The following is a 115,343-nucleotide window of genomic DNA, read 5'->3' as shown; positions in this document are numbered from 1 at the left end:
AATCAGCAGAGATTTCTGCCTGCGCGTGGCGGTTGCCGTCATCATCAATACAGCGACGACAGGCCATGCGAACACTGTCCACACTGCCAGCGTGCGAAAGGGTTTGAATTCGAGTTCATTGAGCCAGAACATGAGCGCAGTGGCGATGGTGGCATGGGCCACACCGGCCAGGATATAGGCCACGCTCAAACGTCGCATGGCCAGAATGGTTGCGCCCAAGCGCGTCGGTTCAGCCGTGCTCGATGCTGCCTGCGAAACGACAACGATCTCCAGCCGCCGGCCGGGCAGAGAGGAGGGGGGCAGCTCGGGAACCGGCGCTGCCTCCCGGGCTGCGGTGCGCATGGCTCGCCCGATGGCCCAGCGGTAGAGAAAAAGCGTTGCGACGGTGAGCGCAATGGCAAGCGGTATCGCGCCCAGAAAAATCGCCAGTGCGGCCCCATCCCATTTGATCGAACATTCCGGAGCAAGTGTCACGATTCTCCTCCGAAATTAATTTTGGATTGGCAGATTAAGCCTAGCGCATGACACTGAACCACACAAATATTTGTCGTCTGCGGATCTGGATAGTGGTCCGGCCAGTGTCGGTAGAGCAGGGGCTGGGCGCGGTTGCTGGGATAGGGGTTGAGCAGTTTGAGGGCATTGTAGGCTTAGATGGGATCGCTGCTCGGCTTGCGTAGGTTTTCGACGGCGACAGGCAGCAGGCCGTCATATCCTGCCGCCGCTACGAGACTTTCAGCATAGCCAATTAAGAAAAGTGTTGACACCGTATAAAAATGGGAATAAATTCCCAAATAAGAGGCAGGGGTTAAGCAGCAATAATCACGGCGTCAGTTTCCCCTCCTTTTGTAATGGGGTAGTCACAAAACATAACTATCGTTGGGTGGCGGCTTCTGGATTGAAGTTGTAGAAAAACATGGAAATTATTTTCCGTACCATAAATGATCGTTTACAAGGAGCTTACTATGAACATGTTACCTATCTGCCACGAGCGTATTCTTCGCGCCAAAGTTTCCTACACCCCGCGCCATGTCAATCTTGAGGCGGCGGCAACGCTGCTGGCGGGGGAGGATGTCGTGCCCAATGTCGGTGATCTGGTGTTGGCGCGGGTGGATAAGATCGGCCAGCATGGGGCTCTGGAGTTGACCAACGGCCGCCGTGCGATTCTGTTCACCGGGGATGAGATTGTGGTGTGTTATGGCAACCGCTATGCCCCCGATCAGTTCGAGGCGGAGGTGCCGCACGATCTGGCGGCTTGCCATCTGGTGGCGGCAGGCGGTATCGCTGCGCGGGCGTTGTCCTGGCATGCCAATATGAAGTCGCCTACTGTTATTGCCCCCGTTGGTTTGCTGGCCGATGTCAACGGTCAACGCATCAATCTGTCTTGCGCCGCAGTGGCAAAGCTTGGTCACCCGCGTCCCTTGCCTTATACGGTGGCCGTGGTCGGCACCGCGATGAATGCCGGCAAGACCACCACGGCGGCCAATCTGATCCATGGACTGACGAATGCCGGCCTCAAGGTGGGCGCGGCCAAGGTGACAGGCACGGGGTCGGGCAAGGACATCTGGTTCATGGGCGATGCGGGGGCGAGGCTCGCGCTCGATTTCACCGATGCCGGGTTTCCTTCCACGTTCCGTACCACAGCCGCAGAGGTGGAAGGCATTCTTGCCACGCTGACCGGCCATCTGGCAAAGGCGGGGATGGATGTGATCGTGCTGGAGGTGGCGGACGGTCTGTACCAGGCCGAGACGGCGGCACTGCTGGATTCGCCGGTGTTTGCCAAAACGGTGAATGACGTGATTTTCGCTGCGGGTGATGCGATGGGCGCAGCGGCCGGGGTGGAGTGGCTGCGCCGCAAGGGCCTGCCTGTGCTTGCCGTGAGCGGCCTGTTGACGGCGTCGCCGCTGGCGATTGTCGAGGCTGCCAACGCGACAGGTCTGCCAGTCTTTGATAAAAAGATGCTGCGCGATGCCGCTATCGCGAGCGAACTTGGGATGTGCTCCAAAATCGCGCTGTCCGCCTGATGAACATTCCGCGCGTACTTCAAGGGCGGCGCCGTACGCTGCTCTCTCGTCTGGTCGCCAATGGTCTGGCTCAGGCGGGGGCGGCAGTGGGTACCGCCTGGCTGGTGAAGCTGGTGTTCGATCACATGCTGGCGCCGCAGAGTTCTGTAATCGACCCTGGGCTGATATGGGCGGGGTTGGGGCTGGCGGCAGCGGCGGGCGTTATCGCCTGGTTGCGCATGATGGAGCGGGTTGATGCCGAACGCATGGGGCAGGGCTATGCCTCGGATGTGCGCATGGTGCTGTACGACCGCCTCAACTCGCTGGCGCCCCGTGCGCTGCAAAAGCGTAGCCAGGGTGGTGTGGCGTTGCGCTTCGTGGGGGACATGACGGCGTTGCGCCGCTGGGTCAGTCTGGGGTTGGCGCGCCTGACGGTAGCCGTTGTGATGACGGTGGCGGCCTTGTCGGCCCTTGCAGTGATCAACTGGCCGCTGGCATTGATAGTCACTGTCGTGCTATGCACCGGTGCCGCAGTTGCCTTCAGTCTGGGCGAGCGGTTGCGCACGGCGGCCCGCGAATCGCGGCGGCGCCTTTCCCATCTTGCCGCGAACGTCAATGAGAAGGTGGCGACCATCGCCGTGGTGCAGATGTTCGGTCAATCCGAACGCGAGCGCGAGCGCATTTCGCGTCAGGGGCAGCGGCTGCATGATGCGATGATCGAGCGGGCGCGGGTGGCGGGCCAAATTCTGGGCGTGACTGAAGCTACGGCAGCGCTCGCCTCGGCGGCGGCGTTGTTGATGGGCGTGTTCGAGGTGGCCGCCGGGCAGGTCAGCGTGGGGACGGTGGTGGCGGCCATGACTATCGTTGGCATACTGATGCCGCCGTTGCGCGATCTGGGCCGTGTCCAGGAATATTGGCACGGCGCCTGCGTCTCTCGGGAAAAGTTGCAGGAATTTCTCGACGCTCCGTCGTTGGTAACGGATGCCCCGGATGCGCCGGATATTGGTCTGGGCGCGGGCCGTCTGGAGTTTAATGGCGTGAGCGTGGTGGGCGGAGTGGATCAGGTCATGGCGATTGTGGAGCCGGGCACGGTGGTGGCGCTGGTTGGCCCCAATGGCGCAGGCAAGTCAACACTGCTGTCCCTTGCGGCGCGCCTGATCGACCCCGACCAAGGCGTGGTGCGCCTGGATGGCCAGGATCTGGCGAAGCACAGCTTAGCTTCAGTGCGCCGTGCGATAGGCATGGCGGGTCCCGATCTGCCGCTGCTGCGCGGCACGGTGGAGAAGAATCTGCGTTACCGCTGGCCGGATGCCCCGGCGCAGGAAATCGCCCGGGTGCGGGCGTTATGTGGCGTCGATGAAGTGCTGGCTGAATTGCCGGATGGCGAGAAAACCCGTGTGGCGGAAGGTGGCGTGGGCCTGTCGGCGGGGCAGCGTCAACGCATTGCCCTGGCCCGCGCGCTGCTTGGCAATCCTCCACTGCTGTTGCTCGATGAAATTGACGCCAACCTCGATCCCAAGGCGAGTGCGGTGGTGGATCGCGTGCTGGCCGGGTATCGAGGCACCATCCTTCTGGTCACCCATCGCCTGGATCATCTATCGAGCGCGGACGTCATCTGGTACATGGAGGCCGGGCGAGTGGTGGAGGCGGGTCCACCGGCAAAGCTATTGTCTGGAAATGGCCCGACGGCGCGCATGTTTCGCACGGGCATGGAAGCGGCAAGTTGATACGGATTTTTTTGGGGGTAGTGTTAATGTTTGCGTATGCTGCATCGGTCATGGCCGTGGAAACAGAGAATGGCAGGGACGGTTTCTCCACCGTGGGTATGGTATCGAAACGGACTCTTGGCGATGCCACCCGCCAGCCATATTTTCTCTATGTGCCGCAGCGCGGCGGCGCCAATGCGCCGGTCTTCGTTACAGTACATGGCATCTCGCGCAATGCGCGCGAGCATGCCGAGCGTTTCGCGTCCTTCGCCGAACGCTACGGCGCGGTCTTGATCGCTCCTTATTTTTCGAAGGGGCGTTTCCCTGATTATCAGCGCCTGGGGCGAAAGGGGAAAGGCGAGCGCGCGGATTTGGCGTTGGACAGGATCGTCGATGAAGTTGGCCGTTTGACGGGCGCCCAGACCGGCAAATTATTCTTGTTTGGCTACTCCGGCGGGGCGCAATTTGTGCACCGTTATACGTTGGCGCACCCGGAGCGGGTTGCGAAGGTCGTGCTGGGCGCACCCGGCTGGTATACCTTCCCTGACCCCACCGTAAAATATCCCAAGGGCATAGCACAGGCGAAGAGTCTGCCGGGCGTCACCTTTGACCCGTCCGGTTTCCTGGCTATCCCCACCTGCGTGCTCGTCGGCGAGCGTGACGTGCGGCAGGATGTGGCGTTGAATAAATCCCCAAAGATTGCGCAGCAGCAGGGACCCACCCGCCTTGAGCGCGGCGAGCACTGGATTGCCGCCATGACGCGCGCCGCCGAGGCGCAAGGCCTCAAGACGTCCTACACCTTCCACACGTTGCCGCGTTCCCGCCACTCTTTCACCCAGAGCATGAGGCGTGGAAAGATGGGCGAAATGGTTTTTGATTGTCTGTTCGGGGGTGGAAAATGAAATGTTTCCCCGCTGTTCTGTCTGCTGCTCTGATGCTGACTGCCAGCCCGATTTTTGCCGAATCGGCCAATAAAGTCCAAAAAGCCCCGCCATTCACTTTCAAGTTCGGCGGATTGCTTATGTACGACGCCGCCTGGTATCAGGGCCATGACGCGTTACAGGGAAAGACAGCAGGCTATACCGATGAGACCGGATTCCGCCGCGCGCGCCTTTCCGCGCAAGGGCGCGTATATGGGGATTGGGATTACAATGTGACCCTGGATGTCACCAATGCCCTTAATAATGTCAGCAATGCTGATCCTGTCGAGATTTGGCAGGCACTCGTTTCTTATTCGGGCTTTAAGACGGCGAAGATCAAAGCAGGGCAGTTCTATGAACCCTTCAGTCTGGAAGCCGCCACCAGCTCCAGAGCGACCACCTTCATGGAACGCGGCTTGCCATACACATTTTCCCCTGTCAGAAGCGTAGGTGTTGGTTTTTCCGCCGCTCCCGCAAAAGGACTATACCTGGAAGCGGGGGGGTTCACGGAAGATCTGAACTCCGCCGGCAACCTCAAAAGGGCATTCACCGGACGCGTTGCCTATGCTCCTATCGACACAAAAGGCAGGCTTCTGCATTTTGGTGCGGGAGCCAGCTATCGCGTGCCGGGAGATAACACGCTACGCTACCGCGCCCGCCCCGAGTCCGATCTGGCGCCCGCCTGGTTTAGCACGGCGACGATAAGAAATGTCGACAATATCGTGCTAACCGGTCTGGAAGCCGCTGCCGTCAGAGGGGCCGTTTCATTGCAGGCGGAATACGTGCGCTCTGATGTCAGTCGTAGTGATGGCAGGCGGGGGCGGAATATCGACGGTTATTATGTCTATGCCAGCTGGTTCCTGACAGGGGAATCGCGTCCTTACCGGGATGGCAGATTCGGCGCGATCAAACCTGAAAACCCTTTGGGCGCCTGGGAAGTGGCGGTGCGCAACAGCGCCATCAGTGATGATAGCGGCGAAAAGCTGAGCGATATCACCCTGGGGCTTAACTGGTACATAAACCGCCATGCCCGGCTGATGGCGAATTATGTCTATGCCGACTACGAAAAAAATATCGCGCAAGGCAATGCCGATATCTTCCAGGTGCGTGGCCAAGTGGATTTTTAACGCCTCGAACGCTCGCTCCGTCAGATGCGCGCGTGCCTCCCCATCTTTTTTCTTGAAGTGCTGGCCGCACGTGCCGCGCATCGTTATTATTATTCAGCGCAACCTGGAGTAATCGCCCCCGTATTGCAGCTCTTTCGAAGGGGGGGCACTTTTTTCTGCCTTCTGGTAAACTGACTGGCAACCACGTGTGTAAGAATTACAGTACGGCGCTAATGCACTGATATGGAAATCAAGTACGACCTCATTAACTCTTCCTGTTTCACCCCGTGGTGTCTTATCCAAAATTTTTGTATCGGCGCTTATAGCCGCAGCTTCCTGTTGTTTCAACCGGCAACTGTATCCGTGCATTGCTATCCTCGATGCTGTCTGTGATGTTGAAGAGAACGAACAACCTTTCGATTTATTAAATAAACCATTTAAAAATCATGTCGTTAGTCAGGAATCCCGGGGCTTTTTGAACTTCGAAACTTTAGTAAATAAAACGCGAAACCGATGACGTTACACATTCATAATAGCCTGACCGGCAAAAAAGAACTTTTTATCCCCATCGAGCCCGGCAAAATCCGTATGTATGTGTGCGGCATGACAGTCTACGACTATTGCCACCTTGGTCATGCGCGGGTGATGGTGGTGTTTGATGCGGTAGTGCGTTATCTGCGCGCGCTGGGCTATCAGGTCACCTATGTTCGCAATATTACAGATATCGACGACAAGATCATCAAACGCGCCGCCGAGAATCACGAAGGCATCGACGCGCTCACTGCGCGCTTTATTGACGCGATGCACGAGGATGAGCGGGCGCTGGGTGCCTTGCCGCCGGATATCGAGCCGCGTGCGACTGATTCTATCCCTGAGATCATCAGTCTGACCCAGACACTGATTAACAAGAGCTACGCCTATGTTGCCGCAAATGGTGATGTCTATTATGACGTGAGCCGCTTTGAACATTATGGCGAACTTTCCGGCAAGCGTTTAGAAGACTTGCGCGCCGGAAGCCGAGTTGAAGTGGACGAGGCCAAAGATGATCCGCTCGACTTCGTGCTGTGGAAGGCCGCCAAGCCCGGCGAACCGAGCTGGAATTCTCCGTGGGGGCCGGGCCGTCCCGGTTGGCACATCGAATGTTCGGCGATGTCCGGTCACTGCCTGGGGGATCATTTCGATATCCATGGTGGCGGCATGGATCTGAAATTTCCGCACCATGAAAACGAAATCGCCCAGTCCGAGGGTGCTACCGGCCACAAGTTCGTCAATGTGTGGATGCACAACGGTTTCGTGCAGGTGAACGAGGAGAAAATGTCCAAATCGCTGGGCAATTTTTTCACCGTGCGCGAGGTGTTGAAGCACTACACGCCGGAAATCGTGCGCTATTTCATAATCGGTAGCCACTACCGTGGCCCGCTCACTTACTCCACGGAAAATCTGGACAATGCCAAGGCCGCGCTGGAACGCTTTTACATGGCGCTACGCAGCTTGCCGAGTGAGCAGGAGGCCGGTATCAAGGGGCAAGAGACAGAATACGAGCAGCGCTTCAGCGCCGCGATGGATGATGACTTCAATACGCCGGGAGCCCTTGCGGTGATGTTCGATCTGGTGCGCGATATCAATCGTGTGCGTAGCGAAGATATGCAGGGGGCTGCGCGCCTGGGAAGCATATTGCGGCGGCTGGGTGGCGTGCTGGGATTGCTGCAGGCCGACCCGGAGGGATTTTTGAAAGATACCAAAACCGTGAGTGGGTTGGCGCCCGAAGATGTTGAACATCTCATCACGCAGCGCGATGTCGCGAGAACAAGCAAAAACTGGGGCGAGTCGGACCGCATCCGTGACTGGCTCAAGGCCCAGGGTGTTATTCTGGAAGACAACGCCGGTAAAACCACGTGGCGCAGAGAATAAGTCGCCCCGACCTATTCAGGTTTTGACATTTCCTGTAAGTACCGGCGACGTGCGGCTTCGGCTTCGCGTGCTGCGTCTATTTCGCTCATGACACTGCCCACGTCAGCCTCTATTTCGCTGTGCTCGAAGTGGCCAGTCAATTCGATCTCGGGGTGGAGGGTGCTGCTCTCGTAGAGCGCCCAAATTTCCTTGCCGTAGTCGGTGGACAGCAGTTCGGGGGCGAAACGGCCGAAGTAGGCGGTGATGTTGTCAACATCGCGCTCAAGCATCCTGCTGGCATTGTTGTTGCTTGCGGCATCGACGGCTTGAGGAAGGTCAATGATGACAGGACCGTCGTTGCTGACCAGTACGTTAAACTCGGACAGGTCGCCGTGGACAATACCGGCGCAGAGCATCCGGACGATCTGCCTGATCAGTATGCCGTGGTACTCCCTGGCCTGCGAGGCGGTGAACTCCAGATCGTTGAGCCTCGGTGCGGCGTTGCCGTTATCGTCTGTCACCAGCTCCATCAACAGTACCCCATCGAAGAAGCCATAGGGTTGCGGGACACGCACACCCGCCGCCGCGAGGCGGTACAGCGCGTCTACCTCGGCGTTCTGCCATGCGCTCTCCTGTTCTTTCCGCCCATACTGGGTGTTTTTCTCCATCGCGCGCGCCCGACGGCTGTTCCGAACCTTGCGACCTTCCTGATACTGGGCTTGTGTGTGGAAGCCGCGTTTATTGACCTCTTTGTACACCTTGGCGCAGCGGACCTCCCCCCCCGCCAGGACGACATAGACTGCGGCTTCCTTGCCGCTCTTGAGGGGACGGATGACCTCGTCAACGAGGCCGTCTTGTACCAGCGGTTCGATGCTTTTTGGGATTTTCATTAGGTTAGGTTGTAAGTATTTTAGTGTTTTCTATATGCGTGAGTGGGCATGAGCCGGTGAGCAAGACTCCAACACCAGGCCACCTTCGTGCACCATGATGGTACGCTCACCCTTCAGTACTGCCAGTAAGTCCTCACCTACCATGGGGCGACGCCAGCCATCCAGCACTGGTATATCACGTTCCCCCAAGATTAATTTTTCCAAATCCTTGCGGGCCGCGAGGCTGGCTGGGCTGACCTCGTTCTGCGCGGCGCGCAATCGCACGATAGCCATGAGCAGGTCCACCATCGCCTCCTGACCTTCATTGAGACGCGCTGGACGCTCCTCCGGGGCAGGCGCAGTTTCCGGCACACTTTTGGCTGCGCGTATCATCACGAGCAAATCTTGGCCGTGCCGCCGTAAAAAGCCTGGCTCTATCCCGCGCACTTGCTCCAAGCCTTCGACGTCGTCAGGCATTTGCCGGGAAAGTTGCAGCAACACGTCATCATGCAGGATCCAGTTCCGGGGACGATTTGACGTGATCGCATATTCTTCACGCCAGGCAGCCAAGGCTTTCAACACATTAAGTTGTGCCGCAGATTTAAGGTGGCGCGAGCCGCGAATGCGCCGCCACGCATCTTGTGGTGATGGTACATAGTTGTTGATGTCAGTTAATTTTTTGAATTCGTCCTCGACCCATTGCAGTCGGCCATCGCGCGCCAACGCATCGCGCTGCGTCAGGTAGATCTCACCCAGATAGCGCACATCATCGGCGGCATAATGTAGTTGGTCTTCAGACAAGGGACGGCGCGCCCAATCGGTACGCGTATGGGCCTTTTCGAGGCGAACACCCAGCATGTTTTCCAGCAGATTGCCATAACCCACATGCTCGCCTTGTCCCATAAGTCGAGCAGCGATTTGGGTGTCGAACAAAGGATGCGGCAGCTCCTTGCGAAGATCGTACAGCAATTCCAGATCCTGTCGGCCGGAATGCATGACCTTAACGATTGCTGGATCGTAGATAAGATCCAAGAATGGACCAAGATCGGATAGGCGTAGAGGGTCGATGCAGGCTGCAAATTGACCGTTAGCGACCTGGATAAGACACAGTTGCGCGTAATAGGTCTTCTCCCGCATGAATTCGGTATCCAAGGCCAACCAAGGGCTACCCCTCAGCCGCTCGCAAAGATCCAGCAGTTGCTCGGGCGTTTCGATGTAAAGGTAGGCGGTCATTAAAGGATTCTGTGTGCTTGAGGAAAGTTGCGGCGATTATCAGGAATTGTAGGCGTGATTTTGCGGCTATTACTCAAAGGGTGCAAGAGCCTCTCATGCATCTGGGACTCTTTGGTTGATCATGTGATTGGGCAAGTTATTTGATTTTTAATTATACCATCATAAACAGGTCGATTGCGTTGCCGTAACGTTTGCAGCTATAAAGTTCTTGAGCATCGTATTTTCGCAGTGATTCACGGCTTGCACCCTTGTCCATTGGCATCCACTTCATCCGCGATCTTTCTTACACAGTTCGCGCAGGCTGTCATGATCAAGAATTTCCAGATTGCCCCGGTGCAGTCTCACCCAGCCGTGATGCTCAAAATCCTTGAGCAGGCGGCTTACAACCTCTCTTGCCGTGCCTAATTCGACGGCAAGATCATAATGAGTGCCTTGTATGATTTTTTGTGAGCCGGCCAGGTCCAGTAGATGTTTGGCAAGACGGCTATCCATATGCCCAAAGGCCACTTCTTCGATCAACTGAACCAGTTCGTGCACGCCATGGTCAAGGGATGAAAAAACAAACTTGCGGAATCCCGGTGAGCCGGACATAGCCTCGTAAAAATGAGTTTTTTGGATCAGTAGGGCATGCACTTTCGTTTCGGCAATCGCTTCCGCAGGGTAATCGGCATCGGCCAGAAGACATGAAGTGGTGAGTTCGCATACTTGCCCGGCCTGAATCCGGTGCAGGATGATTTCATGCCCGCTCTCCGAGACCTTTTGTACCTTCACCACCCCGTCTAATACGAGCAGATAATTTTCACAGGCTTCACCACCTCGAAATAATACGGTGCCAGCAGATACGCTGATCGGCTGTGCCGACCGTATTACTCTGTGCCATACAGGATCGCCAATGTCACGCAATGCCGGAAAAGCATCCAACCGTTGTGAATCATCAACTTCGCCCATCATGTCTCACCCAACAAAAAAATTAGCATCCCTAGCGGGACGATGGAAAAGTCACTCCTTGGACTTTTTTGGCCCGAAAAACAATAACTCTGATTTTTATCTTTCTGTATTTTTAAAACACTTGGCATATTTCAAGCTTGGCGGAACGAACCCCCTACCGTACCCGGGCTGCTGGGGAGCGATGCGTTTAGATGGGTACGCCATAGCTGGGTCGCTGTCACAGATCACAACTCAAATCTAGGTGAGTTCCTTAATCTTTGGACAATAATCAAAGCTACTTGTTGCAGCCTGATCTGGTGAATCTCAAAGATGAGGGTTTTCGCTTGTCTCATAAAGTATTCAGTCATTTTGATCAGTGGGATGTCGAGGAGGAAGCAGGTGGAGCAACCGTAAACAGATAATCATCAAGACTAACGAAGTAAGGGGGGCGGTGTCAGAGGAAGCGTAAATAATGCCACCACCCGGTGACGGGGAGTCCCAAGCTACGGCGCGACGCCCACTAGCCTGTAATTATTTGGATGTTGTAAAACTTTATCCTACAACCCCGTCACCCTTGTTTCATCATGCTCTCACATGACCTTCACTATTCCATTTCTTGCGGGCTATATTCCAACATCTTAAGCCGCTTTCTTTAATTTTCCTTCCATAGCAGCATGTTCTATGGTTTCCTCATAAAGCTTTAGCGGCTGGCACTTCTCGGGGTACGAAAACTCCTCATCATACATTGCATTAATTGGATCCAGCTTCAGGGTATGCTTCGACGGCGGAGCGCATACCGGCTCTTCAGAAGCCAGATACAAATGACGCACGTTGGATTTGGATTTGACATGAACCCCATTCTCTATCGCTGAGCGCTGGTCCCACTGCGCCAGCAGACCACAAATAACAGCGGTACCTACCAATACTGCAAGGTATGATAGCGCTATTGTCACTTCAGTTGCTCCATGGGTGAAGCCCATGATATCTAATATGTTCATGACACATCTCCTGATCTATATCCATACTGGTTTAACTCCTTTCCTCAGTGATATCGGGTATCCTTTCCACGGTTATAGTTGACCATATATGTAAGGGATTATCTGTGACAAAGTCACACTCGTGCCCTTCAGGGTACTTGCTCCCGGAAGGGTAAGTTCGACAAGCCGCTAAAGTAGCGCCAAACCCACCTCATCGATAACCCGCTGCCACGGAAAGCCGGGATGGATATCGGATTTATCCGGGCGCAGGTGGTGATGCCCGAGGATGCCGGCAAATTGCCGGTATCCATCATCGGCATCAAAGTGGTTGGCCGGTGTCGATTTGGGGATTTTGAATTGTTTGCAAAGCAGGTTTATCAGTTCGATGGTGGCGGTAATCTGCGCTTCCGAATAGGCATCAAAGAAACGATATCCCCGCCATGGCATGCCATGATCATAATATTCCTGCTTGAAGAGCGTCCTGTCAGAAACCTTATCAAAGCAATATAGCTTCCCATTTCGTTGAATCAGCCCACCTTCGGAGGCGATTTCTATGCCGATGGAACGTTTGTCCACCGCGCCGCCTGTCCCCTTCAATCCCAAGTGAAATGCCCAGTATTTCGGATCAAACACTTCGTAAATCTCGCCATCTCTTTCAATCACAAATGCCGTTGCGATACGTTGTGGGTCGGATTTCCAGTAGTCGATGGTACTCTTGGCTGTCGCTCCCACTGTATGATGAAGAACGATCAGGTCTTTCGGTGTTTGCGCCCCGATATAGTCTTTTGCTTCAAGGCGAATGGTGCGGTTTATGTTTGGCGTGCCGATCGCCGAAGCCAGTTTGGGCGCGGATGCATTTTTTACGGATTTTACTTTAGCCATTTTTCATAACTCCTTATGCCGTTTAATTTCCCGTGTGCGCCACATAAACCAATGCAAAATCCTGCGGCCCATTGGGGATGTTGGAGCCGATAATCTCGATTTTCCATTTGCCTGCCCCCGGCTTTTCAATGCGAACGACTTCAACGTTGTTCTTCGTGTCCATAGCCAGGACTGCTCCTGCTGCCTGGTTGCCTACATAGCGCTTGCCATCCGGCGCGGTGACGATCAGGTTGAGGTTGTTGACGAGCGTAGGCCCGGGGTAGTCGGTGTAAGCTAGCGTTACGTGCAGGGGAACCTTCTCTGATTTCACTGCGATCTCGATGGCGTGAACGTTGCCCGTCTTGAGGCCAGGTTTGATGTCCAGGAACACGGCGGATGCAGGTGCGGGTGGCGACAAGATAGCGTCGAGATTCACGCGGCCATAACCTTGATGATAATCCAGCATTGTCCCCGCGGGCGCATACCCCGGCAGCCTGGCGGCACCGGCGATGAGGGTCGCCTTGAGCAAGGCCGCACTCGGGCTGCGCATTTTTTTCTGCTTCCGCAGGTATTCACGTACCAGGGCGACCGCCCCCGCGGTGAGTGGGGTCGCCATGCTCGTCCCGCCCATGTGGAAATATAGTTTGCTCTGCGGAAAGGCTGCCCACGCGCGGTTGTTGGGCGCAATTTGTGTGGAGCGCGTGGAGAGGATAAACGTGCCAGGGGAAACAATATCAGGTTTCATGCGGCCATCCTTGGTCGGGCCACGGCTGCTGAACGCCGCCATTTGATCAGGATTGTCCGCCATGGGATCGTTACGTAACGGTGCAACCGGGTAGTCCTGCGGCCACCATTTACCATAGGTTTCAGTGTTAAATGCGGGGCGTCGGTTCTCACATGCGCCCACGGTAATGCAGTTCTTCGCCGTGCCCGGAGACGTGACGCTCATGGGATTGATCTTGCCGTTGCCATCACTGTCCGAGCCGTCATTTCCGGCAGCGAAAAGGATGCAAAAATTCTTGTGTCCCCAGACAAAACGGTCTAGCTGCTCGCAGGAGCTGTCATAAACACCCGGCTCGCCGCCACCCCACGAGTTCGAGTGTATCCGCGCACCTTTTTTGTAAGCGTCGGTAAACAGAGTGGTAAGATCGAGTGGTAGACCAGAAAGCAGGTAGCGGTCATAGCGTCCTTGATACGGCGGTTTCCATTTCATTTCCTGCTCGACAGCCTGAAACACCAAGTGGGCCTTATGGGCAAGACCACGGATCGGGGCTGTCACGCCTGGTAGGCCGATGCTTGCCGCGCCACTTCCCAGCACGGAACCTGCCACATGGGTGCCATGGCCGCTGTCAACATCCGCGGGACCATCGTTGCCGCCGGGATTGGTGATGTAGGGAGCAAAATCCGGTGTGATGGGGTAGCTCTTGACCCATGCAATGCGGGCCGTGAAGTCGGGGTGGATGGTTTGAGGGTTGCCGGTGTCCAGGCCGGTGTCGCATACTCCCACGCACTCACCTTGCCCGCTCAAACCCAAACCGGAGCTCGCCATTGTTGTTGCTGCACCCATGACCCCGGCGGCTACATCGTTGCTAGTGCGTTTGAGGCTGCGCTCACGGATCGAGCGCACGCCATGAACGGCAGCAAGCGCGGTGATCTTTTTACCCAGTGCCGCACCGCGAGATTCCGCTTCCACAATAAGCAGTTTTCCCTTGGCATCCTTTCCGGATATTTTGAATCCCAGCTTCTTGATCTCGGGAATGCCTGCGGTGAGGTCCGCCGAACCGAAGAACTCGATGGCGTAGGCACCGGGCATGACGCGCGTGCGCGGCAGTGTGGCGGAGGTGTCGTCGGCTTTACGCCCTATGTTTGTTAATACGGATGGCGCCACGCGATCCTTGGTGGGCAGATGCCCCGTCCATCGGACAAACGGCAGTGCCGCGATCTGTGCCAGCGTCTCGTCATCCGCCCGCACGATGTAAGTGAAATCACCATAAGGTGCCCGTGGTTCCCCGCCCGCTTTTTTAACGGCGCGCAACCATGTTTCTTTTATCGGGCCGATAAACTGCACAAGATTATGATGGCGGCCTGGAGGCGGTGCTTTTATGCCTTTGTAGGCAGGATGGGCGCGTATTTTTCCTTGTGCATCGAGGCGCGGCCTTGAGGTGTCGATGGTGCGTTCGCCCACCTGGATCGTGTAAAGCTCAGTGATGTCCTCAACAGGATAGGTGCGGGAAAGACGGGTAACTTCTTTTTTCGGAATCTCGGTGATCACGAAGCCGTCATAGCGTTCGATTACAGGGTGCTTTTCCGCAATCTTGTCCTGCTCTGCGCCTGTGCAAAATATCTTTACTGTCTGATCCATGGCTGTGCTCCTTTTAGCAGTCGGAATTACTGTTTTGGCTGTCTAACCTGGGGTATTTCTCCTGTAAACTTGCTTTCTTTTAAAGATGATATGCCGCTTAAGCTGTTTGTCAATCCTTATCGCAAGGCAAATTGATGTATATCAATTTTGATGGATAGTTATTTTCTATCTTACATTGGGCCGGGACATTTATTTACGATAGACTTAGCTAAAAATAAAGATCCATTTTTAATTAATTCAATCAGCCGCAACGCTTGAAAAATTGACCACACTTTATACTGGCGATGATAAACACTTTCCCTGTCTGGCTTAGCCTTCGCGGCCACGTATTACCTCTGTCATTCGCCCTGATGGCGCTCATAGCCGCTGCTGGCGGGGCACATGCCGACGAGTGGTTGCGCTATGAACGCAGCTATATTTTGAACGGTGAAATATGGCGTCTGTTCACCGCCCATTTCGTGCATCTGGGTTGGAGTCATTTGTTGATGAATCTTGCTGCGCTGGCGCTGATCTGGATGTTGTTCGGGCGCATGTTGAGACTGTCCGCATGGATGGCGGTTAGTTTGGCCAGCATGCTGGGTGTCAGCCTGGGGCTGTTGTTTTTCAGTCCATCAATTGGCTGGTATGTGGGTTTGTCCGGGATGTTGCATGGCCTGTTCGCCGCAGGCGTGATGGCCAGCCTGCGTGCGGGCAATCGCCTTGAGATAATATTACTGTTATTGTTGCTGGGTAAGCTGGTGTGGGAGCAGATATACGGTCCACTTCCTGGTACGGCGGAATTTGCGGGCGGCGCGGTGGTGACCGACGCCCATCTCTATGGCGCGGTCAGCGGTTTTATGGTGGTATTGGTGTATATGTTTGCAAAGGGAGGAGGGTGGCGATCAAGAGGGTGATTTGCTATTTCACACGTTCGATTGATTTCACGGACAGGGTCTGTCCCTGCATGCAAAACGAGGCCTCCACCACCTCTCCGGTAAGCCTGACACGATCACCGCTTTTGAGTCCTTTCAGGTTGCCCAGCAGGGTGTAGCGCTTTCCATCGTCCGCCTGAAAAAGCGGGCATTCAACACCGCCCTCAATCAACGCACCAGTCAGTTCCTGACGGCCGTCTTTGCCGGTCACGCTGCCGGCACAGGCGGTGCAGGCGCATACCGCCAAGGCAAATGCAGAAAAGCGGCGCAGTGATCTCATTATGTTAGCTCCTCATTAAAAAGCAGTCGCAGGCACGGTAAACCGCAATGCCCCGTCCCACCACATGCCACTTTGCCCGGCAATGACGTCTATACCATCAAATGCGGCGCTCCCCGCGCCACGGTCATAAGTTACCCCTGCTCCAATGGGCAGAAGTGTTGTGGTATTTACCCTCAGGGATTGAACAATGAGGTTCCGGTCTTCGGGCGGGAGATAGGCGTCATTGGTAAACACTACGTCGATGTTATGAGGAATGCCTGGCGTAGCATTCACTGCCACGGCATACTCCGTAGATGTGGCATTTACATTGAATGTGCCGACGATCTGTCCATCAACGCGTATCACCATGGTGGGATAAACACCGTTGACCGGCGTGCCCATTGCCGTGACGGTGACGGTCTTTGCGGCAACGGCATCGGCAAGAGCCTTGCTGATATTGAGCCTGCCGCCGGTAACCACTTTTCCACTCAGCGCTGCTATGGGGTCTGTAGATTGCATCAGAAGATTTTTAACGGCGACGGGTGTAAGGTTGGGAAACTGGGCGCGTACCAGGGCGGCGGCGCCCGACACATGAGGCGTTGCCATGGATGTGCCGTTCAAATAGCGGTAGCCGGAAGAATTACACAAGCGGCATGTCCCCGTAGGCACGGTGGATAAAATCGACACGCCGGGCGCGCCAAGATCAACATTCACCGCTCCGTAATTGGAAAAGGATGTTTTCTGGTCGTTATGATCCGTGGCAGCGACACACAGCACATTTGATAACGTCGAGTTGCACGGATAGCTTACTGTTGTGTCATTGTTCGCATTGGCATTGCCGGCGGCCACTACAAACAGCATGCCGCGCTGATTGGCGGTAGTGATGGCATTCTCGATAGTCCGCGAAAAACCGCCACCGCCCCAGCTATTGTTGGAAATCTTGGCCCCCATGTTGGCCGCATAAAGAATGGCCTGCGCCGCACCCAGGGAGGTTCCACTGCCACTGGCGGTGAGGAACTTGAGCGGCATGATTTTGGCCCGCCATGCTACGCCGGTAACGCCGGTGGCATTGTTGCCCATGGCGGCAATGGTGCCCGCCGTGTGTGTGCCATGGCCCTGATCGTCCATGGGGTCATTGTCGTTATTGGCAAAATCCCAGCCACGCACGTCATCAACGTATCCATTGCCGTCGTCGTCAATGCCGTTGCCGGGGATCTCGCCGGGGTTCGTCCAGATGTTGCCCGCCAGATCGGGATGGTTATAATCCACGCCGGTATCGATGCTCGCCACAATCACGTTTGCACTGCCCGTTTGCCTGTCCCATGCCTCCGGTCCATCGATATCCGCATCCGGCGTGCCACCCGTTTGACCAACGTTATTCATGCCCCACAATTCGGAAAAGCGTGGATCATTCGGCGTAACCTGGGTATGAAAAATGATATTCGGTTCGACGTATTCCACATCGGCCCGGCTGGCATAGGCCTGCATCAGCGCCTCGGTGGATTGTCCGCGCAGGCCGCGCACACGTTGGATGTGGACAAACGGCAGTGTCGTAACCGCCTGTGCGCCAAGGGCGGCGTGGATGGCTGCCGTTTCATTGGCAATGTTGGCCAAAGGCTTATTGCGGAACTTGACCAAAACTTCGCCATGCACATGGTCAACCTGGATTTTGAAAGGGGCGCTTCCCGGAGGAGATGGAGGCGGTGCGGCGACAGCGGAGGAGGGTGCGAAAACTATCCCAAGTGCGCCTAAAGCGCAGATATAAACAGCCGCTATTCGAAACTTCAAGCGCAGACTTGTTGACGTAATCATCTTCCTACCTTTGTGTGCCGTTGATATTGCATGATGCCGGAACTGTACTACTTTTGATGCGTAATCCGCAATCGCGTTTACTTCCCGTCGCGCGAGGTAAGCCATGCCGCCAGCACAATAAGCGTGCCGCCTACCCATTCTCGGGGCAGCACTACCTCGTCAGTCAGTAGTTGCGCGGAAATGGCGCCGACCACGACTTCAAACAGCAGAATTACTGACGAGCGATGCACGGGCATATGGGTAACACCATATTGCACCGCCAACGACATCAGCACGACGCCCAATACGCCTATGGCAAAAGCTGCGGCAAGCACATTCAGCTCAACATCCGGGACAGGTGCACTCGCCATGGATATCCACAGGCCAGACAGAAACACTACGCCGACCCAGGACATTACGGTTTTAATGGCTACCGGCACCGCCTGTACCTTGCGTATCAGTACGTTGGAGAGTGCAAACGCAAATCCCGAGGAGATGGCCAGCCAATCCGCATGACCTTGTGGCCAGGGAATGCCCAGAGCCGGCTCCCAGATAGTGATAAACGCGCCGATCATGGCGATCGCCAGTGCAGCCGTCGCGAGCCGGGAGGGCCGCTCTCCCAGGATGAACCTGCCCAACACCACCGTCCACAGCGGTGACAAATAGAATAGCAGCAGTACCCGCACCACTGCGCCGTCCAGTACGGCGAGAATAAATGCCGTATTACACCAGCCATTGGCAATGGCTATCACCAGTAGCAGCCAGGGATGGCGGGCGAGTTCGGCGCGCTGTTTCCATAATGCCGGCAAACCCACCAGCAACGCGGATGAAAAAATCAGCAGTGTCGCCCACAAGCCTTGCAAGCCCTGCTGTTCCAGCAGACGTAGCGGATACCAGAAGATACCCCATAGCGTCGCCGCCAGCAGCAGCCCCAATACGGGCAGGTTGGTGGAAATTGCAGATTTGAGTTTGGAAGGCATGGCAGGATGTCCTATACTACGCATTCTCAAACAGCAGAAAAAAACACATTTCCCCATTCGCGGGGACATTTTCTTTCATAAATATCGGCATTGTTGGCTATCCGTATAATCCCATGAATCCAGATCTTTCCCGGCTTCAGCCTTACCCCTTCGAGAAGCTGGCACACCTCAAGGCCGGTGCCACACCGCCAGCAGAGCTGCTCCACATCGGGCTGTCCATCGGCGAACCGAAACATGCCACGCCTGGGTTTATCGCCGAGGAGATCATTACCCATCTGCATGGACTGTCCGGCTATCCGGTCACGCGCGGTAGCGCCGCACTGCGTGAGAGCATCGCCGCCTGGCTGACGCGGCGTTTTGCGCTGACGCCCGGCAGCATCGACCCTGCACGCCATGTGCTGCCGGTGAATGGCACGCGCGAGGCGCTGTTCGCCTTTGCGCAGTGTGTTATCAATCGCAGCACGAACCCTTTGGTGCTGATGCCCAATCCGTTTTATCAGATCTACGAGGGCGCCGCGCTGCTCGCCGGGGCCGAGCCGTGGTTCATCAACGCTACGGTGGAAACCGGCTTTGCCCCTGATTTCGACGCTGTGCCGCCCGAGGTCTGGGCGCGCTGTCAGTTACTCTATCTCTGTTCGCCGGGCAACCCCACCGGCGCGGTGTTGGATAGTGCCACATTACAGAAACTTATCCAACTCGCGGATGAGCACGACTTCATTATCGCCTCCGACGAGTGCTATTCGGAAATCTATCTCGACGAAGACGCGCCACCTCTGGGGCTGCTGGAAGTCGCCGCACGATTGGGGCGCAACGATTATCGGCGCTGCATTGTGTTCCATAGTTTGTCAAAACGCTCGAACGTACCGGGGATGCGTTCCGGTTTCGTTGCCGGTGACGCGCATATCATCGAACGGTTTCACCTGTATCGCACCTACCACGGCTGCGCCATGCCGCTGCCCACCCAGGCCGCGTCAAAAGTAGCCTGGGGCGATGAGCGGCACGTTGCGCACAACCGCGCGCTGTACCGTGAGAAATTCGACGCAGTGCTGGATATTCTGCACCCCGTCATGGACGTGCAGCGTCCCGCTGCGAGCTTCTACCTGTGGCCGCGCACACCTGTTGACGACGCTGAATTCGCGCGCGAATTGTATGCCCGGTACAACGTCACCGTACTGCCCGGCAGCTACCTGTCGCGTGAGGCGCATGGCATCAATCCGGGACAGAATCGCATCCGCATCGCGTTGGTCGAGCCTCTGGAGGAATGCGTGGAGGCGGCGCATCGCATCAAAGATCTTTTGAAAATACTCTAGCCACTAACTATGGAAACCCACATGAACGACATCAAGCAAATCATCGAAGAAGCCTTTGAACGCCGCGCCGATATTACGCCGCGCAATGTGGACACCCTCGTCCATGAGGCCGTGGTCGAGGCCATCCACTTACTCGACAGTGGCGCGGCGCGCGTGGCAGAAAAGAAAGACGGCCAGTGGGTCGTCAACCAGTGGCTGAAAAAGGCCGTGTTGCTGTCTTTCCGCATCGAGGACAACAGCTTCATGAAGGGCGGTTTCACCAACTATTACGACAAGGTGCAACCCAAGTTCGCCGACTATAGCCCACGTGATTTCCGCGCCAGCGGCGTGCGTGTGGTGCCTCCTGCCTCGGCACGCAAGGGCGCCTACATCGCGCCCGGCGTGGTGCTGATGCCCTCCTATGTAAACATTGGTGCCTATGTGGACAGCGGTACTATGGTTGATACCTGGGCCACGGTCGGTTCCTGTGCGCAGATCGGCAAAAACGTGCATCTCTCTGGCGGTGTCGGCATCGGTGGCGTTCTGGAGCCGGTCCAGGCCGGCCCCACCATCATCGAAGACAACTGCTTCATCGGCGCGCGCTCCGAGGTTGTGGAAGGCGTCATCGTTGAAGAAGGCGCGGTGATTTCCATGGGCGTATACATTGGCGCCAGCACCCGTATCTATAACCGCATGACTGGAGAAATCCTCTATGGCCGTGTCCCCGCAGGCTCAGTGGTCGTCTCCGGCAACCTGCCTTCCGCCGATGGCAAGTATAGCCTGTACTGCGCCGTGATCGTTAAGCAGGTGGATGAAAAGACACGCGGCAAGGTGGGCATCAACGAATTACTGCGGGATATTTGATATCCAATAATCGCCACACGCCGTGAACCTCTATCTCCAGGTCTTCAGCAACCGCCGCGTGGCGGTGCTGTTGTTGCTCGGCTTTTCCTCCGGCTTGCCGCTGGCGCTCACCTTCGGCACCTTGCAGGCCTGGATGAAGGACGCGGGCGTGGATCTGGCCACCATTGGCGCGATTACCCTGGTCGGGCTACCGTACACGGTGAAATACCTGTGGGCGCCGCTCATGGATCGCTACACGCCACCCTTTTTGGGGCGACGGCGCGGCTGGCTGGTGTTGACGCAATTGAGCCTGATGGCGGCCATCGCTTTCATGGGTGGCCTGGATCCGGTGAGCCAACCCTGGCTGCTGGCTATCGCAGCGGTGCTGGTCTCGTTTCTCTCCGCCAGTCAGGATATCGTGGTGGATGCCTACCGGGCGGATATCCTTAAACAGGAAGAGCTGGGCGCGGGCGCGGCGGTGTCGGTGCTGGGCTACCGCCTGGGGATGCTGGTATCCGGGGCGATGGCGCTGATTCTTGCCGACCACCTGCCGTGGGCGGTGGTTTATCAGATCATGGCGGGATTGATGGTGATCGGGCTGGCCGCTGCCTTGTGGGGTACGGAGCCCGAGAGCAGCGGTAGCCCCCGCACCCTGGCAGAGGCGGTGGTGCATCCCTTCAAAGCCTTTTTCAGCCGCGAAGCTGCCTTTTTCCTGTTGGCCTTCATCATCCTCTACAAGCTGCCGGATGCCATTGCCGGGGCCATGACCACCCCGTTCCTGCTTGACGTTGGTTTTTCCAAAACCGAAATCGGCACGGTGAACAAGGGCTTTGGCCTCATCGCCACCATCTTCGGCGCCATCGCCGGAGGCGCGCTCATAGCACGCCTGGGTATCTATCGCGCATTGTGGGCCTTTGGCATCCTTCAGGCCGTCACCAACCTGAGTTACATGGGTGTCGCCCTGGCTGGCCAGAATCAGATAGCCCTGATTCTGGCAGTGGGCATCGACAATCTATCGGGCGGTATGGGCTCGGCGGCTTTCGTCGCCTTCCTGATGAGTCTCACCGAAAAGCGCTATAGCGCCACCCAGTACGCCTTGCTCTCCAGCCTTATGGCTATCACACCGAAAATTGCCGGCGCACCCACCGGCATAATGGCCGCTAGCCTGGGTTGGCCGTTGTTCTTCGCCGCAAGCGTGCTGGGTGCAATCCCCGGTCTTGCGCTGTTGTGGTGGCTGAGACGCCGTGGCGCCATAGGCCAGAAGACCGCGACGGCACCGATGGAAACTGAATAACTGAAGTTGCGCACCCAAAACGGGTCGGGCCAAGACATGGGTGCTTCAGGACCGGAACAATCGGGGGCGGTATGGTGAGGTGGGGTTTCCACGCCTAACCATAGCCGCCGCTCGCTTACGCTTCCCTTCCCTGGCTGGCGCCATAGTTTGACTACACCCGTCCTCTTGCTCTATTGCCGTATCAATAAACAGCAACCATCAGGGACAGCCAGTACCCGTTCCTGCCCTCAAGGTAAAATCCACACCACCTGGCCCACAGAAACTATAGCTGCCGCCGCCGTTATCCCACACCTCATAAGAAGATGTGCTACCACCAGTATATCTATAGGTGACATTGGTGTTCGAACCATCCCCCGAAACCGCCCACGTCCCAACCTGTTTTGTAGGATCAATCTTGTCGGTGGGACCCTTCTTATAATCCTTGAGCACACCACCCGCATGATGCTCTTCCTGCCAGCGATCCCCGCCCCGCACTGCACATACTGTGTTGCCGCTCAGAATAGTGGTGAGATCGCTGCTTTTATTAACTTGCTTAGCGGGATTAGAGCAGGCCGCCATCGCCCCCTCGGCGGAAAATGCAAATACGATCACACCGGCAATCATTGGTAGTTTCATAATAACCCCCTCATTCATTAGTAAACCAAAACGTATAATCCTATAAACGGCGGTTGACCGCTTCTTTGGGCAATTAGCAATATGTTTTAAATAGCCGACGGAGTCAAGAACCAACCTCAACAGTTAATGTTGATGTTTAGTAGTGGTTTTAGCGAACTCCAGATTGAGCAGGAGCATTGGTCAATTACTCCATCATGGGTGAAGGGAGGCAAAAGGTGCTTGTAAAGGTGGGCGCCCCCTTCTTTACTCCCTTCGCCAGGTTTTCGCCATCACTCTTCTCACCCCATTATTTCATAAGCCAAATTGGATCGCTCTTCAATGCAGTCGCTTTCACCTACCTGATATTGCCGGCATATCATCGGTCTGCGTTCGTAGATGTTGCACAACATGGTGTTTCTATCCAGGGCTGCGCACCAACCGTCATCAAGACGCGCCATTGTCCAGCTGCCCCATTGATTCGATTCCGTCATTTCGAGCGGAACGTCATCGCCGTCCATGAGTAACACCTCTAGCCTGCAACAGCACGCTTCACACGAGGCGCATGATATGGCCGGGCGTTTGTCCAGTTTGGCGTTTTTTGTATTAATATTTAGCTCTCTTATTTGCCTTTTTCGTCCAACGCTTCCCAGCGCGCATAAGCCGCTTCAAGCTCTCTAGCAATGTCCGCAGTCTCGCGTTGCAAGGCCTGTACGCCTGCTGGATTATCACGGTAAATGGCAGGGTCGGCGAGGAGGGCGGTGATTTCCGTTTGGCGGGTTTCCAGTGTTTCGATGCGGCCTGGCAGTTCCGCTAATTCGCGGGTTTCCTTGAATGACAGGCGTGTGCGCTTGGCGGGTTCGGGGCTAGGCAGTGAGGCTGGTGCATTTTTTGGCGCAGTTGCGGCGGGCGTGGCGGCTTTGGGTTGTGGGCGGGCGCGCAGCCAGTCTTCGTAGCCCCCGGCGTATTCGCGCAGGTTGCCATCACCTTCGAAGGCGATGACCTGGGTGACCACGTTGTCGAGGAATTCGCGGTCGTGACTGACCAGTAACAGCGTGCCGGGGTAGTCGGTCAGCAAGCCTTCGAGCATCTCGAGGGTTTCCAGGTCGAGGTCGTTGGTTGGCTCGTCCATCACCAGGACGTTGGCGGGGCGGGTGAAGAGGTGGGCCAGCAGCAGGCGGTTGCGTTCGCCACCGGAGAGGGTTCTTACCTTTGCCAGGGTGAGTTCGGGCGGAAACAGGAAATCACCGAGGTAGCCGATCACATGTTTTTTCTTGCCGCCGATCTCGATAAAATCCGCGCCGGGGCTGACGACGTCGCGCAGGGTGGCTTCGGGGTCGAGCTGTTCGCGGAGCTGATCGAAGTAGGCGACCTGTAGCTTGCTGCCGAGCTGCACGCTGCCGCTGTCCGGGGCGAGTTCGCCGAGGATCAGCTTGAGCAGGGTGGTCTTGCCCGCGCCGTTGGGGCCGAGTAGGCCTACGCGGTCACCGCTCATGATGCGGGTGGAGAAGTCGCGGATGATAACCTTGTCGCCGAAGGATTTGCTGACATTCTCAAGCTCTGCAACGAGTTTGCCGGAGCGCTCGCCGGTGTCGACTTGGAGTGTCACATTGCCGATGCGGTCACGGCGCGCGGCGCGGTCCCGCCGCAATTGTTCCAGGCGTCGTACGCGGCCTTCGTTGCGGGTGCGGCGCGCCTGGACGCCTTGGCGTATCCATGCCTCTTCCTGGGCGAGAAACTTGTCGAATTCTGCACTCTGCGTTGCTTCCGCTGCCAGCAGTTCCGCCTTGCGGCGCTGATAATCGGCAAAATTGCCGGGGAAGCTGGTCAGTATGCCGCGGTCCAGCTCTATAATCCGTGTCGCTACACGGTCCAGAAAGCGGCGGTCGTGGCTGATCACAATCAGGCTGCCTTGATACGTCCGCAGAAAATCTTCCAGCCACTCGATAGCGGTGAGGTCGAGGTGGTTGGTCGGCTCGTCCAGCAGCAGGATCTCCGGCTGCATCACCAGGGCCTGGGCCAGTGCGACGCGCTTGCGCCAGCCGCCGGAGAGGGTGGCGATCTTCACGTCGGCAGGTAATTCCAGCCGCGTCAGCACCTGTTCCACACGGTTCTGCGCTGACCATCCGTCCTGGGCTTCGAGCGCGGTCTGGATTTTCTGCAGGCGTGTCAGCAGCGCATCGGTATCGGTGCCCTCCTGGGCCAGGTCATGGCTTACCGCATGGTAGTCGAGCAGGATCTGGCTCAGCCCGCCCAATCCCGCCGCGACGGCTTCAAACACGGTATGCTCCGGGTCGAGCGGTGGCTCTTGCGGTACATAGGCAAGACGCGCCGCGTCATCGCGCCACAGCACGCCTTTGTCGAGGGCGCATGTTCCGGCCAGGACTTGCAGCAGGGTGGATTTGCCCACGCCGTTGCGGCCAATGAGCGCGACTTTTTCGCCCGCTTCCAGGGTGAAGTTGGCCCCGTCGAGCAGTAACCAGCGGGAGAATGAAAGGTGGGCATTGTCTAGTGTGATAAGGGGCATGGAGTAGTGATTCGGTGTTGATCGAAATTAACAGGAAGCGGTAGCGTGCGCTGTGCACACGATCAGGCGGCGACGGTTCGGCGAGTATAGGTTGGGGTTGCCATCGGGCATTATAGCGTTATTCGTGAGCATGGCGCACCTGTCTCTCATCGTAAATATATCTTGACAATATATATCAGTTAGATATGATATATATCGGTTAGATATATCTTCGTAAGAGAGGTGTGTGATGGATGTAAAAACGCTATGCCTGGGAGCATTGAGCCTGGGCGACGCTACGGGATATGACATCAAAAAGCTTTTTGATGAGGCATTTAGCCATTTTTTTGCAGCGGGGTACGGCTCTATCTATCCGGCTCTGGAAAAATTGACCGCAGAAGGCAAGGTGTCCTATGACCGCCAACAGCAGGAAAAGCGCCCTGATAAAAAGGTGTTTAGCCTCACACCAGCCGGTCGTGAAGAGCTTATCCACGCGTTGGAAACTACACCTCCGAGGGAAAAAGTCCGCTCGGAATTTCTGGTGCTGATGTTTTTCGCGCATCTCTTGCCGCCGCAGCGTCTGGCCGAGATTCTGCAAGAATTTATTGATGAAAATAATAAAAATCTCAAGGTGCTGGAAGATCTTGAAAAGGGCGATTGTCCACCGGGAATTAAATTTACGATCCACTATGGTTTGGCGACGACGCGGGCAGCGATTGAGTGCATCGAGCAAAGCCGCGATGCACTGATGCGTGAGGTGTATTCAACCCAGGATGCCCAGTAGCCAATTTTTATGCCATCACTCTGGTCAGTTCCATTTAAAACGTGGCTGCTTCTTTTAGCGGGTCCGGTTCTGTTTCTTGTTGCTATTGCGGGCATGTCTGTCTTCCTGAGTCTCCGAGGCATGGACGCAGCTTTAGTTGCCCAGCGGGTCCCGCTTTTTATGCCGCAGATTCTTCTAGGGGTGCTTCTCGGTCTCGGGGTTCTCGTCTTTTTTGTGGTTCAGTTCGATCTTATTTGGGTTACACCCAACACAGCGAAAACATTCAGCGATCTAGCCATCGGAATGTTGGTGGGAGCGCTCCTTGCTTTTGCTTATTTCAATTGGATGGCCCCGGCAGTTGAGATATTTCAACGCAGCGTTGGCGACTACGTTCCCTCTGTCTCCGTGCTGCCAACCATTTCCGGCAGTATAGGCGTATTTTTTGTTTCCAACGTGTTGTTGGCTCCGCTGGTCGAGGAGACACTTTACCGTGGCTATGCCATCCCGCTCCTTACAACGCATCTTGGTACTGCTTGGGCGGTAGTGCTTACCTGTCTATTTTTTGGGTTGTTACATTGGCCCGGAGGTGTTTGGTATATGTTGCTGACCGGCATAGTCGCAGGGGGTACGTTTTCCGGTCTCTTCTTGTGGCGCGATGGGATATTGGCCCCTTTTGCGGCACATTTAACGTTGAATGTGATTGAGTTTATTTATGCGTGGCGTAGCCATGGCATTTCTGCGTAGGAGGCGTTCATGAAAATTGTCATATTCGGAAGTACGGGTGGCACAGAACTGGAGTTGATTAAGCAGGCCATCAAACGTGACCATGAAGTTATAGCGAATGAGAGCAACCCAGCACTTGCGTGCCAACCTGCAGTACCTGAGGAGAAATAAATAATGTCGAAAATTAATACCCACAGAATGGCCGCCCAAATCGAAGGCGATTTCGTGGTTTTCCTCATCGGGATGCGTGTCAATAAATTCTGGAAGATCCATAAATGGCTGCCAGTAGCCATGGCGATGACTCCAATGCTTAAGGAATTGCTGAGCAATCCGGAGAGTGGGTTGCTGGGCATGCAGTATCATTTCGGTTTCCGCAATAGCATGTTCGTGCAGTACTGGCGCAGCTTCGAGCACCTTGAGGCTTATGCCCGAGCGAAGGACAAATCGCATTTTCCGGCATGGGTGGCATTCAACAGGAAGATCGGCAGCAATGGCGATGTAGGGATCTGGCACGAGACCTATAAGGTCAGTGCAGGACAGTATGAAACGGTATACAACAACATGCCTGCCTATGGCCTTGGCGTGGTAGGAAGTCTCGCCCCCGCCACAGGCAAGCGCGAAACGGCCAAAGGTCGCATGGGGAGGCCGGCATGAACCAGGATCGTTGCCTAATGGAAATCCGGATTGATTTTTACGAGACCTATAGGATACGGATACAGAACATCCAGTGGCACGCTATGCCCGGCACTCTGCACGATACGTGCGTGTTCGCGGCGGAATTCGCGGGCGTTGGACAGGCCGCAGGCGTGGGCCAGTTTGTCCACCTCCACACCCATCCAGCGTGCGTAATTCGCCACGCGTGTGGCTTTATCCTCAACGACTAAACCTCGTTGCAATTTTTTGTTGTGCGTGGTGATGCCGGTAGGGCAGGTGTTTTGATGGCATTGCAGGGATTGTATGCAACCCAGGGCGAACATGAAGCCGCGTGCCGTTACCGTGAAATCCGCGCCCATACACAGCGCCCAGGCGACTTTGGCGGAGGTGACAAGTTTGCCGGAGGCTATCACGCGGACGCGTTCGCGCAGGCCGCTTTCGATCAGCGTATCCACCAACATCGGCAGCGCTTCATTGAGCGGCAGGCCGACATGATCCGCCAGTACCTGCGGTGCCGCTCCGGAGCCGCCGTCGCCACCATCAAGCGTAATAAAGTCCGGCGCGCTATCCATGCCTCTGCGCAGGATGGCCTCGCATAAGCTGCGAATCGCCGCGTCTGAGCCAAGTACCGTCTTGATGCCTACCGGTAGGCCGGTTACCGCGCGGATGCGCGCGATCATGTCCAGCAGGTCGTCGTCATTCTTGATGTCGGGATGGCGGTTGGGGCTGTCTGAAGGTTGGCCCATGGGGATGCCGCGGATGTGGGCTATTTCTTCGGTTACCTTGATGGCGGGCAGCACGCCGCCGCGTCCCGGTTTGGCACCCTGGGCCAGTTTGATTTCAAAAGCCCTGACGTGTTGCGCCACTTCGCGCAGGTGCGTGTCACTCAGGCGTCCTTCCGAGCCGCGCACGCCGTACTTTGCTGTGCCGATCTGAAAGATTAGATCACCGCCACCCTCAAGGTGATATGGGGAAAGCCCGCCTTCTCCGGTATTCATCCAGATGCCAGCTTCCGCCGCGCCATGCGACAGCGCGCGCACCGCCGGAGCGGAAACGGCGCCGTAGCTCATGCCGGAGATGTTGACGATCTTGGTTGCAACAAAGGGCCGTTCACAGTGTGGGCCGATCACCAGTGGCGGCGCGGCTTTGCGTTCATCTTCCAGTACTGCATAGGGGGCGTTGACGAAGATTAGCGAGCCGGGTTCGCGCAGGTCGTTGGTGGAGCCGAAGCCGATGATGCCGCCGAGATTTTTCGAGGTGCGATAGACCCAGCTGCGTGCGGCGCGGTTGAAGGGCATTTCCTGCCGGTCATTGGCAAAGAAATACTGGCGGAAATAGTCGCCCTGCCGTTCCAGGAAATAGCGCAGCCGCCCGACCACAGGGAAGTTGCGTCGCACGGCATGTTCTTTCTGGAAAATATCCTGGATGAACATCACGAGCAGGGTAAGCATCGCGATGCCGGCTATCCAGCCCACGATGACCACGCCCCAGTTCACCACCCCAGTGACGCTCATAAAAAGCGCAACCTCCGTTATGTTCTACTCTTTAGTAGTAGCGGCATGATCCTGGGTTTTTTGATGCTAGGGTGTCACTCCCACATCGCGCACATCCCGCGCAGCACCATGTCTGTGAGGCTGATGATGCCAATCACCTTGCCATGCTCCACCACCGGCCCACGTGAGATGTGAAAGCGTTCGAAAAGCCGGGCGCAGTAGCGGATGTCCATGTCGGGGGAAACGGTGACCACGGGCTTGGACATCACCTCGTAAATGTTGATGCGCTCCGGCGCGCGGTCCCTGGCGAGAACGTGGCGTGAAATATCGGACAGCAGCACCATGCCGTATTCGTCATCCGCGTTACGTTTGTCGACGATCAGCGCTTTGGTCTCTACATACTTCATCTTGAGCAGCGCCTCTTTGACTGTGGTCATGCCGTCCACCAGATCAAATTCGTGCTTCATGACATCCCTCACCCGGACCAGCTTGCGTTCGCTCATATCTCTTCCTCCACTACTCCGCTAAGTTTGCGTACCTGATGTGTTACGCCCACGGCATCCTCCACGTCAATCTGAAAGGCGATGCCCGCGCCCGGTTTGCTGTCGAACTCGCCCACATGCGCAATTTTATCAAGAATCTTGCGGCTCAAATGCTCCTCTACCAGAAACAGCAGCATATCGCGCTGGGTTTCCAGCGTCAGCCCGAGAAAGGTCTTGGTCTTTTGCAGTCCTTCGCCGCGGGCGTGACTGATCACCGTCGCGCCGGTCGCCCCCGTCTGGCGCGCGGCGTCCATGACCTTCTCGGTCTTATCGTCTTCCACAAAAGCAATCAGCAACTTGAAGTGCATATATTTTCTCCTATTTCTCACCCTGTGTTTTTCGCCGCCTGGTCAGCCATTCGCTCAACTGGGCATAACCCATCACCGTAATCAGTGGGCACAATACGGTCAGCGCGATCAGTCCGAAACCGTCCAGTAACGGGCTGCGTCCCGGCACGGCGCTCGCCAGTCCCAGCCCCAGGGCTGTCACCAGCGGCACCGTTACCGTGGAGGTGGTTACGCCCCCGGAATCGTAGGCCAGAGGGATGATCGTGCGTGGTGCAAATGCGGTTTGTATCATCACGATCACATAGCCGACGATGATGTAATAGTGCAGCGGTGTGCCGGTGACGATGCGGAACACGCCCAGCGTAATCCCGATTGACGCGCCTACCGCCACCGCTACACGCAAGCCCCACACACCCACTGCGCCGCCCGACACCTCATGCGCCTTCATCGCCACCGCGATCAGCGCCGGTTCAGCCAGTGAGCAGGAAAAGCCGATGGCGGCGGCGAACAGGTAGACCCAGCGGTAGTCCCACCAATTCACGCCTTGCGCCGCTTGCTCCGTTGCATGGATAAAGGCCGGGTCGGTCAATTGCTGGGCCATTAGCCTGCCCAGGGGGAACAGCGCCTGATCCAGTCCTTCCAGAAACAATGCCAGGCCCACCAGCACGTAGACAAACCCGATCAACACCTTTTTCAGGTTGGGGATGGATCGGCGTATTACCAGCCACTGAAAACCGAACAGAATCGCGGCAATTGGCAGCACATCCCGCACGGTATAGACGATTGCGGACAGCAGGTGCGACACGGATTCCATTTTAGATCATCATCCCGTAGATCATCACAAAAATCATCGGTGTGAGCGAGGCGAACGCAATCAGGCCAAAGCCGTCCACCATGGGGTTGCGCCCCTTGATGGAGGACGCCAGCCCCACCCCCAGCGCGGTAACCAGCGGCACAGTAATGGTGGAGGTGGTCACCCCGCCTGAATCATAGGCGATGCCGATGATCTGCGGCGGGGCGAACATCGTCATCACCATCACCCCCAGATAGCCGCCGATGATCAGATACTGCACCGGCCAGCCTTTGATAATGCGGAACACGCCGAGCACCAATGCCACGCCCACTGCCAGCGCCACCGTCAGGCGCAGTCCCAGCGCGTAGGAGTTGCGCGCCGCGTCATTTACCGCAATTATTTTGCCTTCCGCTGCCACGCGTGCCGCCTCGTTTGCCACTGCGATCAGCGCGGGTTCAGCCACGGTTGTTCCGAAACCCAGCGCAAAGGCGAACACCAGCAGCCACATCAGGCTGCCCTTGCGCGCGAAGGCATAGGCCATCGCCTCGCCGAGGGGAAACAGCCCCATCTCCAGCCCGCGCACGAACAGCGTCAGCCCCAGCGCCACCAGCACAGCACCCTCCAGCAGGCCGCCCAGGTTGGGGATGGGCTGCTGGACCACCGCCAGTTGAAAAAAGGCGATCACCACCACAATCGGCGCCAGGTCGCGGACGCTGTTCAGCAGCGAGTGCAGAAAGATAGTTAATTGATTTTTCAAAATAAGCGGTTCCAGTTGGGTGCGTTGCGTCGGGCGACCTAGCATAGCGCAACGCGCTAAAGGCGCTAAAGTGTGAGTATGTATCATCCGATATATTGCTTGGAGGTCTCGAGAAATGTACCTTTAATCTAAAAACGTAACACACGGTGTTGTATGGCTTGCAAATATCCGCGATTATAGGGATGATAAATATTTTTAGGTGGGAAAATATCACTCAGCAGGACGACAGGGAGAGCTTGGCTCTGTCCGGTCGTATGCGTGTGAGAGAAAAACTATGCCAAAATACATAGAATCAACAGGCGCCACGCCGCCCTGCATACAGCGGGACAACCCCCGTTCCTTCTGGTGGCGTATCGGGTTTGCCGCCCCGCTATTCTTTTTGGGGCTGCTGCTGGCAGGGCAGGTGCAGGCCGCTACGTTTACTGTAAATGGATCAGATGACGTGGGTGATTCGAGTCCGGGCGATGGTTTTTGTAAGGCACTCACCGGGAATTTCTGTACCCTGCGCGCGGCAATCCAGGAGGCCAATGCCCTGATTACCAGCGCTGCCGATACAGACATCACCATTGCTATCAATTCTGGCACTTACATTCTTACTGGAGCTAACGGCGAGGACAACGCTGCAACCGGCGATCTCGACATCAGAGGCACCTGCGGCACCGACATCAGCCACCCTTGCCTGAAAATCGTCGGAGCTGGCAAGGGGCAAACCATCATAGACGGCGGTAGTATTGACCGGGTATTTAACTTTGTCGGTAAAAATGTCGTCAAAATCACCGGCGTGACAATCCAAAACGGCAGTGTGACAAATGACAGCGGCGGCGGCATCAAGAATTCCAACGGCTGGGTGACGCTGGAAAACTGCGAAGTCATCAGCAATACGGTGAACACGACGGGCGTCAGATCCAGCGGCGGCGGCATCTTCAGCGGTGCCGGCACCCAAATGGTAATTAATAACTGCACCATCAAGGACAACCGGGTCAACAACACGCAGGGCACCTTCGCAAGTGATTTCGTCATCGGTTCCGGCGGTGGCGGCGGTGGTATCCGCAATAGCGGTAATATGACACTAAGTAACTCCACGGTGATGGGCAACTATGGCAGGCCGTTTGGCGCCGGTATCATGAACACCAGCGGCTTCGGTGGGGACGACGGCAAGCTGACGATTATCAGTAGTACGCTGCAAGGCAATCAAAATATCAAAGACGATGCCAGCCCTAACGGGGTTGGCGGCGCCCTCAGCAATCAGGGTGGGCTGGTAAAGATTACACAGTCCATCATTAGTGGCAATGTCGCCCGCGAGGGAGGGGGTGTTTTCAATACCAATCTGGCTGTTGCCAACATCCCCGGTATCAATAGTCAGCCTCCGGGTAACGGCACTACCACCAGCAGCAATACCGGCAACAGCATTCAAGGCAGCGTGCTGATCGCTGCGAGCGTCATCGACAGCAATACCGGCAACGGCCTATCCAACAAAAGCGCTATGGATGTCCGTTATAGCACCATCAGCAACAACACGGCCCAGCCTTTTGAGGCTTGCGCGGACGGTTCTTTTGGCTGTACAAACGGCGCGGACGGTGGCGGTATCAACAACTATGGTCCTGGTGAACTCACGGTTGCTAACAGTACCATTACTGGCAATACCGCTAGAAATGGCGGCGGCATCAATAACGGCCGTTCAATGACGCTTGATAGCGTCACCATTAGCGCCAATAATGCCAATATCAATAACGGTGGAAAAGAGATTTTTATCAATACCCTGGACCCAACCGGATATAAGACCATTCTCCAAAATACTATTATTGGTGACAATACCTCCAGCCCCAACAACTGCATGAAAGGAAATGACCCAGAAAGTCCCGCGAGCATCGTCACCCCTTCCAGTTTGGTGACTTCCAAGGGCCATAACCTGGAAAATGGCAATAGTTGCGTCCTCAATGGGGCCAGTGATCTTATCAACGTCAATCCGAATCTTGGCGCGCTTGCCGATAATGGTGGCAGTGCGCAGACGATTCTGCCGGATGGGGCTCGCCCCAAAAATTTTATGCCTGGCGGCTCGGCTATAGCTAACGGCGTCTGCCCTAGCCCACTATTTGACCAGCGTCAGTACGGGCGGCCGGGGGCAGATGGTTTGTGCGATATCGGTGCTGTGGAGCATGATGGTGACCCAGCGGCCAAGAAGGTCGATCTTGAGGTGCAGAAGACCCGGAATCCGCCGACAGATATTACGCCGGCTACGTTGAATGGTGAATTGAAATATATCCTCACTGTCATCAACCATGGCCCCGACGTGGCGCAAGGTATTAAGCTGTCGGACAGGCTGCCCGCCGGAGTGGCCTATATTGGATGGGCTGAGCCTGTTCCTACTAGTACTAACCCTGTTCCTAGTGCTAACCCCCCGGGTGTTGGGTGTACGGCACCTGCGCCTGATTTTACCTGCACACTTGCCAGCCTGGCTCCAAATCAGAGCTTTACGGTGTACCTCACCGTCAAGGTTACCGATCCTGCTCTTGTGCCCACTAATCCTAACCAAATTGTAACCATTGAAAACAGGGCGGCGGTGACAGTCGCATCACCGGCCGAATACCTTCCCGGCAACAACGGTAATCTCGATGCGTGTGTGCGTGGCGCCTGCGTGGTTACCAGGGTAGTGGCGGGCGAAGGAGTTACCAACTTTACCCCTGGCGGCGGCGGTGGGGCCTTCAGTCCGTGGGCGTTGCTGTTGCTGGGAGTGCCGGGGCTATTCCTGCTGCGCCGCCGAGCGTAGGGTGCGCCGCGCGCACCTTCTTTATCTTTACCCGTGAACGGTGCGTGCATTGTCCCCATGAAGGGGGCAATTTGCCCTTCATGGGGATGGCGCATCCTACGTCGCCAATCTTGCAGCCGTCTCCGCCAGCCGTTTGCCCAACGCACGGCACAGGCGTTTTTCCTCCTCACTGATCGGTAGCTTGCTGTCCAGGCCCGCCACATGGCTGGCGCCGTAGGGCGTGCCGCCGCTGGTGGTGCTCAACAGGTCGGTTTCGCTGTAGGGCAGCCCCATCACGATCATGCCGTGGTGCAGGAGTGGCAGCATCATCGATAGTAAAGTGCTTTCCTGCCCGCCGTGCAGGCTGGATGTGGAGGTGAATGCCGCCGCTGGTTTGCCTATCAGCGCGCCCGACAGCCACAACGAACTGGTGCCGTCGAGAAAATACTTGAGCGCGGCGGCCATGTTACCGAAGCGGGTTGGGCTGCCCAACGCCAGCCCCGTGCACTCGCGCAGGTCGTCCAGTGTCACATAGGGTGGTCCTTCACCGGGGATGGTGTCTTCCACCGCTTCGCACACCGTCGATACCACGGGCACCGTGCGCAGCCGCGCCTGCATGCCAGGCACTTCTTCTACACCGCGCGCGATGAATTGCGCCATCTGGGCTACCGCACCGTAACGGCTGTAATAAAGAACCAGTATATCAGCCATGAAATAATCCTTTGCTTGTGGGATGTAATAGGGCTCATTCTAACCATAACTGCCCCTTCCTTGACACCCTAGGGGGCGGGTGATAGTTTCTTCAAATGATTGAAGGGCCTGTATATCGATGATTCAAAGTTTTAAAAAGCCTCATGGTACGGGTGCGTGGCGCGGACGACCCTCGGCGATGTCCCCCGCGTGCGCGCTCAAACGGCTGGCATGGGTGTTTCTGGCAGGCGGCGTGGTCATCAGCAGTGGTTGCGCCACCGCGCCGCCGACCCAGGAGATGAGTGATGCCCGTCAGGCGCTCGATGCGGCGCGCCGGGCCGAGGCCACTCGGCATGCGCCGGATGCTCTGGAAGGAGCGGAAAATCTGCTCTCCCAGGCAGAGGAGAAGCTGGGCGCCGGTGCGTTCACTCAGGCGCAGAGAGCCGCCTTGGCCGCCAAGGAAGAAGCGACCAAGGCGCGCGCCATGGCCTCGGCTATTAGTGCTGCCAAGGCAGTGCTAAGCGATGCGGCAGCGATTGACGCGCTGTCCCCCGAGGCTCAAGGGTTGCTATTGCGGGCAGAGATCGCGGCCAAGGTGGATGATGACCAGAATGCCGTCAGGCTTGCTGGTGAGGCTGCGCAGCGGGCGAAGCAGGACATCAATAACGCCTATCTGGCCAAGGCCAAATCTATACTTGATGACGCAAAGACGGTTCAGAATATTGCAGCAGGACAGCGTGCTGTTCTGGGGTCCGCAGAGGCGGCATACCGTAACAGAGAGGGCAAAAAATCTTACGAATTGAGCAGGAACCTTCTGGAAGAGTTGCGTGCTGCCCAGCCCATGCCGCCGAAATCCGTCCCACAGCAGATACACCCTCTGACATCATCACCGCCAAAACGCCCTGTTTTAACCAGTTACATAGTAAAGGAGGGTGACAGCTTGTGGAAAATTTCGGGCCGCGCGGAAGTGTATGGCAATCCCCATCAATGGCCGTTGATTTATCATGCCAACAGGAAGAAGATCAAAAATACCAATGTGATCCGTCCTGGTCAGGTATTTGCCGTTATTCGGAAGTAGCAGCGGCCAACCGCCATAATGAAAAAGAAACTGGAAACTGTTTTTGAAGGGCTGCTGTGGGACAGCCGCCTGATCGTGCTGTCGGCAGTGGTCACGAGCCTGGTGGCAAGTTTGGCGATGTTTTATATCGCCACAGTCGATGCCTATTTCATGATCATCCACCTTGGCGAATATCTCTCCCCCGATCTGGCGGGAGAGGCGCGCAGCGCCCTGCGCAGCAGCACTATTGCCCATGTCGTGGAGATTGTTGATGGCTATCTGTTGGCCACCGTGTTGCTCATCTTCTCTCTGGGGCTGTATGAATTGTTTATCAGCACCATCGACAAGGCGGAAAGTGCGGAGACGAAATCGAATGTGCTGTTGATCCGCAATCTTGATGACTTGAAATCGCGGCTTGCCAAGGTGATTTTGATGATCCTGATCGTAAAATACTTTGAGCACGCGATCCGCATGAAGTTTGAAACCCCGATGGACTTGCTCTATCTGGCGGCGGGTATTGCTCTGCTCGGGGTGGCGCTTTATCTGTCCCATGCGGGGGAGCATCCGCCGACCCATGACAAGGCTGAATCTCACTGAGATTCAGCCTTGCTGCGGTACTTACGTTCTTACTGGCGTTACTTGGGAAGACACACTTCCCCGCTGGGGCATTTAAAGAACCACATCTGGTAGAACGACACAACCCACTGAACCGTGAATGAAAACGCCATTAGCGCGCCGCTGGCGATAACGACATATCCGAAGGGTTCAGACACCTTGGTCAGCCACCAGGACGTAATATCCATCAGTATCGCCAGGAAAGGCAATACGATAATCACTGACTTCATATGGGGCCGACGCATGTAGCTGTGGCTGAAAACCAGGCCGAGAAAACCAAAGATGAAGGTTAATCCAAAGAGATGAATATGGGATACCCGCACTAATGTGCCAATACTCACCCCTGTGTCGACCTGCGCCACGGTCTTCACGTCATCGTAGCTCATCAGTGTGGGGATGTGGGGGTTGGAGCCACTGTGACACGCTTGGCAGCGCGCCTTTAAAATGGGTTCAATCCTCTCATTGAACACGTCCGCCTTCTCGCCATCATGGACCCAAGCGATGATGGTCGCCTTTTCTTCTGCGGGCAGCATGCCTGACATTGGGCCATTGAGCGCCCCCTCAATACGGCTGGCTGACTTGTCGCCTCTATAGGCGATTACGATATCCCTGACCGAAATGCCGGGCTTGCCGTCTCGTCCGGCATGAACCTCGTAGATTTGGATCATCGCAAATATATAGCCGATGCCGAGAATAATCAGTATGCAGGTATACAACACTTTTAAGCTTGAGGGTAACTCCCCGAATTGAGGGTAACTAAATTTGGTGTAACTGTTCATGGCGATTAACCTTCATAAATCGTATGAATTATACACCAGACCGCCGAAAAGGCTGTAACCATCGGTCATAGAGCGTGTCTGCAACCTCGTTTAGGTCGCTGACGCGGGCCTCTAGGTTCTTCGTCATCTGCGCTGCGCTTTGCACGCTCTCGGAAGGGGCGGCAAGTTCACCCGGGGAGCAACGCGCCCACTCACGAACCATGTCCGGCGTCATTTCTACGTGGCATTGCAGGCCGAGGATGTTGCCGATGACGAACGCCTGGTTAGTGCAATATCGGCTTTGCAGGATGCGCGTTGCTCCATCAGGGATGGTGAAGGTTTCGCCGTGCCAGTGGAACATTTCCATCTCTTGGGGCAAATCACCCAGCCAATCGTGCGCCACGGCGTTATCTACTCTCTGCGCAGCGTGCCAGCCGATCTCTTTCACGGGATTCGTCGTTACCTTGCCGCCCAGCGCCTTGCTGATGAGCTGGCCGCCCAGGCAGTGGCCTAGCATCGGCATGTCTGCCTCGGCGGCGAGGCGGATCAAGGCAATCTCTTCATCGATCCATGGCAGCGGATCATTGATGCTCATATTGCCGCCCATGAATACCAGACCGCTGGTGTTGTCCAGACTGTTGGGGATGGCATCGCCCTGGTCGATGCGTATGAGCTGGTAAGGGATATTGTGCTTGTCCAATACCTCGGTGAGATAGCCGGGGCCTTCGTGCTCAAGGTGGCGGAAGATGTAGAGTGGTTTCATGTTGGCGCCCTTGGTTCGTGTGTTTGGATGTTTTGGCAATATTTGAAGTTTCGCATGGGTGTATTATCACCTAAAGTGAGGTGAGATTGGGTCAACGGCCAGCATATTGCTGTCATAAACGTAAAATATCAGCTCGCCAAATACACCTGGGTTACGTTTATCCCAGATGGTCCATTAGTCCCAAAACCGTTCGCCCTGAGCCTGTCGAAGGGCCGTTCATGGTTCGATAAGCTCACCACGAACGGCGTTGTGCGCTCTATTTCGCCTAATGGACAATCTGGGTTTATTGCAGGGCGCCGATTATCTGGACACATTGATGGCTGAGATGGCTGAAGTGTAGGCCGCCAACCGGCGCCTCGCCGCGCAGCATGGCCGTCAGCCCTGCCCCTGCCTGCTCAAAATCGCCCCAGATCTCGCCCAGGAAGATCTCGAAGCCATTGTTACGCCGGCCTGGGACCCAGCCTATACATTGAGCCTGTCGAAGGGCTGTTCATGGTTCGATAATTTCACCACGAACAGCAGTGTGAGCCCTATTTCGCGTAATCAACAATTTAGGATAAATTCGATCAAGCTGATGATGGTAATGCAATACCGTGGGTCCTTGGATCACGGGCGCACTTATGGGAAGATAGCCCGCAGTTCCGGGCTATTCAGTCCGGCGACCATATTATGACGATTACCCAGAGGAATATTTATGAAGATCAGATTTGTGCTCGGCGCTTTTGCGGCGGTTGTTTGTGCCAATAGCTATGCCGTGGATGCTACAGCACTGAGTACCGACGAGCAGAAGTTCAGCTACGTTATCGGCTATCAGTTCGGTATGACCCTCAAACAGGATGGTTTGAAGGTGGATACCAAGGCCATGAATCAAGCCATTCAGGACGCTATGAGTGCCACGCCTCCCAGATTGACGCAGGAACAGATGCAGGCTGTCATGGAGACTTATAGCAAGAGGCGCGAACAGGAACAGCTCGCCATTGCGGGTAAGAATCAGAAGGCCGGGCAGGCCTATCTGGCCAGCAACAAAAAACAAGCAGGCGTAACGGAGCTCGCTAGTGGCATACAGTACAAAGTGCTCAAAGCTGGCACAGGCAAGAAACCCAAGGCTTCGGACTCGGTAATGGTCAACTACCGTGGCACTCTTATCAATGGTGAGGAGTTTGACAGTTCCTACAAGCGCGGGCAGCCCGTCAAGTTCCGCGTCGACCAGGTCATCAAGGGCTGGCAGGAAGTGCTGCAACTCATGCCCACTGGTTCTAAATGGCAGGCGGTCATTCCCTCCCAGCTGGCCTACGGCCCTAAAGGTGCTGGCGGCCCGATAGGCCCCAACGAGACGCTGGTGTTTGAAATCGAATTATTGGAAATCAAATAACAGACTGGAGGATGACCCGTGACTGACAAAATTCCTGACTCAAATGAGCCTATCCCCAAGTGGGACGTGGCCTTGGAAGCCCTGGCCCGCGACGAGTATCAGAAAAAAGGCGTAGCGCTGCGCATCGACGATTTCGCGCGTCTGGCCAAGGACCACGCTATCCGTTTCGACGACATCATGGTAACGCTATTCGAATTGGTGCTGCAGGGAGAATGGCGCTACGAGGACGACGAGCGCACGATCAAAGTCTTTACCCGCAGCGAGGTCAACCAGTTGTACGTCAACGGCCGCCTCAGCGACCGGGACGTGCGCCACTATACGGGGTATTGGAGTCCGATCCGTCGCTAGCAAAGAACTTGAGGTAACCTGAAAAAAACGGTAAGCGTCCAGCCGCTCCACCTGTACAGTTCAGCCTGATGCCTGTACAGACCGCAACGGCAACAACTCATCAATGCGGCTGTTAGGCCAGGTCGGCAGTTTCTCCAGCGTATCCTTCAGCCAGGCAGCCGGCTCGATGCCGTTGAGTTTCGCCGTTGCGAACAGGCTCTGGATGGCGGCGGCGCGGCGGCCCGCGCGTTCACTGCCGGTGAACAGCCAATTCTTTTTACCAAGCGCAATAGGACGGATAGCATTTTCCACCGGGTTGTTATCGATGGGGTAACGGCCATCCCCGAGGTAGCGCTTGATTGCATCCCAGCGTTTGAGGCTGTAATCGATGGCCTTGGCGGTGCCGCTACCCGTGGCGGTGGTGAGCCGTGTGCGCTGGAGCCAGGCATGGAATTCGTCCAGCTTCGGCTTGGCGTGTTGCTGGCGTAATGCCTGGCGATCCTCGATGCCCAGGGTCCTGCCCTGATCTTCGATGGCATAGAGCCCGGCAATGCGCTTCAATGCCTCGGCCGCGATCGGACTCTGATGGGCGGCATGCAGATCGTAGAATTTCCGCCGCGCATGGGCCAGGCACGCCAGTTCCACCACGGCGTGGGCGAACAGGCCTTTGTAGCCGGCATAATCATCGACCATAAGGGCACCCTTCCAGCCTTGCAGGAAGTTCCTGGCATGTTTGCCGCGCCGGTCGGTCTGGTAGTCGAAGAGGACGAGGGGGTCTCCCTGTTCGAGATCGCAACTTCGGTAGGCCCAGAGGAAGGCGCGTAGCGTTTTTCCCCGTCCGGGGTCGAGTTGCTGCACTGGGGTCTCGTCGGCGTGCAAGACGGTGCGCTGGCGGAGTCTCTCGGCCAGCCGGTCGGCCAGCGGCTGGAGTGCCACGCCAATGCGACCTACCCATTCGGCCAAGGTGGAGCGTGACAGGGTAACCCCACTGCGGGCCGCGATCTGCTCCAGCCGGTAGAGAGGCAGGTGATCCATGAATTTGCTGACCATCACCCAGGTGAGCAGGCCCGGCGCCGCCATGCCGCCGTCGATGACCGCCGGCGGAATCGGCGCCGCACTGACGGTCTCACAAGCACGGCAAGCATACTGCGGACGAATGTGGCGATGCACGAAGAAGCGGGCGGGCTCGACATCCAGTTGCTCGCTGATGTCTTCGCCGATCTTGACCAGATCCTTGCCGCACTGGCCGCAGGTGCACGATTCCGGCTCATGCCGGTGCTCGATGCGCGGGAGATGATCCGGCAACGGCTGGCGACCGGCGCGTTCGCGCTTGGGTTGCCGGGTAGATGCCAGCTGTTCCACTTCGGCTTCCAGCGCGCTGGTGTCGGTATTCCAGCTTTCCTCGAACAGCTCGCGCTGCTCCAAGGAGAACTGTTCACTCTTGTTGGCAAAGCGAATGCGCTTGTAGTAGGCGAGCTCGAAGGTCAGGGCTTGGATTTTGAGCGCATCTTTTTGGGTTCTTTCGAGCAGCTTGCCTATCCATTCCGCCAAGGCGGGATCGGGCTTGAATTGGGCGAGTTCGGCGGCTAAATCCATGCCTGTATTTTACCACTGGCATGCTCCGCAAGCCAGTAACGGCAAGGGTTTTAGGCTGTTTATTCACTAAAATAACGCGCTCACACTTGCCACTGTGACGGCGGTGGCGCCGAGAGTCTTTGCCAGTCGACACCGGCGGTCAGCCAGTCCCATTGTGCTGGCGTGAGGGCGAAGGTGGTGGCGTCCGATGTCGGCCAGATAAAGTGACCACGATGCAGGCGACGCTGGCAGAGCCAGACGCCGGTGCCATCCCAGATCAGGAGCTTGAGGCGGTTCTGGCGTCGGTTGCGGAAGGCGTAGGCCGTGCCGTCGCAAGGGGACCGGCCGAGCGTGTTTTGTACCCGCTGGGAGAGGCCATCGATGCCGGCACGCATGTCGATCGGTTCGACCACCAGCCAGACTTGGGTCGGTGCCGGGATCATGGCAGTTGCCGCAACAGGTCGGCCAGCCATGGAGCCCCGTCCGCCGGCAACTCGATTCTCCAGCCGCCCGGACTGTGGAGCCGTACGACGTTCCCCGTTACCGGTGCACCCACGCTGACCGGCACCAAGGTGAGGGATGACTTTGCCGATGCAACGGCTTCCCTCTCCTTGCGCCGCCAGCGATAAAACGCCTTCTCACCCAACCCTTGGTTCGCACAGTATTCACTCTGCGTCAGATCACTTCGACGCCAGGCTTCAAGATGCTCTCGCCAGAATTCCTGCCCATGCCTCTTCGCCATCTGGAGTCCCTCCGAAAAAGCAGCAAGAGTGCACGGGCTTCGCGGAAAACTACAGGTGGGACGGCTAGCCGCTTACAGTGGGTCATCATGCAAGCATGTCGTCAGCACCTCGCTTGGTGCGCCGCCGGCCTGCCGCCGCTGCGTATAGCCGTGAACGTGGCTGGCCGTCAGTTCCAATCCGGTACCTTGCTGCGCGCCATAGAAAGCGCCTTGCGCGAGACAGAGGTGCCGGCGGAATATCTCGAGCTGGAGCTGACTGAAGGTATCCTGGCACGCGACGCCGCCGCCGCGAGCCTCATCCTGGACGATATCAATGCCATGGGCGTGCAGTTATCCATCGACGACTTCGGTACTGGCTACTCTTCAGTGGGCTACCTGAAGAGATTTCCCTTGCATACGCTCAAGGTAGACCGCACCTTCGTGCGCGACGTCATCAGCGACCAGGACGACGCCGCTATCTGCACAGCGATCATTGCCTTGGCCCATAGCCTGGAATTGCGTGTCGTCGCCGAGGGCGCGGAAAACAGCGAGCAAGTCGAGTTCCTGCAAAAGAACGGCTGCGATTTCGTCCAGGGCTATTACTACAGCCCGCCAGTGCCGACAGATCAATTCGCCGCCCTGCTCGCCAAAAACGTGCTCACGTCCAAATTGGCGGCACAGAGGCGTTAAACCTAAAAGCGCCAATTGGAACCTACTGCAGGGACTCGCCTTGCGGGCTTGTCAACAAATGCGCGGTAGCTGTTCGCCGCTGAGTCTGTCGACGATACGCTGTACGCCGATGCGGGTTTGTAATGTTACTCGTCCGGCGGTGCCGTGTTGCGCATGGCCGATCAGACAGGCCTCTTGGCCCAACGGGTGGCGGCGGAGAATGTCGAGGGTCTGGTTGACTTGTCCTGCGGGAATAAAGGCGACGAAACGCCCTTCATTGGCAACGTGGAGCGGATCGAGGCCGAGCAGTTCGCAGGCGCCTTGTACCTCTTGCACCACCGGGATGAGGCTTTCTTCGATGTCGATCTGTAGGCATGCGGCTTCGGCGATTTCGATGAGCGCGGCGGCCAGACCACCGCGTGTGAGGTCGCGCAGGCAATGGATGTCGATCCCGGCTTGAATGAGTTCCAGCACGGGCGCGGCAAGCGCGGCACAGTCACTTTCGATGGTGCTCTCAAAGTTCAACCCTTCGCGCATGGCCATGATGGCGATACCGTGGCGTCCGATGTCTCCACTCAACAGAATGGCGTCACCGGACTGCACAGTGCCCGGTGCGATGCGCAGGGTGTGTTCAATGATGCCGATTCCGGCCGTGTTGATAAACAGGCCGTCGCCTTTGCCTTTGTCCACCACTTTCGTGTCGCCCGTGACGATGGTGACGCCAGCGGCGTGGGCGGCGTGGCGCATCGACGTTACCACCCGTTGCAGGGTTTCCATGGGCAGGCCTTCTTCGATGATGAATCCCGCGCTCAAGAACAATGGCCGCGCGCCGCACATGGCGAGGTCATTGATGGTGCCGTTAACCGCCAGGCTGCCGATATCGCCGCCGGGGAAGAACAGCGGTTGTACCACGTAAGAGTCGGTCGTGAAGGCTAGCCGCGTTGTGCCGAACTCGATCACCGCGCTGTCATGACGCGCGTTGAGTAAGGGATTGGCGAACGCGGGCAGGAACACGGTATCGAGGAGCTGTTGCATCAGCCTGCCGCCGCCACCGTGGGCCAGCAGGATTTGTGAATGCTGGTTGATGGGGGCGGGGCAAACGAGCGCCGGTTCGATTACAGGGCGAACGAGTCCTGGTTCGATTACAGTGTTGATGTCGTCTGTCATGGATTCGTTTCTTGCAAAGTGGGGCGTGAATGCGGCGGCTGGCGCCGGTAACGATAATAGGCCGCGCAGGCGCCTTCTGACGAAACCATTGGTGCGCCCAATGGTTGTTCGGGTGTGCAGCGTTTGCCGAAGGCGGGGCACTCTTGGGGTTTCTTGATCCCTTGTAACACCAGTCCGCTGATGCATTCAGTGGGTGTCGTTGCGCCAGAGGCGGCTGCGCCAAAACGCCGTAGCGCGTCGAATCCCGCATAGCGCTCGCGTAATCCCAGACCGCTGTCTGCAATTGCACCCAGTCCGCGCCATTGGCGGGGCGTCACTTCAAACACCTCGGTGATGAGTTGTTGTGCCTCGCCGCTTCCTTCTCTGCGCACGGCACGGGCGTATTGGTTTTCCACGCTGGCGCGGCCTTCTTCGAGTTGTTTCACGCACAGGTATATCCCATGCAGAATATCAAGCGGCTCGAAGCCGGTGACGATGATGGGTGTGCGATAACGCTGCGCCAGTGGTTCATACTCCGTGTAGCCCATGACGGTGCATACATGCCCGGCGGCGAGGAAACCCTGTACTTGATTGTGCTGTGCGGACAGTATCGTTACGATCGCTGGCGGCACGCACACATGCGCAACCAGCATGGAAAAATTGGTGATGTTCAGCCGGCTTGCCTGAAGCACTGCCAGCGCCGTGGCGGGTGCGGTGGTCTCGAAACCGACTGCGAAAAATACTACCTGTTTCTCGGGATGACGTTGTGCAAGTTTGACGGCGTCCAGGGGGGCATAGACGATGCGTACATCCCCGCCATTGGCCTTGACGGTGAGCAGGTCGCGATGTGAGCCGGGCACGCGCAGCATGTCACCGAACGAACAGAAAATTACTTCGGGCAGAGCGGCAATTTCAAGGGCTTTGTCAATCAGTTCCACGGGCGTCACACACACCGGGCAGCCTGGGCCGTGTACCAGGGTAATCGCGTCGGGCAACAGTTGATCCACGCCGTATTTGACGATGGCATGAGTCTGTCCGCCACATATCTCCATGATCGTCCAGGGCCGTGTTGTCACCTGCGCGATGACGGCCGCCATGCGCGCGGCGGCATCCTTGTCACGGTATTCGTCAACGAATTTCATCGGGACTGCTCTTCCATTTTCCGCAGCATGGAGAACACCTACTGCTCCATTTGCCGTAACGTGGTGAACACCTGCTGCGCCTCTTGCTCATCGAGCTGAGCCAGGGCGAAACCGGCATGTACGATGACATAGTCACCGAGTTTCGCCTCGGGCACGCCTGCGAGGCTAATCTCTTTAACAATGCCCCCGAAACTTACCCGCGCAGTGCGCAGCAGATCATCGTCTTCATCGGTTATGCTGAGAATCTTGCCGGGGATAGCCAGGCACATGGTTCACTCCTTTAGCACACGCGCTGCAGCGATGATCTGCCCCAGCGCCAGCCCGCCGTCATTAGGCGGAACATGTGTGTGCCAGTAGGGTGTGCAGCCGACGTCGCGCAACCGCTCTACCGTGCGGCACGTTAAATAGCTATTTTGAAAGCAGCCCCCGGTTAATACCACGCGTGTCTCTCCGAGGGTTGTGGCAACCGTGGCGATGATGTCGGCCAGGGTGTTGTGAAATTTCGCGGCGATTCGTCCTGTTGACAGGCCATTTTTCAGGTCATCAAGGATGCCATGAATCATTGGCCCCCAATCCACGACGACCGGGGATCTCTGCTGTTCGAGTCGGAAGGGATACGCCTCGTCTGCCGCGCCATGCGCCTCTGCCGCGAACTCCAACGCCATGGCCGCCTGCCCTTCAAAGTCGTTGATCTGACATAGCCCAAGCATGGTGCTTACCGCGTCGAACAGGCGCCCGGCGCTGGAGGTCCGCGGAGTGTTGATGCCCCGTTCCATCATGCGCCGTAGAACCCCCAGTTCCGCTGGTGCAAAGGTGTCCATCGGTGCGAGCCCTTTCCTCGTAAACAGATCGTCGCTGAAGAGTTCATAAAGTAGACCCAGGGCGGCCCGGCGCGGCTGCCTGATAGCCTGCTCCGCGCCGGGCAGCATAAATGTGCGCAGATGAGCCGCCCGCTCAAAACCTGCTTCTGTGATCCGCAAAAACTCCCCGCCCCACAGTGTGCCGTCTGCTCCCAGGCCCGCGCCGTCCCACGTCACCCCCAGCACCGGCGCCTCCAGTCCGTTATCTGCCATGCAGGATAGCACATGGGCGTAATGGTGTTGGACGGCGATTAGCGGCAGTCCCAGCCGGTTTGCAAGCTGTGAAGAATAATAATCGGGATGGGTATCGCAGGCGACAGCGCAAGGTGTTGCGGCATAAAGCCCGTTGAGATCGGCCACGGTGTGTTCCAGCGCCTGCGCAGCCCGTGTCGTTTCCAAGTCGCCGACCGGCTGGCTGAGTACGATGCTATTGCCTAAGGAGAGCGCCACCGTGTTCTTCAAATGGCCGCCCACGGCGAGCACCGCAGGCAAATGCGTGTTTACTTCAATAGGCAGTGGTGCATAACCACGTGCGCGGCGCAATACCAGCTCTCGTCCCATCATCACGCGTACTACGGAATCGTCTACAGGCCGGGCGATAGGGCGATCATGCACTAGAAAAAAGTCGGCGATGTCGCGCAGTCGATCAAGTGCGTCGAATTCATCGGTGCAGATCGGTTCGCCGGAAAGGTTGCCGCTGGTCGCCACCACGGGAAAGCCAAGCGCCCTAAGCAGCAGATGGTGTAATGGTGTATAAGGAAACATGACACCAAGATAAGGATTCCCTGGAGAAACGGAAGACGCAATGTCCCCGCCGTGCTGACGCTTCAACAGCACAATAGGGCTTGCAGCCGATAGCAGCAGATGTTCTTCAATGTCCGACACCTCGCAGTGAGTCTTGATCCCGTCCAACGTAGAGAACATCACGGCAAACGGTTTACTCCTGCGCCGCTTGCAATCACGCAGGCGGCGTACAGCCGGCTCGTTGCGCGCATCGACCATGAGGTGAAAGCCACCCAAACCCTTCACCGCAATGGTTGCTCCCCCGCGAATCGCTTCGGCGGCATTGAGTAAGGCTTTTTTGTTTGATGCCAGAGGTGCTCCTGCGATATCCCACAATGCAAGCTGGGGGCCGCAGTCTGGGCATGCGATGGGCTGGGCATGAAAGCGCCGGTCATGCGGGTCGTTGTATTCCGCCGCGCAGGCCGGACACAGAGCGAAATGCCGCAGGGTGGTATGGGCGCGATCATAAGGCAACGCATTGATGATACTGTAGCGCGGGCCACATTGGGTACAATTGGTGAAAGGATAACGGTAACGGCGGTTGTCAGCATCAAAAATTTCCTCGATGCAATCCGGGCAGGTCGCCAGATCCGGCAAGATCAACGCGTGATGATCCACACTCCATTCGGCAAGGCTCTCACGCAGCGTAAAGCCCGTGTCACCGGCAGGTTCGATGAACATTGTTTCCTGTCGTTGAATAATCGCGTGCGGCGGTTTTTCCCGCGCCAGTCGTTCGATAAAGCGGTCAATCGCGCTCGCAGAGCCTTCCACCTCGACAGTCAAACCCCGCGCAGTGTTGGCAGCCCAGCCGGCAAGCCCCAATGCCACCGCCAGACGATAGACAAACGGTCGAAACCCCACGCCCTGCACCACGCCGTACAGCTGTATGCGCAGGCGTTGTATCTCTATTGTCACACTGTGATACCTACCAATATGAATTCGTCACCAGAGAGTAGTGTTGTTTGGTGGTTACCGCAGTGAGCGCAGTTTAGGTTGTCCAGAGTCACTTCGCTTTCCGCATCGCATTGGCGGCATTTTACGCGGATGGGGGCATGTTCGATGATGAGTTCGGCGTGTTCTGCTGCGGTGCCCGGACGTGTATGGTTATAGGCTCCTTCGAGTTGCCAGGGTGTGATGCCGGATAGTGGCCCGAGTCTGACGGTGATGCGCTTGATGGATGCTGCATTTTGTTCATGCGCCAGGGTTTCGACGTGTTGTAGCAGACTGCGACAAATGGAAGATTCGTGCATGGGCGGACTCCTTGGTGGTGTCAAGATGATTGTATGATAGCCTATGTAAATGCAGGGCGATTGAGGAGGTGTGACGATGCTGGAGGGCGCGCCGGATGTAAGCCGGGTATTTCTACCGCGTGATGCGCTGCAGCGTGTGCTTGATGCGTTGACCGGCAGTGGTTTCCGCTGTGTCGGCCCACGGCTCAAGGAAGGCGCGATCATCTACGAAACCTTGACTGAGACGGCTGCGTTACCGCAGGGGGTGCATGACCGACAGGCGCCGGGTGAATATCATATTGAGCAGGTATCTAGCCCGCGTCAGTTCGCCTGGGCCAACGGGCCGCAGGCGCTCAAGCCCTTTCTGTTTGCGCCGCGCGAGGTGTTATGGCGTGTGGTGCGTGATACCGAAGGTCGCCTCGCTTTTCGTGAAGTGCAGCTGGATGTCAAACCGATTGCAGTGATCGGCGTGCGTGCCTGCGATTTGGCTGCGCTTGCCTTGCAGGATAAACATTTTCTGGGTGGTGCTTATCCCGATCCTGCTTATGCCAAACGGCGGGAAAATATTTTTATCGTTGCAGTTCATTGTAGCCATCCGGCGGCGACGTGCTTTTGCGTTTCGACAGGCGACGGGCCACGCGCCACGCACGGTTTTGATATTGCACTCTCTGAGCTGGATAGCGGTTTTGTTGCGGAGGCAGGGAGTGTGCGCGGTAAGGCGTTGCTCGATGCGCTTGGGTGTTCGGCGGCGGCAGCGGAACAGATTGCGCAGGCGGAGGATGAGATTGCCCATGCTGCCCGTTCGCAGTCCCGCCGCTTGCCGGGGCGCAATTTACGCGATGCCCTGTTTGCAAATCTTGAGCACCCGCGCTGGGAAGAAGTGGCGGAGCGCTGCCTGTCATGCGGAAATTGCACATCGGTGTGCCCCACCTGTTTTTGTTCCAGTGAATCTGAGCAACCCAGTCTTGATGGCAACAATGCAGAACATTCGCGCGAGTGGGATTCCTGTTTTACCCGTGGGCACAGTTATATTCATGGTGTCGTGGTGCGCAGCGATACCCGAACGCGCTATCGCCAGTGGCTGACCCACAAACTCGGCAGTTGGCATGAACAATACGGACGCAGCGGCTGTGTGGGGTGTGGGCGTTGCGTTACCTGGTGTCCGACGGGCATCGACATTACTGAAGAAGCGACGGCCATTTGCGGAGAGCCGCCACTATGAACCTAAAAAATTCAGTTATCCACGAAAGTTACGAAAAAACACGAAAATATTCAAATACATATCGTTATTTTTCCGGTGTATTTCTGAAGAAATCCATATTTTTTTATTTCGTGAATTTCGTGGACAAAAAGAGGTTTTAAGATGAATCCTCATGTGCCCTGGGAGGCGGAGGTCGTCGAACGTATCCAGGAGTCGCCCACGATTTTTACTTTGCGCCTGCGTGTTGTTGACGCAGAGGCACGCCAGGCGTATCGCTTTGCGCCGGGCCAATTCAATATGGTCTATCTGTATGGGGTAGGCGAAGTGCCGATTTCTATTGCGTCCGATCCGCAGGATACAAGCCTGCTCGGGCATACCATCCGCGCTGTGGGGCGGGTGACGGAGGGGCTTTCCCGTCTCGGCGTGGGTGAGCGGCTGGGTCTGCGCGGGCCGTATGGGCGCGGTTGGCCGTTGGCGGAGGCGGAGGGTAAGGACATTGTGGTCGTCACGGGTGGTTTGGGCTGTGCGCCGGTGGTGGGTGTGATCAATTACATCATCATGCGCCGTGAGCGGTTTGGCAGCCTCACTGTGATTCAAGGAGTGAAGCATGCCGAGGAGCTTATCTGGCGTGAACGTTACGCCTATTGGAATACACTGCCCGATACTCAAGTACTGCTCGCCGCCGATCATGGCGGTCCACTTTGGCCGTGGCATGTCGGTTTGGTGACGGAAGTATTCGATCAAGTGGAGATTACGCCGGAACGCACCGTGGCGATGATGTGCGGGCCGGAAGGCATGATGCGCGCGGCGGTGCGTAACCTGACGGAGCGCGGCCTTGCTGAGGACAGCATCTATCTGAGCATGGAGCGCAACATGCAATGCGCCATCGGTCAATGCGGGCATTGCCAGTTTGGTGCGAGCTTTATCTGTCGGCAGGGGCCGGTGTTTTCCTATTCCCAGATTAAAGAACTGCTGGGTGTAAGAGGCTTTTGATATGAGCGGGAAACCCAAGGTTGCGGTTCATAAATTCAGCTCCTGCGATGGCTGCCAGCTCGCGTTTTTGAATCTTGGCGAGGATCTGCTGCGTGCGGCGGAGCTGGTCGATTTCGTGCATTTTGCCGAAGCAGGGCCGGTGGATGCGCAGGCCAAAGTGGATATTGCCTTCGTGGAAGGCAGTATCTCCACGCCTGACGAGGTAGAGCGTATCCAACAGGTGCGTGCGAATAGCCGGTTTCTGGTGACCATGGGGGCCTGCGCCACCGCTGGCGGCGTGCAGGCCTTACGTAATCTGGCAGACGGTGGAAAATGGATTGCAGCGGTATACGCCCAGCCTGAATACATCCACAGCCTGGCCACGGTGACGCCCATCGCCAGCCACGTCAAGGTCGATCTGGAACTGTGGGGCTGTCCAGTCAGCAGCCGACAGGTGCTGGGCGCGTTGCGGGCATTGCTCTTGGGTGTGGTGCCGGCAGAGGAGCAGGACAAGGTGTGCATGGAATGCAAACGCAATCAAACAGTGTGCGTGATGGTCGCCAAGGGCATACCCTGCATGGGGCCGGTGACGCGTACCGGTTGCGGCGCGCTGTGTCCGGCCTTTGGGCGGGATTGCTATGCCTGCTACGGCCCTGCCGAGAACCCCAACACGGCGGGCCTTGCGCGGCGTCTGGAGGGGCTGGGATTGGCGCCGGACGATATCGCCAGGCGCTTCCTGTTTATCAATAATGCCGCACCCGCCTTCAATGAAGCAGGGTTGCGCGCCAAGGGAGAGGCGCATGGCGGAAAACCGTGAAATCAACATCCATGTGCCGGTGCTGGCGCGTGTAGAAGGGGAGGGTGCGCTCGACATCGCCATCCGCGACGGTCACATCGCCGACCTGAAGCTGCGCATCTACGAGCCGCCGCGCCTGTTCGAGAAGTTTCTGGAAGGGCGCGATTACAATGAGGTGCCGGACATGGTGGCGCGCATTTGCGGCATCTGCCCGGTGGCCTACCAGATGAGCGCGGTGCATGCCCTGGAGAGCATTTTCGGTGCGCAGCCCAGTCCTTGGGTACGCGCCATGCGCCGGGTGTTGTATTGCGGCGAGTGGATGGAAAGCCACAGCCTGCATATTCACCTGTTGGCTGCACCGGATTTTCTGGGCTATGACAACGCCATCGCCATGGCGCGCGATTATCCTGATGAGGTGCGCCGCGGCCTGCGCCTGCAAGGGTTGGGTAACGCCATTATCCGGCTGTTTGGCGGGCGTTCGGTGCATCCAGTGGGCGTGCGCGTCGGCGGATTTTACCGTGCGCCGGATCAGCAAGACGTGAGTGCGTTATTGGATAAACTGCGTGCTGCACTGCCCGATGCAGAGGCGCTGGTCGCCTGGACGGGCTCGCTAAACCTGCCTCAGGACGATCAATCCTTTACCAGCGTCGCTCTGCGTCACCCCGATGAGTACCCCATGAACGAGGGCCGCATCGTCTCAAGCGCCGGGTTGGATATTCTCGTCGCCGAATACGAGCATCACTTCCGCGAATTCCAGGTGCCGCACTCCACCGCGTTGCACAGCTTGTTGCATGATCAACCTTATCTGGTGGGGCCTCTGGCGCGCCTCAACCTCAATCTGGACAGGCTGCCGGAGCAGGTGACTCGCGCCTTGCAGGCAACGGGCATTGCCTTCCCCAGTCGCAACATGTTCCACAGCATCGTGGCACGCGCCATCGAGGTTTACTATGCCCTGAGCGAGGCAGTGCGATTACTGGAAGGCTATGAATATCCATCTGCACCTTGTGTTCCCGTCGTGCCGCACGCGGGTGTTGGCTACGGTTGCACAGAGGCGCCGCGCGGCATTCTTTGGCACCGCTATGAAACGGACGACACGGGACGGATTATGATCGCGCGCATCGTGCCGCCCACCAGCCAGAACCAGGCGCGCATCGAAGAGGACCTGCGCCGGTCACTGGATGCCTTCGGGCTTGCCAACAGCGATGAAGACTTGCGCCGGCGCGCCGAGACGGTGATCAGAAACTACGACCCCTGCATTTCCTGCGCTACGCATTTTCTAAAGCTCACCGTAAGAGACTATCCGTGATACCGATCCGCATCATCGGCATCGGCTCGCCCTTCGGTGACGATCGGCTGGGTTGGGAGGCGGCAGAGGCCGTCCGCAGATCGGGATTGCTGGGGCATTTTCCGCAAGGTCTGGTGAGTGTGCAATGCTGTGATCGACCGGCCAGCGGATTGCTCATGCTCATGGAGGGGGCCTCCCACGTCATTCTCATTGATGCCATGCGCAGCGGCGCCGTGCCCGGCACGGTCCGCCGCTTGCAGGATGAAGAGATCGAGATGGAGGCGGCATTGCTCTCCAGTCATGGCTTTGGTGTGGCCGAAAGCCTGGCGCTGGGCAGAACGCTGGGGATGCTGCCGGCGAGACTGGTGCTCTACGGCGTGGAGGTGTGCAATCTTGACCAGTGCGATACCTTAGCTCCCGAAACCGTCGGGGCGTTGCCCATGCTGGTGGAGAGGATCAAGGAAGAACTTTTGCCGGAGGGATAGTTCTACAACGGTAGATTACGTCGCCAAGAATGTATCCACCCTGAATGAAGCTAGGGTTTACCCTGAAAGACCGGGAGGACAGCCAGGAGTATCATTAAAAAGCGCTAAAAAGGCTATTTTAAGCGCACATACGCACAAGGAAACGTGATGGACTTACCTCGTATATTTGAAAAACGACGCCTGGCGTGGCTAACCAAGCTGGTGCTCAACGGTTTGGCGCAGGCAGGCGTGGCGATAACTACCGCCTTGCTGGTCAAGTTCATTTTTGACCACATCATCACCGCCACCGAACCTTTCTCCGCAGCAGCCCTGGCATGGCCCGCTATCGGTCTTGCACTGCTAGCCTTGTTTATCGCCTGGCTGCGCATGGTGGAATACACGGACGCCGAGCGCATGGGTCAGGATTACGTGGATCAGGTGCGCATGCAGCTGTTCGACAGTCTCAGAAACTCCGCAGTGCGTACCACACAAAAACGCAGTCGAGGCGGAGTGATGCTGCGCTTCATCGGTGACTTGACGGTATTCAGGCGCTGGGTAAGTTTGGGCATGGCACGGCTTATCGTGGGTGGTGTTAGCATCACGGGTGCGACCTTCGCCTTATCCTTTGTAAATGGAATACTGGCGCTCGCGGCAGGCGCAATGCTGCTGGCAGGTAGCGTGGTAGTGCTCGCCCAAGGCAAGCGTATGCAGGCTGTGGTGCGTGAGGCACGCCATCGCCGTGCGCGGCTTGCCGCGAATATCAATGAAAAAATTTCCGCGCTCGCTGTCGTCCAGGTATTCGGCAGATCGGAAAAAGAGCGCAAGCGTGTGGCGAACCAAAGTCGACACCTCAAAGAAGCCATGGTGGATCAGGCCCGCGTCACCGGCCGGTTGCGAGGCATTACTGAGGCCACCGCCGCCCTCACGGCCGGCACCGTGCTGATTTTGGGTGCGCTTGAAGCGATTGCCGGCCAAATCACGCCCGGTACAGTAGTGGCCGCGATGAGCATCGTGGGGTTGTTGACGCCGCCGTTGCGCGACTTGGGGCGGGTATACGAATATTGGCAGGGCACGATTGTAGCGCGCCAAAAGCTGCTTGAGTTCATCAACACGCCCGCACCATTCCAGGAACTCCCCGGCACGCAGGATTTGCTGCCGGGGCCAGGCCGGCTTGAATTCAGGGAGTTGAGTCTGGATGGGCTGCATGCCTTTTCCGCCGTAGTGGAGCCGGGCCAGACGGTCGCCATCGTGGGGCCGAACGGTGCCGGCAAGTCCACGCTGCTGCTGGCGGCGGCACGCCTGATCCAGCCGGAAAGCGGCGCCATCCTGTTGGATGGCCAAGACCTTGCGGCCTACAGCCTGGCGTCGGTGCACCGCGCCGTCAGCATGGCAAGCCCCGACCTGCCGTTGATGCGCGGCACGGTAGAGGACAACCTGCGCTATCGTTGGCAGCAGGCACCAGACGAAGAAATTAGCAAAATCAGCGCGTTTTGCGCGCTTGATGAACTCATCAAGACCCTGCCCAACGGCATGAAAACCCGCATCAACGATGCTGGTGTCAACCTCTCCCTCGGTCAGCGGCAACGCATCGCACTGGCGCGGGCGCTGCTCGGCGAGCCAGCCGTGTTATTGCTGGACGAGGCGGACGCCAACCTCGACCCGCAGGCCGGCGCGGTGCTGCGGCGCATTCTCGAAGAATACCACGGCACTATTTTGCTGGTGACACACCGCCTGGAATATGCGGCCAAGGCGGATGTTATTTGGTATCTGCAAGATGGGCGGCTCATCGACAGTGGTCCAGCGCGGGAACTGCTGAATCGTGATGGCCCAACCTTGAGTCTGTTCCACGATGTGCGTTCCAGAAAAGCCAGTTGATCGACACAGGCATGCTCATGCTCCACAACAATACCGCCGCCGCGTTTACTGAAATTGCGGCAACGTCGACCCCGAAACCCAACATCCAACTCTGCACCCTGCGTGACGACCCATTCCAGCGCTACTATCTGTATCTACCTCAGATCAACGTAGGGGCGGTCGCTCACGGCATCCTTCCTCCCGCGACACTTGTGCATCCATGTACGGCGCGGGTGTTCGTCACTGTTCACGGTATTTCTCGCAATGCCGAGGAGCACGCACGGCTGTTCGCACCCTTTGTCGAACGCTATGGCGTGGTGTTGGTTGCCCCGATATTTTCCGCCAACCGCTTCGCCAAATACCAGCAGCTCGGGAAGGCGGGCCACGGGAAACGCGCCGATCAGACGCTGCACCAGATACTCGCCGAAGTACAAACGCTCACCGGTGCCGCCGTCGACAGTGTGTACCTGTTTGGATTCTCCGGCGGGGGGCAATTCGTGCACCGCTACGCCATGGCCTACCCTGAGCGTGTGGCAAGATTCATGGTCGGCGCGGCGGGATGGTATACCTTCCCCGACGCCACACTCAAATATCCACGCGGTATAAAACAGCGACGTGATTTACCGGATGTGCGCCTCGAACCAGAGCGCTTTCTGAAGGTGCCGGGCGGCGTGGTGGTGGGTGAACGCGACATCAAGGCAGGCAGCGCGCTCAACAAGGCGCCACGCCTGGCAGAACAACAAGGGCGTAACCGGCTGGCACGCGCCCAGCGCTGGGCCGAGGCCATGACCGCCGCCGCACATGATCGAGGGCTGGATACCCGCTATGTTATGCACATCCTTCCGCGCTGCGGCCATTCTTTCCGGCGCGGCATGCGCCGCGGCATGGGGAAGTATGTATTCGAATATCTGTTCGGCGCACCTGATGGTGAACGTTAGAGCATATCTGCTACCGCTTGTTCTCTGCGTCACGGCATGTACAGAATGTGCAGGAGCGGCAGCATCATCAACCGATCAAGATGCCGCCGTGCAGGGACGCACAAGTGCCGCGAGCGCAGGAGGCGCAGGAGCGGCCGCCGCGCAAAGTGTGGAAGCCGAGCAACACAAACCATTTACCTTCCGCGTGACCGGCCGCCTCAGGGCGGATGGTGCGATATTTGACAACGTGCGGGAATGCGCGGGCGCGGGATGCGCAGGAGCGGCAGATCAAACGCCGCTGGAGAATCGCGGCGAATTATCAAGCGCGCGTCTGGGGCTAAGTGGCACCGCCGGGCGTCACTGGCGCTACGCCGCCAGTTACGAATTCACCGGCGATGAGCCCGGGTTCAGGGCAACTACGCTGAGCTATACCGGCCTGCGCGACACAACGATCAAGCTGGGTTTGCAAAGAGAACCTTTCGGGATGGAGCAAGCCACCAGCACGCGCCTTATTCCCTTTATGGAACGCGCCCTGCCGGGTGCCCTTGCGCCCGGCTATAACTTGGGCGCCGTGATGCAGACCGGGGGCAAGCGCTGGAGCGCCAGTGGTGGCCTGTTTTGGGAGGATGAGAGACTCACAACCAACCGTGTTTACTCCGTGGAACGCGGCGTGACTGGCCGCTTTACCCTCGCCCCCTCTGTCTCGCTGGATACCATGCACCTCGGACTCTCCGCCACCTACCGCGAACCGGACGCGCGGCAGACAATCCGTTTCCAGTCCGAGCCTGAAGCCGATCTCGCTGAAGTGGAGTTCGTCGACACACATACTATCGCCCATGTCGACCGCTACGGCGGAACGAACTTCGAAGGCGCTGTGGCGCACGGCCCGTTTTCACTGCAAGGCGAAGCGACAAAAACCAGGATCATGCGCAAAAGCGGCCATGAGACACTCGACTTCGAAGGAGGCTATGTTTACGCCAGTTGGCTGATGACCGGGGAATCGCGCCCCTACAATGCCAAAATCGGCAGCTTCGAGCGTATCAAGCCCAAGCGTAAGATTGGCGCCTGGGAACTGGCGCTACGCTATTCCACGCTGGATCTGAATGACGGCCCAATCAGGGGCGGAAAACAAAGTAATATTACCGCAGGACTCAACTGGCATATTAGCTCTCAGTGGCGATTCATGGTGAACTATATATGGGTCACTGCCCACACCAGAAATGGAGATGAGCGCCCGAAAATGCTGTTGGGCCGCGTGCAGTATGAATTTTAAATACATGAAAATGTTCGCTATCACGCACCCTTGATAAATATATAGCATCGTAAAAATGACAATTAGATTCAAAATGTTAATCATGCTAACCATGATCGCCGCGCTGACGTTGGTGACGCTGGCGGCATTGTATATAGGCATTAAACGGGAAGAGCGCCTGATCACGCTCAATGCGCTATCCCACGGCGTACTGGAAAGCAGCCTTCGCCTTTCCGGCGAAATGTACCGCTACTTCATGAAAACTTACGATTACATGGTCGTCCCGTACGACCTATCGGCCTCTGAGAGTGGTGAGGGAAGAAGCCCTATCCATCTCAAGAGCATTGCAAAAAAGACCAAGCTGATTATGGATCTCTTGGAGAAAAATATTCGCCAAGAAATCGCCAACAGGGAAGGGGAAGACAAGGAAAAACAAAAACAGGAATTGCAATTATTGCAAGAAATCCGCGCTGCCTATAACGACAGTGTTCATTATGTTAATCAGGCTTTGCTACTGCACAGCGCAGGATATCAAGAACAGGCGCTACGGTTTTTACAAAATACCATAGAGCTAAAGTTTAAAGGTAACTACTCACCCCCGATTAAGTTGACCTCACCCGCGAGAGCCATTTGAATCGCAATAAGAGGATTATGTCCCTTGTTGGCCATAGTTTGCAGATAGCTTGATATTCGGCAATAAGCCTGAGCATAAATCTCTGAGCGGAAACAGCCAGAGACCTTTTGCTTCACCTTGGACATTCTCAAATCACGCTCGGCCCGGTTATTGGTGAAGGCGACATGAGGGTTTTTGGCGAACAGCAGGACGGATGCCTCATGTTTTTGCAATCGGTCCAGCAGATTGTGTGCATCTGACTTGGCGAGTTTGCCGCGTTTCCCGCTGGGCTTTTGGGGAATAGGTGGAAGCTCTTTTTCGCCACGGGTGAGAATCGTGCGGTAGCGCTTTTGCAACCGCGCCAGTGCTTCATCGGTCAATCTCTTTTCCGTGCTTCTGGAGACGGTGGCGCAGCTCTCCTGTAAAAGGCGTTTCATGTGGCGCGCCCAGGCATAGTCATTGGCGTCAACAATGAACGTCAATTCGCGCAGCAGATGCGAACCGCACAGGCCGTGAGAGCAGTGATCATAGGACAAGTAGGATGACCAGCAGTCATGAATGATGACGCCATCGTAGCGCGGAATAATATCGATCGACGTGATCGCTGCCGTGCCCCGTTTTCGATGTAAAAACTTGAGGGTGATCTCCCCTGCGGAGTACACGTGTATCCAGTGGTTTTGCTTATCCACCCGCAAGGAGGTCTCATCCACATGCATAGAGGGTGCTTTCAGCAGCTGTGCGGTGGCGTGCTGCTCCCACCGCTCCAAGGCACGATGAAGCCGCAGCACAAAAGCCAGAAGAGTGGCTTCAGAGATCACAACACCGATCATGGAGGTCAGCAGCGTTTGCGCGCGATTGATCGCGACCATCTGAGACACCAGTAAATTGATGACAAAGGCCTTTAAGCCATCGCCGTATTGCAACGGGCCGTGCATATCCGCCGGGAACTTCCCTTTGACCGTCGCATCGCAGACCGGGCACTGCTTGACCTCGGCATCCACATGCTCAACGACTTTCTCAAAAACAATATCGATCTTCGTCCGTCTTTCATGGTGACTACAGGGCGTATTATCCAGATCTTCGCCACATACATCGCAGAGGCGGACTCTAGAAAGAGTCACACTCTCTTTGACGCGCGTGTTTTTCAGCAGGGCGCCGTTTTCGTTTTTCCCCTTACCCTGGCTCCCCGGATGACTCAACGAGGAGTCGTCCTTTTCCGTTTGGGAGGAGGGCTTGCTGGAGTTGCGGCTGTCTTTCTTGGTTATTCTTTCCAGAAAAATGGAGAGCATCAGCTCCATCATCATGAACATGCTATTCATAAGCACCTGAGTTTCGCGAGGCACTTTACCGTCGCAACTGAGCTGCTCAAAATCCGCTTTCAACCGGCTGACTTCGTTTCTGACCGAGGTTTTGTCTAGGCTTGCCATTAATAAGGGGGGCTATACGTTTGGAATAGCCAAAGGATAACATGGCATTTTTCGACCCCCTGATAACGGTCAGATCAGGCTGAAATGGTTTTTTCGACTTGAAATGGCAAGGCGGCTCATTGAAGAGATCAAAGCCCCTGCCAGCGGCAATAGAGAATAGATTTTACACCGAGATAAGGAAGTGGTTTTTTCGATAGAAAAAACCTGTCAAGAGATTTTTAAGTTATTTTTCGTGTGAAGGGAGTGAGTAGTTACGTTTAAAGGGCAATTAAAAGGTCTGCTCTATCAATTGGTACAAGGTGAAAGATACGAAGTTGATGAGATAGACGCCATGCTCGTTACGCTCGGTGAACGCTTGATCATGCTGGCGATAGCAACGTCTATTTTCACTCTGGCCTTGACCATGTTCATAGGCTGGTTCATGGTGCGCGCCATCACCAAACCCGTCAAAAAACTCATACAGGGTACCTTGGCGATCAGTGCCGGCGACCTCGGCCACCGCATCTCTCATGATGGCGCGGATGAATTTTCAGAGCTGGCAAATTGCTTCAATAAAATGGCTGAGAATCTGGTATCACAACGGCATGACTTGCTTGTGATCCAGTCATCGCTGGAGAGCAAAAACAGAGCGCTAGCCATCGAAAGTAGTGAACGCATGCTGGCGGAAGAAAAGGCACGCCAGCATCAGTCTCAACTCGCGCATGTGCTGCGCCTCAGCACGGTCAGTGAAATGGCCACCAACATTGCCCACGAGATCAACAATCCGCTATCATAAATTATACGCGGGGATGTGAGCGGCGCCTGGTGTCGGGGAACATCAACAAGACAGATCTGAGTGAGGCGTTGAAACAAATTGGCGCTCAGGCTGAGAGGGCAGCAAAAATCATCCGGCGCATCCGTAATTTTTCGCGCGGAGTAGAGCCAGAGCGAACACTCGCGGATATTAGCCAGATCATCCATGATGTAGCTGTTATAGCCGATTTCGAAACAAGGCGACACAACATCAGCATGAATTTTGCGACTTCCAGTGAAGCCCTGCCGGTAGTCGTTGACAGAATCCAAATCAATCAAGTGCTATGGAACTTAATCATCAACGCCATCGAAGCCATCACCAGCAGCAATTCCACACGCCGCGAGATCGAGTTTTCCAGCTCGCGTATCGACGAAAATTACGCCGAAATTGCTGTACGCGACACGGGTCCCGGTCTTGCCAATGAGGATCTGCAATGCATCTTTGACGCATTCTTTACCCGAAAACCGGAGGGGATGGGAATGGGTCTGGCCATTTCCAGGTCGATTGTTGAGTCTCACGGTGGCCATATCTGGGTCGCCCGGAATTCCGATTGTGGCTTAACATTCCATGTAAAACTTCCTCTCGCAAAGGAGAGCATGCCCCATGAATCATGAATCCACCGTTTTTGTCGTCGACGATGATCCGGCTATGCGCAACTCATTGTGCTGGTTGGTAGAGTCAATCGGATTGCATGTCGAAACCTATCCCTCAGCAGCGGATTTTCTCGCCAATTACCACCCCGCCAGGCCGGGTTGCCTCGTGGCGGATGTACGCATGCCGGGCATGAGTGGCTTGGAGTTGCAAGAGAAACTCGCCACCAATCGTATCCCCATCCCGATTATCATTATCACTGGCCATGGTGATGTTGCAATGGCCGTGCGGGCGATGAAAATTGGGGCGGTTGATTTCATCGAAAAGCCCTTCAACGATCAGTTGTTGCTTGATCGCATTCAGCAGGCGCTCGGCAAGGATGAGGAAGCACGCCTCAGCAACATCGAGCGCGAAATCGTCACCGCCCGCATTGCATTGCTCACGCCAAGGGAACGGGAGGTGATGGAGCATGTCGTGGCAGGCCAGCTCAACAAGCAAATCGCCGCCGACCTCAACATCAGCATCAAAACCGTAGAGGTGCATCGCGCCAAAATCATGGAAAAAATGCAGGCCAGCACCTTGTCAAAACTGGTGGAGATGGTGCTGCGCCATAAAGGTAAACCCTGACTCTGCTGCGGATACGTCCCAATTACTATCGCAGTGAAAAATATCTACAGTGCATCCATGCCGTGGTTATTGAAAACCCCGAGCAAAGATCAGTAATTGGAAAAAGCGAATTCATCAATCATGGAGAGAGAAGACATGGAACACAATGACGTTACACAGTTATTCCCTAAAGACAATGCCCTGATTAAAAGCGCTTACACCACGCGTCGCCTACCTCGCGAGGCGATGATAACCTTACGGTGCGACATCGTGCCCTGCCCCGGTGATCTGGTTTTGGCACGTGTGGATAAGGTAGGCCAGCACAAATGCCTGGAACTCGCCGATGGCCGCCGCTCACAACTCTTTACCGGAGATCTCATCACCGTCGTCTACGGCAATCGTTACGCCCCAGACCAATACGAATCTGTGGTACCTGACCATCTTGGCCCATGTCATCTGGCCGCTTCGGGCGGAATTGCCTCCCAGGTCGTTCACCGTTACGGCAAGACCGGCCACCCCACCGCCATCACCCCTCTCGGATTGATCGGTGATCGCAATAGTCAGGTACTCAATCTGGCCGACTGGGCATTACCCCGAGGCGCCTACCACGCCAATCCTCCACCCACTATCGCGATTGTCGGCACGTCCATGAACGCGGGCAAGACCACCACGGCGGCCTATCTCATCAAGGGCCTGGTTCGCGCAGGCCTCAAGGTGGGCGCTGCCAAGATCACTGGCACCGGTTCGGGCAGAGATACCTGGTTGATGCGTGATGCAGGTGCCACGCAGGTACTCGATTTTATTGACGCAGGTGTTCCCTCGACCTATCTTCTATCCAGCGATAAAGTGGAAAAGGTTGCTGGCCAGCTCATTCACGAACTCGGCCGCCACGGCGTGGACGTTATTGTTCTGGAAATCGCCGATGGCCTGTTCCAGCAGGAAACCGGCTACTTGATGAGTTCTCACAGCTTCCTGGCGAACATCGACGGTGTGCTTTTCGCTGCCAGCGATGCGATGGGTGGCGCGGCGGGCGTGGAATGGCTACGGCAGCACCAAGCGCCGGTGATCGGCGTCAGTGGCCTGCTGACACTTTCTCCCTTGGCAATACGCGAGATCCACACTGCGACAGGGTTACCCGTGTTAACTCTGGCGCAACTGGAAAGCGCCGAAATTGCCCAGGCAATGATGGATAACCTCATCTCAATCATGCCTGTGCTGAAAGCGGGTTAATTCCAGGCATTCCGTTTGATTTTGATAAGGAAAGTAAGGTAGGGCAGAGAGCGGGTTTCACTCGCCCTCTGCTCTACCTTTTGTTGTGTTTTAATGGCGGGTGTTGTTTTTAACGAACATGGGAATAAATAAGCCGGGCATTATTACGCCGCAGGATTTCCCTCGTCTTGCTGCCCGCAAGCACCGGAAGAAAGTTGCTCACTCGCGCCCCATCCTTAAGCTTCTCCAATTCCGCGTTATAAATTTTTTCCACTTCCTCGTCCGGCACACCGCTGGCCTCTGCGATACGGTGTATAAAACCCAAGTGTCTCTGGGATTCTTTCTTGTCGATGATGTCTCCATTCATGTGTTTACTCCTCCGTTTCATTTTGTCCTTAATCTCGCTGAAAATGTGGCATCAGACGCACAGCTACCACCGCTTTTACGCCATCGCCCGCTGACCCACAACAGACTCAGTTCGGTGCGGCAAAAAAGCGGACTTGGGTTCGCGGTTCTCGCGCATCCCTGCGCCCACTGCACTTGGGCATCCTGCCCGGCGCAGGTGCGTGCCTATCAGGATCATGCGCATAACATGCTCCGCCGCCGCCTCCAAAAGGCGAGGGGCATCTTCAATGGCCTCGGCAAGGGTGCAGGGGGCCTCCATAATGCTCGAATAAGCATCAATACCGCATTCCAGATTGACACAAGCATTTTTGCCAATAGTTCCCGCCAGGGTAATCACCGGCAATCCGTATTTCTTGGCGCGGCGCGCGACCTCGGCGGGAATTTTTCCGCGCGGGGTTTGAAAATCAATGGCTCCCTCTGCGGTAAATACTACATCGGCCTGAGCCAGCAGGCTATCGAGTTCCAGGTATTGCATCACAATCTCATAGCGTGGGTGTAATCGTGCCCCGAGCAAGGCACATAATCCCGCACCCAAACCACCGGAGGCACCTCCACCTGGCATGCCGCGCACATCGATCCCTGTAGCATCCTTGAGCACTCCGGCATAACGATCGAGCGCCGCGGCGAGCCGTTCGACGGTCTCCGGCGAGGCGCCCTTTTGCGGGCCAAAGACGCGCGCCACTCCATTAGGGCCACACAACACGTTGTGCCAGTTGCACGCCACATCGATGCGTACCTGGTCAATGCGCGGATCACGGCTCGAGAGATCAATCCGCGCCAGCCTGGTCAGCGCGCCGCCGCCCCGGCCGATCTCCTTGTTGGTGTTGTCCAGCAGGCGTATGCCGAGTGCCTGAGCCATGCCGGCGCCGCCGTCGTTGGTGCCGGAATCTCCGCAGCCGATCAGCAAACGTTCCGCACCAGAATTAAGCGCGGCCTTGATCAACTCGCCCACACCAAATGTGGTGGTGACAAAAGGGTCACGGCACTCACGTGGCACCAGGCGCAACCCGGCGGCAGCGGCCATCTCCAGCACAGCGGTTTTGGGTCCCTCTCCGCCGAGAAAACCAAAGTGCGACTGCACAGGCTGGCCGATCGGGCCGGTGACTACAACGTCGTGCAGCGTTCCGCCCGTGGCTGCAACCAACGCCTTGGTAAAGCCTTCGCCGCCATCCACCAAGGGGGCTTTCATGATCCTGGCTTCGGGCAACACCCGCAGCACTCCGGCAGCGATGCAGTCCGTCACCTCATCGGCACCCAGACTCTCTTTAAAGCCAGACGGTGCTATCAATACATTCAATTTCATAAATAAGTCCTCCTTATGATCAATCACGATGCGCATCAACAGCGACCGCCGACGTCTGCGCAGATGAAGGTTGCCCTTCCGTCCACGTCGGTGCCTGATGCACCTCGGCCGGGTTAGGCAAAAACTCCAGTCCCAGATAAGGCCAAACAAAAAAGGCGAATGCCACGAGCAATACGAAATGCACCGGCAGCAGCACGGCGCTCAATCGCAGCAGATCCTGTGCGGTATAGGTGGGCGTCTCGATCTGGCCAAACAGGGAGACGGGTTTTGCGCTGACCATCAGCGTCAGGCAAAAACCGGCCGCCGCGGTGGAGATAAACGCCAGTCCCGCCGGCTGATATCCCAGCGATAAGCCCAGCAAAACCACCATCGGAATGAGTACCGAGGAGCGCGCGGTGCGCGAATTGATAAGCAGATGCGAGAGTAACGAAACCACCGTAACGACAGAAACCACAAACCACGCAGAGGATGCAGCCCCACCTTGCAGCATTGTGAAGAGGTGATCTACCAGCCATTTGGCGCCACCCGATTCGGTCAAGGACTCGCCTATTTCCATTGTCGCCGCCAGGAAGATCAGCAAGCTCCACTCGACCTTCTTGACGCCCTCCATGAACGAAAACACGCCAAACCGTGGTGCCGTCGCAAGCAAGGCCCCCACAATGGCGACGACGGTATTATTGATGCCGTGCAGCGGTTCTGTGGCCCACAGCGTGACCAGAGCCACCACCAGCATCAACATGGTGCGCTCATGCCTGGAAAATGCCTTTGGATCAGATCCATCGTCCCGCTTTTCAAGTTGCGCCGCACTGAATTGCAAGGGCTTCCGGCGTTCTTCCTTGTTTAAAAAAAGACGCAAGATCAAAAATGTTGAAAGGAAACAACTCACCAGCGCAAACGGCAGACCCCATACCATCCACTCCCAGAAACCAATGTGTTGCCCGGTCATGTGTAGCAGGATATCGGCAGTCACCAGATGGGCGCCCGCACCAATCAGTGATGCGACCGCCGACAGCAAGATCACTGTGGGGAAAAGCAGTGCCAACGCTTTGGTGATGCGCGCATCACCGATAGTGGTGCTCAGCGCAATGAAAATTGGCAACATCAGCGCCGCGCGGCCTGACGTGGAAGGAATGACGAAAGCTGTGACGATAATCGCGGCGTTCAGTGCATAAAACAATTGATTTACAGAGTGTGCTCGAGTGGCTACCGCCATCGTCAAACGGCGCGAGAGGCCTGACGAATTTACCGCTGCGGCGATGATGAATGCCGCAAACAGCAACCAGATCATGGAATCACCCAATGCCTCGAAAAATTCGTTGGGCGCGCCAGTACCTATTACGCTGGGAATTATCGCCGCGACCAGTGCGATGTAAGTATCATTGATCGCGGTGAAGCACCATCCTAAAAGCGCCAGACTGAAAGTAATGAAGGCAAGGCGTGCCCCCACTTTGAGTTCAGGCAACCCGAACCAGATGGCGGCCGTGATCACCACCGCTGCCAGACTAACGGCTATTAGCCGGTAATGCCGCTGAAATGGCCACCCGGACTGCTCCGTTGCTGGCAGTTTGCTCATTCCTTGGGACATAATCATTTTGATTGCCTCTCCATGGCGCTTTATGACACTTTTGTTTCGCACTTCGTCCCTGGCTGCATTTTTAACCCGGGGTTTAGTGGCTGATTTCTCGCCAAAATATCCGGGCCTTCCATTCGAGCCAGACAAACATTGCAATATCGTGACTGAATTGTGACGAAATTATTACAAGTCAACTATTGGATATTTCATCCGGAAAATCAGAGGCTATCCGTAGCTAGATCAGGGTTTTCCCGTAGATGGAGCAAAAATTAACGGCGGGGGATCAGGGGGTGAGATGTCGCCATGACATGAATGGCGAGCTTATTTCCCACAGCATTTTGACTCGGGGCAAGGCGGGCGAGTCCATGGATGGAGAAGTTTGAGTGACGCACGGAACAGTCTCCGAGGAGGCGCCATGGTGGGATTGAGTCGCGGTTTGAAGCCTGTAGTGGCGAGCCGGTTAAGATGTTGTCACGCGCGGATCGAAGTCAGTCGATGTTTTTTCCCATGTGATGCCTTAGTGGCGACGGTAACAAGCAGTTTATCGAATTTAGCTCGAATCTGCCGTAAACATTAGGAGAGAAATCCATTTTTACGCGATAGGTCGCTAGGATTATTGGTGCCCCGGATACGATTTGAACGTACGACCTTCCCCTTAGGAGGGGGATGCTCTATCCAGCTGAGCTACCGGGGCGTGAAGAGAGGAGTCAATGATGCCCCGGCTTGGGCGGGATTGGTGGAGCCGAGGAGGATCGAACTCCCGACCTTCGCATTGCGAACGCGACGCTCTCCCAGCTGAGCTACGGCCCCAAAAGTGGGTTGGCTTGAGTGACAAAAAAGCCGGACATCTAAAATTATGCCGCATTGTACCATTGGGATATGTTGGAGGCTATCCACCCTTAGGCATTTTTTTGATGTGCTCCCGTTCCAGGGCGATGATATAGCGCTGGATGATTTTCTGTTGCGGTGCCGGTAGATTAATGAAGCGGCAACCGAGGCGGACAGGGATGTTGTTGTCCTTGCTGCGGATGGAGCGGATTTCCAGGGCACATGTTACTTCTTCATTCTGCGTTAAGCGAAAGCAGCAGGGCAGGGTGTCGGTGGTTTTGAGCGTGGCAGGCAGTTGCTTGTGCGCGACCCGGATGGAAAGGCCGCCTACCGAAAGGTCTTGCAACTCCCCCTTTATTGCCTGGTTTTCCTCATGGATAAGAGTTACTGGGACAGGTTGTGCTACCCCTGTTTTGACGCGGTAAGAAGCGCGTTGTTGCAGGTAGTCGATCTCCGATGGCAGTGCCAGGTTGTAATAGGCAATGCCGGATTCGCGGCCGGCGTCGATCAGTGTGGTGGAAAAGCTGATCCTGGCACCTTCCACACGTGTCCGTGCGCGCAACTCTTTGACATCCAGGAGCAAGGGATGGCCAGTTTCCGGGCTCAGTTCATCTATGACGAGATACGCGCGCTCTTCGTTTATTTCAAGTATGGCACTGTTGTAGTTCTTGTCCGAGCCGGGCAGGGTGATAGTGAGCATTGCGCGCTGATTTTGGATGCGCTTTAAAAGGCCCATTATGAAGGGGGCAAGAGTGATTCTGTCCATGATTCTCCCGCTAATAATAAAGCACGGATAGGCTCTTATGCTCGTCCCAGCGATTGTGCGCGGGATTTTGGTTGTGTAGCGCCGCTGGCGCTGTAGCAACCCTCGCTTTCAGGAGGGTGTCCGCGCAGGATGGAGAGCGCCCGTTGCACATTGATACGGTTGATGGCGATGACCGCGCCGTTGACCTGATTCTGGTACCGGCACGCGGCGCTTAGCGCGCGAAGCTTCTCCCAGGTGAGGTTTAGGCGGTGAACGCCATGCGGGTCACGTTCACGAATATAACTTTCGATGCCTGCCGGTTCGGCGGAATAGCCAACCGAGCGCAGCATCTCTTCATGCTGTTTGATCAGTATGTCCAGCCGGGAGGCCAGGGGTTGTTTGCCGGCAACGGCCTGCTCGATGGCGGGTATGTCGTTGCCGGCAAGGGCGGCATGTTCTTGCCGCAAGGTATCAAACAGAGCCGATGCGGCGTTGATTTCATGCTCAAACAACGCGCTGATTAGCTGTTGATGTTCCGCCTCGACCATTTGCATATCCTTAGATTTACGCGGCACGCCGGAGGTGCAGTGAGCTTTCGAAGTTCAGGAGTCTATCGGCCACGCGCATAGGGTTAATCTCAAATGCGCCACTTGCGATGGCTTGCTTGACGCCTTCGACGCGGTGAATATCGACCACGGGCAGAGCGGACAGTGTCTTTTCCAGGCCGCGCAGCCGTGCGGCGGTGTCCGTGAAGCTGACAGTATCCACCGTGGAGGATTTGCCGGTCTCCCGCTGCGCCGCGTTGGGCTGGCGGACTGCAGACGCTTCGGCAGCGGCCGCTGGAGTCGAATTGACGGGTGATTTTCCGGTGATTTCAATGGGCATGTTCTATACCTCTTCAGATGCTGTGCATAGGATAGCGGCTGATTCGGCGATTACTTTAAGTCGTGCATGCACAGCAAACAAAATAGTCAATTCCCCGTCACTTTAACCATTCCCTCAGCAATTACCGTTCCCTCAATGACCCGTTGTGATGCGAGATTGCGGACCTGGATTAATGCCCCGGCGCTGCCGTCCATGAGTGATTTTCCTGTCATGCGTACTTCGATTCCAGCGACTTCCGCGAGAATGGTGACTTGTTTTCCCCGGCGGACTATGATCGGGGCCTCAAGCATGGCGGGAGTATATACGGCGCCGGCGTTTATCGAGTGTTTCAAAGTCATGCCGAGGATTTGTTCTGGCATGCTTAGGTAACTGCCGGAAAGGGAGGCTACGTTCACTTCGACGGACTGGAAATCCTGGGTGGTTATCTGGCTGCCACGGTTCATGGCGTGGCTGGCAACCAAGACCGGCGCAAAAATTTTGACGGTGACGGGCACATACAATGACCAAGTCTTCGGGCTATGGCAACGTATCCCAACGCTGGATGAACCCAGAATACGGCTACCAGATGGCAGGAATGCCTCCAGTTTGTCCTCGCACCGAGATAGACGTAAGCGAGCGTCCAGTGCGCCAACCTCCACATATGGCACTGTAGGCGGGCTCTGGATTTGTTGTAGCACGAAAGCTTTGGCGATTTCGCGCAGCGAATCATGGGATTGATACGTTTCGGCATGGGCTTGCCGTGGCAGTGATGTGAATGCTGCGAAAAAAATAACTATCAAGAGATCTGTACGGTATGGCATGCCCCTGAGTAAGCAAAATATGAGCCAATCGGAATTTGAGAATGGTGCCCTGTGATTTATGAAATATCCGGGTTAAGTATCGAGTTGCCGTGCCGATACTTCGCATATCAATAAATGACGTTCTTAAGGAGAATGGCATGGCAAGCATGTTGGATGATGTGGACAAGCGTACCCAGATGGTGGGGCAGAATCGGCTGGAGCTGTTATTGTTCCGGTTGAATGGCACACAGCACTTTGGCATCAATGTCTTTAAGGTGCGTGAAGTTATTCAATGTCCTCCGCTGGCGCATTTGCCAAAGGCCCATCCTTCAATATGTGGCGTTGCTACCATACGCGGAAAAACCATCCCCGTGATTGACCTGTCCATGGCTATAGGCTTGGCGCCAATGGTAGATCCGACGCGTGGTTATGTGATTGTCACGGAATATAACCGATCGGTACAGGGGCTATTGGTAAATGGCATGGAACGTATCGTCAATATGAATTGGGAGTCGGTGCTGGCGCCGCCCAAAGGCACGGGTTCCAGCAGTTATCTGACGGCAGTGACGCGGCTCAATGACCAATTGATCGAGATCCTTGATGTGGAGAAAGTATTTGCCGAGATTATCCACTGTTCCATGGAGATTTCCGGGGAATTGGCTGAAGAGGGTGATGCGCAACATGGCATACAACCGCATGTGTTGATTGTGGATGATTCCAGTGTGGCGCGGAATCAGATCAAGCGCACTCTTGAGCAGATCAAAATTTCGTATACCCTTGCGCCGGATGGCCGTGAGGCGCTGGAGCTGTTGAAAAAATGGGCTGATACTCAAGACCCTCTCCTGCAGCGTCTGAGCCTGGTGATTTCCGATATTGAAATGCCTGAAATGGACGGTTATACGTTGACGACCGAGATCCGCAAGGACGAACGTTTACGCGGCCTCTATGTCATGCTGCATTCGTCATTAAGTGGCGTATTCAATGACGCCATGGTGAAAAAGGTTGGCGCGGATGAGTTTATCGCAAAATTCAGTGCAGATGACCTTGCAGCGGCGGCCTTGAAGAGGATAAAGTCGTACAGCGCGGGGAAAATGCAGGCCGCCTGAGTATTTCATGAGCACCATCTATCGCATGGTGTATGCGGATTGCCAAAGCGCAATGGTCGATTAAATTGCCAGGGAGTCCCGTGCCAAACCAAACTATCCCTCCTCAAGAGTATGCAGCCTTTTGCAGTTTTCTTGAGTCCGCCTGCGGTATTACGCTAGGCGACAACAAACACTATTTGGTGATCAGCCGCCTGAACCGGCTCTTGGAGGAGGCAGGAATCCCGTCAATTGGCGAACTCGTGGCACGTCTCGAACGTGATGCAAAATCCGGTTTGCGCGAACGCATTGTGGATGCCATGACGACCAACGAAACCCTCTGGTTTCGTGATCAGGCGCCTTTCGAGATACTCAAGGGACACATTCTGCCGGAGCTGGCGGGAAAGTCCGTACGTCCGGCGCGGATCTGGTCGGCGGCTTGTTCGTCAGGGCAAGAACCCTATTCCATTAGTATTGTGGTACAGGAGTATTTGAGCGGTAAGCCGGGCAGTTTTCCCGCAGGGGTGCAGATATCCGCCACTGATATCTCACCCACCATGCTCAAGGATGCCAAGTCGGGGCTATACGATTCCATGGCGTTGGCACGTGGCATGTCTGATGAACGTAGGAAGCGATTTTTTGACCTAAAAGGTTCCCTGTGGGAGGTCAAAAATGAAATACGCAAACGTGTCACTTTCGCGGAATTAAATCTGATGAAAAAAGATTATTCCGGGCTGGGTAAGTTTGACGTGATATTTTGCCGCAACGTGTTGATCTATTTCTCCAGCGACCTTAAGAGAGACATCATTGCGCGTTTTTCTCAGGCGCTGGTGCCGGGAGGTTATCTATTTCTTGGGGCATCCGAATCCGTATCAAACTATTCAGATGCTTTTGACACCGTTCGCTGCCAAGGTGGAATGGTGTATCGTCTCAAAAAGAAGTAAATACCCCGGCAGGGATGGAAACCCGCGCCTGCAAGGTTTGCCGCAAGGCGGAAGTATATTGCCGCAGGATACGAACTCTCTCCTCTCTTTTCAATATAACTCCTTGTTTTAATATGTTATATAAATGTTGGCACAGACTCTGCATTAATCCTTGGCAAGTATAGTAAGGATGGAGTCAAGCGATGCCAATCAATCTCGATAAAGCATTAGGAATACACCCCCAGGCTCTGGCTTTGCGCGCGCACCGCGCGGAAGTTCTGGCGGCCAATATGGCCAATGCGGATACACCAAATTACAAGGCTAAGGATATCGACTTCAAAGCGGTGTTGAATCAGGCCAGGGATCAATCAAGTAGCGATGCCGCAGCGTTGATGCGCACCAATGCGGCACATCTTTCCACTGGTTTTGATGGATCCTCTGATTCAGTGATGTACCGCGTCCCGGATCAGTCGTCTCTGGATGGAAATACCGTCGACGACCAGGTAGAGCAGGCGGAGTTTGCCCGCAATGCTATTCAATATCAGGCCTCACTTTCATTCCTCAATGGCAAGATAAAAACATTAATGACGGCTATCAGGGGCGATTAATCCATGTCTTCTTTCAAAATATTTGATATTGCAGGTTCGGGAATGAGCGCGCAGTCGCTGCGCCTCAACGTGACGGCCAGCAATCTGGCCAATGCCGAGAGCATCAGCGGCAACGCAGCGGGTGTGTATAGAGCACGTGAGCCGGTCTTTTCGGCGGTAATGGATAAGCTGGCCGGTGATGATGCCGCCAGTGTGCGTGTTTTGGGCGTGGTTGAAAACGACGCGCCAGTGCAAAGCCGTTATGAGCCGGGTCACCCGCTGGCGGATGCGCAGGGCTATATCTATCTGCCGAATGTGAATGTGGTAGAGCAAATGGCTAATATGATTTCCGCCTCCCGCTCTTATCAGAACAATGTGGAGGTGATGAATACCTCCAAACAGCTTTTGCTGGCAACGCTGAGGCTGGGCCAGTAAGCAGTCGTCCAAGGAGAATAGTTATGAGTACAAAAATTGATACCGGCACGCTGGAAAGCCTGGGTCTGACGAAGAAACCGGAGCAGGCGCCAAACAATAATCGTCTGGGACAGGATGAGTTCCTGAAACTGATGGTTACTCAGTTGAAAAACCAGGATCCCATGAAGCCTATGCAAAACGGTGAATTCATGGGGCAGATGGCGCAGTTTAGTGCCGTGACGGGTATTAAAGAATTGCAAACCTCGTTCAGCCAGTTTGCAACCGCAATGCAATCCAGCCAGGCGCTACAGGCCTCGGCACTGGTGGGCCGGTCGGTGCTGGTGCCGGGCGAGGCGGGTGTGCTGGCACAAGGCGGTAGTTTGAGTGGAGCGGTGGATTTGCCTGCCAGTACATCAGGTGTTTCGCTGTCGGTCTATAACCAGGCCGGCCAGGTGGTCAGACGCCTGGAAATGGGGCCGCAGCCTGCTGGGCTGGCCAGCTTTACGTGGGATGGCAAGACCGATGCCGGGGATACCGCGCCGGCAGGGAAATACAAGGTCGGTGCCAGCGCGACGATGGAAGGCAGAACGGCGGCGGTTGACACGCTGATGGCTGCGACGGTTGAGAGTGTCACGCTCGGACGGGGAGCTCAGGGACCGACGTTGAATGTAACTGGATTGGGTCCTCTGGATTTATCCAGCGTCCGGCAGATTATGTGATCAGGTTTTTACAAGAGGATAAATGATATGCCATTTCGTATTGCTTTAAGCGGTATTAACGCAGCATCAGCCGAACTGAAAGTCATAGGTAACAACGTAGCCAATGCAAGCACGACCGGATTCAAAAAATCGCGCGCCGAATTTGCCGACGTTTATGCAACAAGCAACCTTGGTATTTCTCAGAATGCTATCGGCAGCGGTGCGCGCGTGGCGGCGGTAGCGCAGCAGTTCACCCAGGGGAATATCGGCTTCACCAACAACAATCTCGACCTTGCCATTAACGGGCAGGGATTCTTCGTTCTGAATGACGGCGGTGTGCCGGCTTATACCCGCTCCGGCGCGTTCCAGGCGGATCGTGAAGGCTATATAGTCAACAGCCAGAATCAGCGTTTAACGGCATTTCAGGCTGATGTGAATGGTAATATTACCGGTTCGCGTGGTGACTTGCAGTTAAGCACGTCGGATATCTCGCCGCGCGCATCGACGGCTGTCACTGTGGCCGCCAACCTCAATGCCAATGCCACACCGTTTGCACCGTATCCAGCCTTGCCGGCGTTTGACCGCACTGATCCGACCAGTTACACCAACTCAACTGCGGTGACTCTCTACGACTCACTGGGCAACGCAAATCTCGGTACGATGTACTATCGCAAGACAAGCAATGCCAACGAGTACGAATCTCATCTATGGATGACCAATGGCGCGGGTACGCCGATTGAGGTTGTTCCGAACGGTAATGTAGCGGGGCAGCCCGCCAACCTGACCTTTTCGTCTACCGGTGGAATCACATCGGTCACGCCTTCTCTGGCGGGCGCGCTGACGGTTGATTACGCCCCAGTTAATCCGCAGACCGGTGCGGCGAACATGTCGTTCGATGTGAATTATTCTAAAACTACACAGTATGGTAGCCCTTTCAGTGTCAACGCCCTTACTCAAGATGGGTTTGCCACGGGCCGTTTGAGCGGAATTGACATTAGTGACACAGGCATTGTGCAGTCACGTTTTACGAATGGCCAATCACGTGCCCTGGGACAAGTTGCCACGGCCAATTTCAGTAATCCCCAGGGGCTGCGCCAGTTAGGTGACACCGCCTGGGCCGAGACCTATGATTCGGGTGCAGCACTGGTTGGTCAACCGGGCTCGGGTAGTCTAGGTTTGGTGCAATCGGGTGCGCTGGAAGGATCGAACGTGGATCTTACGGAACAATTGGTCACCATGATTACAGCGCAACGTAATTTTCAAGCCAATGCGCAGGTGATTACCACCGCAGATGCGATTACCCAGACCATTATTAATATCCGCTAAAAATAATTAATCGAGAGCGATAACCATGGACCGCATGCTTTATGTAGCAATGTCCGGTGCCAAGCAGACCATGCTTGCGCAGGCGGTGAACACCAATAATCTGGCGAATGTGAATACCACAGGGTTTCGCTCTGATCTTGAGGCGTTTCGCAGCCTGCCGGTGTATGGCCCAGGATACCCTAGCCGGGTGTATGCGCAGACGGAAACGCCGGGTACGGATTTGCTTGCAGGGACATTATCCACCACCGGACGTGAACTTGATGTCGCGGTTAATGGTGCGGGATGGATCGCTGTGCAGGCCGCAGATGGCAGTGAGGCATACACCCGTGCCGGTGATTTGCGTGTGACGGTCAACGGCCAGCTGGAAACCGGAGCGGGGCGTCCGGTGATGGGCAATGGCGGGCCGATTGCCGTACCGCCATTCGAGAAGCTGGAGATCGGCGCCGATGGCACAATCTCGATCCGACCCGTAGGGCAGGCGGCGAACGCATTGGCGGTGGTAGACAGGATCAAGCTGGTTAATCCACCACTGGGCCAAATGGAGAAAGGCACGGATGGCTTGATGCGCGTTAAGGACGGGAAGAGCGCCGTGGCAGATGCGGCGGTACAGTTGTCCAGCGGCGTACTCGAGTCGAGCAACGTCAACGCCGTGGAGGCGATGGTGAGGATGATCGAGCTGGGTCGTCAGTTCGAAACGCAGATCAAGATGATGCGCGCCGCACAGGAAAATGATGCAGCGTCGGCGCAATTGATGAGAATGGGTTAGAAATCTTCCACGATTTCTTTTTAACCAGATTTTTTTTTAAAAAAGGAATACGCAATGAATCCCGCACTATGGATTGCCAAGACCGGCCTCGACGCACAGCAGACGCGCATGGCGGTGATTTCCAACAATCTGGCCAACGTCAATACCACCGGCTTCAAGCGCGGCAGGGCGGTGTTCGAGGATCTGCTTTACCAGAATGTACGCCAAGTGGGCGCGCAAAGCACTCAAGAGACAGCATTGCCGTCTGGCTTGATGCTAGGTACTGGCGTGCGCACGGTGGCTACGGAAAAGCTGTTTACGCAAGGCAACATTGTGCAAACCGGCAATCCCCTGGATATGGGGATACAGGGGCGCGGTTTTTTTCAGGTACTGACGCCGGATGGCACGCTGGGCTACACGCGCGATGGTTCATTTCAGGTGAATGCGCAAGGGCAACTTGTTACCGCCAGCGGCTACGTGGTGCAGCCCGCGATCAGCATTCCTGAAAATGCACAGAGCATCACCGTGGGTTCCGATGGCACGGTGGGAGTGCTATTGCCGGGTTCAACCGCACCGACGCAGGTGGGCTCAATCCAGTTGGCGGATTTCATCAATCCCGTCGGCTTGATGCCGGTTGGCCAGAATGTATACCGCGAGTCTGCCGCCAGCGGCTCTCCACAAACCGGTGCGCCGGGTATTACAGGGTTGGGTACCTTGGCACAGGGCTCAGTGGAAAGTTCCAATGTCAATGTTGTGGAAGAGCTGGTCAATATGATCGAAACCCAGCGTGCCTATGAAATGGACTCCAAGGCGATTGCCGCCGCAGATCAGATGTTGAAGTTTGTGACAAATAATTTGTAAGAACAGTAGCCGACGGCAAGGATGTTGCATATTTCTAAGTGTAGACGGGTTTCAGTGAGTACAGAGATCACAAATGAAACAGATCTGGAAAAGTTTTCGTGTCTTGTTGGGGTTGCTGATGCTGGCGGGTTGTACTACCACGCCGCCGCAGAGTGATCCCGCCTATGCGCCGGTGCGCCCCGCCGCGCCGCCGCCCGCCACGCGAAGCAATGGTGCCATTTATCAGACAGGGTATGGGCTTGCACTGTTCGAGGACAATAAGGCGCGCCGTGTCGGCGACATACTTACAGTGATACTGGTAGAAAAGACTGATGCCAGCAAGAAAGCGGGTACGAATTCCAAGAAAAAGACCGGTGTGGATGTTTCCGCCCCCGTCATTTTAGGGTCTGCGCTGACATTCGGTGCGCCGGGGCTGATCCCGCTGGCAAGCAACGTCAATAATGATTTTAGCGCCAAGCTGAATTCTGACCAGAGTTTTTCGGGTCAAGGCGATAGCAGTCAAAGCAACAGCCTGAATGGACGCATCAGCGTCACGGTGTCCGAGGTCTTGCCTAATGGAAATCTGGTGGTGCGTGGCGAAAAGCTGCTGGCTATCAATCAGGGCAACGAATATGTGCGGTTTTCCGGAATCGTTCGCCCAGTCGATATTCAACGCGACAACACCTTACTGTCGAGTCTGGTGGCGGATGCCAAAATCACCTATGCCGGTGACGGCGTGATTGCCGATTCCAACACCTCGGGATGGCTGGCGAGATTCTTTAACAGTGGTTGGTGGCCTTTTTAATAACAGGTTGGGCGTATGAATAGATTTGCCCTGAAATTACTGCTGCTGTCCTGGCTGGTCTCATTGACCGGCTTCGCCCATGCCGAGCGCATCAAGGATGTCGCATCCGTGGATGGCGTGCGCGTCAACCAACTGGTGGGCTACGGTCTGGTGGTGGGGCTGGACGGCAGCGGCGATCAGACCACGCAAGCGCCATTCACCGTGCAAAGCATGAAAAGCATGTTATCGCAATTTGGCATTGTGTTGCCGCCCACTGTAAATCCCCAGCTCAAAAATGTCGCGGCAGTTTCCATCCATGCCGAATTGCCGCCGTTTGCCAAACCGGGACAGACCGTGGACATTACCGTCTCGTCACTGGGTAATGCCAAAAGCCTGCGCGGCGGTAGTCTGCTTATGACGCCGCTCAAGGGCGCGGATGGCCAGGTGTACGCCATCGCCCAAGGCAATCTGGCAGTGGGTGGCCTGGGCGTGTCTGGCAGCGATGGATCGAAAATCACCGTGAATGTTCCCAGCGTGGGGCGGATTCCCAACGGCGCCACGGTGGAGCGTCCCGCGCCCACCTCGTTTGGTGATTCCGATTCGCTGGTGTTCAATCTGCATACCTCCGATTTCACTACCGCCAAACGTTTGGCGGAATCCATCAACACCGCCATCGGTGCGGGTACGGCTCAGCCGCTAGATGGCTCGTCGATCAAGGTTGCCGCCCCTCAGGATCAAGCGCAGCGCGTGGCATTTATCTCCGTGCTGGAAAATCTAACGCTGGAGCCCGGCGAAGGCGCCGCCAAAGTCATCATCAACTCGCGCACCGGAACCGTGGTGATCGGCAGTCATGTGCGCGTCACGCCCGCCGCTGTGTCGCATGGCAATCTGGTGGTCACCATTTCGGAAAGGCCGCGCATCAGCCAGCCTGGCGCGTTCTCGGGCGGCTCCACGGTGGTCGTGCCCACCTCGGAGATCCAGGTTAAAGAGGAAAACCGCCGCATGTTTTTGTTTGACCCCGGCGTTTCTCTGGGTGATATCGTGCGCGCCGTCAACCAAGTTGGCGCGGCGCCAGGCGATCTGGTGGCGATACTCCAGGCGCTGAAAGAAGCGGGCGCGTTGCGCGCGGAATTGATAGTGATTTGAAGCCTAAAAGAAATGATACCCAGCCCAGACATTTACACCGATTTTCAAAGCTTGGCTCGCCTTCGCACCCAGGCGCGTGAAAATTCCCCCGAGGCATTGCGTGCGGTTGCCAAGCAATTTGAGGGGATTTTTTTGCAGATGATGCTGAAAGGAATGCGCGAGGCCAGCCTGGGTGACGGCATCATGGACAGCGAACAGACCGAATTTTATCAGGGCATGTTCGATCAGCAATTATCCACGACCCTTAGCCAGGGGCGCGGTATGGGGCTGGCGGATATGCTGGTGAAACAGCTTGGCGGAAAGCTTGCCGCGACAGCGAAGGATGGCGATAAAAATATTTCCGGGCTGTCCGTGCCACGCGAAATTCCGGCGGTAGCAGTGGCTCCATCACCACCCTCATTCAGTTCCCCCGAAGAATTCGTGAAATCACTTTGGCCCCACGCGCAACAGGCTGGCAAGGAACTTGGCGTTGCACCTGCGGCGTTGCTGGCCCAGGCGGCGCTGGAGAGCGGGTGGGGGCAGTCTGTCATGCGTCATCCCGATGGCCGCAGCAGTCACAACCTGTTTGGCATCAAGGCTGATGCCCGTTGGCAGGGAGAGCGTCTCTCCATGCCAACACTGGAGTACACCGATGGCAAGGCGGTCAGGCGCAATGAGGCATTCCGCTCTTACGATTCGTTTTCCGCCAGTTTCACCGATTATGCCAATTTTCTGCGCGCCAATCCGCGCTACGGTCAGGCGTTGGCTGTGGCGGGCGACCCACAGGCGTTTGCCAATGCCTTGCAGGATGCGGGCTATGCCACTGACCCTGCCTATGCGCGCAAAATCAGCGCGATTCTGCACGGTGACACACTTAAGATGTTCAGCAGCAGGCCGATAACATGAACAGTAGGGGCAGATTTAGAGTCTGCCCTTGTGAATATTAATGAGGTTTTGCCATGCCCGTCGGTGACTCACTTGCCATAGGTATTTCCGGACTGCTGACAGCGCAGCGCTCACTGTCAACAGTGAGCCAGAACATCAGCAACGTCAACACTGAAGGCTATAGCCGTCAGCGTGTGGATGTCGTTACCAGTACGCCGCAATTTTCCGGCGATGGCTACGTGGGCACGGGTGTGGCAGTCGGTGGCGTGCGGCGCCTGTACGATGACTTCCTCACTGCCCAGGTGCAAACGAACACGGCTTCCTATAGCCAGACGGAAAATTATTACACACTCACCAATCGCGTCGACAACTTGCTGGCTGATCCTCAGGCAGGCCTCACGCCCGGCCTGCAAAGTTTTTTCAACGCCGTCCAGGGCGTCGCAAACGACCCAAGTTCAGGCGCGGCGAGGCAGGTGCTGCTGTCCGAGTCTGGCTCATTGGTTGATCGGTTTCATTACATGGACCAACGCCTTGGCGAATTGCGTAATGGTGCAAATGCCGAGGTGCAAAATCGTGTTACCGAAATTAACGGCCTTGCCCAGTCGCTTGCCAGTGTAAACCACGATATTTCCGTCGCCCCTGGCAGAGCATCGGGAAACCTGCCGAACGACCTTCTTGATAAGCGTGATGCGTTGATTGCGCAATTGTCGGAACGTGTCGCCGTCACCACCGTGCCGCAAGACGATGGCTCTCTTAATGTCTTTATCGGCAATGGGCAGGCGCTGGTTGCTGGGTTTCGTGCGCAATCCCTGAGTGTGATGAGCAACCAGTTCGATGCGACGCGACTGGAAGTCGGTTACCAAATGGGCACGGATACAATCAATATTTCGAATCAATTGAGCGGCGGAAAGTTGGGCGGCGTGCTGGATTTCCGCAACCGCGTGCTGGATGTGGCGCAAAATACCCTGGGCCGCGTAGCGATTGGTCTGGCAGACAACTTTAATGACCAGCATAAGCTCGGCCAGGATTTGAACGGCGCGCTGGGCAGTGATTTTTTTAAGGCGCCCAATCTCCAGGTTCAGGCAAGATCGCTCAATACCGGCACCAGCGCGGTGACGGCCACGCTGGCGGATGCCAACGGGTTGACCACCAGCGATTACCGCTTGACTTATACAGGCAGCAACAACTACACGCTCACCCGACTTTCCGATAATCAAACATCCGCCATAAATACCGGTGGTAGCTATCCCTATGCCAGCGCGGCGATTGACGGGTTTTCGCTGAACATCACCGCAGGTGCGGCGGTCAACGACAGTTTTTTGATCCAACCCACGCGCCAGGGCGCGCAGACCATCGGCATGGTGATCAACGACGCCAAAAGCATCGCCGCCGCCGCGCCGATACGCACATCCGCCGCTCTGGCGAATACCAGTGCCGCCACCATCAGCCCTGGTGTGGCGAGTGCGCAAGATCCTGATCTGCGCAACACAGTAAGCATCACATTTACCTCACCCGGACTCTTTAATGTCGTTGACGCAACCAACGGTACGCTTGCGACGAATGTTCCCTATGTCTCCGGTCAGGCCATCAGCTACAACGGCTGGACGGCAATGATCAGTGGTTCTGCCGCAGCAGGTGATGTATTTTCTGTCGGCGCAAATACCGGTGGCGTGAGTGACAACCGTAACGCGTTGCTGCTGGGCCAATTGCAGAAACAACAAAGTCTGGGAGGCGGCACAGCCACATATCAGGACGCCTATGGTGAACTGGTAGCCAATATTGGAACACAAGCCCATCAAGCGGATATTACCCGCAATGCGCAAGATGTATTGCGCAAGCAGTCGATAGAGGCGCGCGATGCCGTATCAGGCGTCAATCTTGACGAAGAGGCCGCCAACATGGTGCGCCTGCAGCAGGCTTATCAGGCTGCCGCGCAGGTGATTTCAACGACGGACAATCTCTTCCAAACCCTTATGGGCGCAATCAGGAGATAATATATGCGTATCTCCACCAATCAAATGCAGCAGCAAGGCGTAAATTCCATGCTGGAGCAGCAGGCCCTGCTCGCCAAAACGCAATTACAAGTTTCCACCGGCAAGCGCATCCTCACCCCGGCGGATGATCCCGCCGCTGCGGCACAAGTGTTGAACTTGATGCAGGAAAAGGAAGTCACCGGACAGTATCAGTCAAATGCCGACGCGGCACGTGGGCGGCTCTCGCTGGAAGAACAGGCTTTGACGGGTGCGGGTGATGTAATGCAGCGGCTGAAGGAGTTGGCGATTCAGGCCAACAACAGCACCCTTAATAATGCAAATCGCGCCAGTATAGCGGCAGAAGCGCGGCTTAGGCTGGATGAGTTACTGAGCCTGGCCAACACCAGGGATGCTAATAACGAATATCTGTTCTCGGGCTACCAGGGAACCACCCAACCTTTCAATCGCAACGCCGCAGGCGGCTTCGACTATAACGGTGACGAGGGGCAGCGCTATTTACAGATAGGGCCGACACGCCAGGTAGCGGTTGGCGATTCAGGCACCGATGTTTTCCGCGCCATCCGCAATGGCAATGGTATTTTTAGCGCGCAGGAAAGCCCGGCCAACATCGGCAGCGGCGTGATCGACCCCGGCACAGTCAGCGGTACCTTTGTGCCGGATAGTTATACCATTTCCTTTGTGCAGGTGTTGCCTACCGATCCTGTGACCTACACCGTCACGGGTGCCGTGAGTGGCGCAGTGGCCGCGGGCACCTATGCCGCGGGCAGCAGTATCGCGTTTGGCGGTGCTAAAGTTCAAGTGAAGGGCTCCCCTGCCAACGGCGATAGCTTCACGGTGGCCCCCAGTGCCAATCAGGATATCTTTACCACCGTGCAAGATTTTGTACAGGCATTGGAGACACCCGTCACCAATCCAGCATCTCAGGCGCATTTTAATAATGCCATGAGCCGTGTTTTAGGTGATCTGGATAATGGCCTGACGAATATTCTCGACGTGCGTGCCAAGATAGGGGCGCGGATGAATGCGATTGATGCCCAGAAAGGTATCAATGATGGTTTTACACTCCAGGTGCAGCAAACCCTGTCCAATCTCCAGGATCTTGACTACGCCGAAGCCGTTAGCCGTCTCAACTTGCAAATGACAGGACTACAGGCGGCGCAACAGTCGTTTATCAAAATACAGGGATTGTCGCTGTTTAATTTCTTGCGGTAACTAATGTAGGGTGGGTTAGCGATTTTTTTGCGTAACCCACCAAGCGTTGCGCAGCAACACAATACTTGTGTGTGCTGTTCATACCGACCTGACAATCTCCAAAAAATCTTTTCTCTTTCTCCTAAAGTTCCCATCCAGAAAGACCGATAACTTTATCGGAAGCGGTGAATATTTCGAATGAGAAATATGTCCGCTAAATATCAACCCCAACCTCACGTGTGGCCCACACTACGCCACCAGAGGATATGAGGAGAAAATATCATGGCTCTTAGCATTAATACCAATGTTGCATCACTGAACGCCCAACGTAACCTCGCAACATCACAGGGAGACCTGGCAACATCGCTGCAGCGCCTGTCTTCCGGTTTGCGTGTCAACAGCGCCAAGGATGACGCCGCAGGCCTTGCCATTGCAGAGCGTATGAATTCACAGGTCAAGGGCATGAACGTCGCCATACGCAACGCCAACGATGCCATCTCCCTGTCTCAGACCGCTGAGGGTGCATTGGGTAAGGTCGGTGACTCCCTACAGCGCATGCGTGAACTGGCAGTGCAATCCGCCAACGCAACAAACTCGGCAAGTGATCGTACCAATCTGCAGGCGGAATATTCGCAATTGAGCTCTGAAGTAACTCGCGTTCTAACCGGCACCAAGTTTAACGGTACCGATCTGCTGAGTACAGCTGCAACCTTGACCTTCCAGGTAGGAGCGAACAATGTCGCCACTGACCAGATAGATGTGGCAACAACAAATGTTTCTACAGGCGCGGGTGTTGCGGCTGCGGTCGCTGCAAATATCAGTACCTCGCAGGCAACTGCTCAAGCTGCCGTCGATAGCCTGGATACCGCCATTGGAGAGATCACCACTGCCCGTTCAACGTTCGGTGCTGCACAGAATCGCTTTGATTCCGTGATTGGTAATTTGCGCGTAGCCTCTGAAAATCAGGCCGCTTCGCGTGGCCGTATCATGGATGCCGACTTTGCCACGGAAACTTCCACCATGACGCGCAACCAGATTCTGCAGCAGGCCGGAACAGCGATGTTGGCCCAGGCCAATGCGCTGCCCAACAGTGTGCTGTCATTGTTGCGCTAAGTCGATAATGGAGCCGCCTGGGCCGGGACGCCCGGGCGGATTTTTCCAGCGATGATATGAGGTAGATATCATGGTATCTAATATTTCTACACAAGTCCCGGCACCTTCTTTTATTTCCAGATTACCAGTTGCATCGAATGTTTCGAAAACGGATGCAGTCAACATCACTGGGGCTGTACAAATTACCAGGCAAGACGATAAAACAGTCCATGAGCCGGAAAAAAGCGTGGATAATACCGATGATCTAAACAAGGCCGTCAGCCATTTGAATGATTATATTCAAAGTTTTCGGCGCGATTTGCACTTCAGTATCGATGATGGAAGCGGCCAGGTTGTTGTTAAAGTGGTAGACACACAAACCAAAGAGGTGATTCGTCAAATCCCCTCCGAAGACGCATTGGCCATGGCGCGCGGATTGGAAAAATCCAATGGCATGTTGTTGCGCGCGCAGGCATGAATCGTATGATCAACATCTCAGGCTAATCTCATGGCAACAATCTCAGCGGCAGGCATCGGTTCCGGACTGGATGTTAATGGGATAGTAACTCAGTTAATGGCGGTGGAGCGTCAGCCTTTGCAGGCTATGGCAGCCCAGGAAACTGCTTACAAGGCTAAGCTCAGTGCCTATGGTTCGTTTAAAAGCGCCTTGTCATCCTTTCAGGATGGGATGCGTGCATTAAGCAGTTCCGCGAAATTTCAGGTATTTTCCGCAACCTCGGCGGATACCAGCGTATATACCGCGTCCTCTTCCGCAAATTCAGCGCCTGGAAGCTATTCCGTCGAAGTGAAACAGTTGGCGCAAGCCCAGAAAATTGTGTCCAAGGGTTTTACCAATGTGACGGACACGGTGGGCACTGGAACGCTGACTATTCAGTTCGGTACGTTTAGCGGTGGTACGTTTACAGCCAATAGCGATAAAGCGGCACAAACCATTACTATCGACAGCGCCCGCAGCAGTCTCGGTGGTGTGCGCGATGCCATTAACGCGGCGAATATCGGCGTAAGTGCTTCCATACTGAATGATGGCAGCGGCAATAAATTGGTGCTTACCTCCAAGGACACGGGGGCTGCAAATAGCATCAAAGTCACGGTGAGCGATACCAGTGATGCCAGCAATACCGATGATGCCGGTTTGTCACAGTTGGCTTATGATCCTGCGGGGACAGCAGGCAACGGGAAGAATTTAACCCAAACCGTGGCTGCACAGAATGCACTTTTGAAAGTGGACGGGATTGACAATATCAGCAAGTCGAGCAATACCGTCACCGATGTTATTCAAGGTGTGACGCTAAATCTTCTCAAGCAAAGTCCCACGAATACGCCCGCCACTCTCACTGTGGCGCGCGATACCACGGCGATCCAGTCCGCGGTGGAAGGTTTTGTCAAGTCATACAACGATATCAATAAAACGATCAGGGACCTCACGGCCTATAATCCCGCCACCAAACAGGGCGCGGTTTTGCAGGGCGACTCCACTACATTGTCGGTAATGTCGCAGATTCGCCGCGCGCTCTCGGCTCCGGTGGCAGGCGCAAGCGGTGCATATACGGTGCTCTCGCAAGCCGGTGTGTCTTTTAAGGCGGATGGTGTGCTCGCGCTTGACTCCGCAAAGCTGCAAAAAGCCATGGAGACTAATTTTAGCGACATTGCCGCGCTTTTTGCCGCGCAAGGCACGCCCAGTCACAGTTTGGTGAGCTTTGTCAGTGCCACTGACAAGACTCAGCCCGGTAGTTATGCCGTGTCGGTTTCTCAAGCTGCGGCACAGGGCTATAACACTGGCGCAAGTAGCGCCGCGTTGGCAAGTACCGCAGGCTCATTCAATACAGCCTTTACCGTAGATGCCAATAACGATACATTCATCCTTAAAATGGATGGCGTTCAATCCGGCGCTATCACCCTTACGCAGGGAAACTACGCTACGGCTGCGGCATTGACGGCGGAGATTCAATCCAAAATCAATGGTGACGCTGCCTTGAAGGCGGCGGGAGTTGCAGCTTCGGTCACGCTGGATAGTTCATCAAACACCCTGAAAATCACTTCTAACCGCTACGGTTCGGCATCCACCGTCGAATTGACGGCGGTGAACACCAATACAGGCACTACCCTGGGATTCAGTGTTGGCGTTGGCGCGGCGGGCCTGGATGTAGCGGGAACTATAAACGGTTTTGCAGCGACTGGCTCCGGGCGCAATCTTACGGGAGCCGCCGGCAATGCCGCCGAAGGGTTGAAGCTGGAAATTATCGGAACCGCTACCGGTAGCCGTGGCACTATCAGTTACTCGCAAGGTTACGCATATCAACTGGATAAACTTATGGGCAAACTTTTAGACAGCTCCGGTTCAATCTCCAGCCGTACAGACGGCATTAGTAGCAGTATCAAGTCTCTTGATGACAGGCGAGATGCCCTGAACCGGCGGCTTGACGATATTGAAAAGCGTTATAGGGATCAGTTCACGGCACTGGATAGCCTGTTGGGGAAGTTACGCAGCACCAGTGATTTTTTGTCTCGTCAGTTGTCGGCGACGAGATAATTCGGATTTTATAAAACGGCGTAAAAACAGTTCCATGAAGGGGTGAGACGTGAGTTACTCAAAGCCACAAGCTGCTTTGCAGCAATACAGTCAGGTAGGTGCACAAACAGGCGTTGCCTATGCCAGTCCACATCGCTTGATTCAGATGTTGTTGGATGGTGCTCTGGATAAAATTGCCCTTGCCCGAGGACATATGTTGCGGGGTGATATTGCCCAGAAGGGCAGTCACATCAGTTGGGCGATTTCGATTGTTGAAGGGCTGCGCATGAGTCTCGACCGACAGGCCGGTGGGGAAGTCGCCCAGAACCTGGGCGCTTTGTACGACTATATGGAGAACCGCCTGCTTGAGGCCAATCTCAAAAATGATCCCGAGATGCTCAATGAAGTATGTGAATTGTTGCATCAGATCAAAGACGCCTGGGACGCTATAGCATAAACGGCGAAAAATTCCGTTCCTGGAGCGCAAGTGTTATCAGGTGGCGCTTCGGTATAATTGGCTTCATCGGACGTGGGAGCATCACCTTTGGCGGCACAAGATATCTTTCAGTTGGACTCCCGCTCTCATGTCGAGCAACTTGATGTTATTCTTGAGTTAAGCCGTAACATGGTGCTCATGGCTCAGATCAAGGATTGGGAAACCCTCGCGTCACTGGAGGAAAGCCGGAGTCACAAGCTGGCCGCTTTTTTTTCTCAACCGGTTCAAGCTGGGGAAGTAGCGGCAGTTGAGGCCGTGATCGCGGATATTCTGGCAATAGACAAACAGATTATTGCCTTGAGCGAAGTGGCGTACCAGGAGGCTGCCGACGGGATACGGCAGCTTAATTATGCCCACCGCGCGGCGCTCGCCTATGAGCAGGGTGAGTGAGAGGATTTGAAACTTGTCCCGCCTGCTGGTATGTTGTTCAATTATGAGCGATACATCAAACCACGGCATTACCGGCCTGACTTATGAGGACGCCCTGCCGTTGCGCTGGGTTGCGGCAAGCGCGGCACCTTCAGATGCTCAGCAGATACGCATCCAGGAATCCAACGCAGAGGTTTTGCGCACAATAACGGTGCTGGAAGAGCATCCGAGTGAGGCCGTCTTAGAGCATGACGCGGCCACTCAAGAGCTACAGCGCATGGATTTCAAGATTAATCTGCTGCTCGATCTGGTGGGTCAGGTGCTTGCGCATCATTCGATTTTGCCTGAACCGCTACCTGTCAGCTTGAGCGCCAAAACCATACAGTGGGATGCACAGGTGGCGCCTGATGTGGGTAGCTATCTTAATGTTGAACTTTTTCTCAGCCGGAAATATCCCCGATCCATTATGTTTTATGGTCAGGTACAGCAGGTGAGCACCGTGCCGGGTGGCTTCAGAATGACGGTGGCGCTTGAGGGGATGAGTGAGGTGGTTCGGGACGGGCTTGAGAAGTTTATTTTCCGGCACCACCGCCGCAGTATCGCCCACGCCCGCCGCGGTTAAAAGATGTGTAGGGTGCGCACGGCGCACCCTACAATTCCTGTTCTTCATTGTCTGCCATAAAGCGACAAAATTTTGACTTCTTCCTCAGTCAGTGCTTAACTACAACACATAATGTATATGTAGTGAGCGGGGGTGTTTCAATGTCGTCATCCGGTGTGTTGATTATTGATGCGGATGAGCAAAGGCGTCTGAATCTCAAGGCCATACTTGAGTTTATGGAATATGGGCCGGTGCATTTAGCGGGCGGCGAGGCCTGGAAAGAAGGGCTTCCGCCGGCCGATGCCATTCTTGCGATTTTGCTTGGCAACTGTGGTTCTGAAGAAACATTAATAAAAGTGTTCCATGCTATTAAGGCGTGGGATTCCCAAATCCCTGTCCTGCTAATGAGCGATGCCAGGGAAGAGGCGCCACCCCCTGAAGAGATCAAGACGGGCGTATTTGGCTATGTCGATACGCCGCCGAAGCAGCGGCAATTGACGGCACTGCTGCAACAGGCGCAGGCATCTCGCGAATCCCCTCGGCAAAAACCTGTGGATCGCTCGCTGGAATTGTTCCGCAGCCTGGTGGGCAACAGCCCAATGATTCGCCAGGTTCGAAAATTGATTGAGCAAGTGGCCAGTTCTGACGCCACTGTATTGATATTGGGTGAGTCAGGCACGGGTAAAGAAGTGGTGGCGCGTAATCTGCATTATTACTCTACCCGTCGCAACAAGCCTTTCGTCCCCATCAATTGCGGGGCAATCCCTGCCGAACTGCTGGAAAGCGAGCTGTTTGGTCATGAGAAGGGCGCATTTACCGGGGCCATCAGCGCCCGGCAGGGGCGTTTTGAAATGGCCGAAGGCGGCACGCTGTTTCTCGACGAGATTGGCGACATGAGCCTGCACATGCAGGTCAAACTGTTGCGCGTGCTTCAGGAACGTACCTTTGAGAGGGTTGGCAGCAACAAAACCATCTCCGCCAATGTGCGGATCATTGCCGCCACGCACCGCAACCTCGAAGAGGCGATCAAGGAGGGCAAGTTCCGCGAAGATCTGTATTACCGCCTTAATGTCTTTCCTATAGAAATGCCCCCGCTGCGCGAGCGTCTTGAGGATACTCCGCTGCTAATCAATGAGTTGATTACCCGTCTTGAACACGAAAACCGCGGTTCGGTTCGGCTTACGCCGGCGGCGGTGATCGCATTGTGCCATTACCGCTGGCCGGGTAACGTGCGCGAGCTTGCCAACTTCATAGAGCGCCTGGTGATAATGCACCCGCACGGTGTCGTGGATGTGCAGGATTTTCCGGAAAAATTCCGGGGGGCGGGTGCAGGCGCCACGCTCCCGCCTAATGTCGTTTTGCCGGAGGAAACACCTTCGCGCACCTTTGACGTGCCGCCGCGCCTTCCGCGCGAAGGCCTGGATCTCAAGGAACATCTCAACACCCTGGAATACGATCTGATCCGCCAGGCGCTGGACGATGCGGGCGGGGTGGTGGCTCACGCCGCCGAGCGGCTCAAACTGCGTCGCACCACCCTGGTTGAAAAGCTGCGCAAATATGGTTTGCATCGCGGTGATGATGCGCCGTGATTTTGACTGTTTTATTTGACTATCCATATATAACACAATGAATTTTATGACTTTGTAGGTTAGGCGCGATTCTTGCTAACTCCTTCTGTGCGAAGGGGGGAAACCCCGTACTCATGGTTTTTCAGAACGGCGGGAGCAAGAATCGGCATGGCTCTACAAGGCGCGCAACAAAATCAGGATTCGTCCCAGAATCTGGCGGGCGCTTTTAATACCTTCAATCAGCTTTCTCAGCAGCTCGCCGCCTCCTATCAGATTCTTGAAAAACGTGTTGATCAGCTCAACGCGGAGCTTGCTGCCGCGCGTCTTGAGCAGACCAGCGCTGCCGCCGAAAATGAACGTCTGGCAAATCGTCTGGAGCGCTTGCTGAATACCTTGCCCGGTGGGGTAGTGGTGCTGGATGGCGGCGGATGCGTTCAGGAATGTAACCCCGCCGCGCTGGCGTTGCTGGGGGAACCCCTGCAAGGCACAGTGTGGCGCGAAGTGATCGGGCGTGCCTTCGCGCCTCGTTCCGATGATGGCCATGAAGTGTCGTTGCACGATGGCCGGCGCGTTGGCATCTCCACCAGCTCGCTGGGTGACGAACCCGGCCAGATTCTGCTCATTACCGATCTCACCGAAACCCGTGCCTTGCAGGAAAATCTCAGCCGTCACCAGCGTCTGTCTGCGATGGGCGAGATGGCAGCCTCCCTGGCACATCAGATCCGCACACCTTTATCTTCCGCACTGCTTTATACCTCCCACTTCTCACGATCCAATCTCGATGGCGCCGATATCCGCCGTTTTTCAGAAAAAAGTCTCGCCAGCCTGCGCCTCATCGAAAAGATGGTGAATGACATGCTGATGTTTGTGCGCGGTGGAAGCGTGTGCGGGGATGATATTGCACCGTCAGATTTGATAAGCGAATTCCACCAGGTGCTGGAGCCTCAGTTGCATGCCTGCGCGGGACGCCTGGAAGTGATGGACAGGACATCCGGTGTGATGATGCGCGGCAATCGTGAATCATTGCTGGGTGCGCTATTGAATCTTGCTACTAACGCCATACAGGCTTGCGGTACAGGTGTCGAATTGCATCTGATAGCGGTGAGTGATGGCGATGAGGTGGTGTATTTGCAGTTGAGCGACAACGGGCCTGGCATTGCCGAGGAAATCCGGGGTCGAATTTTTGAACCTTTTTTCACTACCAAGTCTTCCGGTACGGGACTGGGGTTGGCGGTGGTACGAGCAGTAGTGGAAGGTCACCACGGTGAGATCTGGCTGGACACACAGCCTGGATCAGGTTGCACATTTACGTTGCGGCTACCTGTCATAAAAGAAGATCGAGGTATCACATGAGTTCAGCGACGGTGCTGGTGGTAGAAGACGATGCGGCGCTGCGCGAGGCGCTGTGCGATACGCTGGAATTGGCGGGGTATCGCGTTATTGCGGCTGAAGACGGGCAAGCCGCACTGGCCCGGCTGGAATCGGGCGAAGTGGGCATGGTGCTGAGTGATGTCCAGATGCGCCCCATGGATGGCTATACCTTACTCAAACGCATCAAGGCCCAGCGCGCGGATGTACCGGTGGTTTTGATGACTGCTCATGGATCAATCCCCAGTGCAGTTGAAGCAATGCATGATGGCGCTGCGGATTACATGGTCAAGCCATTTGAGGCCGAAGTACTGATTTCGATGGTGAGCCGCTATATTTTGTCCCCCGACGTTGCTACAGAAGACGCCGATCTGGTGGCGGTGGACGCGCGCACGCGCGAGGCGGCAGAGCTCGCACAGCGTGTGGCGGGAAGTGATGCCACCGTATTGATTACCGGGGAAAGCGGTACGGGCAAGGAGGTTTTCGCCAGGTTTATTCACCGCCATTCCAATCGCGCCTCAGGCCCGTTTGTCGCTATCAACTGCGCAGCGATACCAGAGAACATGCTGGAAGCGGTGTTGTTTGGCTATGAAAAAGGCGCATTCACCGGCGCATACCATGCCGCACCGGGCAAATTCGAGCAGGCTCAGAATGGAACATTATTGCTCGATGAAATATCCGAGATGAGTCTGGCACTGCAGGCCAAATTGTTACGTGTAGTGCAGGAGCGCGAGGTGGAGCGTCTTGGCGGACAGAAGCTGATCCCGCTGAATGTGCGCGTGCTGGCGACATCCAACCGCAACCTGCGTGCGGAAGTCGCTGCGGGACGTTTCCGTGAGGATCTGTTCTATCGCTTGAATGTGTTTCCTCTGCCTCTGCCTGCGTTGCGAGAACGTAAAGAAGACATCCTCCCCATCGCGCGGCGGCTCATCGAACGCCATAGTCATGGCGCATATCCCTTGGCTGTGTTGTCTGATGAAGCGGCGCGGCGTCTGCGGGTATATGCCTGGCCAGGCAACGTGCGCGAGCTCGATAACGTGATCCAGCGTGCCTTGATTATGAAGTCGTGCGCAATCATTAGTCCGGCTGATTTGCACTTCGAAACGGACGCGGCGTGTACCGCGCCGCTCATCTCATCAGACCAGGAAACCCCAAACGAAGAGATATGTCTCGATGACGATCTTAAATCCCATGAACAACTGTTGATTATTGAGGCATTGCGCACGGCAAAGGGCAATCGCAAAGAGGTTGCCGAACGGCTTGGCATTAGCCCGCGCACATTGCGTTACAAATTGGCGCGATTGCGCGAGGCAGGCGTGGCGATACCTGATTAAGAACGGGTTCTGACGGGGCTGGTGCGGAATGTGCATGAAAATACATGCGGGTTGGTTCAAGTAGCGTTGCTCCGGACCCAACAATAAGGAGAGCATATGAATAACACCATAGACACAACCCAATTGCTGGCGCAAATGCGCGCCATGGCTGCACAGGCTCAGTCAAAGCCATCTGTTGCGGAAGCAAATTCTGCGGCCAATCCGGATTTTTCCAGCTTGTTTAAAAGCGCCATTGAGAAAGTCAACGACGTACAGCAGCAAGCCGGAAATTTGGCGCAGGCCTTTGAAGCGGGCGATTCCAAGGTCGAGCTTACTGAAGTGATGGTGGGATTACAGAAGGCGAGCCTTTCCTTTCAGGCCATGACGCAGGTGCGCAACAAGCTGGTGTCGGCCTATCAGGAAGTCATGAGTATGCCGATTTAATGCGGCGTGTGACGTATTGATGTGGACGGTGTGTGACATCAATTATAGAAATTCAGAACTAGATACTCAAAAATGGCGCTAATAAAAGCAGAAAATATGACAGCCCAGATGCGCGGCTTTAGCGGTCTGCCAGCGCTGCGCCAAATGGGATTGATGATTGGCTTGGCGGCCAGTGTGGCGCTGGGTGTGGCCGTTGTTTTGTGGTCTCAGGCGCCGAATTATCGCGTTTTGTACAGTGGCCTTGCCGCGCAGGACGCAACCCAGATCGCCGATGCTTTACAGAAGGATGGTATTGCCTACAAGGTCGATGAAAACAGCGGCGCTGTGATGGTGTCCGCCGATCAGGTGCATACTGCGCGCCTCAAGATGGCTTCACAGGGGCTGCCCAAAGGGACGGTGGAAGGCTTTGCTCTGCTCAACGAGCAGCCCACCTTCGGAACCAGCCAGTTCATGGAAAACGCGCGTTACCAGCATGCCTTGGAAGGTGAGCTGGGGCGCACGATTTCCGAATTGGGCAATGTGCAGGGAGCGCGCGTGCATTTGGCCATCCCCAAGCAGTCGGTGTTTATTCGCAACCGCGAACCGCCCAGCGCCTCGGTGTTGATCAACCTCTATCCAGGACGCAGCCTGGAAGAAGGACAGGTCGCGTCGATAGTGCATTTGCTTGCCTCCAGTGTTCCCAACCTGAATGCAGACCATGTGACGGTGATTGACCAGAAGGGCCGTCTGCTGACTTCGCCGGAAACCTCTCAAAGCATGCAGCTCACCGCCAGTCAGTTCGATTACCGGCGCCGACTTGAGGAAAACTACATCAAGCGCATCGAAGATATCATCTCGCCCATCGCCGGCGTTGGCGGGGTACGGGCGCAGGTAGTAGCGGATCTGGATTTCAGCGTCACAGAACAGACCCAGGAAACATACAATCCAGATCAACCGGCGATACGTAGCGAGCAAACACTGGATGAGCAGTCGGCGGGAGCCACCGCGGTGGCAGGCGTTCCAGGTGCATTGACCAATCAACCACCGTCAGGAGGCACAGTGTCTACCCCCAGCCCCGCCGCGCCGAATGCCAAGGGCGCCTTGCCTGCCGCAAACACGACGGGTACCGCGCAGATGCCGCTCAACAGCACCAAACGTGCGACGCGCAATTTTGAGCTGGATAAAGTCATCAGTCATACCCAAATGCCAAGTGGCTCGGTACGCAAATTATCAGTGGCCGTGGTTGTCGATGACCACCAGAAAGCGAATAAAAAAGGCGAAGTGGTGCGCACCGCGCTGAAGCCTGAAGAAATTGCGCGCATTACCTCGCTGGTCAAGGAGGCGGTGGGTTTCAGCACACAACGCGGTGACACTCTGAACGTGATTAATGCACCGTTTACAGTGGCGGCGGAAACGCCCATGCCGGAGCCTAAATTGCTGGAGCAGCCCTGGATTTGGGATGTGGCGAAACAGGCACTGGGTGGTTTGGCGGTATTGTTCCTGATATTCGGCGTGCTGCGCCCAGTGCTGCGTAGTCTTGCGGAGAAGGGCAAGGAATCCTCACTTGTTGCGACGCAACACGCTACGGCTCACATGGATGAACTACCAGGCTTGATGGAGGATCGCATTAGCCTGCCTGGTATGAACTCAACAGCACAAGGCACCGCGCAACTTGCCGCGCCCTCGCAAAATTATGAGTCGCAACTTGATGCTGCCAGAACGCTGGTAGGGCAAGATCCCAAGCGTGTTGCACAAGTGGTGAAAGGTTGGGTGGCTAGCGATGCCTGAGAACAATGCACAGTTATCCGGTACGGAGCGCGCGGCCATTCTTCTAATGAGCCTGGGCGAGAAGGACGCCGCCGAAATATTGAAGCATATGGGACCCAAGGAAGTGCAGAAGCTGGGGCAAGCCATGGCGGGACTAAGCAATGTGAGCAAAGTTCAAGTGTCGGAGGTTCTGGATGAGTTGATTTCCTCGGTGGATGGCCAGACATCTCTAGGGGTTGGCGCGGAAGATTATATTCGTAAAGTACTCAACCAGGCGCTCGGCGCAGATAAAGCGAGCGGCTTGATTGACCGTATCCTGATCGGCCGTAACACCAAAGGGCTGGAAGCCCTGAAATGGATGGATCCGCGCGCAGTCGCGGAAATCATTCGCCTGGAGCATCCACAAATTATTGCTATCGTATTGTCCTATCTTGATAGCGATCAGTCCGCCGAGGTACTGAAGCAGATGCCGGAGCGCATGCAGTCGGATTTGTTGATGCGTATCGCCACGCTGGATGGGATTCAGCCCTCTGCCTTGCGTGAACTGGATGACATCATGGAAAGACAGTTCGCAGGAAATACCGCCAATGTTAAATCAGCCAGTGTTGGAGGCATCAAAACAGCAGCGAATATCCTCAACTTCATAGACAGCGCACGTGAAGTAAAGATTATGGAAACCATCAAGGATGTCGATGCCGATATTGGTCAGAAAATTGAAGACTTGATGTTTGTGTTCGATGATCTGGCTTCAGTGGATGATCGTGGCATGCAGGCGATATTGCGCGAGATATCGGGTGAGGTATTGATTATGGCATTGAAAGGCGCCGATGAAGATCTCAAGGAAAAGATATTCAAGAATATGTCCAAGCGCGCCGCAGAAATGCTGCGTGACGATCTGGAGGCCAAAGGCCCGGCACGCCTCAGCGAAGTAGAGGCCGCACAGAAAGAGATTCTCGCTATAGCACGGCGCATGTCCGAGGCAGGCGAAATATCGCTCGGCGGAAAAGGAGAGGATTTTGTCTAAAATCATTCCCAATAGAATCATCACGGGCGATGATTTGAGCGCCTATCAGCGCTGGGAAGCACCGCTTATGCAAGCGGATTTGCCCACAGCCCCTGTGCAGCCACTCCCTACGGCCGACCAAATCGAGCAGATCCAGAAACAAGCCTATGAAGAGGGGTATGCCCAAGGATTGCAGCAAGGACGCGAAAAAGGGCATATAGCAGGACTGGCGGAAATGCAGGCACAGGCGCAACGTCTGGAGCAGTTGCTGAACACGCTTGGCGTGCCATTGGCGCAGCTTGACGAGGATGTTGAAAAGGAGCTGGTGTCCCTGTCCATCGCCATCGCGCGTCAGATTGTGCGGCGCGAGATCAAAACAGACCCGGGCCAGATAGTCGCGGTGGTGCGCGAGGGCGTTGCAAGTTTGCCGCTGGCTTCACGCAATATTCACCTGCACCTTCATCCCGAAGATGCAGCTCTGGTGCGCGCCGCGCTGTCACTGACGGAAGGCGATAAAATCTGGCGGATTGTCGAAGACCCGGTATTGACGCGTGGCGGCTGCCGTGTCGTGACCGACACTTCCCAGATTGATGCTAGTCTCGACAGCCGCATCGCGGCAATTGCCGCATCCATACTGGGAGGCGCGCGTGGACACGAAAACCCCGGCCATTGATACTCAGCGTGGAGCAGCGTGGCGCGAACGTTTAGCATGGCATCGCGCACGCCTTGACTCACCGCCGCCACTCATCGTAGAAGGAAAACTGACCCGCATGGTCGGGTTGACACTAGAGGCGGTGGGGTGTCAGGCGGCAATAGGCGAGCGTTGCGTGGTGATAGGCCCAGGCGGCGAACGGGTGGAAACCGAGGTGGTAGGCTTTTCCGGAAACAAAACCTTTCTTATGCCCACCGGCGAAATCCGTGGCTTGATGCCCAACTCGCGGGTGATCCCGGTGCGGCGCGCCTATGATGTGGCGGTGGGTGACGCTTTGCTGGGCCGTGTGCTGGACGGTGGCGGCCGGCCACTGGATGGTGGCGGTCCGTTACGCACCGAAACAACCATCCCACTATCTGGGCGCCCTCTCAACCCGCTGGCACGCCGTCCGATACGAGAGCCCCTGGATGTCGGTGTACGCGCCATTAATGCCTTGCTGACGGTGGGGCGCGGCCAGCGCATGGGCCTGTTCGCCGGCAGTGGTGTGGGAAAAAGCGTATTGCTGGGTATGATGACGCGCTTCACCAATGCCGATGTCATCGTCGTCGGACTGATCGGCGAGCGTGGCCGTGAAGTGAAAGAGTTTATTGAAAACATCCTCGGTGCCGAGGGCATGGCACGGTCGGTGGTAGTTGCCTCTCCGGCGGATCATGCGCCGATGATGCGTCTGCACGGTGCGATGCTGGCGACCAGTATTGCCGAATATTTCCGCGATCAGGGCAAGCAAGTGCTGCTGTTGATGGATTCCCTGACACGCTTTGCACAGGCCCAGCGCGAGATTGCGCTTGCCATAGGCGAACCCCCTGCCACCAAGGGTTATCCGCCATCGGTATTTGCCAAACTGCCGCAACTGGTGGAGCGTGCCGGGAACAGCGACGAAACCGGGGGTTCCATCACGGCATTTTACACCGTGCTTGCCGAAGGCGATGACCAGCAAGATCCCATCGCCGACGCCGCGCGCGCCATACTCGACGGCCATGTTGTATTAAGCCGCCAGTTGGCGGAAGCGGGCCACTATCCGGCAATTGATATCGAAGCCTCCATCAGCCGTGTCATGACAGAAGTTACAGATTCGGCCCACCAGAGCTCGGCACGTCGTTTCAAACAACTTTACTCCGCATACCAGCAAAACCGCGACCTGATATCCATAGGTGCATACAGTCGTGGCAATGACGCCAATATTGATCAGGCTATCGACTACCATCCGCGCCTCCTGGACTTTCTCCATCAGGGTATGCACCAGCCTGTGCCATTGGCAGGGAGTATCAATGAGCTGAATATGCTAATAAAGGTGCAGTAACTAAAGTTAAATGTAGGGTGCGCCGTGCGCACGGGATATGCCGACAGGCGCTCATCAAATAATACGTTGTGTTGCTTCGCAACGCTTGGTGGGTTACGCAAAAAATGCTAACCCACCCTACATAAAAGTATCTGGTGGATTTCCTATGACCAAATCACAACGCCTGAAGCCAGTTATTAAGGCCTCAGATACCAAAGAGCGCGATACTGCCAGAGCCCTGGCGGAAAGCAAGCGCATCCTTACCGAGCGGCAGGCCAGGCTTGCCGATCTTAATACCTATCGTGAAGAATACACCGCGCGCTTCAGTGCATGGGGAAAGAACGGAATCCCCGCAATCCAACTGCATGAATATAGAGTGTTCCTTGCTAACCTGAATGCCGCAATCGTCCACCAGGAAAAGCTCATCGAAAATAGTCAGCGTGAATTTGAAGGAAAACTACGTATATGGTATCAGGCGCGCAGTAGGTCCAAGGCGCTGAACAGCGTTGTTGCAAAGCACCATAAAGAAGAGACGAGAGCCGAAACACGGCGCGAGCAAAGCGCGGAGGACGAGAGATATTCCCTGATCAAAGAAAATGATCGAGATAGCTAAAGTTACCGTTATAAATACCGATATTAACAGCATATGATTAATTAACAAATATTAACAACATGTAAAGAAACTGTGTTTTAGAAAGGTAATTCAGAGGGGGAATAATGAATAACAGCCAATCAATAATGATTGAAAAAATATCCTGCGAAGAAATTATGGATATATCAGTTGCCGGTGATTTCTACAAAAAATTAAAAAAATCAATGGAAATGAATGTTCCTATCACAATTGATGCGGAAAATGTTGAGAGAGCAGATACTGCAATATTGCAGGTTTTGTATTCATTTTTTCAAGAGGCTTCATCCAGAGGAATAGATGTTTCATGGAATAATCCATCCGAAAGATTGCGTGTTTCAGCGCGGATAATTGGAGTTGATGAGGCTCTTAGGCTTAAATGATTATAGATTATAAGAAGCTTCTTTTAATCAGGAAAAATAGAAATGACAAAGATACTGGCTGTTGATGATTCCGCATCCATGCGTCAAATGGTGTCATTTACACTTAAAGGCGCAGGTTTTGAAGTTGTTGAAGCGGTTGATGGGCAAGATGCCTTAAAAAAAGCACAAACAGAAAAGGTTAATCTTGTTTTGACGGATGTGAATATGCCAAACATGGACGGAATAACCTTGATTCGACAACTAAGAGCCCTTCCAAACTACAAGTTCACTCCCATGCTGATGCTGACTACGGAGTCGGCTGATAATAAAAAGAATGAAGGCAAAGCGGCAGGGGCCACCGGCTGGTTGGTAAAGCCATTTAATCCAGAGCAGCTTATTGCCACTATCAAGAAAGTTTTGGGATAAAACAATGTCAATAGATATGTCTCAATTTCACCAGACGTTCTTTGAAGAAAGCTTCGAAGGGCTTGGGGTTATGGAGTCGGGGCTCCTTAATCTTGATGTTGGTATGGCGGATGTCGATGTGGTAAATGCCATATTCCGCGCGGCGCACTCAATAAAAGGAGGGGCGGCAACCTTTGGATTTTCCAGTGTGGCTGGTTTTACTCACGTGATGGAAACGTTGCTTGATGAAATGCGGGATCAACGAAGGAATGTAACGGAAGATGCCGTTAACCTGTTGTTGCTATCCGTAGATTGCCTGCGTGATCTGCTTGTATCGGCACGTGACGGATCTGCTGTGGATGCTCCCAGAGTGGTTGATATACAACAAAAACTAGAAAATCTTCTTTCCGATAAAAAAGAAGGGGGTTCATGTGATTATAAAGATATAAAAGTAGAAAAAACTCGCGGGAAAGGCTGGGATATAGAATTCATTCCGTATGTGAATATGCTAATAACAGGGAACGATCCTGTAAGGATGTTCGGAGAGTTAAGTTCTTTAGGTGAGATTTCAGTAAAAGTAGATTCGTCAAAGATGCCGGGATTCAGCGATATGAATCCTGAAGAATGCTATTTATCATGGAGAATATCGATAAACTCGGATGTTTCAAGTGAAAAAATATCTGAAGTGTTCGATTGGGTTGATGGCGAGTGCGATTTAAAAATAGAAAAAATACTGCACGAGTATGAAAAAGAATCAATAGCAAGAAATGATAATAATATTGGTCATGTTAATGATGAAAAAACAAAAGACGATAACCCTCATGATCTTCCATTAATTGAAGAAAAGAGACTTTCTCCCGAAAGGAGGGTATCTTCAGGTTCGGTGGAAAATAGCTCTATTAGAGTAAGTATAGATAAGGTTGACGATCTGATAAATATGGTCGGAGAGTTAGTCATCATTCAATCCATGCTGGCCCAGTTAGGAAAGGATTTTGATAACAGTCAGATCGCCATGTTGCGTGATGGGCTTTCACAGTTGGAGCGCAATACTAGGGAGCTTCAGGAAAGCGTCATGCGCATTCGGATGCTGCCTATTAGCTTCGCCTTCAATCGATTCCCGCGTATGGTGCATGATCTTAGCCAGAAGCTTGGAAAAGAAATTGAGTTAAAGATGTCTGGGGAAAGCACAGAGATGGACAAGACGGTTATGGAGAAGATAGGCGACCCCCTTGTACATTTGGTGCGCAACTCCATTGATCATGGTATTGAAATGCCTAACGATAGAAAGGCGGCCGGCAAGCCATCGGCTGGATTGCTCCATCTTAACGCCTATCATAAGGGTGGAAACATTATGATAGAAATAAGCGACGATGGGAGCGGCCTCAATAGGGAGAAAATTACGAAAAAGGCAAAAGATAGAGGCCTTATCAAGGAAGATGAATTACTGTCTGAAGAACAAATAAACGACTTAATATTCTTGCCAGGGTTCTCAACCGCAGAAATAGTCAGTGATGTGTCAGGGCGCGGCGTCGGAATGGATGTTGTGAAGAGGAATATTCACGACCTGGGTGGGAAGATAGAGGTTGTGTCGAAAGAGGGTAAGGGAACTTCATTCGTTATCAGGCTACCCCTGACCCTGGCGATTCTTGATGGACAATTGGTCAGTGCCGGGGATCAGATATACATCGTACCCCTTGTTTCGATCATTGAATCGTTACAGATAAGTGAAAAAAATATGAGTTTAATTGCAGGAAAGGCGGAAGTGTACAAAATCAGGGACGAATATATACCTATCATCAGGCTTTATGACGTATTCAATATCCCCTCAAAAAACACGAATCTGAATGGCGGTCTCTTGGTGGTTGTCGAAGGAGATGGAAAGAAAGCAGGGATTTTAGTTGATGACTTGCTGGATCAGCAGCAAGTCGTTATCAAGAGTCTGGAGACGAACTTTAAGCGTGTGGAAGGTGTTTCGGGGGCTACCATACTTGGAGATGGCACTGTGGCCCTGATTATGGATGTATCCAGTCTAATTCGACTGTCTCATCAGACAGGCTTGCCTATCTCAAAGACACCTACATTTATTGCCAATGGCAAGGCAGCATAAGGAGAACGCGCCATGAATAACAATCAACTTGAACAACATATATATACCAATGAGTCCCTAGTTTACTCAAACCAATATCTGACATTCATGCTGGCCGGAGAAGAGTATGGGGTAGATATTCTCAGGGTGCAGGAGATAAAAGGGTGGAATAAGGCTACGGTCATTCCAAACACTCCTGAATACATTAAGGGTGTGATCAATCTTAGAGGAACTATCGTTCCCATAGTTGATTTGAGAAGCCGATTTGGTCTGGAAGACGCCGAGTATGGGCCAACGACTGTGGTGATTGTTCTTAAGGTTGTCGGTGGTGATGGTAACAGGACGGTTGGGATTGTTGTGGATGCCGTTTCAGATGTTTATAACGTGTCGGCGGATGAAATAAAACAGCCACCTGATTTTGGCAGGGCGATGAGCGTCGACTTTATAAAAGGATTGGCGGCGGTATCAGAGAAAATGGTGATTATTCTTGATATAGATCACCTTCTTAACTCATCTGTCGCGCTCCCTCTCGATATACCAGTTAATTGATCTTAAGGATTAATTATGAACTCAATCGATAATTTCGAAAAATCTTTCGAAAATAGTGTTTCCGGAAAGGATGGAGATGACCCTGAAATAGGATCATTAGTATTCCATGAGAAATTGACGGAAGAGAGCTTTATTGAAGAAATATTTTCTAGCATGGCTTGGAATGGGTAATGAAACCCCTTTTGTAGCCATGTTTTAAACCATATATGTGAATTTATTAAATTCAGGATAATTAATATGAGAAAGAAGCTGACTTCAGAAGAGCCAGAAAAAGCCGGTTTTGATGTTTCTATCATTGAAAAGACGTTTAATAGGCTATCGCCAAAGGGAGATTATCTGGTCAAGAGGTTCTACGAAGAACTCTTTGAAAGATATCCTCAGGTAAAACCTCTGTTCGGAAAAATCTCGATACATGAACAGCAGAGGAAATTGCTAGCGGCACTTTCCCTTGTCGTAAAAAACATAAGAAATCCAGAGTCTCTCGGAGAAATTCTGTCCGGTCTGGGGAAGAAGCACCAGAAGTATGGGGCAAAGAAAGAGCATTATCAGGCCGTAGTCGAAACCTTGCTTGATGTCATGGCAGAGGTGGCGGGGGACGCATGGACGGATAAGGTTCATGCAGCCTGGTCCGGGGCGTTAAATACAGTTACATCCATTATGTTGAAGGCATATTCACAGGAGAACAAAGGCATGTCCACAAGAGGTCGTCAATCCACCAAGGATATCCATGATGCTGGCGTTGATCATGAGATGATGAAAATGAAGTCCGCTGTTTCTGGCGCCATGACGCCGATTATGATGATCGACAGGGATTTGGTCATTACCTACGCAAATGAAGCCACTATTAATATTTTAAGAAAAAATGAAGAAACATTGCGTAAATTGTATCCTGGATTCAAGGTCGACAATGTCGTCGGAACATGTATAGACATATTTCATAAGAACCCCTCTCATCAGAGGAAGATGTTAAGTGATCCGAACAATCTTCCCTACTCAACGGATATAAAGGTCGGCCCCTTGACATTCCGTATTAACGTGACGGCATTGCTGGATAATTCCAGGGAGTATATCGGAAACTGCCTGGAATGGTCAGACGTGACTGACCTGAGAAAGAATGAAAACGAGGTTGCCAGGCTCCAGTCGTCGGTAGGTGGCGCCATGACGCCAATCATGATGATTGACAGAGATCTGGTGATTACCTATGCGAATGAATCGACGGTGGATCTATTGTCGAAACACGAACAGACGCTAAGATCGCTTTATCCTGGATTCAGCGTAAATAATCTGATCGGAACGTGTATCGACATTTTCCATAAGAATCCCACTCACCAGAGGAGGATGTTGGGCGACCCGGGGAACCTTCCCTACTTCACCGATATCAAGGTCGGTCCGTTGACATTCCGGATCAATGTCACAGCCTTGATTAATAGCGCCGGAGAGTACACCGGGAATTGTCTGGAGTGGTCTGATGTAACCGATCTGAGGAAAAAGGAAGGTGAGGTTGTCAAGCTCCAGTCGGCGGTTGAACGTGCCATGACGCCGATCATGATGATTGACAGAGATCTGGTGATAACCTATGCGAATGAATCGACAGTAGCCCTGTTATCGAAACACGAGCAGACATTAAGATCGCTTTATCCTGGATTCAACGTAAGTAAGTTGGCCGGAACGTGTATCGACATTTTCCATAAAAATCCCGCTCATCAGAGAAAAGTATTAGGTGATCCAGCAAATCTTCCGTACTCGACCGATATTAAAGTAGGGCCTTTAGTGTTCAGGATCAATGTCACGGCCCTCTGTGATGTGCAAGGAGGCTACATCGGGAATTGTCTTGAATGGCATGATGTAACCGATCTTCGCCAAAAGGAAGAGAAAAATGCCGACTATGATGGCCAGATCGCGGCAATTAGCAAGGCACAGGCGATAATCGAATTCAATATGGACGGGACGATCATCTCGGCGAATGAGAATTTCCTTAATGCGCTGGGGTATACCTTGAAGGAAATACAGGGGCAGCACCACAGCATGTTTGTGGAGGCCGGGTATCGTCAGAGTCCTGAATACCGCGCCTTCTGGGAGAGGCTCAACCGTGGTGAATACGATGCCGGGCAGTACATGCGGATTGGCAAGGGTGGCAAGGAGGTCTGGATTCAGGCCAGTTATAACCCGATCTATGATCTCACTGGCAAGCCGTTCAAAGTGGTCAAATATGCCACGGATATCAGTCAACAGAAGGATGCCGAGCGCCAGATTCAAACACTTATAGACACGGCTCTGTTAGGTAAGCTTGACAATCGTATTGATGTATCCCGCTATGATGGATCCATACGGAAGATGGCTGACAGCATCAATCAGCTTATGGAGACCATTGTATCGCCTGTCCGCGAGAGCTCACGGGTAATAGGCTTGTTGGCCGAGGGTGATCTGACCCAGAAGATGGAGGGTGATTTCAAGGGTGAGTTTGCCGAGCTGAGCGACAGCATCAATACCTCGATTGATAATCTCTTCAAGATGGTTGGTGATATCCGTGAGGCGACTGTCAATATTTCCTCGGCGGCCACGGAAATTGCACAAGGCAACACGGATCTCAGTCAGCGTACCGAGGAGCAGGCCTCTTCGCTGGAAGAGACCGCCTCCAGCATGGAGGAGCTGACCAGTACCGTAAAACAAAATGCCGATAATGCCCGCCAGGCCAATCAGTTGGCGTCTAATGCGCGAGAGCAGGCCGAAAAGGGCGGCGAAGTGGTCGGTAGCGCGATTTCCGCCATGGGGGCCATCAATAGCAGCAGTAAGAAAATTTCCGACATCATCGGTGTCATCGACGAGATTGCCTTCCAGACCAATCTTCTGGCGTTGAATGCCGCAGTCGAAGCGGCGCGTGCCGGTGAGCAAGGCAGAGGGTTCGCGGTGGTGGCTGCCGAAGTCCGCAATCTGGCGCAGCGCAGTGCCACGGCTGCCAAGGAGATTAAGAGCCTGATCAAGGACAGTGTGGAGAAAGTCGATGAAGGGACTCGTCTGGTTGATGCGTCAGGCAAGACACTCAGCGAAATAGTCGGCTCCGTGAAAAAGGTCAGTGATATCATCGCGGAAATTGCAGCGGCCAGTCAGGAGCAGTCGGCTGGCATTGATCAGGTTAACAAGGCCGTCATGCAAATGGATGAGGTCACCCAGCAGAATGCCGCCCTGGTAGAGGAAGCAGCGGCGGCCAGTGAGGCGATGGATGAGCAGGCGAAGGGTCTGGGGCAATTAATGGAGTTTTTCAAAATTAGTGAAGAGGGACGGGAACCCTCGCAGATCGACAGACGTATCGCCAATTCCTCTCGCCAAAGTTCGGCAAGTGTGGGAAGAAGCATAAACGGCAAGACCGCATCGGCTGTACGCGGGAATGGCAGCAGCAATAAAGGCAGTCCTGGAAGACAGGGAATGGCGCCATCGTCGCGGGAGAGGTTTTCCGGAACCTCACGCAGCAGCGAGAAGGCCAGCCCATCACCAAAGTCCAGCAAGGACGATGGTGAGTGGGAAGAGTTTTAAGCAAGGAGATAAGGATAATGGAACAAGAGCGGGAATTTATATTCACCGACAAGGATTTCAATTGGCTCCGTGAGCTGGCCTACCAGCGGATGGGTATCACCTTGTCGGAATCCAAGAGGGAACTGGTATACAGCCGCTTGTCGAGGAGGTTAAGGAAAATCGGCCTGGATAGTTTTAAAGATTATTGCGTATTGCTGCAAGATGGCGATGAAGGGGAAATGATAAATTTCACTAACGCCATTACTACTAATCTTACGGCTTTTTTCAGGGAGATGCATCATTTTGATCATATGAAAACTATTGTGCTTCCTGAGCTGTTAAAAAAAAAGGCCATACCCGGCGGCTGCGTATATGGTCCGCCGGGTGTTCAACGGGAGAGGAACCTTATTCGATAGCGATGGTCGTCAAGGAAAGTGTGCCGCGGGACTGGGATGTCAAGATACTGGCTACCGACATTGATTCCAACGTGCTCGCTACGGCTCAGGAAGGCCTGTATAACGAAGATAGGGTCAAGGGAATGCAACAGCACTACTTAAAACGATGGTTTATGAAAGGAAAGGGGAGTAATGATGGAGTGGTTCGCGTTTCGTCTGAGTTGCGAGATATGATCACATTTCAGCAGTTAAATCTCATGGAAAAATGGCCAGTTCATGGGCCTCTGGACATCATTTTTTGCAGGAATGTCGTTATCTATTTTGATAAGGAGACGCAAAAGAAGATATTTAACCGCTTTGCCGACTTGATTGATATAACAGGGCATCTCTTTATAGGGCATTCCGAATCGTTGCATAGAGTGTCGGATCGCTTCGATTTGCTTGGAAAAACAATATACAAAAGAGTTAAATAGGGGCGGTATGAGAGTCCGGAAAGCTGAGAGTGTTGCGTATGAGTTCCCGGAGGTATTGCCCGGTTTTGAGCACATCAATCACTACTGGGACCCAACCCGGAATGCCTACGGGGCCAAGATTCTACCTGGTGAATATTATGTAACGGCGCGTAACGAAATGATCGCCACGGTGCTTGGGTCATGCATCTCAGCCTGCATCAGGGACACGGTCTTTGGTATAGGTGGAATGAATCATTTTATGTTGCCTGGCAATGTAAGTGGCGATGCAAATAGTTGGGGGAATAGCGTGGTAAGTGAGTCTGCGCGGTATGGAAACTACGCCATGGAGCATCTTGTAAATGCCATCCTTAAGCATGGGGGAAGCCGTAATAATCTGGAGGTAAAAATATTTGGCGGGGGGAGGATTCTGGCACATGCGACGGATGTGGGCCGGCGCAATATAGAGTTTGTGAAGAATTACATTCGTCTCGAAGAGTTGAGGCTTGCGGGGGAAGATACTGGCGACATTTTTCCACGAAAGGTGCTTTATTTTCCGATGACAGGAAAGGTTATGATCAAGAAGCTGCATGCGATACATAATAATACAATAGCCGAGCGTGAAAATGCCTATGTTGATAAATTGAAGATGGAGCCCGTGTCGGGAGAGGTCGATCTTTTCTGAATCATTTTCTGGAATAGGGCAATGAATGCAATGAGTAAAATACGCGTATTGGTTGTCGATGATTCGGCTCTGGTGCGGAAGATGTTGACGGAAATACTTAACTCTGACCGTGCCATAGAAGTGGTGGCTACGGCATCAGATCCATTTATCGCCAGGGAGAAGATAAAACAGCTTAATCCTGATGTTATAACGCTAGACGTTGAAATGCCGCGCATGGATGGACTTACATTTCTTGGTAATCTGATGCGGCTGCATCCCATGCCTGTCGTTATGGTGTCGTCCCTGACGGAAAAAGGGGCGGATATAACTCTGCAGGCGCTTGAGCTGGGTGCCGTCGACTTTGTGTCCAAGCCAAAGACGGATCTTGCCTATTCCCTTGCCGATTATACGGAAGAGATAATCGCTAAAGTTAAAATGGCCGCGGCCGTGAAGGTAAGGACGCTGGAGAAAAGTTCTGCCAAACCTGCCCCTGTACAGCCAAAATACAGTGCAGATGCGATATTGTCCGGGCAGCATCCTAATAAACACTTTAAAACCACCGAGTGCATCATCGCGATTGGCGCCTCCACGGGTGGAACGGAGGCGATTAAAGAGGTATTGATTCGTATGCCCGCCGATTCGCCCGGCACAGTCATTACCCAGCATATCCCCGAGGCATTCAGTGCGCCCTTTGCCAAACGCATGGACAGTGTTTCGGCAATGACGGTGTGCGAGGCGCAGGATGGACAGATTGTTCTCCCAGGCCACGCCTATATTGCCCCCGGTAATCGCCACCTGCTTGTGATGCGTGATGGCGCCCGTTACGTGTGCCGACTAAACGATGGTCCTCCCGTTAATCGCCATCGGCCCTCTGTCGATGTGATGTTCCGTTCCGTGGCGCAGAATGTCGGCCCCAATGCTGTGGGAGTGATACTTACAGGTATGGGCGATGACGGAGCGTGCGGGCTCAAGGAGATGCACGATGCCGGATCTCCTACTATAGCTCAGGATGAAAAGACCAGCGTGGTGTGGGGTATGCCCGGGGAGGCTGTAAAAATGGGAGGGGTGGATAGTATATTGCCCCTTGAGAAAATTGCCGCAAAGATTTTCTCATTAGTTAAGTAAGTTTAATAGGGGCCGTAGGGGATGGCGATTAATTTCATAAAAATGTACTGGCCGGCCATTCTTGTCAGCGTAGTATCCCTGGGGGGGCAGTTTCTGTCCTCTAATGTCTGGCTGTCGTTATTTTTGATACTAGCAACTTCTTTGACCTGGGCTTGGACTTCTTTTGCCATATTTTCCAGCAAGAGTAACATTAATGGAAATGGCAATGAAAATGACATTTATTCCATCGATCAAGAGATGCGTCACTTGTTGGGAGAGATGAATCTACTAATTCATGATGAAGTTGCGAGTATACGAAGCGACCTTGATAAATCACGGGAGCTGGTGCGCGATGCGGTTGTTCAGTTGAGCGATAGCTTTAATGGATTGAATAACGAAACGCAGGCGCAGGAGGGCATGGTGCGCGTTTTGATTGACAATGCCTCTGGAATGTCAGGTGATGGGGAAAATAAGAACGTAAACATCAAGGACTTTATTGGCGAAGCGGGTTCTGTTTTGCAGTATCTTATCGACATTCTTGTGGATACAGGCAAGCAAAGCGTAAAGACTGTCTATAAAATTGACGATATAGTACAGGAGATGGATGGGATATTTTCGTTGTTGTCGGATGTTAAAATGATCGCCGACCAAACCAATTTGCTGGCTCTTAATGCAGCGATTGAAGCGGCCAGGGCAGGTGAGGCAGGCCGCGGATTTGCCGTCGTGGCGTCGGAAGTACGCAAGCTTTCTCAGCATTCCACCCGATTTAACGACCAGATACGGTTTCAAGCGCAAAAAATGAAGTCAACCATTGGCGATGCGCGTGATATTGTTGCTGAAGTGGCTAAAAGAGATATGAACATTGCCATTTCGGCCAAAGGGCGGGTCAATGACATGCTTTGTGAAATTGGTGAAATGGATTTGATCGTGTCGCAAAAGCTGGGTGATATTGGAGGCGTTGCCAAGAAAATCAATGAGGATGTCAATATGGCGGTAAGGGCATTGCAGTTTGAGGACATCGCCGGACAATTGATGGGTTATATCATGGCTCGGCTTGATAATGTTGAAAGCTTCATAAGTGACGCTGAAAAAAGAACTTTAGCAACAAAAGCAGAGACGGCAATGGAGTATATTCTCTTTATGAGAGGAATGAGATCTGAAATCTCTAATATGCGAAAGGAGTGGGATAAACAAATACATAATCCCGTAGCCCAGAGTTCCATGAATTCTGGTGACATTGAGCTTTTCTAGATTTAAGTAATGAAGCAGTATTTATTTTATGATAATGGAGATGTGACATGGCATTGACAGCGCAAAAATCAGCGGATGGCGATACTGTTACGATGAGTGTTGTCGGACGGTTTGACTTTAATATTCACAGCGATTTTCGTCAGGCCTATGAGAAAGCGGGAGATGGTATAAAAAAATATGTAATCGATATGAAGGGAACTGAGTATATGGATAGTTCGGCTCTTGGGATGCTATTGTTGTTGCGTGATCATGCGGGTGGGGAGGCATCCGATATAAGGATAATTAACAGCAGCAAGGAAATCAAAAAAATCCTTGAAATAGCCAATTTCAATAAACTGTTTAATATTGATTGATTTAGCACGGAAGTGCATGGGCCGAGGCCTTTAATTTATGCTGTCTTTCAACAATGGTAAGGATGTTGTGGCTGGCTTTTCGCTGAATATTTTGATTGTTGATGATGAGCTCAGCAATCTTTTATTGCTTAAAGCGATTTTATCAAGTGCTGGTCATCACGCCATTATGGCCAGGGATGGTGGTGAGGCGGTAGCTGCTTTTGAGCGGGAGCAGCCTGACATGGTATTGATGGATGTCATGATGCCAGGCATGGATGGGTATGAGGCGACGCGGCAGATCAAGAAGCGTGCTGGAGAACGTTTTGTTCCCGTGATATTTCTGACGGCCCTGGACGATGAGCGGGCGCTTGCCAAGTGTGTGGAGTGCGGGGGGGACGACTTCCTCACGAAACCCTATAGCCGCGTAATCCTTCAGGCAAAAATTGATGCTTTGGCCCGCGCCAGTAAACTGCATTCCACTGTGAAGCTGCAACGGGATGAGTTGGTTTACCACCAAGACAGGATACTGAAGGAACAGGAGGTCGCTCAGAAGGTATTTTCCAATATTATGCACTCCAGCAGCCTCAGTGAGCCTTGCATAAAATATCTGCTGTCACCGATGGCGTTGTTCAATGGCGATTTGTTGCTTGCCGCGCGCAAGCCCTCGGGCGGGATGCGGGTGATGCTGGGGGATTTTACTGGTCATGGATTGTCCGCTGCAATAGGCGCCATACCTGTCGCCGATATTTTTTATCGTATGACTGCCAAGGGTTTCTCCATCGGGGAGATTGTCACCGAGATCAACCGTAAGTTGAGGATGATCCTTCCTCCGGGCCTGTTTTGCGCGGCATGCCTTCTTGATCTGGACCCTGGTGAACATCAAATCTCTGCCTGGAATGGTGGCGTTCCTGACGTTTTGGTGCTTGGCGACGGCAGGGGCATTCATCAGCGCTTTATATCAAGACACCTGCCTTTGGGCGTGGTGGGGGACGACAAGTTTGACACTGCCCTGGAATACAGCGAGTTTAGCAATGGAGACTCCATTTATTTGTATACGGACGGGGTGATTGAGGCATGGAATCCACGTGGAGAGATGTTCGGGCAAGCCCGTCTTGAGCAATTCCTGCTGAGTAACGAGGGCGCCGAAAACCGGTTTAATGGAATTCGCAACGGGTTGCTGAACTTTATCGGAGATCAGAGTCATTCCGATGATATCACCTTGATTGAGCTTACCTGTGACGGACTGGCTGCGCATCATTTTGATGTTGCTGAACAGGGGAGGGTGATGCAGTCATCTGTTTCCGCCATGGAATGGCAAATAACGCTGGAATTCGGGCCGGATATCCTGCGCAATTTCGACCCGCTGCCATTGTTGATTCATATGTTAATGGAGATCCAGGGGCTGCGTGGACACCGCGAACATTTGTACACAATAATCGCGGAACTTTTTTCAAACTCGCTGGATCACGGACTGCTGGGCCTGGATTCTGCTCTTAAGGCAACCCCGCATGGCTTTGCGGAATATTATCAATTACGGGCGAGAGGGCTTGCGGCGTTGCAACAGGGCCGGATCAGGATTGATCTTGCCCATGCCCCATACGATACGGGCGGCAAGTTGGTCATAAGGGTTGAAGACAGCGGCCCTGGTTTCGACCACCAGAAGAAGTCATTTGTTCTGAATGAAGGCACCATTGCCAGTGGGCGTGGTATTGGATTGGTGCGGGATCTGTGTGACAGCATTCAATTTTCCGGGAGTGGCAATATTGCCGAGGCGGTCTATTTCTGGAGGTATTGAGGCGAGGCATATATATTGCATCAAGCTGCGGGGTGACGCTATTTTGACGTTGTTGGTCATGGCGTCAAAAAAAACCGCATGCCAATGCACACAAGGAGAAAGTCATGTCTTCTGTTTTGCCCGCCGATATCGAGAATGCAGCCATAGTACCCGCGCCCGTAGCAGAAGCGGGCGATTTGCTAGTCAATTATCTGGCGCAAATTGGCGTTGAATATGTCTTCGGCGTGCCGGGCGGGGCCATCGAGCCTTTATATAATGCCTTGGCGCGCAGCGCACGGCGTGGCGGGCCGCACCCTATTGTGGCGCGTCATGAAACCGGCGCTGCCTTCATGGCGGAAGGTTATGCACGTGAAACGGGCAGGCTGGGCGTGTGCTGCGCCACTACAGGGCCAGGCGCCACCAACCTGATCACCGGCGTCGCCTCCGCCTATCAGGAAAACATTCCCCTGCTGGTGATCACCGCGCAAGCACCTATCACCACCTTCGGCAGGGGGCCTATCCAGGATTCATCGTGCAGTGGCGTCAATACCGTGGCGATGTTCCAGCATTGCACGCGCTATTCATCCCTGGTGTCCCACGTCGCGCAACTGGAGGTCAAGCTCGTCGATGCCATCGTTACGGCTTGCCGCACCTCGCATGGCCCAGCCCACCTGAGCATTCCCCTTGATATATTGCGTACCCCGCTGCCGAGCGCTGCGCCCGCTTATTCGCTGCAAGAACTGTTGCACCCGGCGAACATGATGGATCGCACCGCCTTCGAAAAGCTGTGTGTCGCCATCGATGAGGCCAGGCGTATCGTGCTGGTGGTGGGAGAGGGGTGCCGCGAGGCGGTCGGCGATATTCTTGAATTTGCCCTGCTGAAGGACGCCTGCATAGTCGCCATGCCCCAAGGAAAGGGGCTCGTCAATCCTTATCATCCCAACTTCAGGGGTGTGTTCGGTTTTGCCGGCCATGCCAGCGCCGTAGAGGCATTGCAAGACCCGCGCGTGGACCTGGTGCTGGCGATAGGCACGAATCTGGATGAATTTTCCACCAATGGCTGGGATGGGAATACGTTACTGAATGATAGGCTGATTCATATCGATTCCTTGGAACGAAACTTTACCCGTTCACCAATGGCGCGTACACATGTGGCTGGTAGGATACGCACGGTGTTCGAGGCATTGCTCGAGCGTTACCGCAGCGCGCCGCCGATGGCGTCCCTTACGCCAACCCTCTCCCCGCCAGGCGAGGAGAGAGGGAGGCTGGATACGCCTGCACAGGATGCCGTGCCGATGGAAAGGCGCGGCATGGAAAGAATGGGTAATCTTGCGGCGCCGCCAATGCTGTGTCTAGTGGCAGAGCGCGGGCCGGACAGTCTGCAGGTGGACGGAGCACGCCTGCCCGCGCGTCATTTCGCGCTGCAAGACGAGAAAAAATACCTGGACGATGCCACGCCCATCAAGCCCCAGCGGTTGATGTATGATCTCGCCCGCCTATTTCCGCCCGACACCCGTTTCGTCGTAGATACCGGAAACAGCTATATTTGGGCCATTCATTATTTGCATCCCTTCGATCGCCGCATCACCGGACAGCGCCCGTCCGGTGGGGGGGCGTTTAGGGTCAATATGGGTTTTTCTTCGATGGGCTGGGCCATTGGCGCCGCGGTCGGCACGGCGCTGGGAGACAAACGCCGCACCGTGGTGTGCATCACCGGTGATGGCAGCTTTTTGATGAGCGGCCAGGAAATCACCGTGGCCGTTGCCGAAAAATTGCCGGTGATTTTTGTGGTTCTCAACGACGCGGCGTTGGGTACTGCCAAGCATGGTCAACGTTTGGCGGGCGCGGAGCAGGTGGGCATTGAATTGCCCAGGGTCGATTTCGCCGCCATGGCGCGCGCGATGGGCGCCGACGCCTATTCGATTCATTCGCCCCGCGACATGGAGGCGCTGGACATCGCCGCCATGTGCGAACGCCACAGGCCAACCCTGTTGGACGTGTATATCGACCCGAAAGAAGTCCCGCCGATGGGGATGCGGATGAAGTCGCTGGGGATGGCGTAGGATGTGTCATACGCACCGGTATTGCGTGGCGTGGGTAACTTGTGTGGTACGTATGACGCACCCTACGGTATGCCGATGATTTTTGTAGGGTGCGTCATACGCACCATAAAACACACGGGATCGAATGCCGGACTATCGCAGAGCTAATGTGACAGGCGGTACCTATTTTTTCACTGTCACTACCCACCGGCGGCAGCCGCTATTGACGCAGGACGATGTGCGGCATGCATTGCGGGAAGGTATCCGCAAGACGAAAGAGCGGTTCCCGTTCAAGATTGATGCCTGGGTGCTGTTGCCAGACCATTTGCATTGTATATGGACGCTGCCGGAAGGGGATGCCGATTTTTCCGCGCGCTGGGGAGTGATTAAACGTTATGTGAGCCAGCAATGTGCGGCGCGATACTGTCACCCTCAAAGATTAAGCGCCTCGCGATCCAAGCGCAAGGAAGCGGGCCTCTGGCAGCGGCGTTTTTGGGAACACCAGATCCGGGATGAAGAGGATTACCAGCGGCATGTTGATTATATCCATTGGAACCCGGTCAAGCACGGTCATGTGCAGCATGTGAAAGATTGGCCATATTCGACCTTTCACCGCTTTGTGAAGGAGGGTCATCATCCGCTCGACTGGGGCGGTAGCGAGGCCCAGTTGCACATGAACGGTTCATTTGGCGAATGAAAGTGTAGGGTGCGTCTTACGCACCGAGCAATGGTGCGCGCGGCGCACCCTATGGTGATGCGTTGTTCGATACGGTCGTAGGGGGCGTCCCACGCACCAAGATGTACGATTGGCGTCTACCGGGCACTGGTGCGCGCGGCGCACCCTACATTACGCAGGGTGTATGCCGCGCATCAATACAGACAAGGGAAAGATGGGGGAAACGATGGCCGACAAAAAAACCGAAACCATTCGCAGCAAAATCTGGGAAGAAATCCCCGAAGAAGATAACCCCTTCGCCGCCAAGGCCTGCTATTGCAGCGGTTACGATGTCTATGGCGACATCCTGCCCAAGGCAAGTTGGAGTGAATATCTTTATCTGTTGTTCAAGCGGGAGCGTCCTGCTCCCGCACAAGCAAAATTATTGGAAAAGCTTGCCATCGCACTGGCCAATCCCGGCCCGCGCGATCATAGCATCCATGCCGCGATGTGCGGCGGGGTGGGGGGCTCTACCTATGCCGCCTGCCTGATGGCGGCGCTGGGGGTGGGTGCAGGGCAATTGGGCGGGGCGCATGAAGTGGCGATCGCCATGGACTGCTGGATGACGTGCGGGCAGGACTTGGGCGCGTGGCGTGAACGGTTGAGCAATCCCCCCCAGGAAGAGCGCGCCGACATCTGGCTGCCGATGGAACACCCACCGGGGTTCGACCCGCATGGGGCGAGTTGTGCCACGCCGGTGCGCCAGACGCTGGAGTATCTGGAGCAGTGCTGTCCTAATGGCGCACTCGCATGGCTGGCGCAAAATCGCACAGAGCTGGAACAGGCAGTGGAATGTCCGCTGGCAATGACGGGCGTAGCCGCAGCTGCGCTCACCGATCTTGGATTTGCTCCCCGCGAGGGTGAAATGCTTTATCTGCTGCTGCGCCTGCCGGGGGCGGCGGTGCATGCCCTGGAACAGGAGAAATACGGCTGGCGCAATTTTCCGTTTTTTCACGACGGTATTGAATTGCTCGATGATCCGGGGACGAGGGTTGCGCCGGCGTGACAAAAACAGTGGTGCGCGCGGCGCACCCTACGGTGTGGGTCGTCATGCGAGCCACAACAAGCGGGTGTAGGGTGCGTCATACGCACCACAACAAGCATGACGGGGTTGTGCCGCATGTGACCGGGTGATGGTGCGCACAGCGCACCCTACGTGCGGGTCATGCGCACCACAACAAGTGGGCGTAGGGTGCGTCTCACGCACCAAGGCAAGCAAAGGTAAGATGGCGGGGGTAATGATGACTGGAGCACACACAATGCGCGGGCCTGAAAAACTGCTGGAATGTGAAGACCGCTGGGTGACGCGGATGGGTAAGTGGTTTTCCGGTGAGCGGGTGGTTTACCGTGGCCAGGATCTGCATGTGGACCTGGCGGATATGGACTGGATGGCGTTATATCTCTTCGGCATCACCGGGCGGCGTTTCGACGAGAAACAACTGAAGATGCTCAACGCGATCTGGACCAATACCAGTTATCCCGATCCACGTATTTGGAATAACCGGGTTGTGGCGCTGGCCGGCACGGCACGCAGTACGGCGACACTGGCCTTGGGTGCGGCAGTTGCTGTGTCCGAGGCGAGTATTTATGGTCATCGCCCTGCTATTCAAGCCATTGATTTTTTCTGCAGGACGAAAAAAGCCCTGGATGAGGGAAAGATTCTGAGCGATTTTGTGAAGCAGGAAGTAGAAAAATTCGGCCGAATTTATGGTTATGGTAGGCCCATCGCTAGAACAGACGAACGCATCCCACACATGCTGCGGCTGGCTAAGGAACTTGGTTTTGATAAAGGTTTTTGTGTGCGATTGGCTTTCGATGTGGAACAGCTGCTGCTCGAAAGAGGACCACGGTTGCAAATGAATATCGCTGCGCTAGGGGCAGCGCTGGCCGCCGATATGGGTTTCACATCCAGGGACTATTATCTTTTTTTGGCTTTGTACTTTTTTGCTGGAATGCCACCTTGTTTTAAGGATGCTAGCGAGCAGGCGGAAGGCGCGTTTTTCCCGTTGCGGTGTGGACGTGTCATATACGAGGGTGTGGCGCGGCGGGAATGGGGGTGATCAGAATGAATTGGCGGGTAACGATTGCAGTGGGTGGGCTGTGCGCGGTACTGGCGGTGGCCAGTAGTGGTGTCTCCGCGGCGCCGACGGACGAAGAGGATCTGGCGCGTGTCTATGGCGGCGAGGAAATGATTGCGCTGGCTACGGGCACCCGCCAGTCGCTGAGCCGGGCGCCTTCCATCGCCACGGTGATTACCGCTGCCGACATCCGGTCGATGGGCGCAGTCGATCTGGATCAGGTGTTGGCGGCGGTGCCCGGGCTGCATGTATCCTATTCCCCGCTAGGATATAACTCGATTTATGTGATGCGCGGCATCGTCTCGGATACCAACCCACAAGTATTGGTGCTGATCAATGGCATCCCAGTGACGAACCTGTTCGCCGGTGACCGTGGACAGGGTTGGGGCGGCATGGCGATAAACGGCATCGCGCGCATCGAGGTGATCCGCGGGCCGGGTTCGGCACTGTACGGCGCGGATGCCTTTGCCGGCACCATCAACATCGTTACCAAGACGGCGGAGGATATCCGCGGCACCGAGGCCGGCGCACGCGCCGGTTCCTTCAACACCCGTGAGGCATGGCTGCAGCACGGTGGGCGCTGGGGCGGGTTCGATGCGGCGGTGTCGCTGGAATGGCGCGCCACTGACGGCCAGAAGCGCACCATCGATGCCGACGCGCAGAGTTTTTACGACACACAGTTCGGCACGCGCGCCTCGCTCGCGCCCGGCCCGGTGAATACCCGGCGCGATGCCGTGGAGGCGCGGCTGGACCTTGCGCGCAACGACTGGCGGCTGCGCCTGGGTTATCAGGGACGGCGTGACATCGGTACCGGGGGAGGTTATGGACAAGCGCTAGACCCAGTGGGACGGGGTGCCAGCGACCGCATCAATGCCGATGTGACGTATGACAAACAGGGCTTCAGCGACAACTGGGATGTCACCGCGCAACTGAGCTATTTCGATGTCAGTACCAGATATGATCTGACGCTGTTCCCGCCTGGCGCCTTCAATTACGGAGGCATTAATCGCTTTCCCGACGGCATGGCCGGCAACCCCGATGTCTACGAGCGCCACGCCCGGTTGTCCGCCGCGGGTGTTTACACCGGCATCGCCCGCCACCGCATCCGCCTTGGGACGGGCTTCAATAACGGCGAGTTGTACAAGGTGGGCGAATCGAAGAATTACGACGCCGGTTTCAATCCGATTGGGCCGGTCATCGATGTCAGCAACGATCCCAGCCTGGTGTTCATCCGCCCGCACAACCGGCAAGTGGTGTATGCCCTGGCGCAGGACGAGTGGTCTTTCACGCCGGACTGGAGCCTCACCGCCGGGCTGCGCTACGACCATTACTCCGATTTCGGCTCCACCACCAACCCGCGCCTGGCGCTGGTGTGGCAGACCCGTTACAACCTGACCACGAAACTGCTTTATGGCCGCGCGTTCCGCGCCCCGGCCTTTGCCGAACTCTATAACATCAACAATCCCGTGGCGCTGGGTAATTCCAGCCTCAAGCCGGAGACCATCGACACGGTGGAGCTGGCCTTCGATTATCAGCCCACGAGCGATGTCACCACGCGCTTCAATATGTTTCGTTACGAGATGAAGGACATTATCCGCTTCGTCGG

At 55.0% G+C, this 115,343-nt stretch carries 113 protein-coding genes, 2 tRNA genes and 2 pseudogenes (2 of these 117 cut by a window edge); 78 read left to right on the top strand and 39 right to left on the bottom strand.

The features are described from left to right. Positions 1-474, bottom strand: partial view of a hypothetical protein gene (locus M3A44_10560; GenBank protein ID MEQ6342068.1) — the 5' end (the start) only. Its footprint begins 1,167 nt before the window's first position; the window shows 474 of its 1,641 coding nt (coding positions 1-474); it begins with the start codon at positions 472-474; its stop codon lies off the left edge, out of view. 488 nt (positions 475-962) lie between these two features. Between M3A44_10560 and M3A44_10555 the strand changes: the two genes are divergently transcribed. The 5 genes from M3A44_10555 (at position 963) to cysS (ending at position 7,643) form a co-directional block, all read left to right on the top strand. Then, positions 963-2,021, top strand: a complete 1,059-nt coding sequence (locus M3A44_10555) for a DUF1611 domain-containing protein (GenBank protein ID MEQ6342067.1) — start codon at positions 963-965, stop codon at positions 2,019-2,021. Next, the gene (locus M3A44_10550) at positions 2,021-3,727 is read left to right on the top strand and encodes an ABC transporter ATP-binding protein/permease (GenBank protein ID MEQ6342066.1); all 1,707 of its coding nucleotides are present in this window, start codon (positions 2,021-2,023) and stop codon (positions 3,725-3,727) included. The genes M3A44_10555 and M3A44_10550 overlap by 1 nt, the downstream gene beginning before the upstream one ends. A 26-nt stretch (positions 3,728-3,753) precedes the next feature. Beyond that, positions 3,754-4,608, top strand: coding sequence for an alpha/beta hydrolase (locus M3A44_10545; protein MEQ6342065.1), 855 nt, complete (start codon positions 3,754-3,756; stop codon positions 4,606-4,608). Next, complete coding sequence (locus M3A44_10540; GenBank protein MEQ6342064.1) at positions 4,605-5,753, top strand: porin; 1,149 nt, start codon at positions 4,605-4,607, stop codon at positions 5,751-5,753. Before M3A44_10545 ends, M3A44_10540 begins: the two co-directional genes overlap by 4 nt. 492 nt (positions 5,754-6,245) lie before the next feature. Next, positions 6,246-7,643 (top strand): cysteine--tRNA ligase, encoded by a 1,398-nt coding sequence (gene cysS, locus M3A44_10535; GenBank protein MEQ6342063.1) that lies wholly within the window; start codon positions 6,246-6,248, stop codon positions 7,641-7,643. Between the two features lie 11 nt (positions 7,644-7,654). On the opposite strand, the gene M3A44_10530 is transcribed toward cysS, so the two are convergent. From M3A44_10530 to M3A44_10505, 6 genes are all read right to left on the bottom strand, one after another. Beyond that, positions 7,655-8,512 (bottom strand): serine protein kinase RIO, encoded by an 858-nt coding sequence (locus M3A44_10530; GenBank protein MEQ6342062.1) that lies wholly within the window; start codon positions 8,510-8,512, stop codon positions 7,655-7,657. 30 nt (positions 8,513-8,542) lie between these two features. Continuing rightward, a complete protein-coding gene (gene rnd, locus M3A44_10525; protein MEQ6342061.1) occupies positions 8,543-9,724 on the bottom strand; it encodes a ribonuclease D in 1,182 nt (393 codons plus the stop codon). A gap of 267 nt (positions 9,725-9,991) precedes the next feature. Then, positions 9,992-10,675, bottom strand: a complete 684-nt coding sequence (locus tag M3A44_10520; GenBank protein ID MEQ6342060.1) for a Crp/Fnr family transcriptional regulator — start codon at positions 10,673-10,675, stop codon at positions 9,992-9,994. A gap of 614 nt (positions 10,676-11,289) precedes the next feature. Further along, positions 11,290-11,649, bottom strand: a complete 360-nt coding sequence (locus tag M3A44_10515; GenBank protein ID MEQ6342059.1) for a hypothetical protein — start codon at positions 11,647-11,649, stop codon at positions 11,290-11,292. 168 nt (positions 11,650-11,817) lie between these two features. After that, the gene (locus M3A44_10510) at positions 11,818-12,510 is read right to left on the bottom strand and encodes a peptidoglycan recognition protein family protein (GenBank protein ID MEQ6342058.1); all 693 of its coding nucleotides are present in this window, start codon (positions 12,508-12,510) and stop codon (positions 11,818-11,820) included. 22 nt (positions 12,511-12,532) lie between these two features. After that, a complete protein-coding gene (locus tag M3A44_10505) occupies positions 12,533-14,851 on the bottom strand; it encodes a S8 family serine peptidase (protein MEQ6342057.1) in 2,319 nt (772 codons plus the stop codon). A 350-nt stretch (positions 14,852-15,201) separates the two neighbouring features. On the opposite strand from M3A44_10505, the gene rrtA reads away from it, so the two are divergent. Next, positions 15,202-15,744, top strand: a complete 543-nt coding sequence (rrtA, locus tag M3A44_10500; GenBank protein ID MEQ6342056.1) for a rhombosortase — start codon at positions 15,202-15,204, stop codon at positions 15,742-15,744. A gap of 4 nt (positions 15,745-15,748) precedes the next feature. Here rrtA and M3A44_10495 read toward each other — a convergent pair whose 3' ends face one another. The 3 genes from M3A44_10495 to M3A44_10485 form a co-directional block, all read right to left on the bottom strand. Then, positions 15,749-16,042 (bottom strand): DUF5818 domain-containing protein, encoded by a 294-nt coding sequence (locus M3A44_10495; protein ID MEQ6342055.1) that lies wholly within the window; start codon positions 16,040-16,042, stop codon positions 15,749-15,751. Between the two features lie 15 nt (positions 16,043-16,057). Next, a complete protein-coding gene (locus tag M3A44_10490; protein ID MEQ6342054.1) occupies positions 16,058-17,674 on the bottom strand; it encodes a S8 family serine peptidase in 1,617 nt (538 codons plus the stop codon). Between the two features lie 236 nt (positions 17,675-17,910). Further along, complete coding sequence (locus tag M3A44_10485; GenBank protein MEQ6342053.1) at positions 17,911-18,792, bottom strand: DMT family transporter; 882 nt, start codon at positions 18,790-18,792, stop codon at positions 17,911-17,913. A gap of 113 nt (positions 18,793-18,905) precedes the next feature. On the opposite strand from M3A44_10485, the gene dapC reads away from it, so the two are divergent. From dapC to M3A44_10470, 3 genes are read left to right on the top strand one after another with little or no spacing between them, the layout of a single operon-like run. Then, positions 18,906-20,102, top strand: coding sequence for a succinyldiaminopimelate transaminase (gene dapC, locus M3A44_10480; GenBank protein ID MEQ6342052.1), 1,197 nt, complete (start codon positions 18,906-18,908; stop codon positions 20,100-20,102). Positions 20,103-20,123: 21 nt separating this feature from the next. Further along, positions 20,124-20,945 (top strand): 2,3,4,5-tetrahydropyridine-2,6-dicarboxylate N-succinyltransferase, encoded by an 822-nt coding sequence (dapD, locus tag M3A44_10475; protein ID MEQ6342051.1) that lies wholly within the window; start codon positions 20,124-20,126, stop codon positions 20,943-20,945. Positions 20,946-20,967: 22 nt separating this feature from the next. Beyond that, entirely contained in the window at positions 20,968-22,218 is a 1,251-nt protein-coding gene (locus tag M3A44_10470) for an MFS transporter (protein ID MEQ6342050.1), read from the top strand. 198 nt (positions 22,219-22,416) lie between these two features. Here the strand turns inward: M3A44_10470 and M3A44_10465 are convergent, their stop codons facing one another. From M3A44_10465 to M3A44_10455, 3 genes are all read right to left on the bottom strand, one after another. Continuing rightward, positions 22,417-22,833, bottom strand: coding sequence for a hypothetical protein (locus M3A44_10465; protein MEQ6342049.1), 417 nt, complete (start codon positions 22,831-22,833; stop codon positions 22,417-22,419). Between the two features lie 278 nt (positions 22,834-23,111). After that, a complete protein-coding gene (locus M3A44_10460) occupies positions 23,112-23,420 on the bottom strand; it encodes a YkgJ family cysteine cluster protein (protein ID MEQ6342048.1) in 309 nt (102 codons plus the stop codon). A gap of 11 nt (positions 23,421-23,431) precedes the next feature. Next, entirely contained in the window at positions 23,432-25,336 is a 1,905-nt protein-coding gene (locus M3A44_10455) for an ATP-binding cassette domain-containing protein (GenBank protein ID MEQ6342047.1), read from the bottom strand. Between the two features lie 229 nt (positions 25,337-25,565). Between M3A44_10455 and M3A44_10450 the strand changes: the two genes are divergently transcribed. Genes M3A44_10450 through M3A44_10435 form a run of 4 tightly spaced genes read left to right on the top strand, consistent with a single transcriptional unit; the run spans position 25,566 to position 27,455 of the window. Continuing rightward, positions 25,566-26,099 carry a PadR family transcriptional regulator gene (locus M3A44_10450; protein ID MEQ6342046.1) on the top strand — a complete coding sequence of 178 codons (534 nt, stop codon included), beginning with the start codon at positions 25,566-25,568 and terminating at the stop codon, positions 26,097-26,099. 9 nt (positions 26,100-26,108) lie between these two features. Next, positions 26,109-26,822 carry a CPBP family intramembrane metalloprotease gene (locus tag M3A44_10445; protein MEQ6342045.1) on the top strand — a complete coding sequence of 238 codons (714 nt, stop codon included), beginning with the start codon at positions 26,109-26,111 and terminating at the stop codon, positions 26,820-26,822. Between the two features lie 9 nt (positions 26,823-26,831). Beyond that, complete coding sequence (locus M3A44_10440; protein MEQ6342044.1) at positions 26,832-26,972, top strand: hypothetical protein; 141 nt, start codon at positions 26,832-26,834, stop codon at positions 26,970-26,972. Between the two features lie 3 nt (positions 26,973-26,975). Further along, the gene (locus M3A44_10435; GenBank protein ID MEQ6342043.1) at positions 26,976-27,455 is read left to right on the top strand and encodes a DUF4188 domain-containing protein; all 480 of its coding nucleotides are present in this window, start codon (positions 26,976-26,978) and stop codon (positions 27,453-27,455) included. Positions 27,456-27,469: 14 nt separating this feature from the next. Here M3A44_10435 and M3A44_10430 read toward each other — a convergent pair whose 3' ends face one another. From M3A44_10430 to M3A44_10410, 5 genes are all read right to left on the bottom strand, one after another. Beyond that, positions 27,470-28,969, bottom strand: coding sequence for an FMN-binding glutamate synthase family protein (locus tag M3A44_10430; GenBank protein ID MEQ6342042.1), 1,500 nt, complete (start codon positions 28,967-28,969; stop codon positions 27,470-27,472). Between the two features lie 74 nt (positions 28,970-29,043). Continuing rightward, complete coding sequence (locus M3A44_10425; protein ID MEQ6342041.1) at positions 29,044-29,451, bottom strand: CBS domain-containing protein; 408 nt, start codon at positions 29,449-29,451, stop codon at positions 29,044-29,046. Continuing rightward, entirely contained in the window at positions 29,448-29,798 is a 351-nt protein-coding gene (locus M3A44_10420) for a P-II family nitrogen regulator (protein ID MEQ6342040.1), read from the bottom strand. Before M3A44_10420 ends, M3A44_10425 begins: the two co-directional genes overlap by 4 nt. 10 nt (positions 29,799-29,808) lie before the next feature. Further along, positions 29,809-30,591: a DUF1538 domain-containing protein gene (locus M3A44_10415; GenBank protein MEQ6342039.1), complete on the bottom strand. Its 783-nt coding sequence runs from the start codon at positions 30,589-30,591 to the stop codon at positions 29,809-29,811. 1 nt (position 30,592) lies between these two features. Next, positions 30,593-31,327, bottom strand: coding sequence for a DUF1538 domain-containing protein (locus M3A44_10410; GenBank protein MEQ6342038.1), 735 nt, complete (start codon positions 31,325-31,327; stop codon positions 30,593-30,595). Between the two features lie 274 nt (positions 31,328-31,601). Between M3A44_10410 and M3A44_10405 the strand changes: the two genes are divergently transcribed. Next, positions 31,602-34,094 (top strand): hypothetical protein, encoded by a 2,493-nt coding sequence (locus M3A44_10405; protein ID MEQ6342037.1) that lies wholly within the window; start codon positions 31,602-31,604, stop codon positions 34,092-34,094. Positions 34,095-34,190: 96 nt separating this feature from the next. Here the strand turns inward: M3A44_10405 and wrbA are convergent, their stop codons facing one another. Continuing rightward, entirely contained in the window at positions 34,191-34,784 is a 594-nt protein-coding gene (wrbA, locus tag M3A44_10400) for an NAD(P)H:quinone oxidoreductase (protein MEQ6342036.1), read from the bottom strand. Positions 34,785-34,902: 118 nt separating this feature from the next. On the opposite strand from wrbA, the gene M3A44_10395 reads away from it, so the two are divergent. Both M3A44_10395 and M3A44_10390 read left to right on the top strand, forming a co-directional pair. Then, on the top strand, positions 34,903-35,841 hold the full coding sequence (locus M3A44_10395; protein MEQ6342035.1) for a LysM peptidoglycan-binding domain-containing protein: 939 nt from the start codon (positions 34,903-34,905) through the stop codon (positions 35,839-35,841). A gap of 18 nt (positions 35,842-35,859) precedes the next feature. Further along, positions 35,860-36,417, top strand: a complete 558-nt coding sequence (locus M3A44_10390) for a YqhA family protein (GenBank protein MEQ6342034.1) — start codon at positions 35,860-35,862, stop codon at positions 36,415-36,417. Positions 36,418-36,455: 38 nt separating this feature from the next. On the opposite strand, the gene M3A44_10385 is transcribed toward M3A44_10390, so the two are convergent. Together M3A44_10385 and M3A44_10380 are read right to left on the bottom strand one after the other, a co-directional pair. After that, positions 36,456-37,214: a hypothetical protein gene (locus tag M3A44_10385; GenBank protein MEQ6342033.1), complete on the bottom strand. Its 759-nt coding sequence runs from the start codon at positions 37,212-37,214 to the stop codon at positions 36,456-36,458. A 28-nt stretch (positions 37,215-37,242) separates the two neighbouring features. Further along, positions 37,243-37,956, bottom strand: a complete 714-nt coding sequence (locus M3A44_10380) for a type 1 glutamine amidotransferase (GenBank protein MEQ6342032.1) — start codon at positions 37,954-37,956, stop codon at positions 37,243-37,245. Between the two features lie 277 nt (positions 37,957-38,233). Here M3A44_10380 and M3A44_10375 point away from each other — a divergent pair. The 3 genes and pseudogenes from M3A44_10375 to M3A44_10365 all read left to right on the top strand — a co-directional run bounded on the left by M3A44_10375 (position 38,234) and on the right by M3A44_10365 (position 39,676). Beyond that, positions 38,234-38,395: pseudogene (locus M3A44_10375) on the top strand (dihydroorotate dehydrogenase (quinone)). Between the two features lie 255 nt (positions 38,396-38,650). Continuing rightward, positions 38,651-39,328, top strand: a complete 678-nt coding sequence (locus M3A44_10370; protein MEQ6342031.1) for an FKBP-type peptidyl-prolyl cis-trans isomerase — start codon at positions 38,651-38,653, stop codon at positions 39,326-39,328. A gap of 18 nt (positions 39,329-39,346) precedes the next feature. Then, positions 39,347-39,676, top strand: coding sequence for a hypothetical protein (locus M3A44_10365; GenBank protein MEQ6342030.1), 330 nt, complete (start codon positions 39,347-39,349; stop codon positions 39,674-39,676). Between the two features lie 60 nt (positions 39,677-39,736). On the opposite strand, the gene M3A44_10360 is transcribed toward M3A44_10365, so the two are convergent. The 3 genes from M3A44_10360 to M3A44_10350 all read right to left on the bottom strand — a co-directional run bounded on the left by M3A44_10360 (position 39,737) and on the right by M3A44_10350 (position 41,972). Beyond that, positions 39,737-41,251 carry an IS66 family transposase gene (locus M3A44_10360; GenBank protein MEQ6342029.1) on the bottom strand — a complete coding sequence of 505 codons (1,515 nt, stop codon included), beginning with the start codon at positions 41,249-41,251 and terminating at the stop codon, positions 39,737-39,739. Between the two features lie 80 nt (positions 41,252-41,331). After that, positions 41,332-41,703 carry an IS66 family insertion sequence element accessory protein TnpB gene (tnpB, locus tag M3A44_10355; protein MEQ6342028.1) on the bottom strand — a complete coding sequence of 124 codons (372 nt, stop codon included), beginning with the start codon at positions 41,701-41,703 and terminating at the stop codon, positions 41,332-41,334. Further along, the gene (locus tag M3A44_10350; protein ID MEQ6342027.1) at positions 41,670-41,972 is read right to left on the bottom strand and encodes an IS66 family insertion sequence element accessory protein TnpB; all 303 of its coding nucleotides are present in this window, start codon (positions 41,970-41,972) and stop codon (positions 41,670-41,672) included. Before M3A44_10350 ends, tnpB begins: the two co-directional genes overlap by 34 nt. An 87-nt stretch (positions 41,973-42,059) precedes the next feature. On the opposite strand from M3A44_10350, the gene M3A44_10345 reads away from it, so the two are divergent. After that, on the top strand, positions 42,060-42,641 hold the full coding sequence (locus M3A44_10345) for an EAL domain-containing protein (protein MEQ6342026.1): 582 nt from the start codon (positions 42,060-42,062) through the stop codon (positions 42,639-42,641). A gap of 51 nt (positions 42,642-42,692) precedes the next feature. Here M3A44_10345 and hypE read toward each other — a convergent pair whose 3' ends face one another. The 5 genes from hypE to M3A44_10320 are packed head-to-tail and all read right to left on the bottom strand — an operon-like array spanning position 42,693 to position 47,801. Further along, entirely contained in the window at positions 42,693-43,787 is a 1,095-nt protein-coding gene (hypE, locus tag M3A44_10340) for a hydrogenase expression/formation protein HypE (GenBank protein ID MEQ6342025.1), read from the bottom strand. Continuing rightward, positions 43,784-44,908, bottom strand: a complete 1,125-nt coding sequence (gene hypD, locus M3A44_10335) for a hydrogenase formation protein HypD (protein MEQ6342024.1) — start codon at positions 44,906-44,908, stop codon at positions 43,784-43,786. The genes hypE and hypD overlap by 4 nt, the downstream gene beginning before the upstream one ends. A 38-nt stretch (positions 44,909-44,946) precedes the next feature. Then, positions 44,947-45,177 (bottom strand): HypC/HybG/HupF family hydrogenase formation chaperone, encoded by a 231-nt coding sequence (locus M3A44_10330; GenBank protein MEQ6342023.1) that lies wholly within the window; start codon positions 45,175-45,177, stop codon positions 44,947-44,949. A 3-nt stretch (positions 45,178-45,180) separates the two neighbouring features. Then, positions 45,181-47,466, bottom strand: coding sequence for a carbamoyltransferase HypF (gene hypF / locus M3A44_10325; GenBank protein MEQ6342022.1), 2,286 nt, complete (start codon positions 47,464-47,466; stop codon positions 45,181-45,183). Next, positions 47,463-47,801 (bottom strand): hydrogenase maturation nickel metallochaperone HypA, encoded by a 339-nt coding sequence (locus tag M3A44_10320; protein MEQ6342021.1) that lies wholly within the window; start codon positions 47,799-47,801, stop codon positions 47,463-47,465. The genes hypF and M3A44_10320 overlap by 4 nt, the downstream gene beginning before the upstream one ends. A gap of 76 nt (positions 47,802-47,877) precedes the next feature. Between M3A44_10320 and M3A44_10315 the strand changes: the two genes are divergently transcribed. From M3A44_10315 to M3A44_10275, 9 genes are all read left to right on the top strand, one after another. Then, a complete protein-coding gene (locus M3A44_10315) occupies positions 47,878-49,002 on the top strand; it encodes a 4Fe-4S dicluster domain-containing protein (protein ID MEQ6342020.1) in 1,125 nt (374 codons plus the stop codon). 141 nt (positions 49,003-49,143) lie between these two features. Further along, a complete protein-coding gene (locus M3A44_10310; protein ID MEQ6342019.1) occupies positions 49,144-49,974 on the top strand; it encodes an FAD/NAD(P)-binding protein in 831 nt (276 codons plus the stop codon). Between the two features lies 1 nt (position 49,975). Further along, a complete protein-coding gene (locus M3A44_10305) occupies positions 49,976-50,770 on the top strand; it encodes a sulfhydrogenase subunit delta (GenBank protein ID MEQ6342018.1) in 795 nt (264 codons plus the stop codon). Then, entirely contained in the window at positions 50,754-52,055 is a 1,302-nt protein-coding gene (locus tag M3A44_10300; GenBank protein MEQ6342017.1) for a Ni/Fe hydrogenase subunit alpha, read from the top strand. The genes M3A44_10305 and M3A44_10300 overlap by 17 nt, the downstream gene beginning before the upstream one ends. Next, positions 52,052-52,519, top strand: coding sequence for a hydrogenase maturation protease (locus M3A44_10295; GenBank protein MEQ6342016.1), 468 nt, complete (start codon positions 52,052-52,054; stop codon positions 52,517-52,519). Before M3A44_10300 ends, M3A44_10295 begins: the two co-directional genes overlap by 4 nt. Positions 52,520-52,666: 147 nt before the next feature. After that, on the top strand, positions 52,667-54,373 hold the full coding sequence (locus M3A44_10290) for an ABC transporter ATP-binding protein/permease (GenBank protein MEQ6342015.1): 1,707 nt from the start codon (positions 52,667-52,669) through the stop codon (positions 54,371-54,373). An 11-nt stretch (positions 54,374-54,384) separates the two neighbouring features. Next, a complete protein-coding gene (locus M3A44_10285) occupies positions 54,385-55,290 on the top strand; it encodes an alpha/beta hydrolase (protein MEQ6342014.1) in 906 nt (301 codons plus the stop codon). 88 nt (positions 55,291-55,378) lie between these two features. Then, positions 55,379-56,542, top strand: coding sequence for an OprO/OprP family phosphate-selective porin (locus M3A44_10280; protein MEQ6342013.1), 1,164 nt, complete (start codon positions 55,379-55,381; stop codon positions 56,540-56,542). A gap of 55 nt (positions 56,543-56,597) precedes the next feature. Further along, positions 56,598-57,155, top strand: coding sequence for a hypothetical protein (locus tag M3A44_10275; GenBank protein ID MEQ6342012.1), 558 nt, complete (start codon positions 56,598-56,600; stop codon positions 57,153-57,155). On the opposite strand, the gene M3A44_10270 is transcribed toward M3A44_10275, so the two are convergent. Next, on the bottom strand, positions 57,110-58,561 hold the full coding sequence (locus M3A44_10270; GenBank protein ID MEQ6342011.1) for an IS66 family transposase: 1,452 nt from the start codon (positions 58,559-58,561) through the stop codon (positions 57,110-57,112). The two genes, M3A44_10275 and M3A44_10270, sit on opposite strands and share 46 nt — an antisense overlap. A gap of 331 nt (positions 58,562-58,892) precedes the next feature. Here M3A44_10270 and M3A44_10265 point away from each other — a divergent pair, with 331 nt between their 5' ends. The 4 genes from M3A44_10265 (at position 58,893) to M3A44_10250 (ending at position 61,781) form a co-directional block, all read left to right on the top strand. Next, positions 58,893-59,336, top strand: coding sequence for a HAMP domain-containing protein (locus tag M3A44_10265; GenBank protein MEQ6342010.1), 444 nt, complete (start codon positions 58,893-58,895; stop codon positions 59,334-59,336). 29 nt (positions 59,337-59,365) lie between these two features. After that, entirely contained in the window at positions 59,366-59,968 is a 603-nt protein-coding gene (locus tag M3A44_10260; protein MEQ6342009.1) for an ATP-binding protein, read from the top strand. Continuing rightward, positions 59,958-60,572 carry a response regulator FixJ gene (gene fixJ, locus M3A44_10255; protein ID MEQ6342008.1) on the top strand — a complete coding sequence of 205 codons (615 nt, stop codon included), beginning with the start codon at positions 59,958-59,960 and terminating at the stop codon, positions 60,570-60,572. Before M3A44_10260 ends, fixJ begins: the two co-directional genes overlap by 11 nt. 135 nt (positions 60,573-60,707) lie before the next feature. Beyond that, positions 60,708-61,781, top strand: coding sequence for a molybdopterin-guanine dinucleotide biosynthesis protein MobB (locus tag M3A44_10250; protein ID MEQ6342007.1), 1,074 nt, complete (start codon positions 60,708-60,710; stop codon positions 61,779-61,781). Positions 61,782-61,890: 109 nt separating this feature from the next. On the opposite strand, the gene M3A44_10245 is transcribed toward M3A44_10250, so the two are convergent. The 9 genes from M3A44_10245 to flgA form a co-directional block, all read right to left on the bottom strand. Beyond that, positions 61,891-62,127, bottom strand: a complete 237-nt coding sequence (locus M3A44_10245; GenBank protein MEQ6342006.1) for a DUF3562 domain-containing protein — start codon at positions 62,125-62,127, stop codon at positions 61,891-61,893. A gap of 75 nt (positions 62,128-62,202) precedes the next feature. Beyond that, positions 62,203-63,468 (bottom strand): glycerate kinase, encoded by a 1,266-nt coding sequence (locus M3A44_10240; protein ID MEQ6342005.1) that lies wholly within the window; start codon positions 63,466-63,468, stop codon positions 62,203-62,205. A 19-nt stretch (positions 63,469-63,487) separates the two neighbouring features. After that, positions 63,488-65,059, bottom strand: coding sequence for an SLC13 family permease (locus M3A44_10235; GenBank protein MEQ6342004.1), 1,572 nt, complete (start codon positions 65,057-65,059; stop codon positions 63,488-63,490). 599 nt (positions 65,060-65,658) lie between these two features. After that, positions 65,659-65,735: transfer RNA gene (locus tag M3A44_10230), tRNA-Arg, on the bottom strand. Between the two features lie 40 nt (positions 65,736-65,775). Continuing rightward, positions 65,776-65,851 (bottom strand) — tRNA-Ala (locus M3A44_10225). 79 nt (positions 65,852-65,930) lie between these two features. Further along, on the bottom strand, positions 65,931-66,635 hold the full coding sequence (locus M3A44_10220; GenBank protein MEQ6342003.1) for a flagellar brake protein: 705 nt from the start codon (positions 66,633-66,635) through the stop codon (positions 65,931-65,933). A 35-nt stretch (positions 66,636-66,670) separates the two neighbouring features. Next, on the bottom strand, positions 66,671-67,162 hold the full coding sequence (locus tag M3A44_10215) for a flagellar protein FlgN (GenBank protein MEQ6342002.1): 492 nt from the start codon (positions 67,160-67,162) through the stop codon (positions 66,671-66,673). Between the two features lie 16 nt (positions 67,163-67,178). After that, positions 67,179-67,499 (bottom strand): flagellar biosynthesis anti-sigma factor FlgM, encoded by a 321-nt coding sequence (gene flgM, locus M3A44_10210; protein MEQ6342001.1) that lies wholly within the window; start codon positions 67,497-67,499, stop codon positions 67,179-67,181. Between the two features lie 86 nt (positions 67,500-67,585). Next, positions 67,586-68,299 (bottom strand): flagellar basal body P-ring formation protein FlgA, encoded by a 714-nt coding sequence (gene flgA, locus M3A44_10205; protein MEQ6342000.1) that lies wholly within the window; start codon positions 68,297-68,299, stop codon positions 67,586-67,588. 137 nt (positions 68,300-68,436) lie between these two features. Between flgA and M3A44_10200 the strand changes: the two genes are divergently transcribed. The 45 genes and pseudogenes from M3A44_10200 to M3A44_09980 all read left to right on the top strand — a co-directional run. After that, positions 68,437-69,384 carry a chemotaxis protein CheV gene (locus tag M3A44_10200; protein ID MEQ6341999.1) on the top strand — a complete coding sequence of 316 codons (948 nt, stop codon included), beginning with the start codon at positions 68,437-68,439 and terminating at the stop codon, positions 69,382-69,384. 95 nt (positions 69,385-69,479) lie between these two features. Beyond that, positions 69,480-70,304 (top strand): protein-glutamate O-methyltransferase CheR, encoded by an 825-nt coding sequence (locus M3A44_10195; GenBank protein ID MEQ6341998.1) that lies wholly within the window; start codon positions 69,480-69,482, stop codon positions 70,302-70,304. A 182-nt stretch (positions 70,305-70,486) separates the two neighbouring features. Further along, entirely contained in the window at positions 70,487-70,891 is a 405-nt protein-coding gene (flgB, locus tag M3A44_10190) for a flagellar basal body rod protein FlgB (GenBank protein MEQ6341997.1), read from the top strand. A 3-nt stretch (positions 70,892-70,894) separates the two neighbouring features. After that, a complete protein-coding gene (gene flgC / locus M3A44_10185) occupies positions 70,895-71,305 on the top strand; it encodes a flagellar basal body rod protein FlgC (GenBank protein MEQ6341996.1) in 411 nt (136 codons plus the stop codon). Positions 71,306-71,328: 23 nt separating this feature from the next. Then, positions 71,329-72,003, top strand: coding sequence for a flagellar hook assembly protein FlgD (locus M3A44_10180; GenBank protein ID MEQ6341995.1), 675 nt, complete (start codon positions 71,329-71,331; stop codon positions 72,001-72,003). 27 nt (positions 72,004-72,030) lie between these two features. Next, positions 72,031-73,308, top strand: coding sequence for a flagellar hook protein FlgE (gene flgE / locus M3A44_10175; GenBank protein ID MEQ6341994.1), 1,278 nt, complete (start codon positions 72,031-72,033; stop codon positions 73,306-73,308). Between the two features lie 25 nt (positions 73,309-73,333). Beyond that, positions 73,334-74,074, top strand: coding sequence for a flagellar basal-body rod protein FlgF (gene flgF, locus M3A44_10170; GenBank protein ID MEQ6341993.1), 741 nt, complete (start codon positions 73,334-73,336; stop codon positions 74,072-74,074). A gap of 54 nt (positions 74,075-74,128) precedes the next feature. Next, entirely contained in the window at positions 74,129-74,914 is a 786-nt protein-coding gene (flgG, locus tag M3A44_10165; GenBank protein MEQ6341992.1) for a flagellar basal-body rod protein FlgG, read from the top strand. A gap of 73 nt (positions 74,915-74,987) precedes the next feature. After that, the gene (gene flgH / locus M3A44_10160; protein ID MEQ6341991.1) at positions 74,988-75,698 is read left to right on the top strand and encodes a flagellar basal body L-ring protein FlgH; all 711 of its coding nucleotides are present in this window, start codon (positions 74,988-74,990) and stop codon (positions 75,696-75,698) included. 15 nt (positions 75,699-75,713) lie between these two features. Beyond that, positions 75,714-76,823 (top strand): flagellar basal body P-ring protein FlgI, encoded by a 1,110-nt coding sequence (locus tag M3A44_10155; GenBank protein ID MEQ6341990.1) that lies wholly within the window; start codon positions 75,714-75,716, stop codon positions 76,821-76,823. A 12-nt stretch (positions 76,824-76,835) separates the two neighbouring features. Next, positions 76,836-77,708, top strand: coding sequence for a flagellar assembly peptidoglycan hydrolase FlgJ (flgJ, locus tag M3A44_10150; protein MEQ6341989.1), 873 nt, complete (start codon positions 76,836-76,838; stop codon positions 77,706-77,708). A 53-nt stretch (positions 77,709-77,761) separates the two neighbouring features. Further along, a complete protein-coding gene (gene flgK, locus M3A44_10145; GenBank protein ID MEQ6341988.1) occupies positions 77,762-79,681 on the top strand; it encodes a flagellar hook-associated protein FlgK in 1,920 nt (639 codons plus the stop codon). A 3-nt stretch (positions 79,682-79,684) separates the two neighbouring features. After that, complete coding sequence (gene flgL / locus M3A44_10140) at positions 79,685-80,893, top strand: flagellar hook-associated protein FlgL (protein ID MEQ6341987.1); 1,209 nt, start codon at positions 79,685-79,687, stop codon at positions 80,891-80,893. A gap of 261 nt (positions 80,894-81,154) precedes the next feature. Further along, positions 81,155-81,985: a flagellin FliC gene (locus M3A44_10135; protein MEQ6341986.1), complete on the top strand. Its 831-nt coding sequence runs from the start codon at positions 81,155-81,157 to the stop codon at positions 81,983-81,985. A 70-nt stretch (positions 81,986-82,055) separates the two neighbouring features. Continuing rightward, positions 82,056-82,442, top strand: a complete 387-nt coding sequence (locus tag M3A44_10130; GenBank protein MEQ6341985.1) for a flagellar protein FlaG — start codon at positions 82,056-82,058, stop codon at positions 82,440-82,442. Between the two features lie 30 nt (positions 82,443-82,472). After that, positions 82,473-84,515: a flagellar filament capping protein FliD gene (fliD, locus tag M3A44_10125; GenBank protein ID MEQ6341984.1), complete on the top strand. Its 2,043-nt coding sequence runs from the start codon at positions 82,473-82,475 to the stop codon at positions 84,513-84,515. Between the two features lie 76 nt (positions 84,516-84,591). Continuing rightward, complete coding sequence (gene fliS, locus M3A44_10120; GenBank protein MEQ6341983.1) at positions 84,592-84,951, top strand: flagellar export chaperone FliS; 360 nt, start codon at positions 84,592-84,594, stop codon at positions 84,949-84,951. Positions 84,952-85,038: 87 nt separating this feature from the next. Further along, positions 85,039-85,380: a flagellar protein FliT gene (locus tag M3A44_10115; protein MEQ6341982.1), complete on the top strand. Its 342-nt coding sequence runs from the start codon at positions 85,039-85,041 to the stop codon at positions 85,378-85,380. A gap of 43 nt (positions 85,381-85,423) precedes the next feature. Then, positions 85,424-85,981: a PilZ domain-containing protein gene (locus M3A44_10110; protein MEQ6341981.1), complete on the top strand. Its 558-nt coding sequence runs from the start codon at positions 85,424-85,426 to the stop codon at positions 85,979-85,981. A gap of 140 nt (positions 85,982-86,121) precedes the next feature. Beyond that, positions 86,122-87,549: a sigma-54 dependent transcriptional regulator gene (locus M3A44_10105; protein ID MEQ6341980.1), complete on the top strand. Its 1,428-nt coding sequence runs from the start codon at positions 86,122-86,124 to the stop codon at positions 87,547-87,549. A 147-nt stretch (positions 87,550-87,696) separates the two neighbouring features. Continuing rightward, a complete protein-coding gene (locus M3A44_10100; GenBank protein ID MEQ6341979.1) occupies positions 87,697-88,881 on the top strand; it encodes an ATP-binding protein in 1,185 nt (394 codons plus the stop codon). Continuing rightward, a complete protein-coding gene (locus M3A44_10095; protein ID MEQ6341978.1) occupies positions 88,878-90,230 on the top strand; it encodes a sigma-54 dependent transcriptional regulator in 1,353 nt (450 codons plus the stop codon). The genes M3A44_10100 and M3A44_10095 overlap by 4 nt, the downstream gene beginning before the upstream one ends. A gap of 96 nt (positions 90,231-90,326) precedes the next feature. Further along, positions 90,327-90,653 carry a flagellar hook-basal body complex protein FliE gene (gene fliE / locus M3A44_10090; protein ID MEQ6341977.1) on the top strand — a complete coding sequence of 109 codons (327 nt, stop codon included), beginning with the start codon at positions 90,327-90,329 and terminating at the stop codon, positions 90,651-90,653. A gap of 96 nt (positions 90,654-90,749) precedes the next feature. Further along, a complete protein-coding gene (fliF, locus tag M3A44_10085; protein MEQ6341976.1) occupies positions 90,750-92,420 on the top strand; it encodes a flagellar M-ring protein FliF in 1,671 nt (556 codons plus the stop codon). Beyond that, entirely contained in the window at positions 92,413-93,423 is a 1,011-nt protein-coding gene (fliG, locus tag M3A44_10080; protein MEQ6341975.1) for a flagellar motor switch protein FliG, read from the top strand. Before fliF ends, fliG begins: the two co-directional genes overlap by 8 nt. Beyond that, a complete protein-coding gene (locus M3A44_10075; GenBank protein ID MEQ6341974.1) occupies positions 93,416-94,075 on the top strand; it encodes a flagellar assembly protein FliH in 660 nt (219 codons plus the stop codon). Before fliG ends, M3A44_10075 begins: the two co-directional genes overlap by 8 nt. Continuing rightward, positions 94,050-95,414 carry a flagellar protein export ATPase FliI gene (fliI, locus tag M3A44_10070; protein ID MEQ6341973.1) on the top strand — a complete coding sequence of 455 codons (1,365 nt, stop codon included), beginning with the start codon at positions 94,050-94,052 and terminating at the stop codon, positions 95,412-95,414. The genes M3A44_10075 and fliI overlap by 26 nt, the downstream gene beginning before the upstream one ends. Positions 95,415-95,559: 145 nt before the next feature. After that, positions 95,560-96,006 (top strand): flagellar export protein FliJ, encoded by a 447-nt coding sequence (fliJ, locus tag M3A44_10065; protein MEQ6341972.1) that lies wholly within the window; start codon positions 95,560-95,562, stop codon positions 96,004-96,006. Between the two features lie 104 nt (positions 96,007-96,110). Next, positions 96,111-96,404 (top strand): STAS domain-containing protein, encoded by a 294-nt coding sequence (locus M3A44_10060; protein ID MEQ6341971.1) that lies wholly within the window; start codon positions 96,111-96,113, stop codon positions 96,402-96,404. 42 nt (positions 96,405-96,446) lie between these two features. Then, entirely contained in the window at positions 96,447-96,809 is a 363-nt protein-coding gene (locus M3A44_10055; GenBank protein MEQ6341970.1) for a response regulator, read from the top strand. 4 nt (positions 96,810-96,813) lie between these two features. After that, on the top strand, positions 96,814-98,895 hold the full coding sequence (locus M3A44_10050) for a chemotaxis protein CheA (GenBank protein MEQ6341969.1): 2,082 nt from the start codon (positions 96,814-96,816) through the stop codon (positions 98,893-98,895). Positions 98,896-98,907: 12 nt separating this feature from the next. After that, positions 98,908-99,423 carry a chemotaxis protein CheW gene (locus M3A44_10045; GenBank protein MEQ6341968.1) on the top strand — a complete coding sequence of 172 codons (516 nt, stop codon included), beginning with the start codon at positions 98,908-98,910 and terminating at the stop codon, positions 99,421-99,423. Positions 99,424-99,438: 15 nt separating this feature from the next. Next, on the top strand, positions 99,439-99,594 hold the full coding sequence (locus tag M3A44_10040; protein ID MEQ6341967.1) for a hypothetical protein: 156 nt from the start codon (positions 99,439-99,441) through the stop codon (positions 99,592-99,594). Positions 99,595-99,660: 66 nt separating this feature from the next. Continuing rightward, complete coding sequence (locus M3A44_10035) at positions 99,661-102,954, top strand: methyl-accepting chemotaxis protein (GenBank protein ID MEQ6341966.1); 3,294 nt, start codon at positions 99,661-99,663, stop codon at positions 102,952-102,954. Positions 102,955-102,971: 17 nt separating this feature from the next. Continuing rightward, positions 102,972-103,801, top strand: a pseudogene (locus tag M3A44_10030) (protein-glutamate O-methyltransferase CheR). Between the two features lie 7 nt (positions 103,802-103,808). Continuing rightward, on the top strand, positions 103,809-104,462 hold the full coding sequence (gene cheD / locus M3A44_10025) for a chemoreceptor glutamine deamidase CheD (protein MEQ6341965.1): 654 nt from the start codon (positions 103,809-103,811) through the stop codon (positions 104,460-104,462). A gap of 30 nt (positions 104,463-104,492) precedes the next feature. Continuing rightward, the gene (locus tag M3A44_10020; GenBank protein ID MEQ6341964.1) at positions 104,493-105,566 is read left to right on the top strand and encodes a chemotaxis response regulator protein-glutamate methylesterase; all 1,074 of its coding nucleotides are present in this window, start codon (positions 104,493-104,495) and stop codon (positions 105,564-105,566) included. A gap of 21 nt (positions 105,567-105,587) precedes the next feature. Further along, positions 105,588-106,796 (top strand): methyl-accepting chemotaxis protein, encoded by a 1,209-nt coding sequence (locus tag M3A44_10015; protein ID MEQ6341963.1) that lies wholly within the window; start codon positions 105,588-105,590, stop codon positions 106,794-106,796. A gap of 47 nt (positions 106,797-106,843) precedes the next feature. Next, positions 106,844-107,149 carry an STAS domain-containing protein gene (locus M3A44_10010; protein MEQ6341962.1) on the top strand — a complete coding sequence of 102 codons (306 nt, stop codon included), beginning with the start codon at positions 106,844-106,846 and terminating at the stop codon, positions 107,147-107,149. Between the two features lie 37 nt (positions 107,150-107,186). Then, positions 107,187-108,923, top strand: a complete 1,737-nt coding sequence (locus M3A44_10005) for a SpoIIE family protein phosphatase (GenBank protein ID MEQ6341961.1) — start codon at positions 107,187-107,189, stop codon at positions 108,921-108,923. Positions 108,924-109,027: 104 nt separating this feature from the next. Next, positions 109,028-110,965 carry a thiamine pyrophosphate-binding protein gene (locus M3A44_10000; protein ID MEQ6341960.1) on the top strand — a complete coding sequence of 646 codons (1,938 nt, stop codon included), beginning with the start codon at positions 109,028-109,030 and terminating at the stop codon, positions 110,963-110,965. Positions 110,966-111,089: 124 nt separating this feature from the next. Continuing rightward, positions 111,090-111,641 (top strand): transposase, encoded by a 552-nt coding sequence (locus tag M3A44_09995; protein ID MEQ6341959.1) that lies wholly within the window; start codon positions 111,090-111,092, stop codon positions 111,639-111,641. 205 nt (positions 111,642-111,846) lie between these two features. Further along, positions 111,847-112,665: a citryl-CoA lyase gene (locus M3A44_09990; protein MEQ6341958.1), complete on the top strand. Its 819-nt coding sequence runs from the start codon at positions 111,847-111,849 to the stop codon at positions 112,663-112,665. Between the two features lie 253 nt (positions 112,666-112,918). Further along, positions 112,919-113,719, top strand: a complete 801-nt coding sequence (locus tag M3A44_09985; protein MEQ6341957.1) for a hypothetical protein — start codon at positions 112,919-112,921, stop codon at positions 113,717-113,719. 5 nt (positions 113,720-113,724) lie between these two features. Further along, positions 113,725-115,343, top strand: the 5' portion of a protein-coding gene (locus M3A44_09980; GenBank protein ID MEQ6341956.1) for a TonB-dependent receptor. 478 nt of this gene lie beyond the right edge of the window; the window shows 1,619 of its 2,097 coding nt (coding positions 1-1,619); its start codon is at positions 113,725-113,727; its stop codon lies beyond the right edge, outside the window.

Source organism: Gammaproteobacteria bacterium (assembly GCA_040183005.1).
Classification (GTDB): domain Bacteria; phylum Pseudomonadota; class Gammaproteobacteria.
The sequence above is the reverse complement of the archived record's forward strand: the minus strand, read 5'-3'. Positions and strand labels throughout refer to the sequence as shown.

Coding starts and splice junctions, on each gene's coding strand:
- M3A44_10555 (MEQ6342067.1), top strand. CDS start 963: ATGAACATGTTACCTATCTGCCACGAGCGTATTCTTCGCGCCAAAGTT.
- M3A44_10550 (MEQ6342066.1), top strand. CDS start 2,021: ATGAACATTCCGCGCGTACTTCAAGGGCGGCGCCGTACGCTGCTCTCT.
- M3A44_10545 (MEQ6342065.1), top strand. CDS start 3,754: ATGTTTGCGTATGCTGCATCGGTCATGGCCGTGGAAACAGAGAATGGC.
- M3A44_10540 (MEQ6342064.1), top strand. CDS start 4,605: ATGAAATGTTTCCCCGCTGTTCTGTCTGCTGCTCTGATGCTGACTGCC.
- cysS (MEQ6342063.1), top strand. CDS start 6,246: ATGACGTTACACATTCATAATAGCCTGACCGGCAAAAAAGAACTTTTT.
- M3A44_10530 (MEQ6342062.1), bottom strand. CDS start 8,512: ATGAAAATCCCAAAAAGCATCGAACCGCTGGTACAAGACGGCCTCGTT.
- rnd (MEQ6342061.1), bottom strand. CDS start 9,724: ATGACCGCCTACCTTTACATCGAAACGCCCGAGCAACTGCTGGATCTT.
- M3A44_10520 (MEQ6342060.1), bottom strand. CDS start 10,675: ATGATGGGCGAAGTTGATGATTCACAACGGTTGGATGCTTTTCCGGCA.
- M3A44_10515 (MEQ6342059.1), bottom strand. CDS start 11,649: ATGAACATATTAGATATCATGGGCTTCACCCATGGAGCAACTGAAGTG.
- M3A44_10510 (MEQ6342058.1), bottom strand. CDS start 12,510: ATGGCTAAAGTAAAATCCGTAAAAAATGCATCCGCGCCCAAACTGGCT.
- M3A44_10505 (MEQ6342057.1), bottom strand. CDS start 14,851: ATGGATCAGACAGTAAAGATATTTTGCACAGGCGCAGAGCAGGACAAG.
- rrtA (MEQ6342056.1), top strand. CDS start 15,202: ATGGCGCTCATAGCCGCTGCTGGCGGGGCACATGCCGACGAGTGGTTG.
- M3A44_10495 (MEQ6342055.1), bottom strand. CDS start 16,042: ATGAGATCACTGCGCCGCTTTTCTGCATTTGCCTTGGCGGTATGCGCC.
- M3A44_10485 (MEQ6342053.1), bottom strand. CDS start 18,792: ATGCCTTCCAAACTCAAATCTGCAATTTCCACCAACCTGCCCGTATTG.
- dapC (MEQ6342052.1), top strand. CDS start 18,906: ATGAATCCAGATCTTTCCCGGCTTCAGCCTTACCCCTTCGAGAAGCTG.
- dapD (MEQ6342051.1), top strand. CDS start 20,124: ATGAACGACATCAAGCAAATCATCGAAGAAGCCTTTGAACGCCGCGCC.
- M3A44_10465 (MEQ6342049.1), bottom strand. CDS start 22,833: ATGAAACTACCAATGATTGCCGGTGTGATCGTATTTGCATTTTCCGCC.
- M3A44_10455 (MEQ6342047.1), bottom strand. CDS start 25,336: ATGCCCCTTATCACACTAGACAATGCCCACCTTTCATTCTCCCGCTGG.
- M3A44_10450 (MEQ6342046.1), top strand. CDS start 25,566: ATGGATGTAAAAACGCTATGCCTGGGAGCATTGAGCCTGGGCGACGCT.
- M3A44_10445 (MEQ6342045.1), top strand. CDS start 26,109: ATGCCATCACTCTGGTCAGTTCCATTTAAAACGTGGCTGCTTCTTTTA.
- M3A44_10440 (MEQ6342044.1), top strand. CDS start 26,832: ATGAAAATTGTCATATTCGGAAGTACGGGTGGCACAGAACTGGAGTTG.
- M3A44_10435 (MEQ6342043.1), top strand. CDS start 26,976: ATGTCGAAAATTAATACCCACAGAATGGCCGCCCAAATCGAAGGCGAT.
- M3A44_10430 (MEQ6342042.1), bottom strand. CDS start 28,969: ATGAGCGTCACTGGGGTGGTGAACTGGGGCGTGGTCATCGTGGGCTGG.
- M3A44_10425 (MEQ6342041.1), bottom strand. CDS start 29,451: ATGAGCGAACGCAAGCTGGTCCGGGTGAGGGATGTCATGAAGCACGAA.
- M3A44_10420 (MEQ6342040.1), bottom strand. CDS start 29,798: ATGCACTTCAAGTTGCTGATTGCTTTTGTGGAAGACGATAAGACCGAG.
- M3A44_10415 (MEQ6342039.1), bottom strand. CDS start 30,591: ATGGAATCCGTGTCGCACCTGCTGTCCGCAATCGTCTATACCGTGCGG.
- M3A44_10405 (MEQ6342037.1), top strand. CDS start 31,602: ATGCCAAAATACATAGAATCAACAGGCGCCACGCCGCCCTGCATACAG.
- wrbA (MEQ6342036.1), bottom strand. CDS start 34,784: ATGGCTGATATACTGGTTCTTTATTACAGCCGTTACGGTGCGGTAGCC.
- M3A44_10395 (MEQ6342035.1), top strand. CDS start 34,903: ATGATTCAAAGTTTTAAAAAGCCTCATGGTACGGGTGCGTGGCGCGGA.
- M3A44_10390 (MEQ6342034.1), top strand. CDS start 35,860: ATGAAAAAGAAACTGGAAACTGTTTTTGAAGGGCTGCTGTGGGACAGC.
- M3A44_10385 (MEQ6342033.1), bottom strand. CDS start 37,214: ATGAACAGTTACACCAAATTTAGTTACCCTCAATTCGGGGAGTTACCC.
- M3A44_10380 (MEQ6342032.1), bottom strand. CDS start 37,956: ATGAAACCACTCTACATCTTCCGCCACCTTGAGCACGAAGGCCCCGGC.
- M3A44_10370 (MEQ6342031.1), top strand. CDS start 38,651: ATGAAGATCAGATTTGTGCTCGGCGCTTTTGCGGCGGTTGTTTGTGCC.
- M3A44_10360 (MEQ6342029.1), bottom strand. CDS start 41,251: ATGGATTTAGCCGCCGAACTCGCCCAATTCAAGCCCGATCCCGCCTTG.
- tnpB (MEQ6342028.1), bottom strand. CDS start 41,703: ATGGCTGGCCGACCTGTTGCGGCAACTGCCATGATCCCGGCACCGACC.
- M3A44_10350 (MEQ6342027.1), bottom strand. CDS start 41,972: ATGGCGAAGAGGCATGGGCAGGAATTCTGGCGAGAGCATCTTGAAGCC.
- M3A44_10345 (MEQ6342026.1), top strand. CDS start 42,060: ATGCAAGCATGTCGTCAGCACCTCGCTTGGTGCGCCGCCGGCCTGCCG.
- hypE (MEQ6342025.1), bottom strand. CDS start 43,787: ATGACAGACGACATCAACACTGTAATCGAACCAGGACTCGTTCGCCCT.
- hypD (MEQ6342024.1), bottom strand. CDS start 44,908: ATGAAATTCGTTGACGAATACCGTGACAAGGATGCCGCCGCGCGCATG.
- M3A44_10330 (MEQ6342023.1), bottom strand. CDS start 45,177: ATGTGCCTGGCTATCCCCGGCAAGATTCTCAGCATAACCGATGAAGAC.
- M3A44_10320 (MEQ6342021.1), bottom strand. CDS start 47,801: ATGCACGAATCTTCCATTTGTCGCAGTCTGCTACAACACGTCGAAACC.
- M3A44_10315 (MEQ6342020.1), top strand. CDS start 47,878: ATGCTGGAGGGCGCGCCGGATGTAAGCCGGGTATTTCTACCGCGTGAT.
- M3A44_10310 (MEQ6342019.1), top strand. CDS start 49,144: ATGAATCCTCATGTGCCCTGGGAGGCGGAGGTCGTCGAACGTATCCAG.
- M3A44_10305 (MEQ6342018.1), top strand. CDS start 49,976: ATGAGCGGGAAACCCAAGGTTGCGGTTCATAAATTCAGCTCCTGCGAT.
- M3A44_10300 (MEQ6342017.1), top strand. CDS start 50,754: ATGGCGGAAAACCGTGAAATCAACATCCATGTGCCGGTGCTGGCGCGT.
- M3A44_10290 (MEQ6342015.1), top strand. CDS start 52,667: ATGGACTTACCTCGTATATTTGAAAAACGACGCCTGGCGTGGCTAACC.
- M3A44_10285 (MEQ6342014.1), top strand. CDS start 54,385: ATGCTCATGCTCCACAACAATACCGCCGCCGCGTTTACTGAAATTGCG.
- M3A44_10275 (MEQ6342012.1), top strand. CDS start 56,598: ATGACAATTAGATTCAAAATGTTAATCATGCTAACCATGATCGCCGCG.
- M3A44_10270 (MEQ6342011.1), bottom strand. CDS start 58,561: ATGGCAAGCCTAGACAAAACCTCGGTCAGAAACGAAGTCAGCCGGTTG.
- M3A44_10265 (MEQ6342010.1), top strand. CDS start 58,893: ATGCTCGTTACGCTCGGTGAACGCTTGATCATGCTGGCGATAGCAACG.
- fixJ (MEQ6342008.1), top strand. CDS start 59,958: ATGAATCATGAATCCACCGTTTTTGTCGTCGACGATGATCCGGCTATG.
- M3A44_10250 (MEQ6342007.1), top strand. CDS start 60,708: ATGGAACACAATGACGTTACACAGTTATTCCCTAAAGACAATGCCCTG.
- M3A44_10245 (MEQ6342006.1), bottom strand. CDS start 62,127: ATGAATGGAGACATCATCGACAAGAAAGAATCCCAGAGACACTTGGGT.
- M3A44_10240 (MEQ6342005.1), bottom strand. CDS start 63,468: ATGAAATTGAATGTATTGATAGCACCGTCTGGCTTTAAAGAGAGTCTG.
- M3A44_10235 (MEQ6342004.1), bottom strand. CDS start 65,059: ATGATTATGTCCCAAGGAATGAGCAAACTGCCAGCAACGGAGCAGTCC.
- M3A44_10220 (MEQ6342003.1), bottom strand. CDS start 66,635: ATGGACAGAATCACTCTTGCCCCCTTCATAATGGGCCTTTTAAAGCGC.
- M3A44_10215 (MEQ6342002.1), bottom strand. CDS start 67,162: ATGGTCGAGGCGGAACATCAACAGCTAATCAGCGCGTTGTTTGAGCAT.
- flgM (MEQ6342001.1), bottom strand. CDS start 67,499: ATGCCCATTGAAATCACCGGAAAATCACCCGTCAATTCGACTCCAGCG.
- flgA (MEQ6342000.1), bottom strand. CDS start 68,299: ATGCCATACCGTACAGATCTCTTGATAGTTATTTTTTTCGCAGCATTC.
- M3A44_10200 (MEQ6341999.1), top strand. CDS start 68,437: ATGGCAAGCATGTTGGATGATGTGGACAAGCGTACCCAGATGGTGGGG.
- flgB (MEQ6341997.1), top strand. CDS start 70,487: ATGCCAATCAATCTCGATAAAGCATTAGGAATACACCCCCAGGCTCTG.
- flgC (MEQ6341996.1), top strand. CDS start 70,895: ATGTCTTCTTTCAAAATATTTGATATTGCAGGTTCGGGAATGAGCGCG.
- M3A44_10180 (MEQ6341995.1), top strand. CDS start 71,329: ATGAGTACAAAAATTGATACCGGCACGCTGGAAAGCCTGGGTCTGACG.
- flgE (MEQ6341994.1), top strand. CDS start 72,031: ATGCCATTTCGTATTGCTTTAAGCGGTATTAACGCAGCATCAGCCGAA.
- flgF (MEQ6341993.1), top strand. CDS start 73,334: ATGGACCGCATGCTTTATGTAGCAATGTCCGGTGCCAAGCAGACCATG.
- flgG (MEQ6341992.1), top strand. CDS start 74,129: ATGAATCCCGCACTATGGATTGCCAAGACCGGCCTCGACGCACAGCAG.
- flgH (MEQ6341991.1), top strand. CDS start 74,988: ATGAAACAGATCTGGAAAAGTTTTCGTGTCTTGTTGGGGTTGCTGATG.
- M3A44_10155 (MEQ6341990.1), top strand. CDS start 75,714: ATGAATAGATTTGCCCTGAAATTACTGCTGCTGTCCTGGCTGGTCTCA.
- flgJ (MEQ6341989.1), top strand. CDS start 76,836: ATGATACCCAGCCCAGACATTTACACCGATTTTCAAAGCTTGGCTCGC.
- flgK (MEQ6341988.1), top strand. CDS start 77,762: ATGCCCGTCGGTGACTCACTTGCCATAGGTATTTCCGGACTGCTGACA.
- flgL (MEQ6341987.1), top strand. CDS start 79,685: ATGCGTATCTCCACCAATCAAATGCAGCAGCAAGGCGTAAATTCCATG.
- M3A44_10135 (MEQ6341986.1), top strand. CDS start 81,155: ATGGCTCTTAGCATTAATACCAATGTTGCATCACTGAACGCCCAACGT.
- M3A44_10130 (MEQ6341985.1), top strand. CDS start 82,056: ATGGTATCTAATATTTCTACACAAGTCCCGGCACCTTCTTTTATTTCC.
- fliD (MEQ6341984.1), top strand. CDS start 82,473: ATGGCAACAATCTCAGCGGCAGGCATCGGTTCCGGACTGGATGTTAAT.
- M3A44_10110 (MEQ6341981.1), top strand. CDS start 85,424: ATGAGCGATACATCAAACCACGGCATTACCGGCCTGACTTATGAGGAC.
- M3A44_10105 (MEQ6341980.1), top strand. CDS start 86,122: ATGTCGTCATCCGGTGTGTTGATTATTGATGCGGATGAGCAAAGGCGT.
- M3A44_10100 (MEQ6341979.1), top strand. CDS start 87,697: ATGGCTCTACAAGGCGCGCAACAAAATCAGGATTCGTCCCAGAATCTG.
- M3A44_10095 (MEQ6341978.1), top strand. CDS start 88,878: ATGAGTTCAGCGACGGTGCTGGTGGTAGAAGACGATGCGGCGCTGCGC.
- fliE (MEQ6341977.1), top strand. CDS start 90,327: ATGAATAACACCATAGACACAACCCAATTGCTGGCGCAAATGCGCGCC.
- fliF (MEQ6341976.1), top strand. CDS start 90,750: ATGACAGCCCAGATGCGCGGCTTTAGCGGTCTGCCAGCGCTGCGCCAA.
- fliG (MEQ6341975.1), top strand. CDS start 92,413: ATGCCTGAGAACAATGCACAGTTATCCGGTACGGAGCGCGCGGCCATT.
- fliJ (MEQ6341972.1), top strand. CDS start 95,560: ATGACCAAATCACAACGCCTGAAGCCAGTTATTAAGGCCTCAGATACC.
- M3A44_10060 (MEQ6341971.1), top strand. CDS start 96,111: ATGAATAACAGCCAATCAATAATGATTGAAAAAATATCCTGCGAAGAA.
- M3A44_10055 (MEQ6341970.1), top strand. CDS start 96,447: ATGACAAAGATACTGGCTGTTGATGATTCCGCATCCATGCGTCAAATG.
- M3A44_10050 (MEQ6341969.1), top strand. CDS start 96,814: ATGTCAATAGATATGTCTCAATTTCACCAGACGTTCTTTGAAGAAAGC.
- M3A44_10045 (MEQ6341968.1), top strand. CDS start 98,908: ATGAATAACAATCAACTTGAACAACATATATATACCAATGAGTCCCTA.
- M3A44_10040 (MEQ6341967.1), top strand. CDS start 99,439: ATGAACTCAATCGATAATTTCGAAAAATCTTTCGAAAATAGTGTTTCC.
- M3A44_10035 (MEQ6341966.1), top strand. CDS start 99,661: ATGAGAAAGAAGCTGACTTCAGAAGAGCCAGAAAAAGCCGGTTTTGAT.
- cheD (MEQ6341965.1), top strand. CDS start 103,809: ATGAGAGTCCGGAAAGCTGAGAGTGTTGCGTATGAGTTCCCGGAGGTA.
- M3A44_10020 (MEQ6341964.1), top strand. CDS start 104,493: ATGAGTAAAATACGCGTATTGGTTGTCGATGATTCGGCTCTGGTGCGG.
- M3A44_10015 (MEQ6341963.1), top strand. CDS start 105,588: ATGGCGATTAATTTCATAAAAATGTACTGGCCGGCCATTCTTGTCAGC.
- M3A44_10010 (MEQ6341962.1), top strand. CDS start 106,844: ATGGCATTGACAGCGCAAAAATCAGCGGATGGCGATACTGTTACGATG.
- M3A44_10005 (MEQ6341961.1), top strand. CDS start 107,187: ATGCTGTCTTTCAACAATGGTAAGGATGTTGTGGCTGGCTTTTCGCTG.
- M3A44_10000 (MEQ6341960.1), top strand. CDS start 109,028: ATGTCTTCTGTTTTGCCCGCCGATATCGAGAATGCAGCCATAGTACCC.
- M3A44_09995 (MEQ6341959.1), top strand. CDS start 111,090: ATGCCGGACTATCGCAGAGCTAATGTGACAGGCGGTACCTATTTTTTC.
- M3A44_09990 (MEQ6341958.1), top strand. CDS start 111,847: ATGGCCGACAAAAAAACCGAAACCATTCGCAGCAAAATCTGGGAAGAA.
- M3A44_09985 (MEQ6341957.1), top strand. CDS start 112,919: ATGCGCGGGCCTGAAAAACTGCTGGAATGTGAAGACCGCTGGGTGACG.